Source organism: Rodentibacter haemolyticus (assembly GCF_015356115.1).
In the GTDB taxonomy this organism is placed as follows: domain Bacteria; phylum Pseudomonadota; class Gammaproteobacteria; order Enterobacterales; family Pasteurellaceae; genus Rodentibacter; species Rodentibacter haemolyticus.
In genome coordinates this window covers 1,614,352-1,729,694 of sequence record NZ_CP063056.1, presented here as the reverse complement: position 1 = coordinate 1,729,694, position 115,343 = coordinate 1,614,352, and the positions used below count along the sequence as shown (strand labels likewise).

Sequence of the window (115,343 nt, the reverse complement as noted above, 5' to 3'; positions counted from 1 at the left end):
CTGGTGGTTTGCCCCAGCCGCATATAGCCCAAGGTAGTCGGGTTGAATTTTTGCCGCCGCATTCTTCGCAGACGATTTCCACGGGGTCGGCAAACGCCACGTCAGGCGTAATCACGCCGCGTCCGTTGCACACGGGGCAAGCTCCTTTGGAATTAGCGGAAAAACATTCCACGCCCACGCCGTTGGCATCGCTAAATTTTTTGCGAATAATCTCCATCACACCGCTATAAGTAGCAGGGGTTGAGCGTGATGATGTGCCAATAGGTTTTTGGTCAATAATGATGGATTCGGGGTATTTCTGTGCAAATTCGCCCCTAATCAAACTACTTTTACCCGAACCTTCCACGCCCGCAAAGACCACCAATTTCCCTTTTGGAATATTTACGTTGATGTTTTTCAGATTATTTTCGCTTGCCCCGATGATTTCAATGTGATTTGGCATAATGAAGTAGCCCTATGCCATTAAGGTATTTTGATTATTTTATGGTTTTGTAAAAGACACTCAAATAGCAAGTGGTCGAAATTCGCAAGAAATTTGCAGATTTTGACCGCTTGCTCTCATCTAAGCCGTTTCATTGGTAATCGGCTGAACATCTTCTAAATTCAATTCTTGTTGGGTGACTTCGTCCAGCAAAGTCAATCGCACAGGGTTGCCAGTCACTTTGTTAATAAAGCGTAGCGGGACCGTTTCCCAGCCTGATAAGTTCCATTTTGTGCCAATTTTTGCCATAGCAATCAGTAGCCACGCCATTTCTTTGCCCTGCTCAGTCAGATGATATTCGTAGCGGTTGGGTGCAGTTTGATAAAGCTGTTTTTGCACCAAACCGTTGCTTTCCAGCTTTTTCAAGCGGTCGGTTAGGGTGGCGTGGGTGATATTGCTGGATTTTTGCAAATCGCTGTAACGAGCCACGCCTAGCATTAAATCCCGCAACAGCAAGCCCACCCATTTGTCTCCCAACACCGAAAGCACATCGGCAACAGGGCAAATAATGTTATCAAAGTCGTTTGTTTTCATTCGTCTTTCTCATTTCAGTAAAGAGCGGTGGATTTTAGCAAATTTTTTTGCAAAACTCTAATCATTAGAGCTTTACTTGCTGCAATTATTTAAGTTAAAATTTTGTCACTTTTATTATTAGAGTAACAAGAGTAAAGGAAACCTACCTATGAGCGAAAAACAAAAAATGCTGTCTGGCGAATTGTACAATCCATTTCTGCCAGAGCTGAACGATATCAACGAGCAGGCACAGGAATTGCTGTATAAAATCAACCACTTACACCCATCACAAAAAGAACAGAAAATTGCTTTATTTCAGCAATTATTCCAAACCGAACGCAATGATTTCAGGATAGAACTGCCATTTCGTTGTGATTACGGCATTAATATCAAATTGGGTAAAAATTTTTTCGCCAATTACAACTGTACCATTTTGGACGGTGCAACCATTACCATTGGTGAGAATGTGATGTTCGCTCCGAATGTTTCATTGCTTGGCGTTACCCACCCCGTTGACCCCAAATACCGTCGCCGTGGCGTGTTTTCTCTGCCGATTACCATTGGCGATAATGTGTGGATTGGTGCAAATAGCGTAGTGATGCCGAATGTAAAAATTGGCAATAACGTGGTGATTGGTGCAGGTAGTGTAGTCACCAAAGATATTCCTGATAATTGCATTGCGGTGGGTAATCCTTGCCGAGTGCTTCGTGAACTAAATGACGATGACAAGATTTATTATTACAAAGATCGCAAATTTTCTGATGAATTTCATCAATATATTGAAGAATTTTGGGCAAATGAAGAAGGTCGTTAAAATGAAAAAATATCTTATCGCGACATTATTTATTGCGATGGCATTAAGTGCCAATGCCATAAATTATCAATCAGCACATTTGCTTGCCCCTGAATACAAGCAAGCCACCATTCAAGCCAATGAATTTAGTAAAAATTTAAGCGGGCAATTACAAGCCTTGAGCAATGATCCCACCGCTTTAAAACAAGCCTTTGGGCAATTTAACGCCCAACTGCTAGCCAAAGCGGAAGCTGATCCTATTAAACCAAGCAGTCAATTAACCGCACCAGCACAGTACGAACAGCCTGCGGTGAATTTATATGTCTTTGAACCTAAAAATAAAAAAGCCAGCTCTCCAGTTATTTATTTTATGCACGGCGGCGGTTATTTGATTGGCAATGCACGGCAGCAAAATGCCAGTTTATTTGAATTAGCCAATAGCACAGGGGCGGTGGTGGTCAGTGTGGAATATCGTTTGGCAACGGTTTCGCCTTACCCTGCCGATATTGATGACGCTTATCACGGATTGACTTATCTATTTGATAATGCCGATAAATTGGGCTTTGATAAGCAGAATATTATTCTGATGGGCGAAAGTGCCGGCGGTGGCTTAACGGCACGTTTAGCGCTAAAGGTGCGAGATTTAGGTAAATATGTTCCCAAAGGTCAAGTGCTGATTTATCCAATGCTGGATTACCGCACAGGCACAAATCAATCGCTATACCCTAATGCGTATGCAGGAGAATTTATGTGGACGGCTGAATTTAACCGCATTGGCTGGCAAATATTGCAAGGTGGACAACATATTCCTAACAATGAATTACCGTATTATTCAGCCAGCCTAGCAAAAAACTTAAAAAATTTACCACGCACTTTTATAGTGGTTGGTAGTTTAGATTTGTTTGTGAACGAGAATTTAGAGTACGCCAACCGCTTGATACAAGCGGGAGTACCTACCGATTTACAAGTCATCAATGGCGTACCGCACGGATTTTTTGAAATTGTCCCAAACTCACCACAAACGCACAATTACAAAACTATTCGTAATCAGGTAATTGCCAGAATGTTAAATGAGTAACTATTGAAGGAGTACATAAAATGAGCAAAATTTTAATTACAGGTGCAGGTGGTGCAGTAGGTTCAGTCAGCGATTTAATCATCAAGCATTTGGTCGAGAAAGGTCACGATGTGCGTGCTTTTATGCGTCCAACCAACAAAAAAGATAAAGACATTGCAGCAATGGGTGTGGAAGTATTCAAAGGCGATTTGCTGAATTTGCACGACGTGGCGAAAGCGGTGGAAGGCGTGGATATTGTTTATTTCAGTATGAGCCTGAACCCATACTACGCTGATGCCTATATCATTATGATGGAAGCCTGCCGCCGACAAGGTAACATTAAGGCATTAATTAACCTGTCTGAATACGAGCAAACTTTTATGGGCTACGATGAAATGGTGCAAGAACCGACCGCTCGCACCATGTTTTTAGGCGGTGGCGTGAGCGACTGGTCGCCGCAACAGCGTGCGCATTGGGTCAGCGAGCGAGCGTTGGAGTGGTCGGACTTGCCGTATGTGAATATTCACGCCAATGTGTTTGTGGAAAACCCGATTTTTAGCTGGTTCTCGCTCGGCACGATTGTGCAAGAACGTGCGTTTGAAGTGCCGTTCAACGATGAAAAAATGGCACCCATTTCCGCCCCAGACTTAGCCGAAGCGGTGGCAAATATTATGGATAATGTAGAAGTTCATATTAGTAAATCTTATGCGTTAACGGGCGATGAACTGGTTTCAATGGCGGATTTGGCACAAATGTACAGCGACATTTTTGGCTTTGAGGTGCAATATCGCTATCTGGATAAAGACCAATGGGCGGAAAAATATCTCGGCATTTTGCGTGACAATAACCAATTACACACCGAAGCCCATTTAAAACAGTTGCTAAAATTGCTTACCAGTCCAAAATATAACAGCCACACCACCGATACCTTGGCAACATTATTAGGACACAAGCCAAAAGGCATTCGCTATGCGTTGGAAAATCTGCCACGCATTGTCGAAATTAAGCAACAATTAGCAGGGTAAATATGATGACAGAATACGAAAAAATGGTTGCTGGTGAGCTGTATAACCCAATGCACCCTGATTTGATCGAAATGCGAGTGAAGGCCCGGGATTTGACCTACGACTTCAACCAAACCCGTTTGCGAGACATCGAAAAACGCACGCAGATTTTGAAATCACTTTCGGTAGCACGGGCAATTGGGTCTATGTGGAAACGGGCTTGCAAGTGGATTACGGTTGCAATATTCACGTTGGCGAGAACTTTTTTACCAACTTCAATTGTGTGATTTTGGATGTTGCCCCCGTACGAATCGGCGATAACTGCTTGCTCGTCCCCAATGTGCAAATCTTAACCGCCACCCATCCTGTGAGTGCGAAAGCAAGAATTTCAGGCTCAGAAACTGGCAAAGCGGTGACGATTGGCGATAATTGCTGGATCGGGGCAGGGGCAATCATTAACCTCGGAGTGACACTCGGCAATAACGTAGTCGTCGCATCGGGGGCGGTGGTAACCAAATCCTTTGATGATAACGTGCTTATTGGTGGCTGTCCTGCACGAGTAATAAAAACATTGGAATAATTAGAAGTGCAACCGGTTGTAAATTGAAGATTTACGACCGCTTGTTGGTTATCAACTGTAAATACAGTTATTCAAGAACTTCAGATAACTGCCGGTTATAAAAATCTTCTAAAAAACAACCGCACTTTGCTCTTCTATATTCATCCATTTGATGTAACCTTTCCCTTAAATCTCCTGCTGTTTGGCAGGTTTTGATCTTTTCAAATACGGTACTGGCTTCATCATATTCTTTATTTAAATAGCGTAGCCACTGCTTAATTCTCGCAACATGATAAAAACCGGAATCGTGAAAATTTTCCATTTCGGCATATTTTTGTAAAATTTTCCGAACTCCCGACCAAGGCATTTTCGGTAAATTTGATTTTAAAACGTGGCTTAAATTCGGTATGTTTAATGCGCCACGCCCTACCATTAAATCTTGGCAGCCGGTTCGAGCAAGACAATTTTGTCCGTCTTGCCAATGCCAAATTTCGCCATTGGCAATCACCGGAATGGATAAACGTTCACGAATCTCGCCAATTTTCTCCCAATTAATGCGATCCGAGCGATAACCATCGGTTTTAGTACGTCCGTGAACAGTGATCTCCGTTGCACCGCCTTGCGCTACGGCATCGGCAATTTCAAAGGCTTGAGAAATATCGTCCCAGCCTAACCGCACTTTCACACTTACCGGCTGGGGGTTAGGTACTGCTTGGCGCAAGGCATAGGTGGCTCGGTAAATTAATTCGGGCTGTTTGAGCAATGCCGCCCCTCCATTGCTACCATTTACCGTTTTAGAAGGGCAACCGCAGTTTAAATCAATGCCATGAGAACCAAGTTCAATAGCTCGAAGCGCATTTTCTGCCAAACAATCAGGATGTTGTCCCAACAATTGCACCCGCACAGGAGTGCCGGAGGGAGTAAGCCCCTGATTTTTCAATTCAGGGCACAAACGATAAAACACTTTTTCAGGAAGAAGTTGATCGACTACGCGGATAAATTCCGTAATGCATAAATCGTACTCGTTCACTTCGGTAAGAAGCCGGCGTACGAAAGGATCCAGTACGCCCTGCATTGGAGCAAGAATTACCCGCACTGTTTATTTCCAGCCTTTTACTTTACAAATTAAGTCGTAAGCCGCTTGGATTTGCTGTGCTTTTTCTTTTGCCATTTCCATCATTTCCGGTGGCAAACCTTTTGCCACAAGTTTATCCGGATGATGTTCGTTCATTAAACGGCGATAAGCACGTTTCACCGTATTGCGATCATCGGATTCACTCACACCTAATACTTTATAAGCATCATTTAAAGTCGGTCCGGAAGATTGCTGATACGCGCCACCACGTTGTTGATATTCATAACCACTGTGCTGTTGATACGCGCCTTGTTGATATTGTCGATAGAAACCGCCTTGTGCAAAAGCCCGAGCCGCGGTTTCCATTGCAAGCATTTGCTCGAATTGCATACGTGATAAACCCAGTTCTTCGGCAATCACATAAAGCACCTCTTTTTCAGCGTCGTGAAGCTGAGAATCAGCAAATGCCGCCTGCACTTGCACATGTAAAAACATACGCAATAAATCGGCTCGTTGTCCGCATCCGATACGAAACTCACGAATCACTTGTCGTATAGGAAAATCTGCCTCTTTGCCTCGGCGAAAAGCCTCTTGAGCCAGTTTACGACCATTATCATCCAACTTCATTTGTGCCATCAATTGGCTGGCAAGTTGAATATCTTCTTCCGTCACACGGCCTTTGGATTTGCTCAAATGCCCAAGTACGGCGAAGGTGGTCTGCATAAATAAATCTTGGCGTGTCGTTTTACGTTTAAAAAAACTGGAATTTACCGCACCAAGTTCATATAGCTTTTTATCTGCAATAGAACCTAAGATCAGCCCCGCAATGGCGCCGAAGAAACCGCCCATTTTCCAGCCGATAAACACACCTAAAATTTTTCCAATAAAATTCATTCTTTCCTCTGATTACTTAAAGTGCGGTTATTTTTTTGAATATTTTTAACCCTAAATATAGAACGTATCATCGTAAATGGTGATAAAGATCCATTTATCAAGTTTTACACCCCAAACTCTGCACGATAAGCAACCATTTCTGCCAAATGACGACTATATCTCTGATCTTGTTCAATAAATTGCATTAAATCATCCAGATCAATAATAGATAATACTTGACATTGATAATCACGTTCTACTTCTTGAATAGCTGAAAGCTCACCTTTACCGCGTTCTTTTCGATTTAACGCAATTAATACGGCAGCAAGTTCTGCCTTATTTTCACTGATAAGTGCCATTGATTCACGGATTGCCGTGCCGGCGGTGATCACATCATCAACCAACAACACTTTCCCCTGCAATGGGCTACCGATTAAATTTCCACCTTCACCGTGATCTTTTACTTCTTTGCGGTTAAAGCAGACGGGTTTATCAATGTGATATCGGTTAAATAATGCCACAGAAACGGTTGTTCCAATAGGAATGCCTTTATAAGCAGGGCCAAAAACAACGTCAAAATCGACCGCACTTGCTTGAATTGCGGCTGCATAAAATTCCCCTAAGCGGGCTAAATCCGCACCGGTATTAAATAGCCCTGCATTGAAAAAATACGGGCTTTTACGTCCTGATTTCAAAGTAAATTCACCAAATTTCAAGACGTTACGACTTAAAGCAAATTCAATAAAATCACGTTTATATTGTTCCATTTTTAACCCTTAAATCCCCAATGCCTCACGTTGCGCTGCAAAAATTTGATGGCAGCCCTGTTTCGCTAAATCAAGTAATGTTAGTAATTCTTCATGACTGAATGGTTCTCCTTCCGCCGTACCTTGCACTTCAATCATACGACCGTCTTCCATCATCACCACATTCATATCGGTTTGTGCCGCAGAATCTTCTACATATTCCAAATCACATACGGCTTTCCCTTCCACAATGCCAACAGAGATGGCAGAAACCAAACCTTTGATAGGATTCGTTTTTAAGGTCCCGTTTTCGATTAAACCATTAATCGCATCACATAATGCAACAGCCGCCCCTGTGATAGATGCCGTGCGTGTGCCGCCATCTGCTTGGATAACATCACAATCAAGAGTAATTGCACGCTCACCAAGCGCTTTTAAATCCACCATGGCACGTAACGAGCGGGCAATTAAACGTTGAATTTCCATCGTGCGCCCGCCTTGTTTCCCTTTTGCCGCTTCACGCTGCATACGGCTATGGGTCGAGCGCGGCAACATACCGTATTCTGCTGTCACCCAACCTTGATTTTGCCCTTTTAAAAAACGCGGCACGGAATCTTCCACCGTTGCCGTGCAAAGCACTTTGGTATCGCCAAATTCGACTAAAACAGAACCTTCGGCGTGTTTGGTGTAATGACGGGTGATTTTTATTTGACGGGGTTGATTATTTTCTCGATTATTCGGACGCATAAAAAATTCCTTGATATGTAAATAAAAAAGCGCATCATTCTAGCACGCTTTTGTTTTTCCTTATGAATGAGATTGTACAAAATTTCTGATTTTATCGAAGGTTTCCGATAAATACGAAGAAAAATTAATCTTTTGTATTTCAGGTATGGTATTTGATTTCACCAGCATTCTGAGCGGTTGGAACTGCATATTACAAAGATAAAGCTGTTGATGTGGCAACATATGCTGCACAAATCGCGTAAGTGCATGAATGCCGCCGGCATCCAACACGGTCACCGCATCACATTGCAACACAATATGCTTGATTTCGTGATCCGTATGCACGGTTTTATCATGAAGATCCGAAAATAATTTATCTGCGGCGGCAAAAAATAATGGTCCGCTGATACGGTAAACCAATACGTTATCCAAATATTCCGGAGCATTATGTTCAATGGCTTTTGTCATCTCTGCAATCGTACGAATAAACAATAAACTTGCCAGTAATACCCCCACGCTGATAGCAATCACCATATCAAATAATACGGTTAAAATCAGGCAAGTGAACAACACTGTTATTTCATTTTTACCGGAACGGCGTGCAAGGTGAATAATTTCATTCACGCTTGCCATATTCCACGCTACCACTAAAAGCAATGCCGCCATAGAAGGAAGCGGTAAATAAGACAGCGCCTGCGCAAATAAAAGTAACGCAAATAAAACTAAAAGCGCGTGAACAACGCTGGCAATCGGTGAAACCGCACCGGATTTCACATTCGCAGCAGAACGCGCAATTGCCGCCGTTGCCGTAATCCCGCCAAAGAAAGGGGAAACAAGATTGCCTAACCCCTGTGCAAGCAATTCATTATTGGAATGGTGTTTGGTATCCGTCATATTATCAAGCACGACTGCACATAATAAAGATTCAATCGCCCCCAATACCGCCATTGAAAAAGCAGCCGGCAATAAGGCTTGCAAACTCTCAAAATCCCATTGAATAAGCTCTCCCTGCGCATTAGGAATATTCCAAGGTAATGCAAAATCAGGTAATACATTTGGAATTCCCCGTCCTATAGAGCCGTCAGGTAAAGCATATTGGAAAGCGGAACCAATGGTTGCAACCTCAAAGCCAAAATACTGAAACAATAAAGCCAAAGCAGTTCCTATCATCACCGCAGGTAAATGACCCGGAATTGCAAGCCGAAATTTACGCCATTGTGTTAATACCAATAAAGTAACCAATCCCACGGCGGTATCCGCCCAATTGACAGTTGGAAGTGCGGTCAAAATTGCGTGAATTTTTTCCGGATAGTGGGCCGGCATTTTTTCAATACTGAGTCCAAGAAAATCTTTAATTTGTAAGGTACCGATAGTAATCCCAATTCCGCAAGTAAACCCCAACGTTACCGGCAAAGGAATGTATTCAATTAATCGCCCAAGCCGAAACAATGCCATTAAAATTAAAATCACGCCGGAGAGCAACGTCGCCATCAATAAACCACTCAACCCAAATTGCTGGGTAACGGGATACAAAATCACCACAAAAGCGGCGGTTGGCCCAGAGATATTGAATCGGGAACCTCCCGTAATTGCAATCACAATCCCTGCAATGATTGCGGTATAAAGTCCATGCTGTGGAGGAACGCCACTGGCAATCGCCAACGCCATAGAAAGCGGTATCGCAATTACCCCCACCGTTAAACCTGCGATAATATCCCGCATTAGTGATTTTTTCGTATAACCGGCGCGAAATGCATCTTTCAACGCACTAAAAGGTTTTACGGCTAAAAACACATTTTTAGAAAAGAATGATTTAATGTGCATAAAAAAACGACAAAAAATGAATAAAGAGTGGTTATTTTAGCGAAAATTTGAAAAGATTTTTATGTTCTAGCTCAAAAAACTTGACTAAGTTAGTGCAAATCTTTATAGTTTGCGCACCTCAGCACGGTGAGATGTCCGAGTGGTTGAAGGAGCACGCCTGGAAAGCGTGTATGTGCGAAAGTGCATCGGGGGTTCGAATCCCCCTCTCACCGCCAGATAGCTTGTCAAATAATGTCTTTCTTGTCAAAAAACAACGTAAAAACAACGATTTAATGCTTTTCTATTTGTTGTTTTCGTTCTTTGTTGTTTGTCTTTGTTTCCGTTTTTAACTCCCTAAATAACTCCCTAGCAATTTGGGGCATTTTTCGATAATTCTAAAATTGCATTCCATTTTGTCCATTACACCAATAAAAAAGCGATCCCTAATAGGGATCGCTTTTTCATCATAAATAGCAATGACTAATGCTTAAATAATATTGGTGATCGTATCATCAATATATAGCTTCGCTCCTTCTGTAGAAGTATAAAGCGTATAAGTATGCTCTTTACCATCTAATGCGGTATGAGTAACCTTTTCGGTGCCTTTTGTAAAGGTACCTTTCGTATCCACAGTATCGTTGCTATCACCGGAAATATACAATGGTGTAGAACCCGAATTCGCGAGCACATCTGATGCTTTTAAAACCACTTTCTGTGCGCCCGTAGCTGTCATATCAACCGCTTCAAATTCTCTTAAACCCTCCGGTTTACTAGTGCCCGCTCCAGAATATCCAGAATGTAGATTTACCGTTGTGCCGGTTCCACTAATCGCAATAGTATCAAAACCTTCTCCACCACGAATATCTGTTTGGTTACGCGCGGCATTGGTTTCATTGCCTTGATTATTGTATTCAACTGCACTATAGTCTTTTGTGAACTCAATCACATCATTGCCAGCACCGCCGGTAATTCTATAATAATGAGCATCAGTAGTATAACCTACATCACCCAAAATAATCTTATCGTTACCGGCACCACCATCAATAGAGCTATCTCCAACATGGGTATGATAAGTTGTGGTGAATTGTGCCTTACTTAAATCAATAGTGTCATTACCATCACCACCATAAATATGGGTCATACGTAAATCACTTGCTTCCACAACTAAATTATCATTGCCATCGCCAAGATCCGTGTGAACCCAGAATAAATCACCTTTGCCTCGATTTGGTTTCAAAATAACGGTGTCATCTCCAGTACCTGCTTGAATCCCCGTATATTGGATATTTCCGGCGCCTCTTTCCCCCATTGATAATTTATCATTCCCTTCACCAAGATCAATCTTGTTCCAGTTAGTTCTCTTACTTACATCATTCGCGGCAGCCGTATTGTAAAGTGCGCCGCCACCAATAATAACCGTATCATCACCCATTTCAAGATCAAGCTGATTATTCAGACCCATTAATTTTCCACGCACAGTTAACACATCGTTACCATCTCCTGTTTGGATAACTGAATTACTGGTTGCTGATGTAGAACGAAGGTTACCGTAAATATCAACTTTGTCTTCATCTGCTCCGGTATTAATTTTCGTACTAATGGCATTATTGGTAATAATAACTTTGTCTTTTCCTGCATTGGTATTAATCGTACCGCCGGTAATTGACATTTTGCCGCTAATATCATTAGCATTGGTTCCTTTACCTACAACGACAAGATCATCATCATTTCCGGTATTGATCTGTCCTTTTTCACCAATTTTATCGGCAGATAATGGATTTTTCTCTTTGATCTTGTCCACTACACGCTTAGTCGGATTATTCGGTACAGTTCGTCCGGTTATAATCACATTAGGATCAGTAACCGGTCTATCATCTTCATCTTTATCATCCGGCAAGTCTTTATCCGCCGGTTCATCTGAAGTGTCAGTATCTTCCTCCCAGTCAGTGGTATCTACCCAGTTGTTGCTATCTGTTGGTGGCGTGACTTCCGGTACTTGAATACCGTCCAGTTTACCTACTTCTTCCGTTAAGCCCGCTTTATCCGCATTATCATCCGGTAACGCTTTGATAGCGTTTTCCGCTGCCGCTTTTTTCGCCGCTGCTTCATCCGCTTTCGCTTGTAAATCCGCTTTTTCTTCCGCGGTGATGTTGCCGTCTTCGTTCGCTTTCGCTAAGGCGTCTTTCGCCGCTTTATCTGCCGCTTTCGCTTCTTCCAAGGCAAGTTTTGCGTCTTTTGCCGGATCTTCTTGTGGCGTGACCTCCGGTACTTGAATACCGTCCAGTTTACCTACTTCTTCCGTTAAGCCCGCTTTATCCGCATTATCATCCGGTAAAGCTTTAATAGCGTTTTCCGCTGCCGCTTTTTTCGCCGCTGCTTCATCCGCTTTCGCTTGTAAATCCGCTTTTTCTGTTTCAGTAATTTTACCGTCTTCGTTCGCTTTCGCTAAGGCATCCTTCGCCGCTTTATCTGCCGCTTTCGCTTCTTCCAAGGCGAGTTTTGCGTCTTTTGCCGGATCTTCTTGTGGCGTGACCTCCGGTACTTGAATACCGTCCAGTTTACCTACTTCTTCCGTTAAACCCGCTTTATCCGCATTATCATCCGGTAAAGCTTTAATAGCGTTTTCCGCTGCCGCTTTTTTCGCCGCTGCTTCATCCGCTTTCGCTTGTAAATCCGCTTTTTCTTCCGCGGTGATGTTGCCGTCTTCGTTCGCTTTCGCTAAGGCGTCTTTCGCCGCTTTATCTGCCGCTTTCGCTTCTTCCAAGGCAAGTTTTGCGTCTTTTGCCGGATCTTCTTGTGGCGTGACCTCCGGTACTTGAATACCGTCCAGTTTACCTACTTCTTCCGTTAAGCCCGCTTTATCCGCATTATCATCCGGTAAAGCTTTAATAGCGTTTTCCGCTGCCGCTTTTTTCGCCGCTGCTTCATCCGCTTTCGCTTGTAAATCCGCTTTTTCTGTTTCAGTAATTTTACCGTCTTCGTTCGCTTTCGCTAAGGCATCCTTCGCCGCTTTATCTGCCGCTTTCGCTTCTTCCAAGGCAAGTTTTGCGTCTTTTGCCGGATCTTCTTGTGGCGTGACCTCCGGTACTTGAATACCGTCCAGTTTACCTACTTCTTCCGTTAAGCCCGCTTTATCCGCATTATCATCCGGTAAAGCTTTAATAGCGTTTTCCGCTGCCGCTTTTTTCGCCGCTGCTTCATCCGCTTTCGCTTGTAAATCCGCTTTTTCTGTTTCAGTAATTTTACCGTCTTCGTTCGCTTTCGCTAAGGCATCCTTCGCCGCTTTATCTGCCGCTTTCGCTTCTTCCAAGGCGAGTTTTGCGTCTTTTGCCGGATCTTCTTGTGGCGTGACCTCCGGTACTTGAATACCGTCCAGTTTACCTACTTCTTCCGTTAAACCCGCTTTATCCGCATTATCATCCGGTAAAGCTTTAATAGCGTTTTCCGCTGCCGCTTTTTTCGCCGCTGCTTCATCCGCTTTCGCTTGTAAATCCGCTTTTTCTTCCGCGGTGATGTTGCCGTCTTCGTTCGCTTTCGCTAAGGCGTCTTTCGCCGCTTTATCTGCCGCTTTCGCTTCTTCCAAGGCAAGTTTTGCGTCTTTTGCCGGATCTTCTTGTGGCGTGACCTCCGGTACTTGAATACCGTCCAGTTTACCTACTTCTTCCGTTAAGCCCGCTTTATCCGCATTATCATCCGGTAAAGCTTTAATAGCGTTTTCCGCTGCCGCTTTTTTCGCCGCTGCTTCATCCGCTTTCGCTTGTAAATCCGCTTTTTCTGTTTCAGTAATTTTACCGTCTTCGTTCGCTTTCGCTAAGGCATCCTTCGCCGCTTTATCTGCCGCTTTCGCTTCTTCCAAGGCGAGTTTTGCGTCTTTTGCCGGATCTTCTTGTGGCGTGACCTCCGGTACTTGAATACCGTCCAGTTTACCTACTTCTTCCGTTAAACCCGCTTTATCCGCATTATCATCCGGTAAAGCTTTAATAGCGTTTTCCGCTGCCGCTTTTTTCGCCGCTGCTTCATCCGCTTTCGCTTGTAAATCCGCTTTTTCTTCCGCGGTGATGTTGCCGTCTTCGTTCGCTTTCGCTAAGGCGTCTTTCGCCGCTTTATCTGCCGCTTTCGCTTCTTCCAAGGCAAGTTTTGCGTCTTTTGCCGGATCTTCTTGTGGCGTGACCTCCGGTACTTGAATACCGTCCAGTTTACCTACTTCTTCCGTTAAGCCCGCTTTATCCGCATTATCATCCGGTAAAGCTTTAATAGCGTTTTCCGCTGCCGCTTTTTTCGCCGCTGCTTCATCCGCTTTCGCTTGTAAATCCGCTTTTTCTGTTTCAGTAATTTTACCGTCTTCGTTCGCTTTCGCTAAGGCATCCTTCGCCGCTTTATCTGCCGCTTTCGCTTCTTCCAAGGCAAGTTTTGCGTCTTTTGCCGGATCTTCTTGTGGCGTGACCTCCGGTACTTGAATACCGTCCAGTTTACCTACTTCTTCCGTTAAGCCCGCTTTATCCGCATTATCATCCGGTAAAGCTTTAATAGCGTTTTCCGCTGCCGCTTTTTTCGCCGCTGCTTCATCCGCTTTCGCTTGTAAATCCGCTTTTTCTGTTTCAGTAATTTTACCGTCTTCGTTCGCTTTCGCTAAGGCATCCTTCGCCGCTTTATCTGCCGCTTTCGCTTCTTCCAAGGCGAGTTTTGCGTCTTTTGCCGGATCTTCTTGTGGCGTGACCTCCGGTACTTGAATACCGTCCAGTTTACCTACTTCTTCCGTTAAACCCGCTTTATCCGCATTATCATCCGGTAAAGCTTTAATAGCGTTTTCCGCTGCCGCTTTTTTCGCCGCTGCTTCATCCGCTTTCGCTTGTAAATCCGCTTTTTCTTCCGCGGTGATGTTGCCGTCTTCGTTCGCTTTCGCTAAGGCGTCTTTCGCCGCTTTATCTGCCGCTTTCGCTTCTTCCAAGGCAAGTTTTGCGTCTTTTGCCGGATCTTCTTGTGGCGTGACCTCCGGTACTTGAATACCGTCCAGTTTACCTACTTCTTCCGTTAAGCCCGCTTTATCCGCATTATCATCCGGTAAAGCTTTAATAGCGTTTTCCGCTGCCGCTTTTTTCGCCGCTGCTTCATCCGCTTTCGCTTGTAAATCCGCTTTTTCTGTTTCAGTAATTTTACCGTCTTCGTTCGCTTTCGCTAAGGCATCCTTCGCCGCTTTATCTGCCGCTTTCGCTTCTTCCAAGGCGAGTTTTGCGTCTTTTGCCGGATCTTCTTGTGGCGTGACCTCCGGTACTTGAATACCGTCCAGTTTACCTACTTCTTCCGTTAAACCCGCTTTATCCGCATTATCATCCGGTAAAGCTTTAATAGCGTTTTCCGCTGCCGCTTTTTTCGCCGCTGCTTCATCCGCTTTCGCTTGTAAATCCGCTTTTTCTGTTTCAGTAATTTTACCGTCTTCGTTCGCTTTCGCTAAGGCATCCTTCGCCGCTTTATCTGCCGCTTTCGCTTCTTCCAAGGCAAGTTTTGCGTCTTTTGCCGGATCTTCTTGTGGCGTGACCTCCGGTACTTGAATACCGTCCAGTTTACCTACTTCTTCCGTTAAGCCCGCTTTATCCGCATTATCATCCGGTAAAGCTTTAATAGCGTTTTCCGCTGCCGCTTTTTTCGCCGCTGCTTCATCCGCTTTCGCTTGTAAATCCGCTTTTTCTGTTTCAGTAATTTTACCGTCTTCGTTCGCTTTCGCTAAGGCATCCTTCGCCGCTTTATCTGCCGCTTTCGCTTCTTCCAAGGCGAGTTTTGCGTCTTTTGCCGGATCTTCTTGTGGCGTGACCTCCGGTACTTGAATACCGTCCAGTTTACCCACTTCTTCCGTTAAGCCCGCTTTATCCGCATTATCATCCGGTAACGCTTTGATAGCGTTTTCCGCTGCCGCTTTTTTATCTGCCGCGTCTTTAGCTTTCGCTTGTAAATCCGCTTTTTCTGTTTCAGTAATTTTACCGTCTTCGTTCGCTTTCGCTAAGGCATCCTTCGCCGCTTTATCTGCCGCTTTCGCTTCTTCCAAGGCGAGTTTTGCGTCTTTTGCCGGATCTTCTTGTGGCGTGACCTCCGGTACTTGAATACCGTCCAGTTTACCCACTTCTTCCGTTAAGCCCGCTTTATCCGCATTATCATCCGGTAACGCTTTGATAGCGTTTTCCGCTGCCGCTTTTTTCGCCGTTGCTTCATCCGCTTTAGCTTGTAAATCCGCTTTTTCTTCCGCAGTGATGTTGCCGTCTTTTTGCGCTTCGGCTAAGGCATCCTTCGCCGCTTTATCTGCCGCTTTGGCCGCATCGATCGCTGTTTTAGCCACATTCAAGGCCTCATTATTATTCGTATTCGTATTGGAATCACTTCCAGAGGAACCACCAGACGAACTAGATGAACTTGCAACAAGCGCACCTAAACCAATGATCCCCAAACCGGCAAGCACCCACCCCCAATTCGGTAAAAACGGAACCACAAAAGCTTCGCCGCCAAGAACTTCAGCGGCGATAACGTTTTGCTGTAATGCAGCGATTGCATCGGCACTTTCACCTGTCTGCGGGAAATAAGCATAATAGGAATGATTCTCTGCTAAACCAATAACCGGGCTTAATTCATCATTACTATAGTAATCTTCAATAATTAAACTTGGTGAATTTTTTTCGTCTTCAAACGCTATTTCTAAATTATTGCCATTGCGTTTGGCAAAAATAGGTTGGGGAGCCAATTGTGTGGAATCATCAACCAATTCAAAGGAGATTTTCTCTAGCGGCTGTTTAACAACGGTAGCCGAACCTTTTTGAGTGGTAATTGCAACAGTTTGCAATGTTTTACCGTTCTCAGTATTGATTTTCAGGGTAATATTATTCATAAAAAATTCCTCCTTAATTTAGTGTATTTTTATGAACGATTAATGACTTTTTTCATAACTTAAAAAAAGTTAAAACTTACCCATTGTAAAAAAAAAAAAAAAAAAACAAGCCATAACTGCCTAATTTTTCATTTTTTTTCATAAAAATGTTTTGATTAAAAAATAGAAAAGAAAAAATGATATGTAATAAAATTAAGTCTTGCACAAACTTATCTGACTAAATTACTAGTAACTTGAAATTATACTAACAAGTACCCTTGTTCTTGCTATTTGCTATTTGCTATTTGCTATTTGCTATTTGCTATTTGCTATTTGCTATTTGCTATTTGCTATTTACAATTTTAAATATTGATAAACCGATGCAACCTCACACCATCTTGCATATGGTCAGGAAGAAATGAAATGGCACGCCCTAAAGGATTCGAACCTTTGACCCACGCCTTAGAAGGGCGTTGCTCTATCCAGCTGAGCTAAGGGCGCATTTTCAGGAATACATCTTTTGTATGAAATTTCGAGGAAATATAAAAAGAAGTGGTCGGCGAGATAGGATTTGAACCTACGACCCACTGGTCCCAAACCAGTTGCGCTACCAAGCTGCGCTACTCGCCGACAAGTGGGGCTAATTATAGTGAGGTTTCTCTTTCAGTCAATCAGTTTTTATCATTTTATATTCAATTGCTCAAAATTATCTCATTTTTTTAATCTGATACATTTGGATTTTGTAAATCCATGCATTGTCAGATAAAATAGCAAACGTTTACGTTCCATTATTGAGGATTTTCAATGACCGCACAAATTATTTCGGGTACTGCACTTTCTAAACAAATAAAATCCGAAGTTTCACAAAAAATCGTACATTATCGTAATGAAGGGATGCGCTCCCCCGGGCTTGCAGTTATCCTTGTCGGTACAAATCCTGCCTCCCAAGTCTATGTGGGAAGCAAACGCCGTAGTTGCGAAGAAGTCGGCATTATATCTCAATCTTATGACTTACCGGAAACAACAAGCGAGCAAGAATTACTTGCATTAATTGAGCAGTTAAACGCCGATGAAACCATTGATGGTATTTTGGTTCAGTTGCCGCTTCCAAAGCAAATTAATTCAGAAGCAATTATTGAGCGTATTGATCCGAAAAAAGATGTAGATGGTTTTCATCCTTATAACGTAGGTCGTTTATGCCAACGTATTCCAACACTACGAGCCTGTACTCCCTACGGTGTGATGAAATTACTGGAAACGACAGGAATCGATTTACATGGTAAACATGCCGTCATTGTCGGAGCATCAAATATTGTGGGTCGCCCAATGTCCTTAGAATTATTACTTGCAGGCGCAACGGTTACCGTCACTCATCGTTTTACAAAAGATCTTGAAAGCTACGTTCGACAGGCTGATGTGCTTGTGGTTGCAGTGGGTAAACCAAACCTTGTGCCGGGTGAATGGGTGAAAGAAAATGCGGTCGTCATTGATGTAGGCATCAATCGCATTGATGGGAAATTAGTCGGGGATATAGGCTTTGAAGCCGCTGCCCAAAAAGCCGGTTATATCACTCCGGTTCCCGGTGGCGTTGGTCCTATGACGGTGGCAATGTTAATGTACAATACGCTTTATGCCTATGAACATAATAATAAATTGAAATAATCGATATTATGTTGTATCAGTTGCGCAAAGAGAATTTTATATTCAATATTCGAGGATAGGGGGGGTTAAGCTTTGCGTAACTTGCTATCATTACCCCTCAATTGGTGCGTTACGGCTTCGCCTAACGCCACCCTATGGTACTTTGTCCATTACCTCCATAAAGGAAACAAAAAGTGCGGTCAATTTTGACCGCACTTTTGCTTTTATCCTTAATGTAGTTTCAACCTTGGTTTTAAATAACGGTTAATTTTATCCACCAAGATAATTAAGCCGATTTTAATACAACCGTGTAATGCATGCTGATGCATACGATATAAGGAAACATAAGCAAATTGTGCGAATTTTCCATGTACGGTTAGCGGGTTTTTGCCAAATTTGTTGGTTAAACTTCCTAATGCCGTAAAACTAGAGAGAGATACCAATGTCCCTTTATCGTTATATTTAAAGGCTTTTAACGGCTTGTTATCAAAGATCGCAAAGATATTTTTCGCGCAAGCCTTTGCCATTTGGTGTGCTGCTTGTGCGCGAGGCGGAACTAGTTTTCCATTTTCTTGTGTTAATGCCGCACAATCGCCAATTGCGAAAATACTGTCATCTACTGTTGTTTGTAAAGTATCTTTTACCACTAATTGATTGATTCGGTTAAGTTCTAAGCCATCAAAATTGTGGGTTACCTTTGAGGTGCGAACTCCTGCCGCCCAAACAATTAAATCCGCTTTAATTTCTTCCCCCTCTTTCGTGATCAACATATTCGGTTGTGCTTCGGTAATCATGGTATTCAATTTGACATTTGCCCCCATTTCCTGAAGTTCATCCAACACCGCAGCTGATAAATCTTCAGGTAATGCCGGTAATAAACGAGGACCGGCTTCTACAAGCGTAACCTGTAAACAATCGGTATCAATTTTACCGTAGCCGTAAGAAGATAAATCTTCCGCGGCATGATAAAGCTCGGCCGTCAGTTCTACACCTGTCGCCCCACCACCGACAATGGCAACATTTACTTTATTTTCATCTACCAATTTTTGTTTAAATTCTTCTTCACCAATATCGTCTAATACGCGGTTTTCAGAGAATTTTAAGAACAATTCCAACATTTTATGTTGGAAACGCAATGCTTGGTCGGAACTATCAAGAAAAATACAGTTATCAGCGACACCTTTGGTATTAAAATCGTTAGATTTACTTCCAATCGCCATCACAAGATAATCGTAGGGAATACGGCGGGCAACTACGAGCATATCCCCCTCTTGACCGTAAACCGGTGCAAGTTCTACATATTTCTGCTCGCGATTAATACGAACAATCGAGCCTTGTTCGAAACTAAAATGGTGGTTTTTACCATGAGCGCGATAGCTTAACGAATCAACGCCATCATCCAACACACCGGTGGCAATTTCGTGTAATAAGGGCTTCCAAAGGTGGGTTGCATTACGATCAACCAAAGTAACCTTAGCTTGCTTTTTACGACCCAGCTTATCCCCCAAAAAGGTTGCCAGTTCAATACCGCCGGCACCACCGCCAACGATGACTACGTTTTTCATAAACTACTCCTAAAATGATTAAATTTCGTTAAAAATGTTAAATTAATGTAATAATACCACGAAACGATAAGGGTGGTCATTATTCAGTAAGGAGAAAAAATTAAGTTTGATGGATATGATTATAGAGAGGCTCAAGAGCCCGGACTGTCTCTGTAATAAAGGCAATCGTTTCCAGTTTTGCTAAATCGGCTTTTTCAACATTTTTGCCTATGCACCAAAAATCCTCATCGTTACGTAAAAGAAGATCTTGTTGGGTAAATTGTTTAGCTTGTCGAAAATCATCATACTCACTTTCATCACTGCGCCACAAATCAAAATCGGCAAAACCGATAAAGTCAAAATTATCCAACCATTGATTATATTGTTGCACGCTAATTTGTGAGCGATCCGCGCGATAACAATGCCAATCCAAGCTCACTGAAAGACGGCGGCGATTCAACAGCACGGAGAAAATAGCGGCTGAATTTTGATTAAACTCATATTTAAAATATGCAAAGAAATGTGCCCGAACCTGCCAACCATTCGTCCAACTTTCAATATGAGGTTTCGCAAAAGGTGAACCAAGTTGAGCCGAAACGGCCTGAATTATTGCTTTCCAATTATCCCATTCCTTCTTATAACGCGCTTTGATCGCCGGAATTTCTTCCGGACAAAATTTTTTCATTTGAGCAAATTGGAAAAAAGGAATATTAAAAAGCTCGCAGGATTGATCAGATAAACGAGGTTCCATCATTGTATTTCCTATGAGTGTGCAATAATAGAATTCAGATTAAAAATCACTGTAATTTTTGACCGCACTTTGTGTAAAAATTCGTTTGTCTTCCCAACGTAACATCGTCATTCGATTATTCCATACACAACCGGTATCAAGTGCGTAAATATTCGGTGGTGTTTTTTCATCAACTAAACTCGCCCAATGTCCAAATATAATCGACACTTGCCGATAAAGCGGATTATCCAAATTAAACCAAGGGGTGAGTTCTGCCGGGGCTTCTTTAGGGGGCAATTTACAGACAAAATCTAAACGATGGTCAAAATAGCAAAAACGCATACGGGTAAATACGTTAATGATATATCGCCAACGATTGATACTCTCTAAATCAGCAGACCAACGGTCAGGCTGATTTTCGTACATTTGAGAAATTAAAGCGTAAAAATCACCGTTTTGTAATATGTTTTCCACTTCTTTGGCACAAGCCTTTGCTGTGGGGAGATCCCAATCAGGCGAGATTCCCGCGTGCGTCATCACAAAATTAAATTCTTCGTGATGAACAAGTAAAGGTTGATGACGAAGCCAATCAATGAGCGCTTCAAAATCCGGAGCCTGAAAAATCGCTTCAACGCGATCTCGGGGCTTAACTTTTTTAATACCAAGTGCGGTTGATATTAAATGCAGATCGTGATTGCCCAGTACCGTTTGTGCCGCATTGCCGAGAGATTTTACAAAACGTAAACAGTCTAAAGATTTATCACCACGGGCAACGAGATCACCGACAAGGTAAAGTTTGTCTTTGTTCGGGTTAAATTGAACACGATCCAACAAAAGCTGTAATTCATCAAAACAACCTTGTAAATCACCGATTAAATAAGTTGCCATTTTGACCGCTCTTTTAAGTAAAAAATTTAAATGATGCCATTACTAGACTTCGTCATCTATGATTTCATTTTTATTGATATCAACGGAGGGATTGTCCGCCAACCAATTCGCTAAACGCGCATAATCCGCAATAGAGAGATTTTCAGCCCGCGCATTGAGATCAATACCAAGTGCGGTCAAATTTTCCGGAGAAAATAAACCGGAAAGGGCATTACGCAATGTTTTACGGCGTTGATTAAATGCCTGCGAACACACGCGATTTAGCCAATATAAATCTTTTACAGGATGAGGGAGCTCTTTATGCGGAATTAAGCGTACGACTGCCGAATCGACTTTCGGCGCAGGTTTAAATGCGCTCGGCGGAACTTCCAACACCGGCATCACTTGGCAGAAATATTGCGCCATAATCGTTAAACGACCATAAGCCTTGCTATTCGGCGCAGCACATAAGCGTTTCACTACCTCTTTTTGCAACATAAAATGCATATCTTGGATAACATCATGATAGTTGAATAAGTGGAACATTAAGGGCGTTGAAATATTGTATGGAAGATTACCAAATACGCGTAATTTTTGTTTCGGTGTATAAATTTGTTCCGCATAAAGCGAGCCGAAATCAAATTGCATTGCATCGGTTTCAATGACATTTAATTTTTGGTGTAAAAAAGGATGATGACGTAAACGCTCGGCAAGATCGCGATCCAGTTCAACCACTGTCAGATGATCCACCAGCTCACCGACCGGTTCGGTTAATGCACCAAGCCCCGGACCAATTTCAACCAAAAATTGATCTTTTTGTGGATAAATAGCGGCGACGATATTTTGAATCACGTTATTGTCGTGCAAAAAGTTTTGTCCGAAACGTTTACGGGCGGTATGCCCCAAGTGCTTTTTTGAGTTCATAATATGTTATCTTTAATATAAAATGGCGTTCATTATAGAGCCTGTTTCGGGATTGTAAATCGTCATGCATTTAGACTAAATTAACTTTTTTCCCCTCAATTTTATTTTCATCTTTCGTATAATCCCAAAAACGGCTATAATCCGCGCGTTTTTTATCAAAATTGACCCAAAGTGCGGTCAAAAAACCATTATTTTTTTAGAGGATACAATGGCAAAAGAAGATAGCATTGAAATGCAAGGTACCATTTTGGAAACACTCCCAAACACAATGTTTCGTGTGGAATTGGAAAATGGTCACGTAGTAACGGCTCACATTTCGGGAAAAATGCGTAAAAACTATATTCGCATTTTAACCGGCGATAAAGTTACCGTAGAAATGACCCCTTATGACTTAAGCAAAGGACGCATTGTTTTTCGTAGCCGCTAGCTTTATTTCCCCCAGCAAAGCCGATAATGTTATCGGCTTTCTTTTTGCTTAAAAACAACTCAAATCGGTTGCGGAATGCAAAATTTTATGTATAATCCGCAACCCTTAGCCACATTGAATTTTCGTTCCTTGCCTTTGCAGATTGGTGGCTAATCTACGTCAAAGGCTGATTAACCCGTAAGGAGCAGTAATGCGTCACTACGAAATCGTGTTTATGGTTCACCCGGACCAAAGCGAGCAAGTATCAGGTATGATTGAACGTTACACAGGTTCTGTAAAAGAAGCCGGTGGTCAGGTTCATCGCCTAGAAGATTGGGGTCGTCGCCAATTAGCGTACCCAATTAACAAATTACACAAAGCACATTATGTGCTTATGAATGTAGAAGCGCCTCAACAAGTCATCGACGAGCTAGAAACGACTTTCCGTTATAACGATGCTGTATTACGCAGTCTTGTTATCCATACTAAGCACGCCGTAACAGAAGCGTCCCCAATGGTTAAAGCAAAAGATGATCGTAAAGCTTTAGCTGAAGTTGAAAACAACGATTTTGAGGATGCTGAAGAGTAATTCAAACATTGATAATCGCTTATCGTTAGTAGGAGTTGTGACCCAACCTCCTAAGCGTTCAAAAAGCCCGAACGGAATTGAGCATTGTGGTTTTTGGTTAGAACATCGTTCAGAGAAAATCGAAACAGGATTATCACGCCAAGCATGGTTAAAAATGCCAATTCAAGTAAGTGGTCGTCAATTAGTAGAAAAAACTCAAAGCATTACGGTCGGCAGTCAACTTTTGATTGTGGGTTTCATTACCTCACATAAAACCTCAAACGGTTTAAATCAATTAGTATTACATGCCGAGCAAATCGAATTTATAGATTAGGAGACAGCCAAATGGCACGTTATTTCCGTCGTCGTAAGTTCTGCCGTTTCACAGCGGAAAATGTTGTAGAAATCGATTACAAAGATATTGCAACATTAAAGAACTACATTTCTGAAAGCGGCAAAATTGTACCAAGCCGTATTACCGGTACTCGTGCGAAGTACCAACGTCAATTAGCTCGTGCAATTAAACGCGCGCGTTATTTAGCGTTACTTCCATACACTGACAACCATCAGTAATTAAGGAGATACGGTAATGCAAGTAATTCTTTTAGATAAAATCGCTCACCTAGGTAACGTAGGTGATCAGGTTAATGTTAAATCAGGTTTTGCACGTAACTTCTTAATCCCACAAGGTAAAGCGGTTATGGCAACTAAAGCTAACATTGAACATTTTGAAGCACGTCGCGCTGAATTAGAAGCGGCGGCAGCGGCAAACCTTGCAGCAGCACAAGCTCGTGCGGCACAAGTAACGGCCTTAGAATCAATAACTATCGCATCAAAAGCCGGCGATGAAGGTCGTTTATTCGGTGCTATCACAACTCGTGATATTGCTGAAGCAGTGACCGCAGCAGGTGTTGAAATTGCGAAAAGCGAAGTTCGTTTACCAAATGGTCCAATCCGTACGCTTGGTGATCACGATGTTCGTTTCCAACTTCACGGTGAAGTATTCGCATCATTAAACATTATTGTTGTTGCTGAATAATTTATCCCATGGATAAAAAACCCGACTTTGGTCGGGTTTTTCTTTTAAAAGAAGGAAAGAAAGTTTTAACTTTAGTAAATTGCCGCTTTTCTTGTTTTTACTCAGATTTATAGGAACCTCGTTCTATAATAATCCCCACACTATTCGCCTGTGCAACAGCCTTCGGTTTGCTTAATTTTAAACGTAACCATAAAATACCGAAATGTTGCTGTAACCGGTCTGCCACTTCATAAGCCACACGCTCGACAAGTAAAAAAGACTTACCCTGCACATAATCTAAAATAAACTGACTGACCTCCGCATAATTCAAACAATATTGAACATCGTCCGTCTCAGCCGTTTTACGGCAATCCCACATCATTTCAATGTCAAAAACAAGTTTTTGTTTAATTTTCTGCTCCCAGTCATAAACCCCGATTTGAGCAAATACGGTTAATTCTTCAATAAAAATACGATCCATATCAGATTCCTCCAAAATTATTGTAGGCGTATGCTATCAAGTTTAGGTAAAATAGCGAATAAATTTTATCATCCCGAGGTATAAATGAGCCTGTTCGCCATCTTTTATATGATTTTAGCCTATCTCTTAGGCTCTATTTCCAGTGCTGTTTTGGTTTGCAAAATGAGCGACTTACCAGATCCTCGTCAAAATGGCTCTCATAATCCGGGTGCGACGAATGTACTGCGTATCGGAGGTCGGTGGATTGCATTAGCCGTACTTATTTTTGATATTTTAAAAGGGATGTTACCAGTTTGGGGCGGATATTACTTAGGATTAACGCAGTTTGAATTAGGCATGGTCGCGCTTGGCGCTTGTCTTGGTCATATTTTTCCAATCTTCTTTCAATTCAAAGGAGGAAAAGGCGTTGCAACGGCATTCGGTGCTATCGCCCCAATTGCGTGGGCGGTTGCCGGCTCAACATTAGGTACTTGGCTTGTCATCTTCCTCATCAGTGGCTATTCATCCTTAAGTGCAGTTGTTACTGCATTACTTGTCCCTTTCTATGTTTGGTGGTTTAAACCGGAATTTACTTTTCCCGTTGCCCTTGTAAGCTGCTTATTGATTTATCGCCATCATGACAATATTCAACGTTTATGGCGAGGTCAAGAAGATAAAATATGGTCAAAATTTAAAAATCAATAAAAACAAAAAAACCTGCTAATCGGCAGATGAGACAGCCGACAGCCCGTCTTTTTTAATGAGGTGGGTTTATTTTTGTGATTTTTTATTTGCTCCTAAAAATTCGGACTAAATAAACAAATAGAGTAAAGGGAGGATTTTTATGGCTAAATACAACCGATAGTTCCAACAACAAGTTGTTGGGCTTTATTTCAAGTACCACGAAAACCTTGTGTAAACCTGCTTAATGCCAACAAATTTACTCACCTGAATTTAAATTCCAGATTATACAAACATTCAAAAGGCCTTTTGATCACAAGTATTTCCTTTTTTACTATCTCTTTTACCGAAACTATCTGAATGCGCTTTTATCTTAATGTAACTTGACTTTGCGGCGTATTTTACGCATAAGTAAAAATACCCACGGCCATAATATGCCGGAAGCAACGGCACCAAAAATTTCCTGCCAATTAAATGCTGCGCTATGTAGGAAAAATTCCACAAGGAAAATAGTCAAGCGAATGGCAAAAACAAAAATAATCACTAATAAACTTTGAAACCACAAAGAAAGGTTGCGGAGAACCAAATAGTTTTTCGCGATGAAATAAAACGCAATGGATAATACCAAAGCATGAATGCCAAGGGATGACCCCAATACTACTCCCCAAATTACCCCCAGTAGAAATGCGAAACCAATGTTCACTTTATTCGGAATCGCTAATACCCAATAGAGTAAAACAAGGATCAACCATGAGGGTTTAAAAGCCTGAAAGTCCAACGGCCAAGGTGCAAGTTCCATAACAAGCGCAACAATAAAAAACAAAAGAATTGTTGCCCATTGTAAAATTAAGCGCATTTGCATTAGTCTTCCTCCCGATGTTCTAACTGCTCTGATGAAATCGGCTCTTCTTGCGCTGCCTCCGTTGGTATTTCAGGTTCGACAGTATCACGATCATTTTCTGTTGCCGGTTCTTGTTCGTCCGTTGTAATTTTGGTTTTACGCACGATATTATTCAGTTCATTCGCCTGACTTTCTAAGCGTTTTTGCACCAATTCCCGTACTTCTTCCGGCGATATTGATTTCACTTTTGAGATATCAACATTACTCGGCCAAAGGAGAAGAACATAACGTAACCGTTCTAAAGAAGCTAAGGGTTTAGCTTTGACCGTTGCGAAATAATTTGATCCGTCTCGTGATACGCTTTGAACCACTGCCACCGGATAACCTTCAATAAAACGCCCCCCTAAGCCCGAAGTGACCAATAAATCCCCTTTTTCAATATCCACCGAACGAGGCACATTATCGAGCGTAAGCTCATCAGTATGTCCGGTTCCGCTCGCAATCACACGCACATCATTACGTAGCACTTGCACCGGAATTGAATGCGTTACATCGGTCAATAATAATACACGACTGGTATTCGCGCCTACCCAAATAATTTGTCCAATCACGCCTTTTTCATCAATCACCGATTGGCCTACATAAGCACCGTCCTTTTCACCTTGATTGATAATGATTTGTTGGCGATAAATATCCGTTTCGGCAGTTAGCACTTCTGCAATTTTTTTGTATTCATCCGTCCGTAACGGTGAATTTAATAATAAGCGTAAACGCTGATTTTCGACCTTAAGTTGATCTAATAATAATAAATCGGCATTCTTTTCACGTAGCTGCTCACGCAGCACTTTATTTTCGATTTGTAATTTATTGGTATCGACAAGATTCTCCGACACCCCGTCTAACACGGTACGCGGACTATTCGCCAAATAATACAAACCACCGACAGCGGTTTCCATTATGCTGCGCACTTTATTCAGCGAATTTTGCTCATCAGCAAGAATTAGCGAGATGGAGGCAATCACGGTAAGTATTAAACGAATGCCTAGAGGAGGAGCTTTCCCAAAAATCGGTTTCATTCGGATTCCTAAATGCTCAAAGCAAAAGTGCGGTCAAAATCAACCGCACTTTTATAGTGAATTAAAATACATACAAAACCGACTGTACAGGTAGCACGGTGCAGCAATGCAGTAAACATTTTTAAATTTAATTCACTATATTGATGATAAATTAGATTTCGTCACTAAAGATATCGCCGCCGTGCATATCAATCATTTCGATCGCCTCACCACCACCGCGTGCCACACAGGTGAGCGGTTCTTCGGCGACAATTGCAGGTACGCCGCATTCTTTGGTCAGCAAAATATCAATATTACGCAATAAAGCACCACCACCGGTGAGCACCATACCACGCTCGAAAATATCTGCGGCATGTTCCGGCTGGCATTCTTCTAATGCGGTACGCACCGCAGCAACAATACCGTTTAAAGGCTGTTGAAGTGCTTCTAAAACATCACGAGAAGTTAATTTAAACGAGCGTGGCGCACCCTCTGCAAGATTATGACCATGCACTTCCATTTCTAAAATCTCGTCACCTTCTTGAATATAAGCCGTTCCGATTTCATGTTTGATGCGTTCTGCGGTCGGCTCACCAATGACGGAACCGAATGTACGGCGCACATAGGAAATGATCGCTTCATCAAAACGGTCGCCACCGATACGAACAGAAGAGGAGTAAACGATACCGTTTAAGGAAATAACGGCAACCTCTGTCGTACCGCCACCGATATCGATCACCATTGAGCCAATCGCCGTGGAAACCGGTAAATTTGCACCGATTGCGGCAGCCATCGGTTCTTCAATTAAATAGACTTCACGTGCACCCGCACCTAATGCAGATTCTTTAATCGCACGGCGTTCTACTTGGGTTGCCCCTGCCGGCACGCAAACTAACACACGCGGACTTGGGCGCATAAAATTACCGCTGTGAACTTGTTTGATGAAATATTGCAGCATTTTTTCGGTTACGGAAAAATCTGCAATCACACCGTCTTTCATCGGTCGAATCGCCACAATGCTTTTCGGCGTACGCCCCAACATTTGTTTCGCCTCTTTACCGACAGCCGCAATACTTTTGTATGCCCCCATACGATCTTGACGAATCGCAACGACTGAAGGCTCATCTAACACGATGCCCTGACCTTTCACATAAATCAGCGTATTCGCCGTACCTAAATCAATTGAAAGATCATTTGAAAATAAACCACGTACTTTTTTAAATAACATAATAATTCCGTTAATTTGAATTGATGTAAAACTTGTCCATACCGGATCGCACAAAAAATTGTGCTAAATGTATCAAAAAATCGCTATGGATAATAGTACTTTTACATAATAGCATTAAAAGCAAGCCCAAAAATGACCGCACTTTCCAATCGAAATTATTCGGAGATTTCAGCCAGCAGCCATTCTCCGTTATTTGAAATATGCAACTGCAACTGATGGAAAGTTTTTAACGTGGAACGATGTCCTACACTAATTATTGTCATTGTCGGCAATTCCTTTCTGAGTAAGCGATACATCGCTTCTTCCAAGCCTTCATCCATGCTCGCAGTCGCCTCATCTAAAAATGCGACTTTCGGCTTGTGTAACAATAAACGTGCAAATGCCAGCCGTTGTTGTTCACCCAAAGAAAGAATACGCGTCCAGTCTTGCTCTTGTTCCAGACGATCCAGCAAATGCCCAAGCTGAACTTTACGCAAGGTTTCTTCCACCAAAGTGCGGTCAATTTCTTCGACATTTTTAGGATAAGCCAAAGCCGCCAATACATTACCTTGCGGTAAATAGGGTTTCTGTGAAAGAAAAAGTTGTTCTTGCGGGCAATATACTTTTCCTAAAGAGTAAGACCACAGCCCTGCAGCGGTACGTAATAACGTGGTTTTCCCTACGCCGGAATCACCTTGAATTAAAAGGTGAGAACCTTTTGGCAAGCGAAGATTCAGATCATTAATCAAGGTGCGACCAAAAGGATTTTTAATACTCAAATGTTCGAAAATCACGTCACTTTCGTGAGGTTGAATATCTGTTTTTGATTCACGGTTTGCCATATCAATGGCGTAGCTAAAGCCGGTTAAACGATCAAGCGTCGCTTTATAACCGGCGAAATTATCATAGGTATTACGAAAGAAGGAAAGATTGGAATGTAGCTGTCCGAACACTTGCAGGGTTTGCATTAAATCGCCCAATTTAATTTGTTTCTCAAAGTAACGTCCGACTTGAATCAGCAACGGAAACACCACGGAAACTTGGCTCACCACAAGGTTAAAACCGGAGAATTTTAAGGTTCGATAAACAATCGTCCACATATTATTTATCACAGCGCGAAACTGACGATATAAGTGATTTTGCTCCACTTTCTCACCGGCATAAAATGCGATACTTTCGGCATATTCTTTGATGCGAATAAGAGAATAACGGTAATTAGCGTTTAGACGTTCATTCGCAAAGTTTAAATTAATCAATGGACGACCAAGCCAAAATGCAATTAATGTGGTAAAAATCACATAACCGAAAACCAAGAACACCATCATATGTGGAATTTCCACGCCAAGCACCATCATTGGTCCAGCCAATCCCCACAGTATAATGGTATAGGAGATAATTGACGTCACGGCATCAATCACGCCCGTACTTAAAGAAAGCGTGGTTTTTACATAAGATTGCACATCTTGTTGGATTCGTTGATCGGGGTTATCTAAGTTCGCAGAAAGATACTGTGTTTTGTAATAAGCTCGGTTTGTCATCCATTTATTGGCGAGTTCATCATTCAGCCAAGTAATCCAACCAATAACAAAACGTTGTTCAATATAATAACTCACTAACGAGATAGAAACCGAACTCGCTGCAATCACACCAAATAACCCCATTTGTTGCCAGAAAACCGGTTCGTTAAATTCCTGCAATGAGGTGTACATATTGTTATACCATTCGGAATAGACTAAGCTGACGCGTACACTCACAAGCGTTAGCGCAACAATCAGTAGAAAGAAGAATAAAGGTTTGATACTCCGTTTTGGCGAAAGGTAACCGCCGGCAAACATCCAAAATTGTTTTCCCCAATGGCTAAAACGCACCAATAAAAAAATCCCAAAACTAAATACGACCGCTGTAATCGCAAGCGTTTTTAAAATCCAAAGAAGAGAGGTCATCGCCTCTTGTCCGTAATCCATAAATTCATCCGTAAAAATTCAGTATTATGTAACACTTGTACAAATCATCGTGGAGTGCGTTAGGCGAAGCCGTAACGCGACAATAGAGAGTTTAATGATGAAATGGTGCGTTACGCAAAGCTTAACATACCCTACCCCCGATAAATATTGGATATAAAACTCTCTTTGTACGACTGATACATAATACCGTAAAAATTTAAAAGTGCGGTCATTTTAGGCAGTGTTTGTGATTAAGCAAGAAAAAATGTGATGTATCTATCATTTTTTAAGTTTCGTTAAGCTTTCGGAAAATCAAGTTGTTATAATCATTTCTAGTTAAAATTAGCTTTAAGGGGTTTATATGAGTGATATTGCAATCACGATTAGTCTGCTTGCCCTTGTTGCCGTAATCGGCTTATGGATTGGGCATTGGAAGATAAAAGGTGTGGGGTTGGGTATTGGTGGAGTGCTGTTCGGCGGCATTATTGTTGCGCATTTTACCAATCAATACGGCATTTTGCTTGATTCGCACACCTTACATTTTATCCAAGAATTCGGCTTGATTTTATTCGTTTATACCATTGGGATTCAGGTTGGTCCCGGTTTTTTTGCTTCGCTAAGAAAATCAGGATTAAAACTCAATCTGCTTGCAATTTTAATTGTTGTGCTCGGCTCGCTTTCAGTGGTCGTGCTTACCAAAGCGATTGATGTGCCGTTAGATATCGCATTAGGGATTTATTCCGGTGCGGTAACAAATACGCCTTCATTAGGGGCAGGGCAACAAATCTTAAGCGAATTAGGGCTCACTCATGTTACTTCCACCATGGGGATGGCTTATGCTATGGCATACCCTTTCGGCATTTGCGGGATTTTGCTTGCTATGTGGCTCATTCGTCTCTTCTTTAGAATTAAAATTGAAGAAGAAGCGAACCGTTTTAATAAAGAAACAGGACAGGACAAAGAAAGTTTACATACAAGTTCAATCAAAATTACCAATCATAACCTAGATGGACTCACCTTAATTGAAATCCCCGGATTTGATGATGAAGATGTCGTTTGTTCCCGCTTAAAGCGCGGGGAAGATGTTATCGTACCCAAAGCGGATACGAAAATTCAGCTTGATGATGTACTCCACTTAGTCGGTGATGCCAACGCGCTTAGAAAAATGCACTTAATCATCGGCGATAAAGTAGATATGCCTGCGATGTCTACAAGCGGCGAAATTCGTGCAGAACGTGTAGTCGTCACAAATGAAAAAGTTCTCGGGAAGAAAATCCGAACACTCAACGTTCATCAAAAATACGGTGTGGTTATTTCCCGTTTAAACCGTGCGGGAATTGAGCTTGTACCAAGCGGCAATACCACATTGCAATTCGGTGATGTGTTGCATATGGTGGGGCGTACCGATATATTAAATCAAGCCATTTCCGTTATCGGTAATGCTCAACAAAAACTCTTGCAAGTACAAATGCTTCCTGTCTTTATCGGTATTGGGCTTGGCGTATTACTGGGTTCTATTCCGTTCTATATCCCGGGTTTCCCGGTGGCACTTAAACTCGGTTTAGCCGGTGGGCCGCTTGTTGTCGCACTTATTCTTGCCCGAATCGGCAGTATCGGAAAACTCTATTGGTTTATGCCGCCAAGTGCCAACCTTGCCTTACGCGAAATCGGCATTGTGCTTTTCCTCGCTGTGGTGGGGTTAAAATCCGGAGGAAATTTTATGGATACGCTCATCAATGGTAAGGGGCTAGAGTGGATGGGCTATGGGATTTTCATCACCTTCATTCCATTAATGATTGTCGGCGTTATCGCTCGCTTATACGCCAAACTAAATTATCTCAGCATTTGCGGCTTACTTGCCGGTTCAATGACAGATCCTCCGGCTCTTGCATTTGCTAACGAAATTAAAGAGGATAACGGAGCGGCTTCCCTATCTTACGCAACGGTTTATCCCCTCGTGATGTTCTTAAGAATTATCTCACCGCAACTTTTAGCCGTATTACTTTGGACGGTTTAAATCATAACAAAATGGGTTATTTCTGTTGAAATAACCCATTTTTCATTCCTAAAGTGCGGTCATAAAAAGCAACGTTTTTAAAATCTTGTTCCATCTATGGAGAAGAAACAAGAAACGACTTCAGCGAGTTATGAAATTCTTTAATTCGATTTTTTATTTAACGAGTCCACCGCTTGCCTGTAAATCGGCATGATAAGAGGAACGAACAAAGGGTCCGCAAGCTGCGTGTTCGAATCCCATCACGTTTGCTTTTTCACGGAATTCATCAAACTCCGCCGGAGGTACATAACGGGCAACAGCTAGATGATGACGACTTGGCTGTAGATACTGACCAAGCGTCAACATTGTTACGCCATTGGCACGTAAATCTTGCATAACTTGCAAAATTTCTTCGTTCGTTTCCCCTAACCCCACCATCAATCCTGATTTTGTTGGGATATCTGGAAACATTTCTTTAAATTCACGAAGTAATTTCAACGACCATTCATAATCCGCACCCGGTCGAATTTCTTTATACAAACGTGGGACATTTTCAAGATTATGGTTAAACACATCCGGTGGATTATCTTTCAATTTCTCCAAAGCCTGGGAAATACGTCCTCGGAAATCCGGTACCAAAATCTCGATTTTAATTCCCGGATTTAAGGCACGAACCTCTTTTACACATTCCGCAAAATGCCCCGCACCACGATCAGGCAAATCATCACGATCCACAGAAGTAATCACCACATATTTTAATTTCATATCCTGAATGGTTTCGGCAAGTTTGCGCGGTTCTTCCGGATCAGGCGGTAAAGGTTTGCCGTGGGCGACATCACAGAACGGGCAACGGCGTGTACAGATTGCGCCCAAAATCATAAAGGTCGCCGTGCCGTGGTTAAAGCATTCGTGCAAGTTCGGGCAGGAGGCTTCTTCACACACAGAATGCAGCCCGTGACGGCGCATTCCCTTCTTAATACTTTCAATTTTGAGTGAACTTGCCGGTAATTTGATTTTCATCCATTCCGGTTTTTTCAATAGTTCTTGGTTCGGATCAATATTTTTTACCGGGATAATTGACGTTTTTGCCGCATCACGATATTTGACGCCGCGCTCCATTTTAAATGGCGTTGACATAGTTCTTCCTAAAGAAAAATGCCTGATACAGGCACTTTATAGTAAATAAAATTAAAAAAACGTCCATTGCAGTGCCTCACCGTACTACTTGTACTGCCTTCGGCTTGCAGTTTGTTGCCGTTTTCATTTAATTCACTACAGTTCGTTAAATGTTAAAAATTTGTGACATTATAGCCCAAAAGTTCGGCAAAGTGTTTAATTAATTTTGGTGAAACCTTATCCAAAGTCGCCTCATTTTTATCAATAAAATCCGCTAATTGACACATCTCTAAACCGGCATAACCACAAGGATTAATAAAATGAAAGGGGTTAAGATCCATATTAATATTGAATGCCAAACCGTGGAAAGAGCAGCCTTTACGGATACGCAATCCTAAAGAGCAGATTTTCTTACCGTCAATATATACGCCCGGCGCATCAGCTTTAGGATAGCCTTCTATGCCATAATCAGCCAAGGTCTTCACCACGGATTGTTCAAGTGCGGTCACTAATCGGCGAACATTGAGATCTTTATGGCGACGAATATCGATCAATACATACATCACTTGCTGACCGGGGCCATGATAGGTTATCTGTCCCCCCCGATCCGATTGCACTACCGGAATTATACCGGTTTGCAACAAATGTTCCGGTTTACCGGCTTGCCCTTGTGTAAAGACGGACGGGTGTTCCACCAGCCAAATCTCATCTGTGGTTTCGGCAGTGCGGTTATCGGTAAACGCCTGCATTTTATGCCAAATTTCTTGATAATCACGCAACCCCAGTTGGTGAACAATAAGAGGTAATGCCGCCATTATTAAATAACCATTTTCACGCCTTCAACTTTGGCGAGTTCTTTATAAAGAGTTTCTACTTGTTCAAAATTCTGTGCCACAACATCAATGGAAACGGAGTTGTAAGTGCCTTTACTGCTTCGTTTTTCTTTTGGAATGTAATCACCCGGTAGATATTTTTGAACCACCGAGATTAAATCTTGAGCCAGATTTTCACGATTTACTCCGGCGACTTTAAAAGTCATTGCCGCAGGAAATTCCATTAATTCTTTCAGTTTTTCGTAATCTTGTTCGGTTGCCATTATTTTTCCTTGTTTTTGAATGAGATAAAGGGCAGATTTCAAACCTGCCCGATTTTTATAGTGAATTAAATTTAATTTACTAAGACGATAGACTGCACTATAGATGGGGAAGTGCGGTCATATTTCAAGGTGTTTTAGAAAAGGCTTTTGACGGTTAAGACTAACCAATCCCAAGCGTTGCCAAATATTCCGCCTTCTTTCACTTCACTCATCACTTGTAAATTCACTGCTGCCACATCTTTGCCGTCAAGTTGATAAATGACTTTCCCCACAACTTGCCCTTTCGCCAAAGGTGCTTGTAAGTATTTATTATCCAATTCATAACGCGCTTTTAATTCGGACTGTCTGCCTTTTGGCACGGTAATAAAGCTATCTTGCAGCACGCCCAGTTTCACTTTACCTTGATCACCATAATAAACCGATTGTTCCGAAATTTCTTTATTGGCTTCAAGGGTTTTTAAGGTTTCAAACTTCGCAAATCCCCACTGCAATAATTTTTTACTTTCCACCTCACGACCTTTGTAAGTCGGTACCCCCATCACGACGGAAATTAAACGCATATTGCTTGGATTGGTTGCCGAAGCCACTAGATTGTAACCCGCTTTACTCGTATGTCCGGTTTTCATTCCGTCCACATTCATTGTTTTATCCCACAATAAACCATTACGATTAGGTTGTTTGATTTTATTAAAAGTAAAATCTTTTTGTGCGTAGATTTTATATTCTTCCGGCAAATCACGAATAATATGCGTACCAATAATTGCCATATCACGAGCCGTTGAATATTGATTCGGATCGTCTAATCCGTGCGGCGTGGTGAAGTTGGTATTTTTTAAACCGAATTGTTGAGCGTATTTATTCATCGTATCAACGAAATTTAATACCGTGCCCGAAATATGTTCAGCCAAAGCTACGCACGCATCATTACCTGAAACGATAATCACGCCTTTGTTTAAGTCTTCAACGGAAACTTGTTGATTAAGATTTAAGAACATCTTGGAAGAATCCGGAAAATTACGTCCCCAAGCGCTTTCGCCAATGGTAACCATATCCGTATTATGGATTTTGCCTTGCTTTAAGGCTTGGCCGACAACATAACTGGTCATCATTTTAGTGAGTGATGCCGGATACTGACGTTGATCCGGATTTAACGCCGCAAGCACCGCACCGGAATGATAATCCATTAAAATATAGGTTTGCGCATTTACTTCCGGAGGAGTCACGCCATATTGCATATCTGTCGCAGAAACAAACGTTGATGCCGAAATCAATCCGGAGATAAGCGCGAGTTTTTTGAATTTAGCACATTGCTTGAACATAGTATTTCCTTTAAAAATAGCTTAGTTTTTATAAGTATAAACGATTAATGGATTACCATTAGCCATTTTTTGTAATTTTGATTTTAATTTCGCAATAACCTGTTTATCTGCCACCGGTCCTAAATGGAGTTCATACCGTCCATTACGCTGATTGACTTCAATATTTACATTGTCTAATGCCAAACGGGTGATTAAATCATTTGCGTATTTTTTGCTTGGTAAATCCAACATTTTTAGCCGATATTGCTCTTTGGGCACTTCTGGCTCGTTTACGAGAATTTTTTTTTCCGAATTTACCAGTCGATCCGATGCGGCTTGTGTTTTCGCATATTTTGCCAGCGTTTTCGTTCCTGCACCGGAAATGCGTCCCTTCGGAGAAATATGCAACGCTTCAACTTTTACCTGTCCGACACCTCTTGCAATCAAACCTATTTCTTTTGCCGCCGCATAAGATAAATCAATGATTCGTCCTCGACTAAAAGGACCGCGATCATTTATCCGAACAATGGTTTTACGATTATTATGCAAATTCGTCACTAAAGCATAGGAATTTAAAGGTAAGGTTTTATGTGCCGCCGTGTAAAGCGCGGAATTATATGTTTCACCGTTTGAAGTACGGCGACCGTGGAATTTACGGTGATAATAGCTTGCCGTGCCTTGTTTTGAATATTCTTTTGCTTTGCTGTGGCTGTAAGTTGTATAGGTTTTACCATTCACCGTATAATTTGTTGATGAACTCACAGGGGTTGTACGGGTAAGACTTGCACCTTTAATACCATATTGATTATAAGGATCATTTTTGGCTTGAACGGGTAAAATACTCAGTACCACAATAACTGTAAGTGCGGTCAGTTTTGCAAGCATTTTTATAATCATAAATTAATTTTCCAATAAATAAAATCGTATGTAAGAACACTAAAAAACAAATTAGTTCGCATTGATAAATTTTGTGCGATGCGTATGAATCGACATCACCAACCCAAAACTTGCCATAATAGCGACATATGAAGTACCGCCGTAACTAAACAATGGCAACGGCACGCCCACCACCGGCAAAATGCCGCTCACCATACCAATATTTACGAATAAATACACGAAAAAAATAAGTGTGGTAGCGCCTGCCAAAATACGCCCGAACGTGGTTTGTGCATTCACAGCGATCATTAAACCACGCACAATAATAAACAGATAAATTGCGATAAGGACGATAAATCCTACCATACCGTGTTCTTCGCTCATCACCGCAAAAATAAAATCGGTATGGGGTTCCGGCAAAAATTCAAGCTGAGATTGCGTACCTTGCATCCAACCTTTTCCCCAAATCCCACCTGAGCCGATGGCGATCTTAGATTGGAGAATATGATAGCCCGCACCAAGCGGATCTTTTTCCGGATCAAGCAAAGTGAGGACTCTGGTGCGTTGATAATCGTGCATTAAATAAAGCCACATAATCGGAATAAATCCTGCCAAGCCCACAACCGCAGCTAAAATCAACCACCAGCTCATCCCAGCCAGAAAAACGACGAATAATCCCGATGCGCTGACTAAAATTGAAGTACCGAGATCCGGCTGAATCGCCACCAACAAGGTAGGAACAATGATCATCGCAATCGCAATAAAGGTTTCGCTCATTTTAGGCGGTACGGGGCGGTTACCTAAATAAACCGCCACCATCAATGGCACTGCCAGCTTTACGATTTCTGATGGTTGAAAACGGATAAAACCTAAATCAAGCCAACGCTGAGCGCCTTTACTGGTTGTGCCAATCGCATCAACCAAAATTAATAGCACCAAGCCTATCAAGTAAAGGTAAGGTGCGATGCCTTGATAAAATTTAGGCGGAAATTGCGCCATCACCAGTAGCACAATAAAACCAAGAATAACCTGAATAACACGGTTACGAAACATTATTTCACTCGCACCGGAAGCACTATAAAGCACAAGTATGCCATAGCCGGTAATCGCAATTAACCCTAATAATAGCCAAAAATCCAAATGTAACGGCTTCCATAAACGAAGCCAAAGCGGTGTTTTTTCTTCCATTATTCTGTTTGCCCGTTTTCTATCTGCGTTTCAATAATTTCTTCACTGTTGCTTTCCGTATTTGCTTTTCGCTCAACTTCAGGTAAACGTTGGTTGAGATAATAATCCATAATTTTACGGACAACCGGTGCCGCATTACTTGAACCGCCACCGGCGTTTTCTAAGATAATCGACACGACCAGTTTAGGATTTTCATAAGGCGCATAAGCGGTAAACCAAGCGTGATCATGTAATTCCTTTTTCAATCCTGCCGCATCATATTTTTGGTTTTCTTTTAAGCTAAATACTTGCGCCGTACCGGATTTTCCCGCAACGTGATAATTTGCCCCGAGAAAAGCCTTACGCCCTGTCCCCGCTGAGGAATGCACCACATTAAACATTCCTTGTTTGGCAGCCTCCCAATAAGCCTGTTTAGGTTCGGTAATATCCTCATAAAGTAGCGGATCTTGATAAGGCTCAATGGTTACGCCTTCCACCGATTTCATTAAGTGCGGCGTATTTACCTTGCCATTATTGACTAAAATCGCCGTTGCTTTTGCCACCTGTAACGGCGTTGCCGTCCAATAGCCTTGCCCGATACCGACCGAAATCGTATCGCCCTGCACCCATTGGCGTTTATAACGTTTTTGTTTCCAGGCTCTGGTCGGCATATTGGCGGAAGCTTCTTCATTAATTTCAATTCCTGTCGGCATACCGAAACCGAAACGTTTCATCCAATCCGATAAACGGTCAATGCCCAAACTATAGGCGACCTGATAAAAATAAGTATCCGAAGACTCCGTAATCGCTTTATTGAGATCCGTATAACCATGACCTGATTTTTTCCAATCTCGGAAGCGTTTTGTCGTTCCCGGCAGCATCCAATAGCCCGGATCAAAAATCGTGGTATTTTGATTAACCACATTTTCCGTTTGTGCCGCAACCGCAATAAAAGGTTTCACCGTTGATGCCGGCGGATAAACACCTTGCGTTGCACGGCTATAAAGCGGTCTATCGGGATCGTCCAATAAACGCTTATAATCCGTCCCGGAGATACCATCAACAAAGAGATTATTATCATAGCTTGGCGTTGAAACCATCGCTAACACACTGCTATCTTTAGGATCTAAAACAACAACCGCTCCCTTTTGCCCGGCGAGCAAATCGGTAACATAACGTTGAAGAGCGAGATCGATGGTCAAATGAATACTTTTCCCGGCTTTTGCGGGTTGTTCTCGTAATTTACGAATCACCTTGCCACGGTTATTAATTTCGACTTCTTCAAATCCCGTGATGCCGTGAAGCTGGTCTTCATAATAACGTTCGATACCGAGCTTCCCCATATCATGAGAACCGGCATAGTTAGCAGATTTCTCTTCCTTTTTGAGTCTTTCCACATCCTTATCATTAATCTTGCCCACATAGCCGAGAATATGTGTCATAACCTCGCCGTATAAATAATTACGCTTAAAATAAGGGCGCACCTCCAAACTTGGAAATTGGTACTGGTTTACTGAAAAACGTGCAATTTGTTCTTCCGTCAAATTTGCTTTGAGCATAATCGAAGTATATCGCGTACCACGGCGACGTTCTTTTCTGAATTGTTTAATATCTTCATCCGTCAAGCCGACAATATAGCGAAGTTCATCAAAAGTGCGGTCTAAATTCTCCGTTTTTTCCGGCACGATATATAGCCCGAAGAAAGTGAGATTTTCCGCCAATAATTCGCCATAGCGATCATAAATCAGCCCACGGGTCGGCGGTACGGGCAAGAGTTTGATTCGATTGCCGTTAGAGCGTGTTTGATAGGTATCGAAATTAACGATTTGAAGATGGTAAATATTGGCGAACAACACTCCGGTGAGCGCAATAATGCCAATGAACGCCACTAATGTTCGGCGGGCAAAAAGATTCCGCTCCGCTTTTTTATCGCGAATCGGTTCGTGAGTGGGGGCTGCAAAAAATTTCTTTAAATTCATTAAAAATTGACCGCACTTTACTCTCGGTGGTAAGGGTGGTTGGTGATAAGCGACCAAGCCCGATATAAACTTTCCGCTACTACCACACGCACAAGCGGATGAGGTAAAGTTAAAGGAGAAAGTGACCAACTCTGCTCTGCCGCCGCTTTACATTCGGGAGAAAGCCCCTCCGGCCCGCCAATCAATAGGCAAACATCACGCCCATCGTTCTTCCAAGCTTCTAATTGTTCGGCAAGCTGCGGCGTTGTCCAAGGTTTACCCGGAATATCCAATGTCACCACTTTCGCTTTTCCGCAAGCCGCCAACATCGCTTTCCCCTCTTGCTCTAAAATACGCTTAATATCCGCATTTTTTCCACGCTTACCGGCAGGAATTTCAATCAAGTCAAAAGGCATATCTTTAGGAAAACGGCGTTGATATTCTTCAAATCCGCTCGTTACCCATGCCGGCATTTTCGTCCCTACCGCAATTAATGTGATTTTCACAAATATTCCTTAATGAATAAAAATTCTAGCCTTATGTCGCTGCTACAACTGTAGGGTGGGCAAATTATTGCCCACCGAAAATATAGATTGAAACGGTGGGCAATAATTTGCCCACCCTACACAGCTTTTGTGTAACCTAATGTATAATTCCGAAAAATTCCCTAAAAACCAACCGCACTTTACGCCCAAAGTTTTTCTAACTGGTACATTTCTCTCGCTTCACGCTGCATAATGTGAACAATGGTTTGACCTAAATCCACCACAATCCAATCCGCCGTATTTTTCCCTTCTTCACCAAAGGTTTCCACACCGGCTTTTTTACATTCTGCGATTAAATTATCCGCCATTGCAGAAACTTGACGACTAGACGTACCGGTACAAATCACCATATTTTCCGTGATCGAAGATTTCCCACGCACATCAAAATGCACAATATCCGTGCCTTTTAAGTCGTCTAACTTATCCATAACAAATTCAACTAAAGACATCATTTCCTCACTCATAAAAATGCCGAATTTTACCATTGAATGGTAGTAAGGACTAGAAAAAGGGAAATAAAAAGCCGAATAAATCCATAAAACAAGCGAAAAATAACAAAACAGAGTGCTCGTTAGGGGATACCATACTTCGTATCCCGATAAATACCAAATCAATAATGTAACGGTACCATCAGACGTGATAGCGACTAATTATTGAGTGCTTTTCTCAGCTGCCCTTTCTCTTTTTCTAACAGGGCTTTCGCCTCATTTTTTTCTAATCCGCTTAGAATCATCATAATCGCCAGTTTTGCATTTTGTTCTGCAAGGATTAAGGTTCGTTCAGCGGTTGCTTTATCACATTCGGTTGCCTGCATAACAATATGAATAGCGCGGGTCTTCAGCTTTTCGTTACTTGCCTGCACATCTGCCATTAAATTTTCATAGCATTTACCGAGCAAAATCATCGAAGCGGTCGTAAGCATATTCAATACCAACTTTTGTGCCGTGCCGGATTTTAAACGACTTGACCCCGTCAGCACTTCTGCGCCGACAACGGTATCAATGGCAATATCCGCCAGTTCTGCCATTGCCGACTGTGGATTACTTGCAATAGACACGGTTCCCGCTCTAAGTTGCTTGGCATATTTTAATGCTCCCAATACATAAGGTGTGCGACCGCTTGCTGCAATACCAACCAGTACATCTTTTTTACTAAAACGGATAGCCTGCAAATCTTCTACTGCGGCAGCCGGATTATCTTCCGCCCCTTCCACCGGATAACGAATCGCCCGTTCGCCACCAGCAATAATGCCTTTTACCATTTCCCCGTTAACACCGAAAGTAGGCGGACATTCTGACGCATCCAACACCCCCAATCGTCCACTGGTACCCGCACCGATATATATTAAACGCCCCCCTTGTCGGAATGCTTTTACAATGGCTTCCACCGCTTGTGCGATTTGCGGCAACACCCGTTCAATCGCGAGAGGAACCCGTTTATCTTCCCCGTTCATTAATGTCACGATGTCTAAAGCGGAAAGTTGATCGATATTCATTGAATTCGGATTACGTTGTTCTGTAATTAATGCGGAGAGTGTGTGGAGAAGTTGTTCGTTCACTGTATTTTCCTATGGAAGTAAATTTATGATGATATGTTGTTATAGCAAAGGCAAAGGACTGCCTTTCACATAAATGAGGGAACGAAGAAACTCAAGGCTTTGGAAAAATCGCCCCTAAACTCACCGCACTTTCGGCACCGGTTACTTCCGGTAAATTCCCCGATTGATTATATATTCGGCGGTAAGCCAACCATGCAAAAGCTGCCGCTTCCACATAATCCGAATCCATTCCAAAATCGTTGGTCATATAAATAGCCCATTGTGGCAAGTGATGTTTAAGACGTTGCATCATCAATGTGTTTTTCGCGCCACCACCGCAAACCAATAACCGCTTTGGTAACGCCGTATCAATATTTAGGCTATCCGAAATAGTACGAACGGTAAATTCGACCAAAGTGGCTTGTATATCTTGCAGTAAAAGTGCGGTCGTTTTTTCTTGTGTTTTTTCAATTTTAGCTGCCAGCCAAGGCAAATTGAACTGCTCTCGCCCCGTACTTTTCGGCGGTGGCTGTCGGAAGAAAGGTTCATCCAGCAAATTATTTAACAAGGCTTCATTAATTTTCCCTGTTGCCCCCCATTCGCCGTTTTTATCATAAGATACGCCTTGGTGTCTTTCGATCCACTGATCAAGTAAGGTATTTCCCGGCCCAATATCAAAACCGATTATCGGCTGATCAGGCAGCAACAAAGAGACATTGCTAATGCCGCCAATATTCAAAACCGCGGTCGCATAATGAGGATCAAAAAAAATAGCTTGATGAAATGCCGGTACCAAGGGTGCGCCCTGCCCGCCAAATGCCATATCTTTACGGCGAAAATCCCCCACGGTGGTAATGCCTGTGCGCGTGGCAACTAAATTCATATCACCGATTTGCATAGTGAAAGGAAATTCTCCCTGCGGTGAATGCCACACCGTTTGCCCATGACAGCCAATGGCTTCTACGGCTTCCGCTGAAATTTGCTGAGATTGTAAAAAATTATTTACACAATCAGCATAAAGTAAGCCGAGTTGATGATCCAGTTCACCGAATTGCTGTAAATCGGTTTTACCGGATTGCACCAGTTCAGTGATTTTTGTCCGTAAATTTTCGGGCATAGGTGTGAAGTCAGCAGCAATCAATTTAGGTTGAGCAGATGCAAAATCCACCAATGCCACATCCACACCATCAAGGCTCGTACCGGACATAATGCCGAGATAGTATTTCGCTTTCATCTTTAATTTAATACGTAAGGCAAAGGCTGAATTTCAAGATTGCTACCGTCTTGTGGTAAACGAAATGCTTGGTTGGTATCCACATCATTATTCATCACCACCAGCAACCATAAAACACCCTCAATATTGACCGCACTTGTAATCGTGCCGGTTTTGCGCCAGCCGGTTTCAAGTTGCATTTCGATCTCGGTCGCAATTTCAGGTAGGCTTTGGCTATTGCCCTTTAAAGCAAACATTGCGCGCTTATTCGCCCCTCGGTATTTTGCGCGAGCCACCGTTTCTTGCCCGATGTAGCAACCTTTTGTAAAAGAAACCGCCTGCTCAATCGCCTGTAAATTTAACGCTTGCGGAATAAACTCATTTTGAATTTTGGCGTTCAAACTTGGAATACCGGCTTGAATATCTGCCAATTCCCATTGTTTTTCATCGCTGTTAAAAGCTATCGGCAAAGGGATTTCATTTAACAAAATTGCCCGTTGTTCATCAATTTCTAAAGTAAAGTGCGGTTGTATTTTTCCACATTTTTCACCGATTACGCCTACAATTTGCCAATCCCGTAAATCAAAACTGACTTTAGAAAATACCGCATATTTTTTTAAGTTATCCAATGCACTCGGTAATAAATCCTTTTTCACTAGGAAGAAAAATCGTTCACCATTAACTTTCAATAAGCGGAAAATCGCACTCATTTTACCTTTTGGATCACAATGGGCAGTGAGTGTTGTTGCCCCCTCTGCCAGCATAACCACGTCAGTGGTGAGCTGCCCTTGCAAATATTTCTCTGCATCAACGCCATAAACTTCAATAAGTCGGTAATCGTTAAGTTGGATAAATTGCGCCATTTCCCCCCCTATTCCAAATTTTGAATTTGCTCACGCATTTGTTCGATAAGCACTTTCAATTCCACTGCCGAAGCCGTAATATCCGCATTAATTGATTTAGAAGCAAGGGTGTTGGATTCTCGATTAAGCTCTTGCATCATAAAATCTAATTTACGCCCTACGGCACCGCCTTTTTTCAAAATATTCTCGGTCTCTTTTACATGCATTTGAAGGCGATCAAGTTCTTCCGCCACATCCACCCGTTGCGCCAGTAAAATCATTTCTTGTTCAACACGTTGCGGATCAAGGCTAATTTGCGCTTCTTCAAAACGTTGTAGTAAACGCTCACGCTGCCATTGTAAAACTATCGGCATTTGTGACCGCACTTTTTCCGCTTCAACGGAAATGTTTTCCAAGCGTTGTTGAATAATCAATTGTAATTTTTCACCTTCACGTCCCCGCATTGCTATGAAATCTTTTAAAAGCGAGTCAAAGGCTATCAATAAATCCTGGCTAATCGCATCCAAATCCTGCTCTTGCGCTTCTACCACGCCGGGATAGCGTAACACATCCGTTAAATTAATTTTGCCCTCGCCGGCTTGCGCTTTAATCCACTGCAAAGATTGAATCACTTGGTTCGCCAGATCTTTATTTAGATTCAATTCTGCATTGGTTTGTTTTTTTGTTTCAATACGTAGAGAACATTCAATTTTGCCACGGGTGAGGTTTTGACGAAGTTTCTCCCGTAAGGTATTTTCCAAGCCGCGAAACGGTTCCGGCAAACGGAAAAAGTTTTCTAAATAACGTTGATTAACGGAACGAATCTCCCACACCGCATCGCCCCAATCCTTTTTTATTTCAAGGCGTGCGAATGCCGTCATACTGTAAATCATAAGATCTCCTATTCTTTATTTGTCTTAGTCGATTTGTCGGCTATTGTAGCGAGAAAGTGCGGTCAATAATAGAGGCGGTTACTTATTCATTTTGTGGTTGAAGAATATTTGTTACAAAGCGTTTACATTGTGTAAATTTTAAAATACAATCTGCGTAAATTTAACATTACAAACTAAGGAATAATGATTATGAACAAAACCGTTGGTAGTACATTGCTCGTTTCCGGCACGATGATTGGTGCCGGAATGTTAGCAATGCCTCTCACATCAGCCGGTATCGGTTTCGGCTTTACTTTAGCCTTATTATTCGGACTTTGGGCATTGCTCACTTTCACCGCGCTTTTATTTGTGGAATTGTATCAAACGGCTGACAGTGATGCCGGGATCGGCACACTTGCCGAACAATATTTTGGAAAATTCGGGCGCATTGTCGCTACCGCCGTCTTAATTATTTTCTTATACGCCTTAATTGCCGCTTATGTGAGTGGCGGCGGTTCTTTATTAAACAGTTTATTACCGGAAGGAGTTGATAGTAAAATCAGCATTCTTTTATTCACTGCCATTTTCGGCATATTTATTGTGATTGGTACGCACAGTGTGGATAAAATCAATCGTGTTTTGTTCTTCGTTATGCTGGCGACCTTCGCCGTTGTGTTAGGCTTAATGCTGCCGGAAATCAAAATGACCAATCTATTGGCAATGCCGATTGATAACGCTTTAATAATTTCTGCCAGTCCGGTGTTTTTCACTGCATTTGGCTTTCACGGGTCGATTCCAAGTTTAAATAAATATTTGGGCGGTAATGTAAAAGCGTTGCGTATTTCTATTTTAGTCGGCTCGGCTATTACACTCGGCGCATACATTTTATGGCAGCTTTCTACACACGGTTTACTAACTCAAAATGAGTTCCTACAAATTTTAAAAGAAGATGCGACCTTAAACGGTTTGGTGAAAGCAACCCTTGCCATTACCGGTAGCTCGGTTATCGCAAGTGCGGTCAAATTATTCTCTACTTTGGCGTTGGTTACTTCTTTCTTAGGCGTAGGGTTGGGGTTATTAGAATGTATTGAGGATTTGTTAAAACGTTCATTTAACATTTCAGCAGGTCGTATTTCTCTTGGTTTGCTAACCTTTGTTCCACCACTTGCATTTGCCTTATTCTATCCGGAAGGTTTCATTCTTGCGTTGGGCTATGCCGGTCAAATGTTTGCTTTTTACGCAGTGGTGTTACCGGTAAGTCTCGTGTGGAAAGCACGCCGAGTTCACTCAAATCTTCCTTACCGAGTATGGGGAGGCAATATCACGTTGTTTATCGTGTTAGTACTCGGCGTAGTGATTACCTCCATTCCATTTGCTATTCGGGCAGGTTATCTCCCTTTCGTAGTCGGTTAACAAAAACACATTAAAATCTGACCGCACTTTAACGTGCGGTTATCTTTGTTTCAGACAAAATAAAAGGATAACCCTCGGTTATCCTTTTTGTTTTTACAATTTAATTAATCATCCAAGAAACTGCGCAATGTTTCCGAGCGACTTGGATGACGAAGTTTGCGTAAGGCTTTTGCTTCAATCTGACGAATACGTTCACGCGTTACATCAAATTGTTTTCCCACTTCCTCAAGGGTGTGATCCGTATTCATATCAATACCGAAACGCATACGTAACACTTTTGCCTCACGTGGGGTTAATCCTTCCAACACTTCGTGAGTTGCCGCTTTCAGACTTTGTGCCGTGGCTGAGTCTAACGGCAATTCAAGTGTGCTATCTTCAATAAAATCCCCTAAATGCGAATCATCGTCATCGCCGACAGGGGTTTCCATTGAAATAGGTTCTTTCGCAATTTTTAGCACCTTACGGATTTTATCCTCCGGCATTCCCATACGTTCCGCCAGTTCTTCCGGAGTGGCTTCACGCCCCATTTCTTGCAACATTTGACGAGAAATTCGATTTAATTTGTTAATCGTTTCAATCATATGAACCGGAATACGAATAGTGCGGGCTTGATCGGCAATGGAACGTGTAATTGCCTGACGAATCCACCAAGTTGCATAAGTAGAGAATTTATAGCCGCGGCGATATTCAAATTTATCCACCGCTTTCATTAAGCCGATATTACCTTCTTGGATTAAATCTAAGAATTGTAAACCTCGGTTTGTGTATTTTTTGGCAATAGAAATCACCAAACGTAAATTCGCTTCCACCATTTCTTTTTTCGCACGGCGGGCTTTTTGTTCGCCTCGTGCCACCGCATCACAAATAGCCCGCATTTGTTGAACGGTTAACTTTGAATGTTGTTCAAAGACAACTAAATTCGCAATGGCCTGACGAATCCGCTCCTCATATTTCGGTAAACGCTTAGCCCAAGGTTTGCTGGATTTAAGCGCTTTGTCTAACCAAGCATCGTTACTACCGTATTTATTAATCAGAACTTCAAATTCGTCCTTCGGCATACCGGCAATATCAATCAATACTTTTTGTAGCTGACGCTCTTCACCACGAACACGCTTCATCATATTTTTCATTGATAACACAAGCACATCAAATTGCTTTGGAACAAGGCGGAACTGTTTAAAAACCTCACCTAATAAGACGATCTGCGCTTGCGCTTTTTTATGATCACGACCATGTTTTTCAATCGCTTCAAGGGTCTTGATATGTTGATCTTTCAACTGAGTGAATTTCTCACGGGCGACTTCAGGATCGATACTATTATCAGAATCTCCACTGTCGTCAGAACCCGATTCACTATCCTCTTCTTCATTTTCGTTATCATCTACATCCGCCGCAGAATCAAGCTCTTCGTCATCTTCATCAAAATCATCGGATAATTCCGCCTCTTCCTCTGAAACGACATTCGGATCAACAAAACCTGTGATCAGATCGGCTAAACGAACGTTACCTTCCTCAACTTGTTCATATTGCGCGATTAAATCGCTTAAGGCTTCCGGATAAGCGGCAATGGAGGTTTGAACTTCATCAATCCCTTCTTCAATACGTTTAGCGATACTGATTTCATCTTCACGAGTAAGCAAATCAACGGTACCCATTTCACGCATATACATCCGCACCGGATCCGTTGTACGACCGATTTCAGATTCAACATTAGAAAGAATTTGAGTCGCTTCTTCTACTGCATCTTCATCCGGAATCGTCTCGTTTAACATCATATCATCGCTTTCCGGAGCTTCATCTAACACCGGAATACCCGCATCATTTTGCAACGTTTGCAGGAGCTTATCGTAGTATTCCGGATCGATGACATCTTCCGGAAGTAAGTCATTGATTTCAGCATAAGTTAAATAACCCTGCGTACGTCCCAATTCCATCAGTTGTTCAATTTGCTCTGAATATTGTTCAGCGGTAGATTGTTGATTTTGTTCCATTTTTATACCCGTGTCGCGTTAATTTGTGAAGATAAATTTTTCGCTTTGAGCGAAAGATTTTATCATTGTTGCTATGGATTAACTAACTGTTTTTTCTGTTCTTCTTTGCTGGTAATCAGCATAACAAGCACTTGTCTTTCCTGCTCTGTTAATCCTGCTGATCGTTCTTTAGCAATGAGCATTTCAATATCGCGCTCAATGGCTTGAATATTCAATCGGCGATAATTTTGTGAAAAAGCATTGATAATTTCGGTATCGTCCAGTAAATGCTCCCAAGTTGCAAGAATTTCAAGGGGGCGACTATATTCCGTATCACGAAAATATTCTAAAATTTGTCCGGTGGTGATGCCCTCGCGTTCACGACAAAGTGCGGTCAATTTTTCCAATAAATCGTAGCCAGCCTCTGCCCGCAACGCCATAAGCCCGGCTTCTGTAATACGATTCACCAAGTGCGTGTTTTGCAAAAGTAGCGAAATAACCACCCGCATCGGTGTTTGTTTCATTTTAGGCTGAGCATCGGCACCTGTAGATAGCTTGTTCCCAGATTGTTTTGGAATAAGGCTTTCTAACTGTGATTCATCAAAGATCCCCAGTTTTTGCGCTAAAGTATTACGCAATGACAAACGCAAAGCGTTACCCGGAATTTGTTGAATTAAGGGGGCGGCAAGAGCAACCAATTTGCCTCGCCCCTCTTTTGTGGAAAAATCCACTTGAGGACTTAAATGCGCAAAGAGAAATTCAGACAGTGATTGCGCACTTTCAATATATTCTTCAAATTTTTCTTTGCCGTATCGGCGAATATAAGTATCGGGATCTTCCCCATCGGGTAAGAAAATAAATTTAATTTGCCGACCGTCTTCCAAATAAGGTAAAGCATTTTCCAAAGCACGCCATGCAGCATCTCTCCCTGCACGATCACCATCATAACAGCAAATCACTTGTTCGGTAGAACGGAAAAGAAGCTGAATTTGCTCCGAAGTCGTTGAAGTACCAAGAGAGGCGACGGCATAATCCACACCGAATTGTGCCAATGCCACCACGTCCATATAACCTTCAACCACAAGCAATCTAGCCGGTTCATCGTTTGCTTGTAAGGCTTCATATAAGCCGTAAAGTTCGCTCCCCTTGTGATAAGTAACGGTTTCCGGTGAATTTAAATATTTCGGTTTTTCATCACCCAATACACGTCCGCCGAATGCAACCGTGCGTCCACGTTTATCCCGAATAGGAAACATAATCCGATGACGGAATTTATCGTAAATATTTCCACGTTCGTTGCGCGAAAGCATACCGAGGTCAAACAACTTTTGTTGTTCTTCACGGTTTACGCCAAACTTGCGTAATATCGTATCCATCGCATTTGGTACGAAACCGATTTGGAAACGGGCAATAATTTCCGCTGAAAGTCCCCGCTGTCGTACATAGCTTTGTGCCGGTACATTCAAAGGCAACTGAGTTTGATAAAACGAAGCGATTGATTGCATTAGTTCATACAAATTACGCTTTGTTTGATAGCTGGCTTGCGGTTTTCCACTATTATTCGCCCTTTTTTCATAAGGCACTTCCAACCCTGCCATTGCTGCAAGCTCTTCAATCGCCTCAACAAATTCAAGTTTGTCATAATCCATTAAAAAAGAAATGGCATTACCGTGTGCACCACAACCGAAGCAATGGTAAAACTGTTTTTTTTCACTCACCGTGAAAGAAGGTGTTTTTTCGTGGTGAAAAGGGCAACAGGCTTGATAATCCCGCCCTGCTTTTTTGAGCTTCACACGCGAATTGATCACATCAATAATATTGGATTTTGTCAGCAAATCATCAATAAACGGGCGTGGAATTAAGCCTTTCATTGCCTTTGCCTCCTAGATATGACGGTGAAAGTGCGGTTATTTTGATGTGAATTTTAAAGCAACAAAACCGTGATACCAAAGGAACCACGGTTTGTATAAACTCGAGTTAGAAAATACTACAAATTAGTATAAACGGGTATTACGCGCATTTTCGCGAGCGTTGCGTTTAGCGTGACGTTTCGCAAGCGTTGCATTTTCACGTTTACGGATTGTAGTTGGTTTTTCGTAGAATTCACGAGCGCGAACTTCTGCCAAAATACCGGCTTTTTCGCAAGAGCGTTTGAAACGACGTAAAGCTACGTCAAATGATTCGTTTTCACGTACTTTAATTACAGGCATAAGCCAATCACCTCAATGAGTTTAATTTAATTGCAATTTAAAAATTTTATCTATGCCAATAAAGATGGCAAATTCAACAAAGGTCGCAATTCTAATCTACTTTTAGGGCAAAAGTAAAGGAGAGAATGCGTAATTAGCCTTAATATTTACGGTTTCAACTGGTTAAAACCGAGTAAACAAGGTAAAATCGCGCCTTATTTTAGAAACAAAATTGAGAAAATCAATGAAAATCTTAGGAATTGAAACCTCGTGTGATGAAACGGGTGTGGCAATTTATGATGAAAAAAAAGGCTTGGTTGCCAACCAGCTTTATACTCAAATAGCATTGCACGCAGATTACGGTGGCGTTGTACCGGAGCTTGCTTCACGCGATCATATTCGCAAAACAGCACCGTTAATTCAGGCGGCACTGAAAGAAGCGAACCTTACCGCCAAAGATATTGACGGAGTGGCTTACACCAGTGGTCCCGGGCTTGTCGGTGCATTATTGGTCGGTTCAACCATTGCACGCGCGCTTGCTTATGCGTGGAATGTGCCGGCGATCGGTATTCACCATATGGAGGGGCATTTACTTGCCCCAATGCTTGCAGAAAATCGACCGCACTTTCCTTTTATTGCACTACTGGTATCCGGCGGACATACTCAATTGGTACGTGTAGATGCCGTGGGAAAATATGAAGTCATTGGTGAATCGATTGACGATGCCGCCGGTGAAGCCTTCGATAAAACGGCAAAGCTGCTTGGATTAGATTACCCCGGAGGGGCCGCCCTCTCCCGTCTTGCCGAAAAAGGTTCACCGAACCGTTTTACTTTTCCACGACCAATGACGGATAGACCGGGGCTTGATTTCAGTTTTTCGGGTTTAAAAACCTTTGCAGCCAACACCGTGAATCAAGCCATCAAAACAGAAGGCAAATTAACCGAACAAACCAAAGCCGATATTGCTTATGCTTTCCAAGATGCGGTAATCGACACCCTTGCAATCAAATGTAAACGCGCTTTAAAAGAAAGCGGTTATAAACGTCTAGTCATTGCCGGTGGAGTGAGTGCCAATAAAAAATTACGTGAAACCTTAGCTCAAATGATGAAAAATTTGGGTGGCGAAGTTTTTTATCCACCGCCACAATTTTGCACCGATAATGGCGCAATGATTGCTTACACAGGTTTTTTACGTTTAAAACAAGGTCAACATTCCGAATTAGCAATTGAAGTAAAACCACGTTGGCCAATGACAGAGCTCCCTACAATTTAAGTTAAGGAATAAAAATGAAAGATGCCAAATTTCAAGCAATGCGTGCCGCCGGTATCGCCTGCTTTATCGTATTAATCGTGATTGGTGTTTGGATTTTCAGCACCCCAAGCGATGAAATTGTCAATCTACTGACTTTAGCCGGACAACAGATCGGAGGCGGCACGACTTACGGGGCATTTTTGCTTTCCGCATTGCCTCCGATCACAGGATTTATCGCTTATCACGTTTGGAAATGGATCAATAAATAATGGCAAAGTTGTATTTTTATCATTCCACAATGAATGCGGGTAAATCCACAACCTTGCTGCAATCCTCTTATAACTATCGCGAACGCAATATGAACACGATGGTTTATACCGCTGCGATTGACGATCGTTTTGGTGTTGGAAAAGTTACCTCTCGTATTGGTATTTCTCAAGAAGCCAATTTATTCAACGCCGATACCAATTTATTTGATGAAATCAACCAACACTTACAACAAGAAAAGATCCATTGCATACTGGTGGACGAAGCTCAATTCCTAACCAAACGGCAAGTATATCAGCTGACTGATGTGGTTGATAAATTGAATATCCCCGTACTGTGCTACGGTTTACGTACCGATTTCCAAGCCGAACTCTTTGAAGGCAGTAAATATCTACTCGCCTGGGCGGATCAATTGGAAGAACTAAAAACCATTTGCTATTGTGGACGTAAAGCGAATTTTGTACTTCGCCTTAATGAAAAAGGTGAAGTTATTAAAGAAGGAGAACAAATCCAAATTGGCGGAAATGACTCCTATCTCTCCGTTTGCCGCTATCATTACAAAGAAAAGTGCGGTCTAATTTAACGCTATTTTTAATTCAAACACAACACACAACATAAGGACAATTTTATGCTAAAAAACAAAACCTTTGGGAGTGCCTTGATTATTGCCGGTACAACAATCGGTGCGGGTATGCTTGCAATGCCTTTAACTTCCGCAGGAATGGGATTCGGCTATACCGTACTATTACTTGTTGGACTTTGGATGCTGCTTGTTTATAGCGGTTTACTTTTTGTTGAAGTGTACCAAACGGCTGATCAACTTGATGACGGTGTTGCTACATTGGCGGAAAAATACTTCGGTGTGCCGGGACGGGTGCTTTCCACATTAAGCCTATTAATCTTACTTTATGCACTTTCCGCCGCCTATATTACAGGAGGAGGATCATTACTTTCAGGCTTACCGACCGCTTTCGGAATGGAAGCGATTTCTCTTAAAACAGCTATTATTGTCTTTACTGTCGTACTCGGTTCCTTTGTCGTTATCGGCACAAAAGGTGTGGACGGCATTACCCGCCTTTTATTTATCGGCAAATTAATCGCCTTTGCTTTCGTACTATTTATGATGCTGCCAAAAGTGGCAACGGACAACTTAATGGCATTGCCGCTGAATTATGCTTTTGTCATATCCGCCGCCCCTATTTTCTTCACTTCCTTTGGGTTCCACGTCATTATGGCAAGTGTGAATAGCTACTTAGGGGGAAGTGTTGAAAAATTCCGCCGTGCAATCTTAATCGGCACAGCAATTCCACTTGCCGCCTATTTAGTATGGCAACTGGCGACCCACGGCGTGTTAAGTCAAAGTGAATTTATTCGTATTTTACAAGCGGATCCGACATTAAACGGCTTAGTAAATGCCGTACGTGAAATCACAGGTTCTAACCTATTAGGTGAAATCGTACGCATTTTTTCTTCACTTGCCTTAATCACCTCATTTCTCGGCGTTATGTTAGGTGTATTTGAAGGATTAGGTGATTTATTTAAACGTTATCACCTACCGAATAATCGTCTTTCACTTACCGTTGCAGCATTTCTTCCGCCTTTAGTCTTTGCACTATTCTATCCGGAAGGTTTTATCACCGCATTAAGTTATGCCGGTTTGCTCTGCGCTTTCTATTGCTTAATCTTACCAATCGGTCTGGCATGGCGTACCCGTCAAACAAATCCTAATCTTCCTTACCGCGTTATCGGCGGAAATGCCACATTAGTCATAGCATTAATCGTCGGCATAGCGATTATGATCATCCCCTTCTTAATTCAAACAGGCTATTTACCGGCTGTTGCAGGCTAAAGTGCGGTTGATTTCAGAAGGTTTTTAGTATTAAAAAGGGAAACGCCTAATTGGGTTTCCCTTTATATTTGGCATAGTAGCCAAAATGGCTTGGAGGATTATAGTACAAGGTATTATGAATAAAAAATTGTCCGGGTTGCTATTTTGAGAATACCAAGAAGTATGGATTAAAAAATAGAGGATTGAAGTAAATTAGCCCTAAATTTATTTCAGGTTTAACCACGATTTTTCAATTTTATTGGGAACAATTTCATTAATATTTAGCTCATAACGTAATAAATATAATAAATTTTTGCTATTAGGATGCCAATGGGAAAAATTGACCTCATCATTGCTATATAATGCAATCATTGGTTTATTTAAACCTGAAGCAATATGAACGATTGAAGTATCAGGAGAAATAACTAAATTAGATAAACGAATAAGCTCAATATTATCAAAAATATTTTCTGTATTTTCTAATAAAAAAACATTATCAAGTGCTTTTATTGTTACATTTAGTTTTTCTGTAACTGCAGGATAAGAGAGTAATATTATTGGTAAATGGCTATTATGGCAAATATATTCTATCCAATTTAAAATATTTTCATCACTAAATTTTCTATTTTTTCCCGCACCGAAGAAATTTAATGCAATATAATCTTTAATATTATTACTTTGTAAAAAACGCTTAATTTTATTTTCAGCTTTTTTATTACAAGGGATATCATAAGAGTTATCCTGACAAGGTATATTAATTTTTTCTAATACTAAACGGTAAATAGTAGAAAAATGTATATATTCTTCATCAATATTATAATTAAATAATTTATATTGTTGTTTTTGATAGCCCACATAAATCTTTGCCTTAACTAAACGTAATAATAGGAGATCCCGATTTCTAATAGAAAGTGTAGGATCAATTACAACGTCATAGTTTTCTTGACGTAATTTTAATCCTTGTCGAATACAATCAACAATAGAACGTTTTTTGACAAGGTAGAGTTCATCTATGTAAGGGTTTTGCTCAAATAAATAAGAATTTTGCCTTGTACAAATAATACCAATCTGAATATTACTATTATACTTTTTTATTTCTCGGAAAATAAATGAACTCACAATATAATCCCCAATTTTTCCATCTTGTCTTAAAAAAAGTATTTTTTGGGGTTCAAGTGTGGTCAAATTTTGAGATATTTTTCTATCTAGGAAAAATTTTCCTAATTTAATTCTAATTTCTCTAAGTTTAGATTTAAAATTCATTGCAAATTAATCGTTATATCGGTTTTCAATTTTATCTATTTCTGATTCAACGCCACCAAACACACAGGTAGGCTCAATACCGTAAGCATTGATTCCTGTCATTTGTAATAACCCAGTTAAGAAGTCTGATGGCATTCTTATTGGATAAGCATATTTTAATAAATTTTTTAGCTCCATTATAAGTAATTAGATAAGCTGTTGTACGAATAATACTACGTTTAGAGTTTTTTGAGGGCGATCTATATTTTGCGAGACGATAGCGTTCAGGCAAATTTCTCATAAATGGATAAATTTTTGCTTTGCCGTGATCTAAAAATAAAATCTCTTTTTTCGTAGATATTTTTCCTTATGCAGCTAAAACAATCTCTTTAAAATACAGTGAAACTACCGCATCATCTTCAAAAATAATAACCTCTTGGAGCTGATTCTCTACAATATATTCATACAGTTTTATATGGCTCATTGCACAACCAATTTCTCCTAATGTTAATTGTTTTTTAGCATTAAATTTATTGGGATAAAAATCATAATCTATTTTTTCTAATTCTGATACAGGCAAATCCTTACCATAAACAGCATCAAAAAATTGAAAATCAAGTCCTAACCCTTTAACGTTTTGAGATAATTTCTCTACGAGATGAATTTTTAAGACTGATAACTATATGTCGAATTAAATCTTCACTAATATCTTCTTCGTATATACCTAGATCAATATCACAATCATGAGCAATAAAAGTACCGTCCCAATAGGCTCCAAGTAATGTCCCAAATTCAATCCAAACTTTAATATCCTCAGAATATGAACTTATAGCTTCCATAAACTGGTGTAATGCTATAGGTGCTAATTTATGAAATTCTTGTAGCTTTTCCTTGTATTCTTTCTCTCTAAATTTACTTCTTAATTCATGTCTTTTCTTCTTATTAAAGGATGAAATAAGCTAATAAAAAAATGAATGATCATACAAATTAAATTTCATCTAACTTTTACCTTGAAAACATAAAAAAAAAAGACTATCCAAAAGTTAATTGAATAGTCTCTCTTAAAATTATTTTGTACCCGGAATTTTGAAACGGCTGTTGAAGCGTTCAACACGACCGCCGGTATCTACAACACGTTGTTTACCGGTGTAGAACGGGTGGCAGTTACTGCACACATCAAGATTGATGTCTTTGCCTAAAGTTGAACGGGTTTTAATCACATTACCGCAAGAACAAGTTGCGGTGATTTCTTTATATTCGGGATGAATACCTTGTTTCATAGAAAACCTCAAAATGAAGCCACGCCGCTATAAGGACTTTCTCCTTACACCGCGTGAGTGAATAATACGCCATATTTGGCACCAAATAGGTCGCAGATTATACTGAAAAAACAAAGATAAACAAGCCCCATTTTCGTGTAAAATTACCGCTGTTTTTAACCGCACTTTTATTTATTCAGGAAAGTTATGTTAGCAAAATCCTCACCTCACGCACCTCTTGCCCACGCCGTACTGGAATGGTATGACAAATTCGGACGTAAACACCTACCTTGGCAACAAAATAAAACCCTTTATGGCGTGTGGCTTTCTGAAGTTATGTTACAACAAACTCAAGTCGCTACGGTGATACCTTATTTTGAGCGATTTATCAAAACATTCCCGGACATCACCACACTTGCCAATGCATCACAAGATGAAGTTTTACATTTGTGGACAGGTTTAGGCTACTATGCACGTGCGCGAAATTTGCACAAAGCGGCACAAAAAGTGAGAGATGAATTTAATGGAAATTTCCCAACAAGTTTTGAAGATGTTTGGGCATTACCGGGGGTTGGTCGTTCTACCGCCGGTGCTATTTTGTCTTCCGTATTAAATCAGCCGTATCCTATTTTAGACGGTAATGTAAAACGTGTATTAACGCGTTACTTTACGGTGGAAGGCTGGACGGGGGAGAAAAAAGTAGAAAATCATTTGTGGGCTTTAACGGAACAGGTTACCCCTACAGAACGTGTGGCGGATTTCAATCAAGCAATGATGGATATTGGTGCGATGGTTTGCACCCGCACCAAGCCCAAGTGCGAATTTTGTCCATTACAAATAAATTGTTTGGCATATAAAAATGGGAATTGGGCATTGTTTCCTACCAAAAAACCGAAAAAAACAATGCCGGAAAAAGAAACCTATTTTCTGATATTATCTCAACAAGGCAAAGTTTGGTTAGAACAACGTGAAAGTTCCGGTTTGTGGGGAGGATTATTTTGCTTCCCTCAGTTCAATTCAAAGGATGATTTACTGTCTTATTTAGCAGCAGAAAATATATCTCACTATCAGGAGTGGGCGAGTTTTCGTCATACATTCAGCCATTTCCACTTAGATATTCATCCTATTTATGCAGAGATTGATGGCTTATCAAAACAAGAACAAGCCAATTTAGATTGGCGTAAAGTGACGGAAAAAGCAAAAGAATACAAACCTAATCTATCAAGTGCGGTCAAATATTGGTATGATCCGGCAAATCCTGAGCAGATCGGGTTAGCTCAACCCGTGAAAAATTTATTAATACAATTTGTAAGGAATAATTATGGCAAGAATGATATTTTGTGAATTTCTAAAAAAAGAAGCGGAAGGCTTAGATTTTCAACTTTATCCGGGGGAATTGGGGAAACGAATTTTCGATTCAATCAGCAAACAAGCTTGGGGTGAATGGATAAAAAAACAAACGATGCTTGTGAATGAGAAAAAACTCAATATGATGAACGCAGAACATCGCAAATTACTTGAGCAAGAAATGGTGAATTTTTTGTTTGAAGGCAAAGATGTGCATATTGAAGGTTACGTTCCTCCGTCAAATTAATCGGCAGTAAAATAATGAAAAAGTATTTATTCTTGGCATTATTGCCATTTTTGTATGCTTGTAGCGACTCTCCGAATCGCAATCGTGGTATTAATTATGATGAAGTATTTGCAAAAGATACGCAGGGTTTGGATATTCTTACCGGACAGTTCTCCCATAATATTGACCGCATTTGGGGGGTGAACGAATTACTAGTGGCAAGCCGTAAAGATTATGTGAAATATACGGACTCTTTCTATACCCGCAGCCACGTGAGTTTCGATGAAGGTAACATTGTGATCGAAACTCAAAAAGATTTGAATCGCTTGCATAATGCGATTGTACATACTTTGCTAATGGGGTCGGATGCAAAAGGGATTGATTTATTCGCCTCCGGTGATGTGCCAATTAGCACACGCCCATTTCTTTTAGGGCAAGTGATTGATAATAACGGTCAACAAATTGCCAATCAATTTATTGCCGGTAATTTCGCCACTTATTTAATCCAAAATAAATTACAAACCCGCCGTTTACAAAACGGTAATATAGTGCAATTCGTTACAATCCCAATGATTGCAAACCACGTGGAAGTACGGGCTCAAAAATATATTCCGTTGGTGCGCAAAGCCGCCCGACGTTACGGCATCGATGAAAGTTTGATTTTAGGCATAATGCAAACCGAATCCAGCTTTAACCCTTATGCGATCAGCTATGCCAACGCAATTGGTTTAATGCAGGTTGTTCCGCATACTGCCGGTCGTGATATATTCGCAATGAAAGGAAAAAGCGGACAACCCTCAGCCCGCTATTTATATGATCCGGCGAATAATATTGATGCCGGCGTATCCTATTTATGGATCCTTCAAAATCAATATTTAAACGGCATAACCAACCCGACGTCTAAACGCTTTGCGATGATTTCCGCTTATAACAGCGGTGCCGGTGCGGTATTACGCGTATTTGACAACGATAAGGATGAGGCGATTTACAAAATCAATCAAATGTATCCGGAGCAGGTTTATCGTATTCTAACTACGGCACATCCGTCATCTCAAGCAAGGAACTACTTGCTAAAAGTAGATCAAGCACAGAAGAAATTCCGAGTAAGACGGTAATGTTAGAAAAATAAAAATCAAATCGGTATTGTCGGCTCCAGCACCATTAGCCAATGGTTGAAAGACTTTGAAAAGACGGTATAAACGGCTTACAGCCCAAGCCGAAAGAAAGATCGACAATGTCTCCGAAAAAACAAAATACGCCCAAATGCCTCCGCCCCCGAAAACCGAAGAAGACCGCTTACGACTACGGATTTTAGAACTTGAAGCGGAGGTTGCTTTCCTAAAAAAGTTGGACGAAGTGATACGGGAGGAAGAAGCTGAACGGCGGCAATTGTCCAAAGTCTAAGAGCCGCTTTTCCGCTTGATATCTTGCTTTCATTGACAAATTTGTCCCGAAGTGTGTTTTTCTATCATTAAAAGCCGAAGCAGGACAAAAATACAGCAATAAAAAAGGAAATCAGGCGAATTTTACCGCTACCCGACCGAACGAAAAATGGCTTACCGACATCACGGAAATCAAAGCCAAAGACGGCAGTAAGTGTTATGTTTCACCGATATTAGACTGTTTCAACTCAGAGATAATCAGCGTTGCTATTAGTCGAAGTCCGAATTGGAGACAAGTGGAGACAATGTTACGACAAGCGATTGAAAAGTTGCCGGAAAATGCCGAAGCGATATTGCATTCGGACCAAGGTTGGCAATATCAAATGCAGGCGTATCAACGGATGCTACAAGAAAGGGGAATTGTCTTGATAACGCCAAGATGGAGCGCTTTTTCGGTCGAATGAAAACCGAATGTATCTACGGTAAAGATTTTGACAATGCCGATGATATTGCTCAAGCCGTGAATGAGTATATTCGTAATTACAATGAGGAACGGATTCAATTAAAATTAAAGGGGTTGGGTCCGGTACAATATCGAACTCAAACCCTTTGCCAAGCTGTCTAACTTTTTGGGGGCAGATCAAAATGACCGCACTTTTATTCATCCATATACCCGAGACTGCGCAACGCACGTTCATCATCCGCCCAACCGGATTTTACTTTCACCCAAAGTTCAAGGTGAACTTTGTTATCAAACAAACGTTCCATATCCGCACGGGCTTCCATACCAATGGTTTTAATTTTTTGACCTTGTGCGCCAATCACCATTTTTTTCTGCCCTTCACGCTCGACAAGAATTAAACCGTTAATTTCATAAGTGCCGCGTTCGTTCACTTTGAATCGCTCGATTTCTACGGTAACGGAATAAGGCAATTCTTCACCGGTAAAACGCATTAGTTTCTCTCGAATGATTTCCGAAGCCATAAAACGTTGTGAACGATCCGTCACGTAATCTTCCGGGAAGTGGTGCGTACCTTCACGCAACGAAGCGCGCACGATTTTTTCAAGCTCGTGAACATTATTTCCACGTTGTGCCGAAATCGGCACGATATGCGCAAAGTTAAATTTACTGCTTAATTCAGTGATAAACGGCAATAAATCATCTTTATTTTTTATGTTATCCACTTTATTAATCGCCAATACAACGGGCGTTTTGGTATGACGAAGCTTATTTAATACCATTTCGTCATCCGCATTCCAATGGGTTCCGTCCACCACGAAAATGATAAGATCCACATCACCGATAGCACTGCTTGCGGCACGGTTCATTAAGCGGTTTATCGCCCGTTTTTCTTCAATATGAAGCCCCGGAGTATCGACATAAATTTCTTGATACGCCCCTTCGGTTTTGATCCCCACAATGCGATGGCGGGTAGTTTGAGCTTTACGTGAAGTAATGGAAATTTTTTGCCCTAGAATTTTATTTAAGAGCGTTGATTTACCCACATTCGGGCGGCCTACAATGGCAATGAAACCACAATAAGTTTTGTCGAATTGTTCGATCATTTGATGTCCAGTTCTTTTAAAATTTGTTCTGCCGCCGCCTGTTCCGCTTTGCGACGACTTGAGCCTTTACCCACAAAAGTGCGGTCAATTTTATCCTCACTTTTCACTTTGCATTCAACCGTAAAGGTTTGGCAATGCGCCTCTCCTTGAATATTTATCACTTCATAGCTCGGTAAAGGTAAACGTCTGCCTTGTAAATATTCTTGTAAACGGGTTTTCGCATCCTTTTGATTATCGCCCGGCTTAATTTCCGCCAATAGGGTTTGATACCAATTTCGGATCATTTGAGAAGCGATGGCTAAACCTTGATCGAGGGATATTGCGCCGATAATCGCTTCCACACAGTCCGCAAGAATGGATTCACGGCGAAAACCGCCGCTTTTCAATTCACCGGAACCGAGCGACATATATTCCCCCAGCTCAAATTCACGGGCAATGGATGCCAAGGTCGGTTCACGCACTAAAGTTGCCCGCATACGGCTTAGTTCCCCCTCATTACAACGGGGAAATTGATGGTACAACGCTTCCGCAATAGTAAAATTGAGAATAGAATCTCCCAGAAATTCCAAGCGTTCATTATGTTGACTGGCAGCACTACGATGTGTCAGTGCTAATTTTAAAAGCGAAATATTGTTAAATTGATAACCTATCTTTCGCTCTAATCTATCTAAAGGGCTCATCTTATTTAATTTCAGTTAAGAAACGTTCAAAACGAAAACCGGTCGGCCATTCGTTCGGTTCTTTTTCCAAGCTCATCCAAATATAAGTGGCTTTACCGACAATATTTTTTTCCGGTACAAATCCCCAGAAACGGCTGTCATCACTATGATCTCGATTATCACCCATCACAAAATACTGCCCTTCCGGTACAACCCATTCCCCAATCGGATTCCCCTCTTGCGGGAAAAATTCCGGACCGGCATAACGGCGATATGGTGTGATCAAAATATTGTGGCTAACATCGCCTTTCTCCGTCAATTCAAGTTGATCAGAAAACGCCGGATTAATTGGATTCTGCGTGTATTCAAATTCTTTCGTTTCACAGTCCGCTTCACAAGGTTTACCGTCTTTACCGTACACAATTTTCAATGTTTTTTGATCAATATCGAAAATAATGCGATCGCCACCTTGTCCGACAATGCGTTTAATATAATCAACCCCGGACATATTATCTTTTGAAGTTAATGCAAGATTTTCCGCATAAGCCGCTCGGGTTGCGCCTAATCCGGTACGAAGCAGTGCTTGTTCCGGTGCTTTAAATACAACCACATCACCGCGTTGCGGTTTTTCACCGGCGATAATCGTATTCTGGAAAATCGGATCTTTCACGCCATAAGCGTATTTATTTACGACAAGAAAATCACCTACACGCAAAGTGGATTCCATTGAACCGGAGGGAATTTGGAAAGGTTCAAACACGAAAGAACGAATCAAAAAAACCGCAGCCAGCACAGGGAACAGCGAAGATAAGAACTCCGAGCCTTCGGAAATCGGTTCGATTTTTGCTTTTTCTTCATCACTTAATGCCTGACCGGAACGCTGCTCTGCACGGGCAATCCGGCGATGGCGTTTCGGTGCCACGATAAATCGGTGATAACACCATAATACACCTGAAAGTGCGGTCAAAATCAGCAATAAGATACTGAAAGTATTCGGCAATTGAAGATAATCCAGCCCTTTCCAAATGCCAAAGCCTACAACCAGTAAAATAATAAAAAATAGATTTGACATAGTTTTCCTTATTTATCTTTGCCCACGTGCAAAATCGCTAAGAATGCCTCTTGCGGTACTTCCACATTCCCCAGAGACTTCATTCGCTTTTTCCCTTCTTTTTGTTTCTGTAAGAGTTTTTTCTTACGGCTTACATCACCACCATAACATTTTGCCAACACGTTTTTACGTAATTGTTTTACGGTGGAGCGGGCGATAATGTGATTACCAATCGCAGCTTGAATCGCAATATCAAATTGCTGACGTGGGATCAGTTCACGCATTTTTTCCACGAGTTCGCGACCACGATATTGCGCATTATCTTTGTGAACAATTAACGCCAATGCATCGACACGCTCGCCATTAATCATAATATCAACACGAACCATATCCGCCGCTTGGAAACGTTTGAACCCGTAATCCAAAGAAGCATAACCGCGCGAGGTGGATTTTAAACGATCGAAGAAATCCAATACCACTTCTCCCATCGGGATTTCATAGGTCAGCGCAATTTGGTTGCCGTGATACACCATATTGGTTTGGACGCCACGCTTTTCGACACAGAGCGTAATCACATTCCCCAAATATTCTTGCGGCACTAGCATATTACATTCGGCAATCGGCTCACGGATTTCGGAAATATTATTGAGCGGCGGTAATTTCGCCGGGCTATCCACATAAACCATTTCCCCGTTCGTCATTTCCACTTCGTAAATTACCGTTGGTGCGGTGGTGATGAGATCCAAATCATATTCACGCTCTAAACGTTCTTGAATGATCTCCATATGAAGAAGCCCCAGGAAACCACAGCGGAAACCAAAACCAAGTGCGGTCGAATTTTCCGGTTCATAAAATAATGAGGCATCATTCAAACTTAATTTACCAAGCGCATCACGGAAGGCTTCATAATCGTCCGAGCTGACCGGAAATAACCCGGCATAGACTTGCGGTTTTACTTTTTTAAAGCCCGGTAATACTGAACTTGCAGGGTTATGTTGATGCGTTAAAGTATCCCCCACCGGCGCACCGAGAATGTCTTTAATCGCACAAACCACCCAGCCGACTTCACCGGTATTTAATACGCTCGTATCCACTTGCTTCGGCGTAAAAATACCCAAACGATCGACATTATAAGCCTGCCCTGTGGACATTACCTTAATTTTATCGCCTTTACGTAACACACCGTTTTTAATACGCACCAAGGACACGACACCAAGATAATTATCAAACCACGAATCAATAATCAGTGCTTGTAACGGCGCATCCGGTTCACCTTCCGGCGCAGGAATTTTCGCGACGATTTCTTCCAATACATCATCAATGCCAACACCGGTTTTCGCCGAGCAACGTACCGCTTCCATCGCATCAATACCGACAATATCTTCGATTTCTTCCGCCACGCGTTCAGGATCGGCGGCAGGTAAATCAATTTTATTTAAAATCGGCACGACTTCTAAATCCATCTCAATAGCGGTATAACAATTTGCCAATGTTTGCGCTTCCACACCCTGCCCGGCATCCACCACTAACAATGCACCTTCGCAAGCGGCAAGGGAACGCGAGACTTCATAGGAAAAATCCACGTGTCCCGGGGTGTCGATAAAGTTTAATTGATAGGTTTCGCCATCTTTTGCTTTGTAATTTAAGGTTACGCTTTGCGCTTTAATGGTAATGCCACGCTCACGCTCAAGATCCATTGAATCCAGTACTTGCGCTTCCATTTCGCGATCCGAAAGTCCCCCGCAGGTTTGAATCAAACGATCCGAAAGGGTCGATTTACCGTGGTCAATATGAGCAATAATAGAAAAGTTACGAATATTCTTCATAAAAGCTGGTTTTTCTCAAAAAAATCAATAAATTTAACTGGCGGATTGTACCTGAAAAGCGAAGGAATCGCTAGGGAAGAAAGCCAAAGTGCGGTCAGAAAAACTCTTGTTTTGATCACAATAAATCTTTTTAGGGATTATTTTTCTTCACCTCAGAAAAACAAAACCCCGACAAAATCGGGGTTTGATAAATTCAATCTGAAATTATAAGCTTTCAGTGAAAGTACGGGTAATCACGTCACGTTGTTGTTCCGGTGTTAATGAGTTAAAACGCACTGCATAGCCTGAAACACGAATAGTTAATTGTGGGTATTTATCCGGATTATTTACCGCATCTTCTAATGTTTCACGGCGTAATACGTTCACATTTAAGTGTTGACCACCTTCAACTTTTACAGTCGGCGCAACATTCACCGGTAATTCACGGTATTCGATTTGACCTAATTCACTCACCGCAACCACTTGATCTTCAGCAAATTCACCTTTCGCACATAAGCAACGGGCTTCATTTGTGTCGCTATCTAATAACCAGAATGAGTTAAGCAAGTTATCATTCGCTGCTTGAGTAATTTGAATACCTTTAATCATAATAGCCTCCTAATTGGCATAAGTATAATCATAAAAACTGTGCAAATTTTATCAAAAAATTTTAAGACTTCAAATTCTTTTGATGAAAAACAAATTAGTTTTTTGCAACTATTTTTACAACTTTGATCCAAATTAAATTATTTACGGAAAACAACCGAGCCAAAAACACAAAATTAACAATACAGAAACATAATACCAACAATTAACATCGTTCAATAACCTCTGATTTCGTTTATAATGACTTCACTACATTTTAATAGGATCTGATTATGAAAACATGGACTGATGTCATTGGAAAAGAAAAAACGCAACCTTATTTCCAGCATACCTTACAACAAGTTCATCTGGCTCGTCAAAACGGAAAAACCATTTACCCCCCTCAAAAAGACGTATTTAACGCTTTCAAATATACTGAATTTGAGGAAGTCAAAGTCGTCATTTTAGGACAAGATCCTTATCATGGCCCAAACCAAGCACATGGTCTTGCCTTTTCCGTTAAACCTGAAGTAGCTATCCCACCTTCTTTACTCAATATGTACAAAGAATTAAGCCAAGATATTCCCGGCTTTCAAATCCCCGATAACGGCTATTTGGTGAAATGGGCGAAGCAAGGTGTCCTGCTGCTAAACACAGTTTTAACCGTTGAACGAGGACTTGCTCATTCTCACGCCGATTTAGGCTGGGAAACTTTTACGGATCGTGTGATTGCCGCCCTGAATGAACACCGTGAAAACTTGGTATTTTTGCTTTGGGGCAGCCACGCACAGAAAAAAGGGCAAATTATAGATCGCAATCGCCATCTCGTCCTCACCGCCCCTCACCCCTCCCCTCTATCTGCACATCGTGGTTTTTTCGGATGTCATCACTTTTCTAAAACTAATCAATATTTGCAACAAAACGGATTAGGGGAAATTGATTGGCAGGTTTAGATGAATAAAAAAGGGGGATTATTCCCCCTGATTGACTAATTTTTCCAACCTTTTCTGTTCTCTACGTTTTTGAAAAAAACAACTCAATTTTTGACCGCACTCTTGTGCTAATACACCGCCGGTAATTTCCAATGTATGATTCATTTTATAATCGCCAAAAAAATGAAAGCGTGAGCCGACCGCACCCGTTTTATAATCGGATGCGCCGAATACAAGGCGCTTAATACGGCTGTGCAAAATCGCTCCGGCGCACATTGTGCAAGGTTCGAGTGTTACATAAAGTGTGGTGTTGAGTAGCCGATAGTTTTGGATATGCAGTGCGCCATTGCGTAATGCCACAATTTCGGCGTGTGCGGTGGGATCATGATGAGTGATAGATAAATTCCAGCCTTCAGCAAGAATGTTGCCTTCATCATCTACCAAAACCGCACCCACGGGAATTTCGCCCAAGGCTTCTGCTTTATCGGCAAGTGCAAGGGCGTGGCGCATAAATTTCTCGTCTAAATTTGACCGCACTTTTGCCAGCCTTAAACAGAGAAAGGATATTTAATCGGATCGTGAGATTGATAACCGACCACGTTGAAATCGTCCATCGTGACCCAAGTTTCTAAATCTTCCAAGGTTTTAATATCCGGATTAATTTCAAGTGTTGGTAATGGGAGCGGCTCACGTTTTAATTGCACATCTCGCATTAATTCAAGCTGATCTTCATAAATATGTGCATTGATAATTTTGTGAAAGGCTTTACCGGCTTTCTTTCCGGTAATTTGCGCCATTAATGCTAAAAATGTAAAAACTTGGATTTGATTGAAATTCAAGCCTAACGGCACATCGCACGAGCGTTGATAACTGGTGAGATAAAGCGTATCCCCCACAAGAGAAAAAGTATGAGTATGCATACAAGGTCGCAAACAACCCAGATCGATTTCACCCGGATTAAAAAATGTCATTATTTCACCGCGATCATCAATCCCCTTCGTGAGGTTATTAACAATTTTTCTTAGTTGGTCCACGGTTTCGCCGTTCGGTTTGCGCCAAGCCCGCCCTTGCACGCCATAAACCCGCCCCATATCATCAATGCCTTTACGGTGCGGATTAGCCAGCCAAGCGGCATTTTCGTTTGCATTCGCATCCCAAGTTTTTGTCCCCAATTTGCGGAAATCTGCTGCGTTATCATAACCGCGAATATAGCCTAAAAATTCGGCAATCGCGGCTTTCCAATAGCTTTTGCGGGTTGTAATAAGCGGAAATTGATTATTCGCCACATCATATTCTAAATCGGCATTAATGACGGTTAAACAACGTTTGCCGGTGCGCTCATTCGCAATCCACTCACCTTCATCAACAATGCGACGGCAAAGATCAAGATATTGTTTCATAGAAAATTCCTTAGGATTTTGTAAGTGAACCTTTACGTGAATAAGCCCACAACATAATAAATATACCGCCGATAATCATTGGTAAACATAACGCCTGACCACGAGTCATTATGCCTAAGAAGGATTCCACTTCCGGCTCACGCACGTATTCCACCATAAAGCGGAAGACACCATAACCGATTAAAAATAAACCGGCAACCGAGCCCATCGGACGAGGTTTTTTAATGAAAAGATTAAGCATTACAAACAGCACCACGCCTTCTAAAAAAGCTTCATAAAGTTGTGAGGGGTGGCGTGGCAATAATTGAGGATCCGTTGGGAAAATCATCGCCCAAGGCAGATCTGTTTCTCTGCCCCAAAGTTCAAGATTAATAAAATTACCAATACGCCCTAAACCCAATCCGAAAGGAATAAGCGGTGCCATAAAATCAGCGGTTTGCCAGAAATGGCGTTTTTGCGAATAAGATGTCCACATCATTGCTACAATCACACCGAGCAATCCGCCATGAAATGACATTCCTCCTTCCCATACGCGGAATAAATAGAGAGGATCTTGCAAGAAATGTTGGAAATTATAAAAAAATACATCGCCAATGCGGCCGCCTAAAAATACCCCCATAAAACTATTGAAAAGCAAGGTATCCACCTGTTCAACCGTCCATCCACTGTTTGAGCGGCGCGCTCGACGTACCGCCAACCAACGGGCGAACACGAAACCGAGCAAATACATTAAGCCGTACCAACGCAAACCGATATTGCTATCACCAATGGTAAAAATGGTCGGATCAAAATGGGGAAGTATTAAGTATTGATTCATAATTTTCCTTATTTCAGAAATCTAGTCGCGATCGCCATAAATAACGCGAGGCTTTTTTAAAGTTGGCACAGATCATTAGGCCTTGCCATTATGCCGAATTGAGAGAAAATAACGTAACAAAGTCCGCACTACCGCCCTCCTTTTTTTCGGTGCTTTAACGGTTTTGAATGTGTTGACTTAGACGAAGATGAAAATTTTGATGCGCGCTCAGGTTGAGGTTCCGAGGGGCTTTCCTTCTCGTTAGAAAATAGAAAATAAGCAAACTCTTTCATCGCACGGCGATACACTTCTTTTTTGAAAGACACTACTTGGCGCACAGGATACCAAAAGCTCACCCAACGCCAACCGTCAAATTCCGGTGATTTCGTTGTTTTCATATTGATGTTTTTTTCATCGGAAACCAACTGTAATAAAAACCATCGTTGCTTTTGCCCAATGCACATCGGCTTGCTGTCATATCGCAATAAACGCTTTGGTAACTTATAACGTAGCCAATGCTTTGATACATATAAAACACGCACATCTTTCGGCTGCAGTCCCACTTCTTCATATAATTCGCGATACATTGCTTGCTCGGCATTTTCGTTATCATTAATACCGCCTTGCGGGAACTGCCAAGAATTTTGCCCGCAGCGTTTCGCCCAAAGTACCTGCCCCCTGCGATTACAGATTACAATACCTACATTCGGACGGTAGCCATCAAAATCGATCACGCGCGTTATACCTTAAATTTTTTACACAAAAATAATCTGCGAATTGTTTCATAAATTAGCCTTTTTATCAACCAAGGGGCAAAAACTGCGGTGCTTATTGAAGGGATTTTTATATTGTGGATAACATTGTGGTTAATCCAAGCATTTTCTGCAACGAAATTGTGTAAAAGATCAAAAAGATCCTTTTTCTTCCTTGCTTCATTTCATTTGTTGGTTTTTTGTAAAAAAGATCCTTTCAAAAAACAAACCGCACTTTCTTTAGACAAAGTGCGGTTGAAAAATCTTCTATTTTTTCAAAGAAAGAATAAGTGTTGAGGGATCTCATCGATCTTACAAGTTATTCAATATTTCTGTGGATAAAATTGTGACTGAGAAAATCAATATGCGGGTATAACTTTTGCAAACGACAAAGATGAACTTTCACAAATCAATTTATCCATTATAATTCAATTAGTTAAAGCAGATCACTTAAAGATTTATCGATGTGAATAACGACACAAAATTTACTGTTTGTTTTTTACACAACAAAATCAACGCCGTTTAAATAACGTTCCCAATCAAAATATTGACCGGGATCGATCTTACGTCCCGGTGAAATATTCGCATGTCCGACAATACGATCTCGGGTAATCTTCGGATAAGCTTTCATAATCAGTGTTGTAAGCTGTTGTAACGCCTGATATTGCGCTTCGGTAAAAGGCTGTTCATTGCTTCCCTCAAGCTCAATACCAATGGAAAAATCATTACATTTTTCCCGCCCTTGAAAACTTGATAATCCGGCATGCCATGCCCGATAATTAAAATTCACATACTGAGTAATCACACCGTTACGATCAATTAAACAATGTGCCGACACCCGAATTTGATAGATTTCTTCAAAGTAAGGGTGAATGCTCGGATCTAATTTACCTTGGAAGAAATCATCAATATAGCCACCGCCAAATTGCTCCGGCGGCAAACTAATATAATGAATAACCAATAAAGAAATATCTTGAGGATCAGGGCGTTCATCAAAATACGGAGAGGAAATACGACGACAATTTTTCACCAGTCCCTGCTCAATATCATTCTGTTTTTTCATCATTTCTCCTTATTTTTACGATCCTGATCGCAAAAAAAGTGCGGTTGGTTTTACAAATGTTTTCTCTCTTTCCACAATGATACCAATTTAAAATTTAACAAAAAGGGAAAATCAATGAAACTCACCTCTCAACGCACATTGAAAAAAGGATTTACGCTAATTGAATTAATGATTGTGATCGCCATCATCGCGATTCTCGCGACAATTGCGATTCCCTCTTACCAGAATTATACAAAAAAGGCGGCGATGTCTGAACTGTTACAAGCCGCAGCCCCTTTTAAATCCGACGTAGAACTCTGCATTTACGGCACGGGAACAACCGCAAATTGTAGTGGCGGCTCAAACGGTATTGCTGCCGATATTACCTCAGCAAAAGGCTATGTGAAAAGTATTAGCACTAACGCCGGTGTAATTACCGTTGTTGGCAACGGCACGTTAGACGGAGTGCAATATACCTTAACCGCAACCGGTGATAATGCTAGAGGAGTAAGCTGGTCTGCAACCTGTAACGGTGATGCTTCCTTATTTCCGGCAGGGTTCTGTACAAGATGACGGATTACGAATTACACGCCACTGCGCAAAACGGCGAGGTCTTTACGATCTCGCCGGAGTTATGGGAACGTAATCGGCAGCAACAATCCCTTTTCTTACGCTATTTCGCTCTCCCCTTAAAAGAAGAAAAAAATCGTTTATGGCTTGCCGTTGACTCTTTTTCCAACCTTTCCGCTTGTGAAACCATTGCTTTTATCAGTGGGAAATTGGTTGAACCGGTTTTATTAGACAGCCCGCAACTCAAAGCCCTTTTACAGCGGCTTGCGCCGCAAGCAATGCAATTGGAAGAACAAGTGAGTTTTTATCATCAAGAACAGGAACAAGAAAAAAATGATGACGAGCCTGTTATTCAACTCCTGAACCAAATTTTTGAATCGGCAATGCAAAAGAATGCCTCCGACATTCATTTAGAAACATTAGAACATTATTTTCAAGTACGATTTCGAATTGATGGCGTTTTGCAACCTCAGCCCCCAATTAGTAAGAACTTGGCGAATCGTATCATTTCACGTTTAAAACTTCTTGCCAAACTCGACATTAGTGAAACACGTTTGCCGCAAGACGGGCGTTTTCAATTTAAAACAACTTTTTCCGATGTACTTGATTTTCGCCTCTCCACATTACCCGCTCATTGGGGTGAAAAAATCGTACTTCGTGCGCAACAAAATAAACCGGTGGAACTGAGTTTTGCCGAACTGGGAATGACGGAATTTCAACAACGTACCTTTCAGCACGCACTAAGCCAACCACAAGGATTGATTTTGGTAACAGGCCCAACGGGGTGTGGAAAAAGTATTTCGCTTTATACCGCACTTCAATGGTTGAATTCCCCTGATAAACACATTATGACCGCAGAAGATCCCATTGAAATTGAACTGGACGGCATTATTCAAAGCCAAATCAACCCGCCGATCGGGCTGGATTTTAGTCGTTTATTACGTGCTTTTTTACGACAAGATCCCGACATTATTATGCTGGGTGAAATTCGCGATGAAGAGAGTGCAACCATGGCATTACGTGCCGCCCAAACCGGACATTTGGTGCTTTCGACATTGCATACCAACGATGCGATTTCCGCCATTTCACGGCTTCAACAACTAGGCATTAAACAACACGAAATCGAAAGCAGCTTGCTTTTAATCATTGCACAACGTTTGTTACGTAAACGCTGCCAAAAGTGCGGTCAATTTAACGAAAGTTCTTGTGATTGCCATCAAGGTTATCGAGGACGCATTGGGGTTTATCAATTCTTACATTGGCAACAAAACGGCTATCAAACGGATTTTGCTGATCTCCGCCAAAGCGGATTAGAAAAAGTGAAGTTGGGCATCACCGATGAAGCTGAACTTCATCGTGTTTTAGGTAGAGCATAATATGACAAAAAAATGCTTTCATTACCAAGCACAAAACGCCCTAAAACAAATACAAAAAGGCGTGATTATTGCCGATTCTCATCAACAAGCCCAATTCCAATTAATGAATCGGGGGCTTACCAATATCAAATTGCAACAAAATTGGCAGCTCAATACCCACCCGAAAAATACCGAAATCAGTACATTATTAAACCAACTTTCGACTTTGCTACAAGCGGCGATTCCACTCAAAAATAGTTTACAAATTTTACAACAAAATTGTACTCAAATTGCCCTAAATACTTGGCTGGAACAACTTTTGCGAACAATTGAATCCGGCTATTCTTTTTCTCAAAGTATCGAACAACAGGGGAAATACCTTACACAACAAGAAATCCAACTAATTCAAGTGGGTGAGATGACAGGTAAATTAGCTGTTGTTTGTAACAAAATTGCAGCACACCGCCGCCAATCTTTAGCACTACAACGTAAATTGCAGAAAATTATGCTTTATCCCTCAATGGTATTGGGTATTTCTCTCTTGCTCACTACTGCCCTACTGCTTTTTATCGTGCCACAATTTGCCGAAATGTATCGGAATAACAATGCGGATTTGCCCGTATTAACGAATGCATTACTCGCAATATCTACTTTTCTTAAAAACGATATAAGAAAATTAGCCTTAATACTTCTCATATTTTGGTTGCTTTATTATTTCAAATTTAAACATTCTCCCCGCTTTCAACAACAAAAAGCACGAATGATTAGGGCTATGCCTATTTTCGGCAATATCCAACAACTTTCCCGTTTAGTGAATTTCAGCCAAAGTCTATACATTATGTTGCAAGCGGGAATCCCTCTCAACCAAGCCTTAAATAGTTTTTTACCGCATACACAAAGTTGGCAAACGAAAAAAAACATTGTGAGTGATCACATTCTCGATACTGAAGTGCGCTCAATTTTACAATGGGTTTCACAGGGTTACTCATTTTCAGATAGCGTAAGCAGTAATTTATTTCCGATGGAAGCACAGCAAATGCTACAAATTGGCGAAAAAAGCGGAAAACTTGCTCTGATATTGCAACATATTGCAGAAAACTATCAAGAAAAGCTTAATCATCAAATTGATCTCTTATCGCAAATGCTGGAACCATTGATGATGCTTATCATCGGCAGCCTAATCGGCATTATTATGATGGGTATGTATTTACCGATTTTTAATATGGGCTCGGTGGTGCAATGATCCTATTTGCTTCCTTTTTTCTGGGTGGAGTTTTCGGTGTAGCCTTATGGCTTTACATTTCCGGCTTTATCACAAGATTACAAGGCGATATCTACAATAATTACATCGAACTATTTCCTCAAAATCGTCCACAATTTCAACCGCACTTTGCGGCAATTCAACAAAAAAAGAGCGGTCATATTTTAGGTTATTTTCTTATCACAGGATTAATATTCGCCTTAATAACCGCAATAACAAAAAATCCTCTTTTCGCTTTATGGCTTGGTTGCACCATTATTCTATTGTGGACGATTGCCTACCTTGATTGGCAATATCAACTCATTTCCCCCACACCTTGTTTATGGTTACTTGCCCTTGGCTTATTCGGTACAACACAATCTTTATCACCTTTAACCCTAGTGCAAAGCCTACAAAGTGCGGTCATTTCTTTCTTTGTTTTTTATGGCATTTATCAACTCGCTAAATGGTATTATCAAAAAGAAGCCCTTGGACAAGGGGATTATTGGTTAGCCCTTGGCATAGGCAGTTACCTACCGGCGGAACGTCTCCCCCTCTTTCTTTTAATTGCCTGCTTATTAGGCATTTTATTTGCAATTCTTTTCAAAAGAAAAGATCGTTTTTTACCCTTTGCACCTTTTTTGAGTGTCTCGATTCTTGTAGTATTGACCATCAATTATCACCAATAACAATGCGCTATAAGAAATGATGACCTATATCGTAGGGCTTACCGGCGGAATCGGAAGCGGAAAAACAACCATCACAAATTTATTTATGGAACTTGGCGTACCTTGCGTTGATGCGGATATTATCGCGCGAGATATTGTAAAAAAAGGCTCGCCATTGCTTACCAAAATTGTTAAAGATTTCGGTAAAGATATTTTATTAGAAAACGGTGAACTCAACCGCCCGGCACTACGCAGGCTTGTATTTTCCAACGAGACGGAAAAAAATCGACTCAATCATTTATTACATCCGGCAATTCGTAAAGAAATGATCGCTCAACTTTCCTCACAAACCGCCCCTTACACGTTATTTGCCGTTCCACTTTTAATTGAGAATAAATTAACCGCACTTTGTAACCGAGTATTGGTGATTGATGTAACACCACAAACCCAACTTGCCCGCGCAATGAAACGCGACAACAACAGCCTTGAACAAATTCAACGAATTATAGATGCGCAAGTAAGTAGAACCGAACGGCTAAAATGGGCGGATGACGTAATTAATAACGACAAAGATCTGGCTGAAAATCTACCTTACCTAAAACAAAAAGTGCTAGAATTACACCGTTTCTATTTACAACAAGCGGAAGTAAAAAATGTCTGAAGAAATCATTGAAGTGCCTTGCCCGATATGTCAAAAATCGGTTCCTTGGACAAACGAAAGCCACTTTCGACCTTTTTGCAGCAAACGTTGCCAGCTCATTGATTTGGGCGAATGGGCTGCGGAAGAAAAAACGATCTCAAGTGATACGGCTGATTTTGCAATGTCTCCTAACTTAAGCGATGAATGGAGTATAAAATGAACATTCAACACCGAGAACTTGACGGACGAGGCGAATTTTTTATTTTAAGCGAACAAGGTGAGAGACTCGCCGAACTCATCTACTTCTATGAAACAAGCAACCGTATTAATGCCAATCACACCTTCGTTTCCAATCGACTCCGCGGTCAAGGTATCGCCGATAAACTTTATCAAGCATTAATCACTTTCCTCGCAGAAAACCAATTAGAACTGCATCCGACGTGTAGTTATATTGAACGAAAATGGGAACGGGATAATCAGAAACGCCGCATTACGTAGCCATTGCAGATTGCATTATTTTTGAACAAGCGGAGCAATCTTGTGCATTTATTTCACTACAAACACACCGGAATTGTGTCAATACATTATTTATGTGCTTAACAACAATAAGATAAAAAGAGAACCCTATGTTATCACATAGGGCTCAGACCCGCTGACCGCACGGTAAAAGTGCGGTCACAAAATCTTTAGATTTTAAACGTTGGCTTGCCAACACTGCCGTAAGGCATAACAATCGCTCAAAGCGATTGTGTATAATTTTAATATTAAAGTTTAAATCGCCCAGCCGCCGGCATAAAATACCACCAATACGACTGCAATGATGATTGTCCCTATATTCAAACGTTTGAAATCACCACTGACGAGACGACCAATCACTAAGGCGGCAAAACCCAGCATAATACCGGTAACGATATTTGCGGTAAGTACGATGAATACCGCACAAATTAAACCGCTCATTGCGCCGACAAAATCATCAAAGTCTAGTTTGCTCACATTACTTAACATTAACAAGCCCACGTACATTAATGCCGGTGCGGTTGCATAGCCGGGGACTAAGAAAGCTAAAGGTTGGAAGAAAAGCATTAACAGGAATAACACGCCGACCACAATGGCGGTGATACCTGTTTTTCCGCCTGCGGCTGTGCCGGCGGCGGATTCAATATAGACGGCAGCCGGTGCAGTGCCGAACAAACCCGAAAATAAGCTACTGACGGAATCCGATGTCAGGGCTTTACCGCCATTGATGATTTGCCCTTCTTTGTCTAACAGGCTTGCTTGCCCTGCTACGGCACGAATCGTACCTGTGGCATCAAATACGGCGGTCATCACTAAGGCGAACACAACAGGTAAAATCGCAGGTTGTAATGCGCCTTGTAAATCCAACTGTAAGAAGAGGGAATTTTCACCGAAAGTCGGCATTTTAAAGACTTCTCCACCAAATTTTACGTTGGGATCAAAAATCAACCCAATCAGTGTGATTGCAATAATCACCCATAAAATCCCGCCTTTCACCTGCATTTTTTCTAAACCCACAATGAATGCCAAACCGATTAAGGACATCATAACAGGGAAAGAAGTAAATTCACCGAGTTTTACCGGAAGACCGCTTTGATTGCCAATCACCAAGCCTACGCCATTGGCTGCAATCAAAAGTAAGAATAAACCGATACCGATTCCCGCACCGTGCGCAATGCTGGAAGGTAGGTTTCGCAAAATCCATGCACGAATCCCCGTTGCTGAAATCAAGGTGAACACCACCCCCATTAAGAACACCGCACCGAGTGCCACAGGAACGGATACGCCTTGTCCGATTACCAAACTAAATGCCGTAAAGGCGGTGAGCGAAATAGCACAACCGATCGCCATTGGTGCATTCGCCCATAAACCGATTAAAATCGAGCCGAATCCTGCCACCAAACAAGTGGCGATAAAAACGGATTCAGCAGGAAAACCTGCCGCGCCAAGCATATTCGGTACGACAATCACGGAATACACCATCGCTAAGAAAGTGGTTAATCCTGCGATGATTTCCTGACGAACCGTTGAGCCCCGTTTTTGTAGTTCAAAGGTTTTTTCTAAATTAGACATAAACGCCTCTAAAAATAAGCCAAAATAAAAAGACCCGCTATTTTACAAGAACCCTACAAGATGTAAAACGTTTGCGTGGACAAAAGTGCGGTTATTTTTTCATTGTTGGCGAATCAGATTTAATTCACCATTAAAATTTAAAGCGACAAAATCATCTAAAAACTGCTATACTTTCGCCGTTTTTAACTCAATCAAATTAAAGGAAAAACAATGGCTGATTTTAATCAAATTTTAACGCCCGGTGATGTTGATGCCGGTATTATCAACGTTGTAAATGAGATCCCTGAAGGTAGTTGCCACAAAATCGAATGGAACCGTAAAGTTGCCGCATTCCAATTAGACCGTGTTGAGCCGGCAATTTTTGCAAAACCGACCAACTATGGTTTCATTCCGCAAACATTAGATGAAGACGGCGATGAATTGGATGTGTTATTGCTAACCCGTCAGCCCCTTGCAACCGGTGTATTCCTTGAAGCAAAAGTCATCGGTGTGATGAAGTTTGTAGATGACGGTGAAGTGGACGATAAAATCCTATGTGTACCGGCAGACGATCGCGACACAGGCAATGCTTACAATAGCCTTGCGGATGTTCCGGCGCAATTAATCAAACAAATCGAATTTCACTTTAACAACTATAAAGCATTGAAAAAACCGGGTTCTACCAAAGTCACTCACTGGGGCGATGCGGAAGAAGCGAAAGAAGTGATTCGCGAATCAATCAAACGTTGGAACGAACGTTAACTTTTAGAATGAGTACAAAAGACATCAAATTTCAAATTGATGTCTTTTTTCATATTTGGAAGTTTAAAAGAGATATTTCTGGTAGAGGCGGCCCCAACATTTAAGTAACAACCAATGCCGCAAAGTGCGGTCAAAAATCAATAAATTTTTCGAGTAATGAAATAGTGCTATAATCTTCTGCGGTAAAAATAAATAAGGAGTGCAATATGACAATTTTAGTCACCGGTGGTGCCGGCTATATCGGTTCGCATACCGTTGTAGAATTATTAAATGCAGGAAAAGAAGTGGTAGTATTGGATAATCTTTGCAATTCATCACCAAAATCTCTTGAGCGAGTGGCAACAATCACCGGTAAAAGCGCAAAATTTTATGAAGGTGATGTACTGGATCGCGAATTGTTACAAAAAATCTTTGCGGAAAATAAAATTCAATCGGTGATTCACTTTGCAGGTTTGAAGGCGGTGGGCGAAAGCGTACAAAAACCGACTGAATATTATATGAATAATGTTGCCGGTACTCTTGTATTAATCCAAGAAATGAAAAAAGCGGGTGTGTGGAATTTTGTGTTTAGCTCCTCTGCAACCGTATATGGTGATCCTAAAATCATTCCAATCACCGAAAATTGCGAAGTCGGCGGTACAACCAATCCTTACGGCACATCAAAATATATGGTGGAACAGCTCCTGCGTGATGTCATAAAAGCAGAACCGCAATTTAGCGTAACGATTTTACGTTATTTTAATCCTGTGGGCGCACATTCAAGCGGTTTGATCGGTGAAGATCCGAACGGTATTCCTAACAATTTACTCCCTTATATCAGTCAAGTAGCGATTGGTAAACTTGCACAACTTTCCGTATTCGGTAGCGATTATGATACCCATGATGGTACGGGGGTTCGCGATTATATTCACGTTGTCGATTTAGCGATCGGTCATTTAAAAGCCCTCCAACGTCATGAAAATGATACGGGACTACACGTTTATAATCTTGGTACAGGCCACGGTTATTCCGTGTTGGATATGGTAAAAGCCTTTGAAAAAGCCAATAATATCCAAATTCCTTATAAGCTTGTCGAGCGTCGCCCTGGTGATATCGCCACTTGCTATTCAGATCCAAGTCTTGCCGCCAAAGAATTAGGCTGGACAGCAGAACGTGGGCTTGAGCAAATGATGCAAGATACGTGGAATTGGCAAAAAAATAATCCTAAGGGATATCGCGATTGATTTTATAAATAGATGGCGGAATTAAGTCTACCATCAATATTCACATTACTATCGGCGGATTAAAATCCGCCCTATATCTATGCCAAATTCGCTTTCTTCTCAAATTTTTACACGCAAAATGCTAATTTGCGTCTTTACCGGTTTTAGCTCCGGCTTACCTTTGTTTGTATTACTGCAAATGTTACCGGTATGGCTAACGGATAAACAGCTTTCCGTTGAGTTAATTGGTGCGGTAACAGGCGTAATGCTTCCTTATGGTTTAAAATTCCTATGGGCGCCGTTGTTGGATCGTTATTTCCCCGCTTTTTTAGGTCGCCGCCGCAGCTGGCTGCTTATTTCGCAAATTGCATTACTGATTCTGCTTTATATTATTAGCCTTTTCGATCCCCTCACACAATTAACTACCGTAGCAAATATTGCCCTGTTAATCGCGTTCTTTTCAGCCACACAAGATATTGTACTGGATGCTTATCGCCGCGAAATTTTATCAGATCACGAACTGGGGTTGGGTAACACGATTCACATTAATGCTTATCGCATTGCCGGATTAATTCCCGGCGGACTTTCTCTTTATCTTGCAACAAGTTATCCGTGGGAAAACGTATTTTTATGGACCGCACTTTGTATGCTGGCAGGGATATTTATGACGCTTTTTCTTGCCAAAGAACCCAAGATAGAAGCAACCAAAAATCAACAACCGTTCTATCAAACCTTTTGGATTCCATTACAAGAATTTTTTCAACGAAAAGGTATTGTACAAGCAATCGGCTTTTTACTTTTTTTGTTTTTGTACAAATTCGGGGATTCTTTTGCCACCACGCTACAAACCAAATTTATTTACGATATGGGATTCGGCAAAGAAGATATTGCACTCGTCGTAAAAAGCACATCACTTTGGGCAAGTATCTTATCCGGTCTTGCAGGCGGTGTAATTATGCTGAAACTCGGTATTAATCGCGCCCTTTGGTTATTCGGGTTAGTACAAATGGTGACTATCGGAGGATTCATTTGGCTTGCTGACTTTGGTCATTTCAACAGTATCGGGTCATCGGAATTATGGAAACTCGGTATTGTAATCGCGGCAGAATATATCGGCGTAGGGCTTGGTACGGCAGCATTTGTGGCATTTATGGCGCGTGAAACCAACCCGCTTTACACCGCCACCCAACTTGCACTTTTCACCAGTCTCTCCGCATTACCAAGCAAAGGATTAGGAATGCTTTCCGGTTACGTCGTAAGTGCCGTGGGGTACTATCAATACTTTTGGCTTTGCTTATTTTTAGCCATTCCGGGAATGCTTTGCCTATACTGGGTCGCTCCTTGGAATGAGGAAAAATCGGCATAGTGGGAAACACGATAAAAAATTACAAAAAATTTGACCGCACTTGGCTTTACCAGTATCTTAACCACTTTTATTGACATCGATTGATTAATGGAGATTTCTATGAAAATTATTCTTTTGGGCGCACCGGGAGCCGGAAAAGGCACACAAGCACAATTTATTATGAACAAATTCGGCATTCCGCAAATTTCAACCGGCGATATGTTTCGTGCAGCAATCAAAGCGGGAACGGAACTTGGCAAACAAGCAAAAGCATTAATGGATGAAGGTAAACTTGTCCCTGATGAACTTACCGTTGCCTTAGTGAAAGATCGTATTGCACAACCTGACTGCGAAAACGGTTTCTTATTGGACGGCTTCCCACGCACGATTCCACAAGCAGATGCTTTGAAAGATTCCGGCGTGAAAATCGACTATGTTTTAGAATTTGACGTTCCGGATGAAGTGATCGTAGAGCGTATGAGCGGTCGCCGCGTACACCAAGCCTCCGGACGTTCTTACCATATTGTTTACAATCCGCCGAAAGTGGAGGGTAAAGACGATGTAACCGGCGAAGATTTAATTATCCGTGCAGATGATAAACCGGAAACCGTGTTAGATCGCTTATCGGTATATCACAAACAAACTCAACCGCTAGTGGACTACTATCAAGCGGAAGCAAAAGCCGGCAACACACAATATTTCCGTTTAGATGGTACACAAAAAGTCGAAGAAGTCAGCCAAGAATTGGATAAAATCTTAGGTTAAAGTATCTTAAAATTTGACCGCACTTCAATAAGTGCGGTCAAATTCTTCGGTATTATGTAGCAGTTGCACAAACTATCGTAGGGCGGGCAAATTTTTGCCCACCATTTCAATCAGACATTTTAGGTGGACAACAAGTTACCCACCCTACCCAATAAATATCGGAGATAAAATTCTCTTTGTGCAACTGATACATAATATCGAAATTCTTGTTTATTTTTATAGTGAATTAAATTTAAAAATGTCTGCTGCATTGCTAACCTCACCGCATACATTTGTGCTATCTTCGGTTTGCGGTTTTGTATCGATTTTTAAATTTAATTCACGATAATATCGTATTGGGGACAACATGAGTAAAAGAAAAAATATTGCCTTAACACTTGTCGCAATCCTTATTGCCGTTGGCGGGGCCGCCCAAGTTTATACGAATCATAAAGTAGATCAGCTACTACAAAAATTTCCTTACTCATTAGGTAACCAGGCGATATTAAATATCACGGAAAGCAATAAAAATTTTCTCACCCGTGAACTGACTTTCAACGTGCAAGATAGTGAATCACAAAGCACGGAGATTATTTCGACCAAATTGACAACGCTGCCTTTTTTTATTACCGCAGAATCAAAATTATCCGATCAATTCGTTCGCCAACTAAATAAAACCTTAAATATCACGATCGACAAAAATACCATTAATAGCAAATTTTCTCCGGTAGGCGACTATTTACAATCCGATATTTTGACCGAGTTTCGCGACTTCGCAAATAAACCGCAGCAAATGTCTATCCTGCTAAATTTTCCAAACAATAAAGAAGTTGAATTAAAAACCGATTTAAGCGGCTTTCACTACAATAACGACAGTAAATTAGAAAAAGTGGAAGGCAAAGTTCGTCTTATCCCTATCGGCCATAACCAATATGATCTAACAAATATTGAATTAACTGCCGAGAATGCCGAATTGGCATTGTTAAATGGTGAAAATACTCATCTTCAATTAAAAAACGCAACCTATAGGTTCAATTCTAAACACAACGAAGCGACGACAAAACGTGATTTAACGACAAAATTCAGTAGCGATATTCTACGTATTTCCAACAAAAATCGTACCGCAAAAGAAGACCAAACCACTTTTGGCGGTTTGAATATCATTCTAAATCAACAAGGCGTACCAAGTGCGGTCAATTTTCACAACGAATTTAAAAAACTCGATGTTAATAATCAAAATATTAAAGACGGTGTGGATTTACTCACTGCCATACTGACCCAAAATGATAATTTTGCCGGCAAACTCTCTGTCATTTCTGTCAATGCACCGAAAAATCAAAAACCTTATTTCAACCTGAAAAATGGCGAAGTGGTATTGAAATTGGCAAATACCGATCTTTCAAAAGCCAATGTTCATTTTCAATTAAATGTCGAAAGTGTGAAACAAACACCGAAAGATGAAGCCCAAAAATGGGAAGCGCAAAAAGGAAAATTGGCTGTTCAATTGAAAGAATATAATCTTTCCAACGAATTAGCCTTTATTCCCTTCTTTTTAGAGACGCTAACAGTTAAAGAAGCGCCACTAAAAGATAATAAAGATTTCCTCAATTTAAAGGAAAAATGGGCAAAAGAATTTTCGGGAAGTACAAATATTGATTTCTCACTTGAGTCGCTTAATTTAGCGGCATTGACAATCCATCAGCTTACATTTAGCAACCAAAATGAATCATTGGAAAATGATCAATACAATGAAACTATTGCACTAAATGTAAAAAAAATTGCAGTACCCGAATATCAAACACAATTTGAAAAATTGGCAACTTCTATTCCATTGAAGGGAAATAATCGTCAATCTTCATTATCTTCTACTTTTTGTTCCGGCTACTACCGAGAACTTTGTTATACCTACTTAACGAAAAAAACACAAGACAAGTATTTCGCAAATGAGTGGAAAGATTTAGAGCTGGGTGTTGATAATGCAACCTTAACTTTTGATTTGAATACCTTTCCTGAAACAAAAGGTTATCCAATTAAATTTACACTTAATAGCATTATTAGTAAAAACTCAGAAAATCAAAAAAATAGACAAGATCCGTTTTCCTTATTGCAAAATACTAAGGGAACTCTCAGTATAACGTTTGATAAAAAATTATTTGATGAAACAGATGAAAAAACAACAAAAATTAAAAAATCCGGGAAGTTTTGGCCGTTTCTAAAAAACAATATCAAGCCGCAAGGTAAACTACTTCCGATATTGATTGAAGAAAATGATAATTACGTGCTGAAAATCGAAAAAAATGAAAATACTTATCTCATTAACGGAAAAACACCCGGAGCTATTCAGCAGGAAATCCTAATAGATAAAGAAAATGAATCACAAATTGAAACCTTAGAATAAACTCTGACACCCGCTAATTTGCGGGTGTTTTCTTTCAGAGAGCAGCGTAGGGTGGCCGTTAGGCGAAGCCGTAACGCACCAATAGAGGGTTTAATGATGAAATGGTGCGTTACGCAAAGCTTAACGCCCCCTCCTCTATCCCAATCAATATTGGACAAAATTCTCTTTGTGCAACTGCTACATAATAATACAAAACAGCCAAAAATCTCACCGCACTTTTCCTTTACAAATGATGAAATCCGCCTACAATACGTAGCCCTTAACACCGCTTGCCTGTCGGCAAGCTCCTGACTTGAAATCAGACAAGAGAAAATGATGACAGCCCAATTTAAACCAGAATTACTTTCCCCTGCCGGATCTTTAAAAAATATGCGCTACGCTTTTGCCTATGGTGCAGATGCCGTTTATGCCGGTCAACCTCGTTATAGCCTGCGCGTACGTAATAATGAATTTAACCACGCCAATTTAAAAATCGGCATTGATGAAGCGCACGCACTCGGCAAAAAATTCTATGTTGTAGTGAATATTGCGCCGCACAATTCTAAGCTAAAAACCTTTATTAAAGATTTACAACCTGTAATTGATATGGGGCCGGATGCGCTTATTATGTCCGATCCAGGATTAATTATGTTGGTACGTGAACATTTTCCAAATATTGATATTCATCTTTCAGTACAATCCAATGCGGTAAACTGGGCAACGGTGAAATTTTGGAAACAAGTGGGTTTAACCCGCGTAATCCTATCCCGTGAGCTCTCTTTAGAAGAGATTGCCGAAATCCGCCGACAAGTACCTGATATCGAATTAGAGATCTTCGTTCACGGTGCATTATGTATGGCGTACTCCGGGCGTTGTCTGCTTTCCGGCTATATTAACAAACGTGACCCGAATCAAGGCACTTGTACCAATGCTTGCCGTTGGGAATATAAAATGGAAGAAGGCACAACGGACGAGGTGGGCAATATCGTACCGAAAGTCGATCTTTCACAACAAATTGAAGTAAAAAACGTTGCCCCGACATTAGGCGAAGGCAATACTACAGACAAAGTTTTCCTTTATACCGAATCACAAAAGCCGGATGAACAAATGACCGCATTTGAAGATGAACACGGGACTTACTTTATGAATTCAAAAGATCTCCGTGCCGTACAACACGTGGAAAAACTAACCGCACTTGGTGTACATTCTTTAAAAATCGAAGGCCGAACCAAATCTTTCTATTATTGCGCACGTACCGCTCAAGTATATCGTAAAGCTATTGATGATGCCGCTGCGGGTAAACCATTCGATGAAAGTTTGATGGATACCTTGGAATCACTGGCTCATCGCGGTTATACGGAAGGTTTTTTGCGCCGTCATACTCACGATGAATATCAAAACTACGAATATGGGTACTCCATCTCGGAGCGTCAACAATTTGTCGGTGAGTTTACCGGCAAACGAAATGAGCAAGGTATGGCGGAGGTCGCCGTAAAAAACAAATTCTTATTGGGAGATGAAGTGGAAATGATGACTCCACAAGGTAACATCAATTTCAAAATTGAGAAAATGTTAAATCGTAAAAACGAGAACCTAGAGGCAGCGTTAGGCGATGGACATTTTGTTTTCTTGGAGGTGCCTGAAGAGATTAATTTGGAGTATGCGCTCTTAATGCGGAATTTAGTGAACACAAATACCCGTAATCCTCACAATTAATTGTTAAAAAAATGTTGCATTTATTTTAAAAGTTACTATAATGCGTTTCATACCTGATTTGTTAATTCAACAACTCATAGTATGACTCCAAATATTTTTGCCCTTTCAGCTTTGAAAGGGCTTTTTTTATCCCTAAGAAAAGCACCTAAAAGGTGCTTTCCAGCCAAGAAGTTTTAACGAATAATTAATTCTGCCATCATTACACCAACCAAACAGGCAACAACTACACCGATTAATCCCGGGATCATAAAACTATGGTTAAAATAGTATTTTCCGATTTTGGTCGTGCCGGTTACATCAAAGTTCACCGTGGCAATATCGGACGGGTAGTTCGGAATAAAGAAATAGGCATAAGTTGCCGGCATTAAGCCGATTAATAACGGGGCCGGTAATCCTAAACCAATACCAACCGGAACCATCATTACAGCAGTCGCCGCTTGGCTATTAATCACAACCGAAACCGCAAATAAAGCGAATGCAAATGTCCAAGGATAGGATTCAACCATTGAAGTGACCGCCGCTTTAAATTCCGGCATTGCATATTGGAAATAAGTATCACTCATCCACGCAATCCCAAAAATAGCCAGCCCGGCAACCATACCTGATTTAAACACGACACCATTTGGTACGATTTGCGGATTCACTTTACACACCAATAAAATAATACCGCCAAAGCAAAGCATCACCATTTGAATCACAACGCCCATCGAAATTGGTTTTGCGCTACCAATCGTACGAATTTCAGGGATCATCGCAACAGAGACAATAAACACTAAAGATAAAAGGAACAAATAAACGGAATGCTTCGCAGCTTTTGGCAATTCATCATCAAGTAGTGTATTTGTCGTATTCAAAATACGTTCACGCCAAATCGGATCTTGTAAACGACGTTGATATTCAGGGTCATTCTCTAGCTCTTTACCGCGTTTTAAACTATAAAGCGACATCATAATCGTCCCCAACAAAGTAGCCGGCACGGTTACTGCCATAATTTGTAATAACGAGATATGCTCAAAGCCCGGTAATTTTACGATTGCACCGAGATAATAAACCAACACCGCAGAAACGGGACTCGCCGTTAATGCCAATTGAGAGGCAATAGAAGCTACCGCCATCGGGCGTTCCGGGCGAATTTTATTCTTTAAGGCAACATCGCCGATAATCGGCATAATAGAATAAACCGCATGCCCTGTGCCAAGCATAATGGTCATTGTATAGGTTACTAAAGGGCCTAAAAAAGTCACCCGTTTCGGATTACTCCGTAAAATGCGCTCTGCAATTTGCAGCATAAATTTAAGACCACCGGCTGCTTCTAATACCGATGCGCAAGTTACAACGGCAAGAATGATCAATATAACATCAACCGGCGGTTTACCTATCGGCATACGAAGCACAAACACCTCGATCGCCAAGCCAATACCAGATACGACAGCAAGCCCTACCCCACCAAATCGGCTTCCTAGGTAAAGCATCAATAATAAGAACAAAAATTCTAAATAAAGCATATAAATATTCCCAAAGAGTAAAAAAACTAAGGGAAATCATACTACTTTCGAAGTATAACGCTATAAGGAAATAAGTTTTTTTTAAATAATTTTACAAAAAAGTAATTTAGATCAATTTTTCAAAAAAAGAGAAAAGTGCGGTCGTTTTTGGAGAGGTTTTTAGACAAAAAATTAGGCGACTTTGAAAGCCGCCTAATTTGAAATTACTGGTTATTTTGCACGTAGTCAATCGCAGATTGAACAGTTGTGATTTTCTCAGCTTCTTCATCCGGAATTTCAATATCAAATTCTTCTTCTAAAGCCATCACCAACTCAACAGTGTCTAAAGAATCCGCACCTAAATCTTCAACAAAAGAAGCTTCAGATTTCACATCTTCTTCTTTAACACCTAATTGTTCAACGATGATTTTTTTTACGCGTTCTTCAATACTCATTTGTTTTTCCTATTGTTGTTTTAACTCATTTCTGAGTGGTTAGTGTATGAATTTCCGATAACCTTGCAACCATTTCCTGAGTGGTCGCACCACGAAAGGGCAAGCAAAAACACATACTAAGAAAATAGTTACATATCTTTGCATACGCTTAAGACGTAACCAAATTATGTTGCGGAGCAGATTTTAGCATTATCTAAAATCTTTGGCTATGATTTTATCAAGGAAAATCTGCCCGTCTAAATAGTGATTCCAAAGGAATCAGCTCATATATAAGCCACCGTTTACGTGCAATGTCGTGCCGGTAATATAAGCCGCATCATCAGATGCTAAAAAGGCCACCGCTTTCGCAATATCTTTCGCTTCTCCTAAACGCCCCGCCGGTACGTTAGAAAGGATTCCTGCTTTTTGCTCATCAGTCAGCACGTCCGTCATATCTGTTGCAATAAAACCCGGTGCAACCACATTTACCGTAATACCTCGTGCAGCTACTTCTTTTGCTAAAGATTTAGAAAAGCCGATTACGCCTGCTTTTGCCGCACAATAGTTGGTTTGTCCCGGATTACCGCTAGAGCCGACCACGGAACCAATAGTGATAATTCGTCCGCCTTTTTTCATCATTGGACGTAACACCGCCTTTGATAAGCGATAAACGGAGGTTAGATTGGTTTGCATAATATCAAACCAATCGCTTTCTTTCATTCGCATTAACAAGCCGTCACGGGTGATCCCTGCGTTATTGACCAAAATATCCACATCGCCAAAGTCAGCTTTAATTTGAGCTAACACGGCTTCAATAGAATCGCTTTCGGTTACGTTTAACACTAAACCCTTGCCTTTTTCTCCCAAATAAGCTGAAATCGCTTCCGCCCCTTTTTCAGAAGTCGCCGTGCCTATTACAAAAGTGCCTTTTGCAATCAATTCTTCCGCAATCGCACGGCCGATACCGCGCGTAGCTCCAGTTACTAAAGCAATTTTACCTTGCATTTTCCTCTCCTTTTTATGTTAGTTATGCTAATAATTCTTCTACGGCGTTAAGTGATGTAACATCGTTAATTGATGTAGCCTGTAAATCACTTACAATACGTTTGGTTAAACCGTTCAATACCTTACCAGGTCCGACTTCTACCAACACCTGCACGCCATCTTGCGCCATTTTTTCTACGGTTTCAGTCCAACGAACAGGGCTATAAAGCTGACGAACCAATGCCGTACGAATCGCAGCGCTTTCCGCTTCAACTTTAACATCCACATTGTTAATAACGGCTGTTGTTGGCGTATTGAACGCAATACTATCTAAGGTTACCGACAATTCATCGGCTGCCGGTTTCATTAACGCACAGTGAGAAGGCACACTCACCGCAAGCGGTAATGCACGTTTTGCCCCTGCTTCTTTACATAATGCCGCCGCACGTTCTACTGCCGCTTTAGCACCGGCGATCACTACTTGTCCCGGTGAGTTAAAATTCACCGCAGAAACCACTTCGCCTTCTTCCGCTTTTTTGCATGCTTCAATAATCGCCTCGTTATCTAAACCGATAATCGCATACATTGCTCCCGTACCTTCAGGCACTGCTTGTTGCATTAATTTACCGCGTAATTCCACCAATTTAATCGCATCTTGGAAATCCAATACACCGGCACATACCAAAGCGGAATATTCCCCCAAGCTATGCCCTGCCATTACTTCCGGTTTTAAATGTGGATATTTTTCTTGCCATACACGATAAATCGCCACAGAAGCGGCTAAAAGTGCCGGTTGGGTTTGCCAAGTTTTATTCAGTTCTTCCGTCGGGCCTTGTTGCACCAAATTCCATAAATCGTACCCAAGCACATCAGACGCTTGCTTAAAAGTTTCGGTAACCACCGAATATTCACCGGCAAGCTCCGCAAGCATACCGACAGTTTGAGAGCCTTGTCCCGGAAAGACCATTGCGAATTTTTTCATTGTATTTTCCTATTTGTTTTAGCTTTAAATTGAAATTTTGACAGTCAATTAAATCAGATTGAATTAAGTTTAGTAAGGTGAATTAGCTTTGCATAACGCACCATTTCATCATTAAACCTTATTAATTGGTACGTTATGGCTTCGCCTAACGACACCCTACATTTGTTCGAGCACTACATAGCAATACATTAAACACGAAAAGTGCGGTAAATTTGACCGCACTTTCTCAGATATGTCTCTCATTCTAACAAAATAATTAGAAACGAACTAACGCAGAACCCCAAGTCCAACCACCGCCAAATGCTTCTAATAGCAACAATTGACCTCGTTGAACACGTCCATCACGCACCGCTTCATCTAATGCTACCGGTACTGTTGCGGCACTTGTGTTTGCGTATTTATCTAAGGTTACCACAACCTGAGACATATCCATTTCAAGCTTTTTCGCCGTCGCCGTAATAATTCTTAAATTTGCTTGATGGGGGATAAGCCAATCCAAATCTTTTTTCTCAAGATTATTCGCCGCCAAAGTTTCTTCTACCACATTTGAAAGCTCACGAACTGCAAGTTTAAAAGTTTCGTTGCCCTGCATTTCGATATAACCTGATTTTTCAACACCTCGTTCAGGCTGAGGCAATACTAGTGTGTTGTGCTTATCTGCCGAGGCATGTAAATGAGTTGAGATGATCCCCTCTTGTTCACTCGCTTCTAAAATGACAGCGCCCGCGCCATCACCAAATAACACGACTGTGCTACGATCGGTTTCGTTTAATTTACGAGAATTAAGATCAGATCCAATCACTAAAGCTTTTTTTACTTTTCCGGTACGAATAAATTGATCCGCCACGCCTAAGGCATACACAAAACCGGTACAGGCTGCCGCTAAATCAAAGGAAATCGCGTCTTCAATCTCTAATAAACCTTGCACTTGGCAAGCAGCACTCGGATAAGCGTGCGAATGGCTTGTTGTTGCGACAAGAATGAGATCGATCTCTTGCGGGTTAATTTGTGCCGCATCAATCGCCTGTTTAGCCGCTTCAAAGCCCATGGTGGCGACAGTTTCATCCGCTGCGGCAATACGGCGTTCACGAATGCCCGAACGGGTTACGATCCATTCATCAGAGGTATCGACCATTTTTTCTAAATCCGCATTCGTACGGATATGGCTTGGTAAATAGCTACCGGTAGATAAAATTCTGCTGTTCATAATCAAATAAGTTAAATCATTAATAACGGGCTAAGCCCGCCAATATTTTTTCCGGAAGTTTATGGCGCGCTTGGAAAGCCGCATCTGCAATAGCCTGAGCAAAAGCATTAATATTTGCATTTCCATGGCTTTTCACCACCACGGCGGTTAAGCCGATAAGCGATGCACCATTGTATTCATCAGGATTAATACGTTTTAAGCGTTGATAAGTCGTTTTAAATAAATAACGCATAATCCAAGAGAAAAGTGGTTTTAAATAATATTGTTTCGATTGCCCTTTAAATAAAGACAATACATTTTTTGCCGCACCTTCTAACGTCTTTAAGGCAATATTGCCGGTGAAACCGTCGCTAACAATCACATCAGCTTCACCATTGAGTAAAACATCGCCCTCTATAAATCCGATATAATTAAGTGCGGTCGATTTTTCCAATAAATTTGCCGCCTCACGAAGAGATTGACGCCCTTTAATTTCTTCCACACCAATATTTAATAATCCAATGCGCGGATAGACTAAATTCAAACGGTATTCGGCAAAAATCGTTCCCATTATAGCAAATTGATAAAGATTTTCTGCACTACATTCAATATTTGCGCCAAGATCCAACATAACGGATTTTTCACCTTCAATCGTTGGAATAAGCGAAATTAAAGCAGGGCGAACAATACCTTTCAACGGTTGCAATAAAATCTTAGACAACCCCATCAACGCGCCGGTGTTCCCCGCACTCACACAGCCTTGAGCAATCCCCTGCTGAACGGCCTCCAATGCTAAACGCATCGAAGTTCCTTTACTATGGCGCAAAGCGTAAGAAATACCTTGATTATTATCAATAGCACGGGAGCAATGGTGAATTTGAATACGATCTAAAAGGGTTTGAGGACAATTCTCAAGCAGGGGGGCAATCTGTTGGCGATCACCAAACAGAATCAAAGAAAGCATCGGATCACTTTCTAACGCTAAAAAGGAGGCAGGGATAGTAATACGGGGACCAATGTCCCCGCCCATCACATCTAACGCCAAGGTTAGACGAGTCAAGTGAATACCTATAAGTAAAAATTACTTATTGATCACTTTACGACCACGGTAGTAACCGTCAGCAGTTACGTGATGGCGTAAATGGGTTTCACCACTTGCTTTATCCACTGATACTGCAGCAGTAGTTAATGCATCGTGTGAACGACGCATATCACGACGTGAACGAGATTTTTTGTTTTGTTGAACAGCCATCGGCTATACTCCTAAATTTAATTTACTTTTGCTTTAAATTAGCTAATACAGCGAACGGGCTCGGTTTTTTTGCCAATTCTTCCGGCAATTCGCCAAAAACCTGTTCCTGCGCGGACACTTCACAGTGTTCAGATGAATGCATTGGTACAAGCGGCAGAGCTAAAATTAACTCATCTTCCACCGTGCCAAGTAAATCTATTTCGCCAAATTCATTAAACTCAATCGGCTCATAAATTTCGGGCAATACATCAGCTTGATCCCAGTTGGACACCGGACTATAAATAAATTCACAGTCTAATGTTTGCTTGAACGGCTCGCTACAGCGTTGACATTCTAACTCGACTTCAACCTGCGCCTCACCTTTCATCACCACTAATTTTTGCGGATCAATATAAAACGATAATGTTACCTGTGCATCGCTGAGCACGTTCACCACCGATTCAGCTAAACGCTCAAGCTGATTTGCAGCATAATAGCCGACATAATCAAGCCGTCTTTGAGCATCTTTTACCGGATCAACGGTTAGGGGTAGTTTTACCTTTTGCATAGGGCGTGAATATTACCCGTTGTAAAGAAAATAGTCAAAGGGAAATCATATTTTTATGCAATAACGCTATGCAAATTTCTGTTTCAAACTTAACTTTTGCAAGAATTGCCTTTTTTCATTACTTTCCCGAAATCGTTTTCCGCATCAGGCTTCATCATATTATTCGGCGCACCTTTCAACTAGACTTTCCCTAGAAAGTAAAAATGCGGCTGAAAACAACCGCACTTTGTATTTACATCAAATTACTCTAAGCGTTTCGCCACTTCCAACCAATCGGCTTTAAATTCACGGCGCATATTATTAATCGCATCGATAATATCGTGATGAACAAGCTGTTCGTTTTGGATTCCTACACAGTAACCGCCTTTTCCTTGAAGAAGCAGATCAACGGCATAAGCCCCCATACGTGAAGCCAAAATACGGTCAAAGGCACAAGGCGAGCCGCCACGTTGAATATGACCTAATACGGTTGCGCGGGTTTCGTGCCCTACACGTGCTTCGATTTCTTTCGCCAATGAATGAACATCGGTGATAAGTTCGGTAATCGCAACAATCGCATGGCGTTTACCACGAATGATACTGCGTTCAATTTGTTGAATAAGTTCTTCACGGTTAAATTCCATTTCAGAGGCGACAATATATTCACAACCGCCTGCAATACCGGCAGAGATGGTTAAATCGCTACAATGACGCCCCATGATTTCTACAATGGAAATACGTTGGTGCGAACTTGAAGTATCACGTAAGCGGTCAATCGCATCCACAGCGGTTTGTAATGCCGTTTGATAACCGATGGTATAATCCGTTCCCGCCACATCATTATCAATGGTTCCCGGAATACCCACACAAGGGAAACCGTGTTCTTCCGTTAACAGTTTTGCCCCCATATAAGAACCGTCCCCACCGATAACCACAAGCGCATCAATGCCGTGAGAACGTAAAATTTCCGCACATTTTGCACGTACTGCCGGATCTTTAAACTCAGGGAAACGGGCGGAACCTAAGAATGTGCCGCCGCGGTTAATAATATCGGATACGCTATAGCGGTTTAATTGCTTGATATTGTTGTTATATAAACCTTGATAACCGTTATAGATACCAAACACATCCAAGCCTTCCGCAAGGGCTGCACGCACAACGCCACGAATTGCGGCATTCATTCCCGGCGCATCACCGCCGCTTGTTAAAACTGCAATTTTTTTAATCATATACAACCTACTTTGTATTAAATTTAAGAAATAAGAAATGCTGCTAAGATTACACTATTCATCGGTGTCGCTCTAGAGAAAAGTTGAGAAATTTATCCGCCTTTTGATCTAGATAAAATTTTATTCTGAATTTTGGCAACGCCACTGCCACACCATCTGATCCAATGTTTTCATTTCTTTGGCAATCAAATATTTTTGCAAATGTTGCAAGATTTTCTTTTCGTTTAAGCGTTGGTTATTTTTAACCTGTTGTGAATACTGAAATTGCACAAAGCCGCATCCGGAGATTTCTTTTCCAAGCATCACATTCACTTGCCACGAAGGATTACTTTCCGAAGGCGCATAAACCACATAACCGCGCAATCCTTCATCTTTCTTCGTTTGTGAATTTTTTATCGACATCAACTTAAATGTTTTTACGCCCGTATTTCGATATATGCGTTCACGTAAAATGATACGATCTTTAATGGAACGATGTTGTGCATTGCGATCAAGTAAAAGCTCAATTTGCGACTTCCATTTCGCTAAGGTATCGGGCTTGCTCACATAAACATAACGAGCCACCGTCCCCAAATCTTGCCCTGTTGTCAATCGATAAGTTTTATTTTGATGTTTAATTTTCGCCGGTACATCAAGTTGTGTTGGCTTGGTTGCACAAGCGGAAAGGAAAAGTGCGGTCAAAATAACAAAAATTTTATTCATTATGATCTCGTTTAAATACTAATTCTTTTTCAGTGGAAGAAACACTGTCAAACCAATAACCACCTAAATCAAAGTCTTTTAATTGTTCTATCAGAGTTAAACGGTTTCGGATAATATAGCGACACATTAACCCACGGGCTTTTTTCGCATAAAAACTCACGACTTTATATTTCCCGTTTTTATTATCTAAAAAAACCGGTTTCACAATTTGTGCTTTAAGTCGACTCTCTTTCACCGATTTATAATATTCATCGGAAGCAAGATTCACTAAAACATTATCCCCCTGTGAATCAAGGGATTGTTGCACCGATTGAGTGATCACATCGCCCCAAAATGCGTAAAGATCCTTGCCTTTGGCATTTACCAGTTTCGTCCCCATTTCTAAACGATAAGGCTGCATTAAATCAAGGGGTTGAAGCAAACCATATAAACCGGAGAGCATACGAAGATGGGATTGGGCAAAAAGAATATCCTCATCAGACAACGTATCCACGTCCAAACCGGTATAAACATCACCTTTAAAGGCAAAAATCGCAGGACGGGCATTTTTTTCATTATGCGTTTTTGTCCACTCGGCAAAACGTGCCGCATTTAAGCCCGCCAGTTTATCGCTAATCGACATTAAAGAAGCAATCTCTTGCGGAGAAAGCTGACGGCAAATTTCAATTAATTGTTCACTATAATCCGTTAAGTGCGGTTGAAAAACCGGGAGTTTTCTGACCGCACTTTCAAAATCTAAAGTTTTTGCGGGGGAAATAATCGCTAGCATAAATGCTCCTCAATAAAATCGCGCGCCATTCTAACATAATTCTACACACGTTTATAAAGACCGTTTTCGCTCAAAATCAAATCCTGTAATTCCAAATCCAACAGTTGCACCAGCAACACATCAACAGGCAAACCGAATTCCTGTGCCAAATCATCAATGCTAACCGGCGTATAACCTATTCGTGCGTAAAGTTTAGGGTGGCTTGGTGCTTCCACCAACCGGCGTGGATTCGGCGGCGGCGTATAATTTTCCGTTTCAATTTGATCAAAATCGATCTCAGTTTGACTATGAATGGAATGTTGATACAGCGTCTCCAAAACATCCTTCACATTCTCCACCAACATAGCCCCTTGTTTAATCAAGCGATGACAACCTTGACTAAATTCACTTTGAATACTTCCCGGTACAGCAAAAACTTCACGATTTTGCTCCAACGCATAACGTGCCGTGATAAGCGAACCGCTTTTTTCTGTGGCTTCAACCACTAAGGTTCCCACCGAAAGCCCGCTAATAATTCGATTTCGGCGTGGAAAATTTGCCGCGACAGGTGGTTGATGAGGCATAAATTCCGAAATTAACGCCCCATCATTACACAAAATTTGTTCCGCTAATGAGCGATGTTTCGCCGGATAAATTTCCTCAAGCCCACTCCCCAACACCGCAATAGTTTGCCCTTTAATATCCACCACCGCCTTATGGCAATAGCCATCAATCCCAAGCGCCAGCCCACTTGTAATGGTAAAGCCTGCCAGTGACAATTCCGTTGCAAAATATTTCGCCCAATATTCACCGTAAGCCGTGCAATAGCGACTGCCCACCATTGCCATTTGCCGCTGAGAAATCGCCGTAAGATTCCCTTTCACAAACAATAAAGGGGGAAAACTCGCAATTTGCTTTAACAAAAAAGGGTAAAAAGGCGAAAAATAATTCACCAAATGATTTCCTTCTTCTTCAACCCACGCCAACACGGGATCAATAAATTTTCTTTCCGGTTTAAACCAACGGCGAATTTGAATCGCCCCCCAACCCATTTGTTCAAAGGCTGCTTTATCGTAATTCAACAATTCATTTAACGTCACATTCGATAAAATTTTATCAATCGCCACCCCACCAAGCCTTGGCACTTGCATTAAACGAAGCAAAGTTTCATTAATATTATCGACCATCTCTTTTTCTCTCTTAATTAAAAATAGAAATCAAGATTATGTCGCAAAGCATAAAATACGCGAGTTTTTCACCGCACTTTTGCGAGCGGGATCGCAAAAATCAGCAATACGTATAACACATATACCAATCATATTTCAGAGTTCTTTGTGGTTCGTCGCAACCTCCACACCGCATTCCAACTCAATTTTCAACCAACCTTTCACCACCAACCGAAAACGCATTTTTTTTCATCATTTTTCCAAAAAAAATTTTTTAAAATCAATATTTAATAGCTTGACACAATCGTTTTGTTTTTTTGACTATAATGGATAAAAAATGATTGAAATTTAAGGAAGTATAGAAAAGGCTCTTGCCCTTGGTTACAAACCTATCTATGACTCGAGAGGTTTTTCTAACGAATATGTTTATAAAAATGAAAAGGGAGAAATATGGATTGTAATAAGTGCGGAAAGATTAGCTTATCAACTTGGTATTCCAATCAATGAACTTAAAAAGCACGGATATAATTTAAACGATTTTTATGAATTTAGATATTATCTCTTCAAGACCCCCTAAGAATAGCATCAAGAAGGGAAATGATTGATATTTTTTGGAGATCTACCATCATTTGACCCAGAAGGATTAATTTATCTTTCTGACGGAATGTATATGACACCGGAAGGAGATATTGTTGAAAGATAATTATATTAAAAGGATATGAAAACTATTTAAACAACTTAAATTAATGAGATAAAAACCTAGAAAACTAACTTACCGAGGAAGCCCAAATGAAACTACACAAACTTTTCACCGCACTTTTTGCCACTAGCCTTTCCCTTTCTGTGTTTGCCACCGATATTGGTGAACTTACCCGAAAGCCGAGCTTGGGGATATTCACGCACAAGCAGAGTTAGCGAATTTTTATCAAAATAAGCAAGACTATGCAAACACGTTTAGATGGGCAAAAAAACTGGCTGAACAAGGAGTCGCTCAAGCTCAATTTAATCTTGGCTTGATGTACGCCAACGGACAAGGCGTGAAACAAGACGACACGCAAGCCGTTTACTGGTATCAAAAAGCCGCTGAACAAGGAGTCGCTGACGCTCAAGTTAATCTTGGCTTGATGTATGAGAAAGAAAGCAGATTGGATTGATTTATTAGTCATTTCTCATTTCGACCAAGACCATATTTCAGGATTGCCCGATTTATTGCTATGAAAAACCATCTGCCGATCCGAATTAGGTAAACGTTCAAACAAAAAGCAAGCCTAAGAAGATAAAAAGAAAACCCTATGTGATGACATAGGGTTCTTTTTTATTGATTGGTTTGAGCCGGCATTGGTACTTCAAAGGTTTTGCCTTCTATTTGCTCTTTTGCCGCTTTATTCAATTGTTCTAAAATCGCTCCCTTGTTTTTATTGATTGCCTCAACAATCTTTGCGGTTTGCTCGGGGGTTGCAGGGATATATTGCGGGTTTTGAGAATTCACTTGGGAAGATTGTGGCGTTGTACTCAAACAGGCTGTCAGCCCTAATCCCAAAATACTCACCAACATAAACTTTTTCATCATAATCTTTCCTTAATAAATTAAATTGAGGGGAAACATTATATGCAATAATTTAGGCTTTCTTAAATAAGAAATATAGTACAAAGGTAAATTAGTCCTAAAGAACCAACTATTTTTCATGCTCTTATAAATCTATAAAAGACAGATAAAAAATGCGCATAAACCCTTCAATTAAGATTAACACTCTAAAAAATAACAAAATAACAGATAAATAATCCAAATAACATTTAATCAAAACGCATATTCAGGAATAAAATACTAAAAAAGTGTTTGACAGCCTTTTATTTATTCGTAATATAGCCAACGTTTACACCGAATTTTAATAGGATTTTTATGTTTTTTTCTATTTCTTTATCCCTCAACCTGCTGCTCACACATTCTTTGTGCGGCTAGGTTGTGGATGAAAAACAAGCATTATATGTAAATCCTCCTTTTTAACCGCACTTCTTGAAAGTGCGGTTTTTTTTATTAAAAAATGCGGAGTTGTGTAATTGCTGCAAAAATGAATTGTAGGGTGGGCAAATTTTTGCCCACCGTTTCAAAGAGAATTTCAATGGTGGGCAAAAATTTGCCCACCCTACTTCTCACTTTGTGCAACTGCTACCTAATACCGATTTTTTAGCAGAATATTGAGAACATCAAGGACATTGTTATGACAGATCGCGTAATTATTTTCGACACCACCTTGCGTGACGGCGAACAAGCATTAAAAGCCAGTCTGACCGTGAAAGAAAAATTGCAAATTGCATTAGCATTAGAGCGTTTGGGCGTGGATGTAATGGAAGTGGGATTTCCCGTTTCTTCCCAAGGGGATTTTGAATCTGTCCAAACTATCGCACGCCATATCAAAAATTCACGCGTTGCCGCATTATCCCGTGCGGTGGAGAAAGATATTGATGCGGCTTACGAAGCTTTAAAAGTAGCGGAAGCCTTTCGTATTCATACCTTTATTGCAAGCTCCGCATTACACGTGGAAGCCAAATTAAAACGCACTTTTGATGATGTGGTCGAAATGGCGGTGGCGGCGGTAAAACGTGCGCGCAATTACACCGATGACGTCGAATTTTCTTGTGAAGATGCCGGTCGAACAGGCATTGATAACATCTGCCGCATTGTGGAAGCCGCAATCAATGCCGGTGCAACCACGGTGAATATTCCTGACACTGTCGGTTATTGCCTACCAACGGAATACGGCAACATTATCGCACAGGTGCGTAACCGCGTGCCGAATATCGACAAAGCCATCATTTCCGTGCATTGCCATAATGATTTAGGAGTGGCGACGGCAAATTCTTTAACCGCAGTACAAAACGGCGCACGCCAAATTGAATGTACCATTAACGGTATCGGCGAGCGTGCAGGTAATACGGCGTTAGAAGAAGTAGTGATGGCAATCAAAACCCGCCAAGAATTGTTCGGCGTGGATACAAGAATTAACACCCAAGAAATTCACCGTGTCAGTCAAATGGTAAGTCAACTTTGCAATATGCCGATTCAACCGAATAAGGCTATCGTCGGTTCGAATGCTTTCGCTCATTCTTCCGGTATTCACCAAGACGGTATGTTGAAAAACAAAAATACCTACGAAATTATGTCGCCGGAAACCATCGGCTTGAAAAAAGAAAAATTAAACTTAACCGCTCGCTCCGGTCGTGCCGCGGTGAAAGGTCATATGAACGATATGGGCTACACCGAACAAGATTATGATTTGGATAAATTGTACGATGCCTTCTTAAAATTGGCGGATAAGAAAGGGCAAGTATTTGATTATGATTTGGAAGCCTTGGCATTTATTGATATGCAACAAGGTGATGAAGATCGTTTAGTGCTTGATAAACTCTCCGCCCATTCCACCAAAGAATATCCTGCAACGGCATTCGTTCAGTTAGAATTAGACGGTGAAAAATTAAGCACTTCATCTATCGGTGGCAACGGCCCTGTGGATGCGGTTTACAATGCGATTTTGAATTTAACCGGTCTTGAAATCAAAATGTCTCACTATAACTTAACCGCCAAAGGCGAAGGTGCGGAAGCACTCGGCCAAGTGGATATTGTGGTAGAACACGAAGGACGTAAATTCCATGGGGTGGGGTTAGCGACAGATATTGTGGAATCATCCGCCTTAGCCTTGGTGCATGCCATTAATGCCATTTATCGTGCCCATAAAGTGGCGGATATTAAGAGTAATAAAAGCCATTAAAATTAACCGCACTTTTTAAATAAAAACAAATAGGAAAATAAACATGAAATCATACAATATCGCAGTCTTATCGGGAGACGGTATCGGTCCGGAAGTGATGGCGGAAGCGATCAAAGTCTTAAACAAAGTCCAAGAAAAATTTGGCTTCAAGTTACATTTCAACGAATTTTATGTGGGCGGTGCTGCAATCGACAACTGTGGAAGCCCGTTGCCACCGGAGACCTTAAAGGGTTGTGAAGAAGCGGATGCTATTTTATTCGGCTCGGTTGGCGGCCCGAAATGGACGGATCTTCCACCGGATCAACAGCCCGAACGCGGTGCATTATTGCCATTGCGTAAACATTTCAAATTATTCTGCAATCTTCGTCCGGCAACCCTTTACAAAGGTTTGGAAAAATTCTGTCCATTGCGTGCTGACATCGCTGCAAAAGGTTTCGATATGGTAGTAGTACGTGAACTCACCGGCGGTATTTATTTTGGTCAGCCAAAAGGCCGTGAGGGCGAAGGCGCGCAGACTAAAGCTTTCGATACGGAAATCTATTACAAATACGAAATCGAACGCATTGCCCGTGCCGCATTTGATGCGGCGATGAAACGCCGTAAGCACGTAACTTCCGTCGATAAAGCCAATGTATTGCAAAGCTCTATTTTATGGCGTGAAACCGTGGCGAAAATTGCCAAAGAATACCCGGAAGTAACGGTTGAAAATATGTATATCGACAACGCCACGATGCAATTAATCAAAGCACCGGAATCTTTCGATGTATTACTCTGCTCTAACATTTTCGGCGATATTATTTCTGATGAAGCGGCGATGATTACCGGCTCAATGGGAATGCTGCCTTCAGCAAGTTTAAATGAAGAAGGTTTTGGTTTATACGAGCCTGCCGGTGGTTCTGCACCGGATATTGCAGGCAAAGGCATCGCTAACCCAATCGCACAAATTCTTTCCGCAGCGATGATGTTGCGTTACAGTTTTAACTTAAACGAAGCGGCAGATGCGATTGAAAATGCGGTACAAAACGTGCTTTCCTCCGGTCATCGTACCGGTGATTTGGCAGATGATTCTACTCCGGTATCTACTGCTGAAATGGGTACATTGATTGCAGAGGCGATTTAATAGATTTCGCCAGTTGAGCAAACATACTTTTAATAAAGTGCGATAAAATTTTTAGATTTTTGACCGCACTTTAACCCCAAAGGGGGGAACAATGATTAATCCAGTATGAAATCCTAGGCATAAAAAAACTAACCGAGATTTACTCATGAAAAAAACACTCTACCAAAAACTTTTTGACTCACACGTCGTCTATGAAGCCGAAGGCGAAACACCGATTCTTTATATTAACCGCCACTTGATCCACGAAGTCACCTCACCACAGGCTTTTGACGGCTTACGGGTGGCAGGACGTCAGGTACGTCAAATCGGTAAAACTTTCGGCACGATGGATCACAGTATTTCAACCCAAGTACGTGATGTAAATAAATTGCAAGGTCAAGCGAAAATTCAAGTATTGGAACTTGAGAAAAACACCAAAGCAACCGGCATCCGATTATTTGATATGAATACCAAAGAGCAAGGGATCGTGCATGTAATGGGACCGGAGCAAGGTTTAACACTACCGGGAATGACCATTGTTTGCGGCGATTCACATACCGCAACCCACGGTGCATTCGGTGCGCTAGCCTTTGGTATCGGCACCTCTGAAGTAGAACACGTTTTAGCTACTCAAACTTTAAAACAAACACGTGCGAAAAGTATGAAGATCGAAGTACGTGGCAAAGTTGCACCGGGAATTACGGCAAAAGACATTATCCTTGCCATTATCGGTAAAACGACTATGGCAGGCGGAACGGGGCATGTTGTCGAATTTTGCGGCGAAGCGATTCGTGATCTCTCCATGGAAGGACGTATGACCGTTTGTAATATGGCGATTGAAATGGGAGCGAAAGCAGGTTTGATCGCACCGGATGAAACGACTTTTGCTTACTTAAAAGATCGTCCGTATGCGCCAAAAGGTAAAGACTGGGATGAGGCGGTTGAATATTGGAAAACCTTGAAATCTGATGATGACGCCCAATTCGATACGGTCGTTACCCTTGAAGCAAAAGAGATTGCTCCGCAAGTTACTTGGGGGACAAATCCGGGTCAAGTTATCGCAATTACTCAAAAAGTGCCGAATCCTGTAGAAATGGCAGATCCGGTACAACGTGCTTCCGCAGAAAAAGCCTTGCATTATATCGGCTTAGAACCGAACGCAGATCTAAAAAATATTGCCGTTGATCAAGTGTTTATCGGTTCTTGCACAAATTCACGCATTGAAGATTTACGCGCGGCGGCGGCCGTGATGAAAGGTCGTAAAAAAGCCGACAATGTAAAACGGATTTTAGTCGTACCGGGCTCGGGCTTAGTGAAAGAGCAAGCTGAAAAAGAGGGATTAGATAAAATCTTTATTGAAGCCGGTGCCGAATGGCGCAATCCGGGCTGCTCAATGTGTTTAGGTATGAATGACGACCGTCTGGGCGAATGGGAGCGTTGTGCCTCTACTTCTAACCGAAACTTTGAAGGTCGCCAAGGTCGCAACGGACGTACTCACTTAGTCAGCCCCGCTATGGCAGCGGCGGCAGCGATGTACGGAAAATTTGTTGATATTCGTGATATTACATTAAATTAAGGAGCAAAAAATGGCAGGATTTAAACAACTTTCAGGCTTAGTAGTGCCATTGGATGCAGCAAATGTGGACACCGATGCAATTATTCCAAAACAATTTTTGCAAGCCATTACACGTGTGGGCTTCGGTAAGCATTTATTCCACGAATGGCGCTATTTAGATGCGGAAGGGACAAAACCAAATCCCGAATTTGTACTGAATTTTCCACAATATCAGGGCGCAACCATTCTACTTGCACGTAAAAATTTAGGGTGCGGTTCCTCCCGCGAACACGCGCCTTGGGCGTTAGCGGATTATGGTTTTAAAGTGATGATCGCACCAAGTTTCGCCGATATTTTCTACAACAACAGCTTAAACAACCATATGCTGCCGATTCGTTTAACGGAAGAGGAAGTGGAAGAAATCTTTCAATGGGTGTGGACAAACGAAGGCAAACCGATTCACGTAGATTTAGAAGCGATGACAGTAACCGTAGGGGAAAAAATCTACCGTTTTGAATTGGATGAATTTCGCCGTCACTGTTTATTGGAAGGTTTGGATAATATCGGCTTAACGTTGCAACACGAAGACAAAATTGCCGAATTTGAGCAAAATATTCCGGCGTTTCTTCGTTAATTTTCCATTAATCACAATCAAAGTGCGGTCAAAAAACCTTTCGTTTTTTTGAACGTTGGCATAGTCACTGTAGGGAGCGTTAGGCTTGTCGTAACGCCCCAAATTGGGATTTAATGGTGCGTTACGTAAAGCCCACGCACCTTATCCGAATTAAATATCGGATATAAAATTCTTTATGCAAACCGCTACATAATAATGGCTTTTTTGACCGCACTTTCTTTATCTTGTCAGTTTCTCGCATACTATTTGACAGGTTCTCTCCTTCCCCCTATTATCTTCCGCGCAAATTTATAATTAATCACATTTCCAGGAACAGCACAATGATTGCTTATACCTTTTTATCTTTATTTACCATTGCCGCGATAATTTTTATCATCAACTCCCACTACCGTTGGACATATCTTTTTGCGATTTCACTGTTTGCTTTTTTCTTTGGCGGAATGCTCACTCTTTCCGGACAATGGCAACGTGCATTAAATTTTGCCTCTGTACTTTTTGTCGCTTTAATGTTATTTCATCGCTTAAAAATCCATTATTACAAACAACCTCTGCTCATTTCAGATTTTTTTCTTGTCATTGATTGGCGAAACTGGGAAACCCTTATACACTATAAGGGAGCATTAGGCGGTGTAATCGGCTTGCTCGCCTTATTGGGTTATGCCGTTTTGGGTTGGTCGGATGTCGCCTCTCTTGGCACATGGACGCATTTATTCGGTGCAATCCTCTTTATCGGTAGTTTTGGCCTAATGTGGCACTATTCTAAAAACCCCAACGCATTACAAGTTTGGCTTGATTCATTACCGGATGATGGTCGTGATGTCTTTTTAAATCTTCCAATGTCCTGTCGCGGTATTTTCTTTAAAGTACCTCAATTTCAAGGCAATGCTGAAAATTTCTCTGCAAAACTGACCGCACTTCCAGTCGAACAAATAGCAGCACCACAAAACAAACCGGATATTGTGGTTACGTTATTAGAATCTACGCTAAATCCGCATCAATTTGCTTTCACACAGCAGAATATTCCACCGTTGCCAATGTTTGAACGTCAAAAGGATACGGTGTTTATGTCGCCATTACGGGTACATACTTTTGCCGGGGCGACTTGGAAATCCGAATTTGCGTTCCTTGCAGGGGTCCCTTCTACCGATTTCGGCGCATTAGCCAGCGGTGTGTTCTATTCCGTTGTGCCGCATTTGCAATCCGGTTTAATCAAAAACCTACGTGCACAGGGGTATTTCTGCGTGGCACTTTCACCTTTTACCAAAGGCAATTACAACGCGAAATCCGCCTACGATCACTTTGGCTTTGACTTAATGTTACAACCGCAAGATTTAGGCTATCCGGCTCCACTGAGTAAAAACCTATGGACAATTAGCAGTGAAGAAATGATGGCATATACTAAAATGATTTTAGAAAAACGCCACCCGACATTAGAAAAAGTGAACCAACCGATGTTCGTCTATGTTTTAACCATGCGTGAACACGGACCTTACAGCCTTAATATGGAAAACATCTATAACCTTGAAATGCCGAATCTTGGAGAAAAAAGCATTTCTTCATTGAATGATTATACTCAACGCATTGTAGCGCTTAATGAAGCGATTGAGGGAATGAATCATTATTTACATCAGCGCGGCAAACCTTTTGTATTCGGTTATTTTGGTGATCACCAGGTCGCGTTTGACAATACTATTCCTACTAAAAAAGGGGAATTTCCTTTTCCTGATTATATAACCCAATTTGTCGTAAGAAGTAATTACACAACGCCCTTTAAACAAAAACAGGATTTCTTGGATCTTGCTTTCGCCGGAGGGTTATTATTGGATATTGCAGGTCTTAACGCAAAAGATGATTTTATGAAAGCGAATAAAGCAATGCGCCAATTCAGCGAGGGGAAATTAGAAGATTACGAAGATCATCAATTTGTGAACGATTACCGCTGCTATCTCTATCAAACATTAAAAATCGCACAGTAATATAAGCTTAAGCAACACCCATATTACTTTGCCGTTACCTATGCTTTTGAATGCAAACAAGGGTAGTGTTCACGACAAAAAAAGAACGATTGATTTGTATTTTCCTGAATCCCTCGGATATATAATCCGGCTTTTGGAAGGCAAATCAACCGCTCTTTTTCCAATTCATCTATAATGTTTTGGCGAGATTTTTAATAAATGCCTTAAAATCTTTCCCTAATTTTTCGTGGCGGATACCATACTCAACAAAAGCTTCCATATAGCCGATTTTATCACCACAATCGAAAGACTCGCCAGTCATATGAAAGGCTTCTACGGTTTCTTTTTCAATCAACATATCAATTGCATCCGTTAATTGAATTTCATCGCCTACGCCAACCGGTGTTTTTTCTAACAAATCCCAAATTGCGGCAGAAAATACATAACGCCCGACCACTGCAAGATTAGAGGGGGCTTTATCTACTGCCGGTTTTTCAACGATACTTTCAATTTTCGCACTTTCACCGCCGTTTAATTCCACTCCGGCACAGTCCGCCACGCCGTAACTACTCACATCTTCTTTCGCAACAGGCGCAACCATAATTTGACTGGCTTGTGTTTCGTGAAAACGTTTGATCATCGCTGATAAATTTTCTTTTTTCTGATCAGCACTAAAATCAGCCAGTAAAACATCAGGTAAAACCACAACAAAAGGTTCGTTACCCACAACAGGACGACCACATAATACAGCGTGTCCCAAACCTTTGGCATGGCCTTGACGAACATGTATTAACGTCACATCTTTAGGACAAATCGACCGCACTTCTTCCAAAAGTTGGCGTTTAACCCGTTTCTCCAGCATTGTTTCAAGTTCAAAGGACGTATCAAAGTGATTTTCTATCGCATTCTTTGAAGAATGAGTAACAAGTACAATTTCCCTAATTCCTGCCGCAACACATTCATTGACGACATATTGGATTAAAGGCTTATCCACCAGAGTGAGCATCTCTTTTGGAATTGCTTTTGTAGCGGGCAACATACGCGTACCTAAACCCGCAACAGGAATAATTGCTTTCATATTTTAAATACCATTAATTTAAGTTTAACAAATCAAGCGATATCACTTGAAGATTCATCTTGTAACTGTCTAATTCGTTGATAGATTTCTTCTCGATGAACAGAGACATCTTTGGGTGCTTTCACACCCAATTTGACTTGGTTTCCTCGTACACTCAAAACCGTGATAGAAATATCATCACCAAGAAGTACGGTTTCGCCGGCTTTACGCGTCAAGATTAACATTTTTCTATACCAAGCTTGTATTTTTAGACATATTTACTATTTAGACGGTTAACTTTCCGCCAACCTAAGCCGATATTATAGGTTTTCGTTTAACCAATCTTGTGCGGCTTTAATTGCCAGTGCCACATTTTCAGGTTGAGAACCGCCGGCCATTGCCATATCAGGGCGGCCACCGCCTTTCCCACCGACTTGTTGAGCCATTAAATTCACAAGTTCACCAGCCTTAACTTTGGTCGTTAAATCTTTTGTTACTCCAACGACAAGATTGACTTTTTCATCTAATACCGATGCAAATACGATGACACCTGAGCCAAGTTGGTTCTTTAAGTCATCAACCATAACTCTTAAGGATTTTGTTTCAATACCGTCTAATTGATGGGCAATCACAGAAACACCGTTAATTTTCACCGCACTTTTCACAAGATCGGAACCGGCTTGCATTGCCGCTTTTTCTTTTAATCCTTGAAGCTCTTTTTCCGCTTTCTTCGCTTTATCTTGAAGTTGCTGGATTTTATCAATAAGTGTATTTACATCGGATTTCAAGAGTTCCGAACTTTGATTCAAAATACGCTGTTGATTAAGTATCCAATTCATCGCATTCTCAGCGGTAACCGCTTCGATTCGGCGAACACCTGCCGCTACAGCCGTTTCCGTTGTAATTTTGAACAGTCCGATATCACCGGTATATTTTGCGTGAATACCGCCACAAAGTTCAATAGAGAAATCCCCCATTGTTAATACGCGCACCTGATCTGCATATTTTTCGCCAAATAACGCTATAGCCCCTTTCGCTTTCGCCGCTTCGATTTCCATAATCTCCGTTTGGATCGGGAAATTAGCGCGCACTTTTTGGTTTACAAGGCGTTCAATCTCTTCAAGCTGTACTTTGGTAATCGCTTCAGGATGAGCAAAGTCAAAGCGTAATGCGCTATCCGAAACAAGCGACCCTTTTTGCACAACGTGCGTACCTAATATTTGACGCAATGCGGCATGCAATAAATGTGTTGCCGAGTGATTAAGCGATGTTTGATGACGACGTTCTGCATCCACCACGGCATTGACGCTTTGCCCCACGGCTAATGAACCTTGTTCTAATTCACCGATATGCCCGAACACTTGACCGTATTTTTGCGTATCTTTTACACTAAATGAGACACCTTCCGCCGTTATATAACCGCTATCGCCGATTTGACCGCCGGATTCCGCATAAAACGGCGTATTTTCTAATATCACTACGGCACTTTGTCCCGCAGAAATTTGCTCTACCGATTTACCATCATAGAAAAGTGCGGTTATTTTCGCCGAAGATCTTGATTCGGTATAACCTTCAAATCTCGTTTCGCCTTCAACACGAATCACGTTACCATAATCAACACCAAATTGACTTGCCGCCTGCGCCCGTAAGCGTTGCGCTTCCATTTCGCGTTCGAAGCCTTCTTCATCAATTGCGATATTACGCTCACGGCACACATCAGCAGTTAGATCCAGTGGAAATCCGTAAGTGTCATAAAGTTTAAATGCCACCTCACCGGAAAGCACGCCATTTTTAACATTTGCAAGTGCCTCATCCAACAGGGTTAAACCCCGTTCTAAGGTGCGTGCAAATTGTTCTTCCTCCAAGCGTAAGAGTTTTTCAACATTCGCTTGTTTCGCTTTAACGTCTTGACCCGCTTCCGCCATTACTTCAATTAATGTCGGCACCAATTTGTAGAAGAAAGTCTCTTTTGCACCTAATAAGTGTCCGTGGCGAACCGCGCGGCGAATAATACGGCGCAATACATAACCACGCCCCTCGTTTGATGGAATCACGCCATCTGCGATAAGATAAGCACAAGAACGAATGTGATCGGCAATCACACGCAAAGATTTATTATTTAAATCCGTTGTACCAACAATTTCTGCGGTTTTCGCAATTAATGTTTTAAAAATATCAATATCATAGTTTGAATTGACGTGTTGCAATACGGCCGAGATACGTTCTAGGCCCATACCTGTATCCACCGATGGACGCGGTAGTTTTTCCATTGTGCCGTCAGCCAAGCGATTATATTGCATAAACACAACGTTCCAAATTTCAATATATCGATCACCATCTTCTTCAGGCGATCCCGGAGGCCCACCCCAAATATGATCACCGTGATCGTAGAAAATTTCGGTACAAGGGCCGCAAGGACCGGTATCGCCCATTGCCCAGAAATTATCGGAAGCATAAGGCGCGCCTTTGTTATCTCCAATGCGGATAATACGTTCAGCCGGAACGCCGACTTCTTTATTCCAAATGTCGTAAGCTTCGTTATCGGTCTCATAGACGGTGACCCATAATTTTTCTTTTGGCAAACCGAGCCATTGCGGTGACGTTAAATACTCCCAAGCAAAATTGATCGCATCGTGCTTGAAATAATCACCAAAGCTGAAATTTCCAAGCATTTCAAAAAAAGTATGATGACGCGCCGTATAACCCACATTTTCCAAATCATTATGTTTACCGCCCGCACGCACACAACGTTGTGCCGTTGTAGCGCGAGAATAAGCACGTTTATCCAAACCAAGGAAAACATCCTTAAATTGGTTCATTCCTGCATTGGTAAAAAGTAAAGTCGGATCATTTTCAGGTACAAGCGAGCTACTTGCAACGATTTGATGACCTTTACTGTGAAAGAAATCAAGGAATGATTTCCTAATCTCTGCTGTTGTTTTCATCATAAACCTGTTTGTAAAAAATAATTTAAAGTTAAAATCGATCGGGCTATTCTTGCATATTTTTCTCATTTAGAGAAAAGCTTTTTACTTACAAATCGCTATCTTTGTTCATTATTTAAACGCCTACTTCTTTTTTTATAAAATTTTCGGTTCTATTCAAAATAGCCAAAATAAAACCGCACTTTACAACACAATGTAAAAAGTGCGGTCAAAATTTATTTATTTTTTTAAACGAATGAAAACAAACGTCACTTATTCATCACGAAGCGGAACAACTAACATATCAATTTTGATCGTATTCATCACTTGGCGTGTTGAGGACATTAATTTACTCCAGAAATCTTGATGATGACCTGTTACCAATAAATCAATATCATAATGCTCAATCGCATCACTGAGCACCTGACCTAAATCACCGCTGCCACTTAATTTCTCCTGAATCGGATAATCGGCTCTTTCAGATAAATCCAATAACGCCTTTTGGGTTTCACTTGAAATTCGATCCTGCATAGACGACATATTGACATCAATCAATCCCGTATAAAGATCCGAGAAATTAACATCTACGTGAATGATGGAAAGTTTCGCATCATGACGTTTTGCCACGGCAACCGCTTTTTTGAGTAAAAATTCGCTCTCATCGGAAAGATCAACTGCGACTAAGATATGTTTATACATAATCGACCCCCTGTCTTATTGTATTTAATTTACTTATCTGTGAAGTATAGTAGCACTCCAAAAATCAAAAAAACTTGCGGTAGATCACATTTTGGAAAATACTTTATTTTTTTCCATTAAACTTTCAATCTCGTTAATTTCTTTTGGAGCGGCAGCCGTTAAAATCTTATTGCCATACTCCGTTATTAGCAGATTATCTTCAATACGCACTCCGATTCCCTTATATTGCGCCGGTACATCCGCTTCTTCTGAAATATATAACCCCGGTTCTACGGTAAGTACCATACCCACTTCTAAAATACGATCACGTTCTTCGCCATACTCGCCTACATCATGCACATCTAATCCAAGCCAATGCCCTAAACCATGCATATAAAATTGACGATGGGCTTTTTGTTCTATAAGTTCATTCACATCTCCATGCAAAATACCAAGCGCCACCAACCCCTGTACTTTGATGCGAATCACTTCATCATTCACTTTTTTGATAGAACTTCCCGCCACCAATAACTCAATCGCACGCTTCTGCGCTTTTAAGACTAATTCATAAATTTCACGTTGCGCTTGGGTAAATTTACCATTTACCGGAAAAGTCCGGGTAATATCACCGGCATACATAGCAAACTCACAACCCGCATCAATTAGCACAAGATCACCGTCTTTTAACGGCTGATCATTTTCCGTGTAATGTAAAATGCACGCATTATCACCGCCGGCAACAATCGAATTATATGAGGCAAAACGTGCGCCATGGCGGTTAAACTCATACAAAATCTCACTTTCAATTTCATATTCAAAACGATTAGGACGGGTTTCCTGCATCGCTTTAATATGCCCTAAGGCAGAAATTTGCCCCGCTTGTTGCATTAAGCGAATTTCATTCGGCGATTTAATCAAGCGCATTTCGCTTATCATCGGACGCCAATCTAAAACATTCGAAAAACTGACCGCACTTTCACACAGCAATTTATCTCCCCATAAATGCCATTTCGGCGCATAATAAAGTGCGGTTAGATTTTGCGTAATTTTGGTAAAAATCGTACTGAATTTATCTATCGAATAAGCCTCATCTATATTCAATTTTTGCGCGGCTCTCTCCACACCTAAACGGCGACCATTCCAAGTTTCTAACAAAGGATCACGGGGACGAAGAAAAACAATCGCTTTTTCTACTTGTTCGGTTTTCATGAGAACAAGTGCCGCATTCGGCTCATTAAAACCGGTTAAATACCAAAAATAACTATCTTGGCGGAAAGGAAAATCACAGTCATTATTACGGCGTTTTTCAATTTCTGAAAACAATAGCAACACAGAATTAGGTTGCATTTGGGCCAAAACCCGTTGACGACGTTGTATAAATTCTTCTTGAGGCAATTCAGCCATATAAGCAAGATCCATTTTTTATCCCTTCCCTTGCAATATGATTAATGTAAGACCGGTTTTTCCGGCGCCGAATGTTGACTAAATTCCGTATAAAACAAGACGGCAATCGTGCGAATATATTCTATAATTTCTTCAAGTGCCTCGCTCATTTCTTCTTTGTCATCCTCTTCATCATAACCGAGTTGGCAAATATCCCGTAAATCATTCACCGCTTCTTCAATTTCACCTTTTTCCCTATCCAAATGCGGCTGCGCTAAACCTAAACCAAGCAAAAAGTGATTAGTCCATTCCGAAAGACTGTCCGCACGGATAAAAACATCGCTCTCTTCCGCTAAACAAAGCTCGAAAGAAAAACTTTCTACATCCGATAATTCAGCAAAAATGGCTTGATAAAGTTCGGTTACTTTAGCTAAAAGCGCGCTAGGATAGGCGTGATTATCATTGGTGAATTGATAGAGTAAAGCCTGCCAACTGTGATCATTCACTCCACCACAGATTAATCCGCTTAAAAATCCGTGAAGTTCGGTTGCATTAATACCGATGCCTGCACTCTTAAGCTGCTGATTCAGCTCCGTTTGAAAAATCATTATTATTTTCCCTATGATAAAAATAGAAAAAAGAAAACCGCACTTTAGTCGATAAAGTGCGGTTTAAATTTTAGCAATTCTTTAAATTATAAAGAAGATTGATCAACAGCAACACCTGCCCCCATTGTGGTGGAGATGCTTACTTTCTTAATGAACACACCTTTCGCTGTAGTTGGTTTTGCTTTAGTTAAAGCAGCCAATAACGCTTGAAGGTTTTCTTTTAACTGTTCTTCAGAGAAATTCACTTTACCGATAGTGGTGTGAATGATACCGTTCTTGTCGTTACGGTAGCGAATCTGACCTGATTTCGCATTTTTAACCGCTTCTGCTACGTTTGGTGTAACAGTACCGACTTTTGGGTTTGGCATTAAACCGCGCGGGCCTAATACTTGACCTAATTGACCCACAACACGCATTGCATCAGGAGAAGCGATAACAACATCAAAGTTCATTTCGCCTTTTTTGACTTGCTCTGCTAAGTCTTCCATACCTACTAAATCAGCACCCGCTTCTTTAGCTGCATCTGCATTTGCGCCTTGTGTGAATACTGCAACACGCACTTCACGACCTGTACCGTGTGGAAGTACTGTTGCACCACGGACGTTTTGGTCAGATTTACGAGGATCGATACCTAAGTTCACCGCTACATCAACGCTTTCAACGAATTTAGCCGTTGCGAATTGTTTCAATACTGCGATTGCCTCGTTGATATCATACGCTTTAGTAGAATCTACGCCAGCTTTGATTGCTTTCATTTTTTTAGTCAATTTAGCCATCGTATTACTCCTCCACCACTAAGCCCATTGAACGAGCAGTACCTTTGATTGATTCCATTTTGGTCTCGATAGTCGCACCGGTCATATCTGCCGCTTTCGTTTCAGCAATCTGACGGATTTGATCTAAGGTTACTTTACCCACTTTATCTTTATTCGGTTTACCTGAACCGGATTTGATGCCCGCAGCTTTTTTCAATAATACTGCCGCCGGTGGGGTTTTCGTGACGAACGTGAATGAACGGTCTGCATAAACTGTGATTACAACCGGAATCGGTAAACCTTTTTCTAAGCTCTCGGTACGAGCATTGAATGCTTTACAAAATTCCATAATATTCACACCTTGTTGACCTAATGCAGGACCAACTGGTGGTGATGGGTTAGCCATACCGGCCGCCACTTGCAACTTAACGTATGCTTGGACTTTTTTTGCCATTTTTAAGTTTCCTCTTGATGGGTATAACGCAGAAAATCTGCTCCCCTGTTACACAAAAATACGAGCTAATGAATTAGCTCGTAAATAGTTTTTGAATTCTATAAAAAATTTGACCGCTTTTCAAGCGAATTTTATATTTTGCTACATTTGCTTAGTCTTGCTTTCAGGGAATAGCAAGACAAAACAACTCATTGGAATAACCGTAACAGCCGCCCAACGTGGATCAAGTCCCAAATCTTTTAAACGACCAGCTGCACAATAGTAAAATATAACAAATTGAATAATATACACTACTAGTGCAATGTAAGGACTTATCCTTAATGTAAGAATGTATAAAAGACCAAAGAATATACAATTAATCACATAAAAAATTGCATATATTGTTCGATTTAATGGTTTAACATTCATAAAAACCCCTACTTAATCTTTCTTGCCACATTCAAACACTTGTGCCGAAACACGGAAGCTTAGTACTCGACTAGTATCGATAATATTAGGAGCACAGACTCCGTTTGGTGTAAAGCAAGTTGCTTTTGCTTCCACTATCCGTAGCGTAACTCTCTTCGCTTTGCCTGCTACTTCTACAGCATTATTCCTAGCATCGTTTAATGCGCCCCGTCTTGCTTCTTCTAATGTGGGATCTGTGTATATAACATCAAACGGTCGATTTTTATCAGAATTTGTTTTATCAAATCCCTCTACCTCCCCTAATACTTTACAGCCATAAGGAGTTGATCTTACTATCGAAATTCCTCTCGCTTTTTCATCCAGCGGTTTTGGTTCAAAAGGTTTTGTCACCACACACCCTGTTAGCATTGTCGCAACACCTGTAACGATTACAGCCCCTAATAAAAATTTTTTCATAATCACCTCAAATAAAAGTACAAAATTTATGGTATAGTTTAGACTCTGTATAGGTAAATGCCAGTATCCGGCAATATCAAAAAACTGACTTTTACGGTAGAAAATCACACTAAGAGGCAAGAATGGAAATTCACGAAAAAATCCGAGTAATGCGAGAAATCAACCAATGGTCGCAAGAGGAAATGGCAGAAAAACTAGATATGTCGCCGACAGGTTATGCCAAAATTGAGCGTGGACAAAGTAGCCTTAATTTAGATAAGCTGAAACAGATTGCCGCTATTTTTGATATTGATTTGGTAGAGCTGATAGCAACTCAAGATAGATCTTTTTTCTTCTCTATCGGAGATAATAGTAATAATCATAGCTATATAGCTGTACCGGAAACATTAGCATTAGAGAACCAAGCCCTTAAACAATTATTACAATCCCGAGATAGTGAAATTGCAGCTTTAAAAGAAATTATTGAATTATTAAAATCCAATCCAAAATCATCGGATTAACCCTATAAAAAATGGCTTATACAATAAGCCATTTTTTATATTCAAAGTGCGGTCAAAAATTAGTTTGTTTTTTCAACTTGACCAAATTCCAATTCAACCGGTGTAGCACGTCCAAAGATAGAAACGGAAACTTTTAAGCGACCTTTTTCATAATCTACTTCTTCTACCGTACCGTTAAAGTCTGCGAACGGACCTTCGGTAACTCGCACCTCTTCACCCGGTGAATATTCATTACGGTGACGCGGCTTATCAGAACTTTGTTCTAAACGACTTAGAATAGTGTCAGCCTCACGTTTAGAAATCGGCGCCGGTTTATCCGGTGTTCCGCCGATAAACCCCATTACACGCGGCACGCTTTTTACTAAGTGCCAGGTATCATCATTCATTTCCATTTCTACAAGCACATAACCCGGAAAGAATTTACGTTCGCTTTTACGACGTTTACCGGCTACGTTTTCAACCACTTCTTCACTAGGTACCAACACTTCACCAAATTGGTCTTCCATTTGGTGCTGTTTAATATACTCACGCAAAGTTAATGCGACACGGCTTTCAAAACCGGAAAACGCTTGTAAAACATACCAACGTTTTTTTGATACTGTTGTTTCTTCGGTCATTTTAGAATCTCAAATCGGTTAAGAAGTTAATAATAGATACGATAATGGAATCTGCCGCCCAGAAAAATAGTGATGAAATCACGGTTACAGCCATTACGATTAATGTTGTTTGACGGGTTTCGGAGCGTGTCGGCCACACGACTTTACGCGCTTCATTTTTCGCTTCTTTAAAGAAATTACGAGCTTTCGTACCTTGATTGGTTATCGCAGCAAAAATAAAGGTGAGCACAAGGAGCACAGCTATCGCAATGACACGAATCGGTGCTGAAAATTCTTTTTGGAAATACACGTTACCGACTGCCGCCGCGGAGAAGAAAACGACAACCAATACCCAAAGTAATGTATTTAGACCTTTTGATTTACCTTCTGTCGGCTCTTCTATTTTTTTCTTTTTATCAACAATTTCAGTTGTCATAATTGAATCCGTTTTAAAAGGGGAAAATAGGGATAATTTAAGAACGCGCGATTGTAGCATTTTCTTTTGAAATTTCCTATTGAAAAATAAGAAATGAAAAAAACACTTAGAAAATCAACCGCACTTTCTCATGCACCTAAGCCAGGTAAACCAGTTCAGGTGCTTTGTTTTCCACAATCGTTGCTTCGTTCACTACGACTTTCTCAAGATTTTCAAGAGACGGTAAATCGTACATCGTATCCAATAACACGGCTTCTACGATAGAACGTAAACCACGTGCACCGGTTTTGCGTTCAAGCGCTTTTTTCGCCATTGCTTTTAAGGCTTCCGGCGTAAACTCCAATTCAACGTTTTCTAAGCCGAACAATGCTTGATATTGTTTGGTTAAGGCATTTTTCGGTTGAGTAAGAATTTGTACCAAAGCCTCTTCATCTAATTCGCTCAATGGTGCAATCATTGGTAAACGACCGATAAATTCAGGAATAAGACCAAACTTCATTAAATCATCCGGTTCTACCTGACGGAGTAATTCTGACAAAGATTGTTCCTCGTCTTTTTCTACCTTAGCATCAAAGCCGATACTTGTACCGATTTGTGTACGCTTACCGATAATCTTATCCAAACCGGCAAACGCGCCTCCGCAAATAAAGAGAATTTTTGAGGTATCAACCTTCAACATTTCTTGTTGAGGGTGTTTGCGCCCGCCTTGTGGAGGCACAGAGGCAATAGTCCCTTCAACCAATTTCAATAAAGCTTGTTGAACGCCTTCTCCGGATACATCACGTGTGATAGACGCCCCCTCAGACTTACGGCTAATTTTATCGATTTCATCGATATAAATTATGCCTTGTTCCG

113 protein-coding genes, 3 tRNA genes and 5 pseudogenes (2 of these 121 only partly in view) are annotated in these 115,343 nt (G+C 41.3%); 45 read left to right on the top strand and 76 right to left on the bottom strand.

Annotated features, from left to right (window positions below; genetic code table 11):
• Window positions 1–442: the 5' portion of an ATP-binding cassette domain-containing protein gene (locus IHV77_RS11880; RefSeq protein WP_228550000.1), read on the bottom strand. Its footprint begins 32 nt before the window's first position; 442 of the gene's 474 nt are visible here — the first part of the coding sequence; its start codon is at window positions 440–442; the stop codon falls past the left edge of the window.
• 120 nt (window positions 443–562) lie between these two features.
• Window positions 563–1,015: a winged helix-turn-helix transcriptional regulator gene (locus IHV77_RS08225; RefSeq protein ID WP_194811493.1), complete on the bottom strand. Its 453-nt coding sequence runs from the start codon at window positions 1,013–1,015 to the stop codon at window positions 563–565.
• A 148-nt stretch (window positions 1,016–1,163) separates the two neighbouring features.
• On the opposite strand from IHV77_RS08225, the gene IHV77_RS08220 reads away from it, so the two are divergent.
• Genes IHV77_RS08220 through IHV77_RS08200 form a run of 5 tightly spaced genes read left to right on the top strand, consistent with a single transcriptional unit; the run spans window position 1,164 to window position 4,428 of the window.
• Window positions 1,164–1,808: a sugar O-acetyltransferase gene (locus IHV77_RS08220; RefSeq protein WP_194811492.1), complete on the top strand. Its 645-nt coding sequence runs from the start codon at window positions 1,164–1,166 to the stop codon at window positions 1,806–1,808.
• 1 nt (window position 1,809) lies between these two features.
• Window positions 1,810–2,865 carry an alpha/beta hydrolase gene (locus tag IHV77_RS08215; RefSeq protein WP_194811491.1) on the top strand — a complete coding sequence of 352 codons (1,056 nt, stop codon included), beginning with the start codon at window positions 1,810–1,812 and terminating at the stop codon, window positions 2,863–2,865.
• A gap of 20 nt (window positions 2,866–2,885) precedes the next feature.
• A complete protein-coding gene (locus tag IHV77_RS08210) occupies window positions 2,886–3,869 on the top strand; it encodes an NmrA family NAD(P)-binding protein (protein WP_194811490.1) in 984 nt (327 codons plus the stop codon).
• A gap of 2 nt (window positions 3,870–3,871) precedes the next feature.
• Window positions 3,872–4,135, top strand: coding sequence for a maltose acetyltransferase domain-containing protein (locus tag IHV77_RS12065; RefSeq protein WP_408635264.1), 264 nt, complete (start codon window positions 3,872–3,874; stop codon window positions 4,133–4,135).
• Window positions 4,057–4,428, top strand: a complete 372-nt coding sequence (locus IHV77_RS08200; RefSeq protein ID WP_269902539.1) for a sugar O-acetyltransferase — start codon at window positions 4,057–4,059, stop codon at window positions 4,426–4,428. Before IHV77_RS12065 ends, IHV77_RS08200 begins: the two co-directional genes overlap by 79 nt.
• A gap of 151 nt (window positions 4,429–4,579) precedes the next feature.
• On the opposite strand, the pseudogene dusC reads toward IHV77_RS08200, so the two are convergent.
• The 5 genes and pseudogenes from dusC to dauA all read right to left on the bottom strand — a co-directional run.
• Window positions 4,580–5,503: pseudogene (gene dusC / locus IHV77_RS08195) on the bottom strand (tRNA dihydrouridine(16) synthase DusC); the annotation flags it as partial.
• A gap of 3 nt (window positions 5,504–5,506) precedes the next feature.
• Entirely contained in the window at window positions 5,507–6,376 is an 870-nt protein-coding gene (gene djlA / locus IHV77_RS08190; protein ID WP_194811487.1) for a co-chaperone DjlA, read from the bottom strand.
• Between the two features lie 104 nt (window positions 6,377–6,480).
• Complete coding sequence (gene pyrE, locus IHV77_RS08185) at window positions 6,481–7,122, bottom strand: orotate phosphoribosyltransferase (RefSeq protein ID WP_194811486.1); 642 nt, start codon at window positions 7,120–7,122, stop codon at window positions 6,481–6,483.
• A 9-nt stretch (window positions 7,123–7,131) separates the two neighbouring features.
• A complete protein-coding gene (rph, locus tag IHV77_RS08180) occupies window positions 7,132–7,848 on the bottom strand; it encodes a ribonuclease PH (protein WP_194811485.1) in 717 nt (238 codons plus the stop codon).
• Between the two features lie 60 nt (window positions 7,849–7,908).
• Window positions 7,909–9,651 (bottom strand): C4-dicarboxylic acid transporter DauA, encoded by a 1,743-nt coding sequence (gene dauA / locus IHV77_RS08175; protein WP_194811484.1) that lies wholly within the window; start codon window positions 9,649–9,651, stop codon window positions 7,909–7,911.
• Window positions 9,652–9,776: 125 nt separating this feature from the next.
• Here dauA and IHV77_RS08170 point away from each other — a divergent pair.
• A tRNA-Ser gene (locus IHV77_RS08170) sits at window positions 9,777–9,866 on the top strand.
• Between the two features lie 251 nt (window positions 9,867–10,117).
• Here IHV77_RS08170 and IHV77_RS08165 read toward each other — a convergent pair.
• The 3 genes from IHV77_RS08165 to IHV77_RS08155 all read right to left on the bottom strand — a co-directional run bounded on the left by IHV77_RS08165 (window position 10,118) and on the right by IHV77_RS08155 (window position 17,110).
• Window positions 10,118–16,501 carry a calcium-binding protein gene (locus tag IHV77_RS08165; protein ID WP_194811483.1) on the bottom strand — a complete coding sequence of 2,128 codons (6,384 nt, stop codon included), beginning with the start codon at window positions 16,499–16,501 and terminating at the stop codon, window positions 10,118–10,120.
• A 403-nt stretch (window positions 16,502–16,904) separates the two neighbouring features.
• A tRNA-Arg gene (locus IHV77_RS08160) sits at window positions 16,905–16,981 on the bottom strand.
• Window positions 16,982–17,033: 52 nt separating this feature from the next.
• A tRNA-Pro gene (locus tag IHV77_RS08155) sits at window positions 17,034–17,110 on the bottom strand.
• A 174-nt stretch (window positions 17,111–17,284) separates the two neighbouring features.
• On the opposite strand from IHV77_RS08155, the gene folD reads away from it, so the two are divergent.
• Window positions 17,285–18,142, top strand: coding sequence for a bifunctional methylenetetrahydrofolate dehydrogenase/methenyltetrahydrofolate cyclohydrolase FolD (gene folD / locus IHV77_RS08150; RefSeq protein WP_194811482.1), 858 nt, complete (start codon window positions 17,285–17,287; stop codon window positions 18,140–18,142).
• Window positions 18,143–18,351: 209 nt separating this feature from the next.
• On the opposite strand, the gene IHV77_RS08145 is transcribed toward folD, so the two are convergent.
• From IHV77_RS08145 to rsmA, 4 genes are all read right to left on the bottom strand, one after another.
• A complete protein-coding gene (locus tag IHV77_RS08145; RefSeq protein WP_194811481.1) occupies window positions 18,352–19,686 on the bottom strand; it encodes an NAD(P)/FAD-dependent oxidoreductase in 1,335 nt (444 codons plus the stop codon).
• A gap of 100 nt (window positions 19,687–19,786) precedes the next feature.
• Entirely contained in the window at window positions 19,787–20,416 is a 630-nt protein-coding gene (locus tag IHV77_RS08140) for an HI_0552 family protein (RefSeq protein ID WP_408635295.1), read from the bottom strand.
• Window positions 20,417–20,455: 39 nt separating this feature from the next.
• Window positions 20,456–21,283 (bottom strand): bis(5'-nucleosyl)-tetraphosphatase (symmetrical) ApaH, encoded by an 828-nt coding sequence (gene apaH / locus IHV77_RS08135; RefSeq protein ID WP_194811479.1) that lies wholly within the window; start codon window positions 21,281–21,283, stop codon window positions 20,456–20,458.
• A 42-nt stretch (window positions 21,284–21,325) separates the two neighbouring features.
• Complete coding sequence (gene rsmA, locus IHV77_RS08130) at window positions 21,326–22,186, bottom strand: 16S rRNA (adenine(1518)-N(6)/adenine(1519)-N(6))-dimethyltransferase RsmA (RefSeq protein ID WP_194811478.1); 861 nt, start codon at window positions 22,184–22,186, stop codon at window positions 21,326–21,328.
• Window positions 22,187–22,394: 208 nt separating this feature from the next.
• Here rsmA and infA point away from each other — a divergent pair, with 208 nt between their 5' ends.
• The 5 genes from infA (at window position 22,395) to rplI (ending at window position 24,199) form a co-directional block, all read left to right on the top strand.
• Window positions 22,395–22,613 carry a translation initiation factor IF-1 gene (gene infA, locus IHV77_RS08125; RefSeq protein ID WP_013746899.1) on the top strand — a complete coding sequence of 73 codons (219 nt, stop codon included), beginning with the start codon at window positions 22,395–22,397 and terminating at the stop codon, window positions 22,611–22,613.
• Window positions 22,614–22,803: 190 nt separating this feature from the next.
• Entirely contained in the window at window positions 22,804–23,181 is a 378-nt protein-coding gene (gene rpsF, locus IHV77_RS08120; protein ID WP_194811477.1) for a 30S ribosomal protein S6, read from the top strand.
• Window positions 23,168–23,494 carry a primosomal replication protein N gene (gene priB / locus IHV77_RS08115; protein WP_194811476.1) on the top strand — a complete coding sequence of 109 codons (327 nt, stop codon included), beginning with the start codon at window positions 23,168–23,170 and terminating at the stop codon, window positions 23,492–23,494. Before rpsF ends, priB begins: the two co-directional genes overlap by 14 nt.
• A gap of 11 nt (window positions 23,495–23,505) precedes the next feature.
• Window positions 23,506–23,733 (top strand): 30S ribosomal protein S18, encoded by a 228-nt coding sequence (gene rpsR, locus IHV77_RS08110; protein ID WP_005598105.1) that lies wholly within the window; start codon window positions 23,506–23,508, stop codon window positions 23,731–23,733.
• 16 nt (window positions 23,734–23,749) lie between these two features.
• Complete coding sequence (rplI, locus tag IHV77_RS08105) at window positions 23,750–24,199, top strand: 50S ribosomal protein L9 (RefSeq protein ID WP_194811475.1); 450 nt, start codon at window positions 23,750–23,752, stop codon at window positions 24,197–24,199.
• Between the two features lie 97 nt (window positions 24,200–24,296).
• Here rplI and folB read toward each other — a convergent pair whose 3' ends face one another.
• A complete protein-coding gene (gene folB / locus IHV77_RS08100; protein WP_194811474.1) occupies window positions 24,297–24,659 on the bottom strand; it encodes a dihydroneopterin aldolase in 363 nt (120 codons plus the stop codon).
• 84 nt (window positions 24,660–24,743) lie between these two features.
• Here folB and plsY point away from each other — a divergent pair, with 84 nt between their 5' ends.
• A complete protein-coding gene (plsY, locus tag IHV77_RS08095) occupies window positions 24,744–25,343 on the top strand; it encodes a glycerol-3-phosphate 1-O-acyltransferase PlsY (RefSeq protein WP_194811473.1) in 600 nt (199 codons plus the stop codon).
• 349 nt (window positions 25,344–25,692) lie between these two features.
• On the opposite strand, the gene mreD is transcribed toward plsY, so the two are convergent.
• The 4 genes from mreD to IHV77_RS08075 form a co-directional block, all read right to left on the bottom strand.
• The gene (gene mreD / locus IHV77_RS08090) at window positions 25,693–26,181 is read right to left on the bottom strand and encodes a rod shape-determining protein MreD (protein ID WP_194811472.1); all 489 of its coding nucleotides are present in this window, start codon (window positions 26,179–26,181) and stop codon (window positions 25,693–25,695) included.
• On the bottom strand, window positions 26,181–27,236 hold the full coding sequence (mreC, locus tag IHV77_RS08085) for a rod shape-determining protein MreC (RefSeq protein ID WP_194811471.1): 1,056 nt from the start codon (window positions 27,234–27,236) through the stop codon (window positions 26,181–26,183). The genes mreD and mreC overlap by 1 nt, the downstream gene beginning before the upstream one ends.
• A gap of 151 nt (window positions 27,237–27,387) precedes the next feature.
• The gene (locus tag IHV77_RS08080) at window positions 27,388–28,443 is read right to left on the bottom strand and encodes a rod shape-determining protein (protein WP_194811470.1); all 1,056 of its coding nucleotides are present in this window, start codon (window positions 28,441–28,443) and stop codon (window positions 27,388–27,390) included.
• A gap of 155 nt (window positions 28,444–28,598) precedes the next feature.
• Window positions 28,599–30,386 (bottom strand): ABC transporter ATP-binding protein/permease, encoded by a 1,788-nt coding sequence (locus tag IHV77_RS08075; protein WP_194811469.1) that lies wholly within the window; start codon window positions 30,384–30,386, stop codon window positions 28,599–28,601.
• A 340-nt stretch (window positions 30,387–30,726) separates the two neighbouring features.
• Between IHV77_RS08075 and IHV77_RS08070 the strand changes: the two genes are divergently transcribed.
• Entirely contained in the window at window positions 30,727–32,382 is a 1,656-nt protein-coding gene (locus IHV77_RS08070; RefSeq protein WP_194811468.1) for a putative transporter, read from the top strand.
• Between the two features lie 153 nt (window positions 32,383–32,535).
• Here IHV77_RS08070 and lipA read toward each other — a convergent pair whose 3' ends face one another.
• The 13 genes from lipA to IHV77_RS08005 form a co-directional block, all read right to left on the bottom strand.
• A complete protein-coding gene (gene lipA, locus IHV77_RS08065) occupies window positions 32,536–33,498 on the bottom strand; it encodes a lipoyl synthase (protein WP_194811467.1) in 963 nt (320 codons plus the stop codon).
• Window positions 33,499–33,650: 152 nt separating this feature from the next.
• On the bottom strand, window positions 33,651–34,292 hold the full coding sequence (lipB, locus tag IHV77_RS08060; RefSeq protein ID WP_194811466.1) for a lipoyl(octanoyl) transferase LipB: 642 nt from the start codon (window positions 34,290–34,292) through the stop codon (window positions 33,651–33,653).
• Between the two features lie 2 nt (window positions 34,293–34,294).
• The gene (ybeD, locus tag IHV77_RS08055; RefSeq protein WP_194811465.1) at window positions 34,295–34,573 is read right to left on the bottom strand and encodes a DUF493 family protein YbeD; all 279 of its coding nucleotides are present in this window, start codon (window positions 34,571–34,573) and stop codon (window positions 34,295–34,297) included.
• 134 nt (window positions 34,574–34,707) lie between these two features.
• Window positions 34,708–35,892, bottom strand: coding sequence for a serine hydrolase (locus IHV77_RS08050; RefSeq protein WP_194811464.1), 1,185 nt, complete (start codon window positions 35,890–35,892; stop codon window positions 34,708–34,710).
• A gap of 21 nt (window positions 35,893–35,913) precedes the next feature.
• Complete coding sequence (locus IHV77_RS08045; protein WP_194811463.1) at window positions 35,914–36,768, bottom strand: septal ring lytic transglycosylase RlpA family protein; 855 nt, start codon at window positions 36,766–36,768, stop codon at window positions 35,914–35,916.
• Window positions 36,769–36,819: 51 nt separating this feature from the next.
• On the bottom strand, window positions 36,820–37,935 hold the full coding sequence (gene rodA / locus IHV77_RS08040; RefSeq protein ID WP_194811462.1) for a rod shape-determining protein RodA: 1,116 nt from the start codon (window positions 37,933–37,935) through the stop codon (window positions 36,820–36,822).
• Entirely contained in the window at window positions 37,935–39,893 is a 1,959-nt protein-coding gene (gene mrdA, locus IHV77_RS08035) for a penicillin-binding protein 2 (RefSeq protein ID WP_194811461.1), read from the bottom strand. Before mrdA ends, rodA begins: the two co-directional genes overlap by 1 nt.
• A 17-nt stretch (window positions 39,894–39,910) precedes the next feature.
• Window positions 39,911–40,378, bottom strand: a complete 468-nt coding sequence (gene rlmH / locus IHV77_RS08030; RefSeq protein ID WP_194811460.1) for a 23S rRNA (pseudouridine(1915)-N(3))-methyltransferase RlmH — start codon at window positions 40,376–40,378, stop codon at window positions 39,911–39,913.
• A 179-nt stretch (window positions 40,379–40,557) separates the two neighbouring features.
• Window positions 40,558–40,866, bottom strand: a complete 309-nt coding sequence (rsfS, locus tag IHV77_RS08025; RefSeq protein WP_194813259.1) for a ribosome silencing factor — start codon at window positions 40,864–40,866, stop codon at window positions 40,558–40,560.
• 197 nt (window positions 40,867–41,063) lie between these two features.
• Window positions 41,064–41,912, bottom strand: a complete 849-nt coding sequence (gene murQ / locus IHV77_RS08020) for an N-acetylmuramic acid 6-phosphate etherase (RefSeq protein ID WP_408635294.1) — start codon at window positions 41,910–41,912, stop codon at window positions 41,064–41,066.
• 154 nt (window positions 41,913–42,066) lie between these two features.
• On the bottom strand, window positions 42,067–43,188 hold the full coding sequence (locus tag IHV77_RS08015; protein WP_194811458.1) for an anhydro-N-acetylmuramic acid kinase: 1,122 nt from the start codon (window positions 43,186–43,188) through the stop codon (window positions 42,067–42,069).
• A gap of 2 nt (window positions 43,189–43,190) precedes the next feature.
• Window positions 43,191–44,030, bottom strand: a complete 840-nt coding sequence (gene ygfZ / locus IHV77_RS08010) for a CAF17-like 4Fe-4S cluster assembly/insertion protein YgfZ (protein ID WP_194811457.1) — start codon at window positions 44,028–44,030, stop codon at window positions 43,191–43,193.
• 8 nt (window positions 44,031–44,038) lie between these two features.
• Window positions 44,039–44,902 carry a YicC/YloC family endoribonuclease gene (locus tag IHV77_RS08005; protein WP_194811456.1) on the bottom strand — a complete coding sequence of 288 codons (864 nt, stop codon included), beginning with the start codon at window positions 44,900–44,902 and terminating at the stop codon, window positions 44,039–44,041.
• A 189-nt stretch (window positions 44,903–45,091) separates the two neighbouring features.
• Between IHV77_RS08005 and IHV77_RS08000 the strand changes: the two genes are divergently transcribed.
• Window positions 45,092–46,294 (top strand): aromatic amino acid transport family protein, encoded by a 1,203-nt coding sequence (locus IHV77_RS08000; RefSeq protein ID WP_194811455.1) that lies wholly within the window; start codon window positions 45,092–45,094, stop codon window positions 46,292–46,294.
• A 104-nt stretch (window positions 46,295–46,398) separates the two neighbouring features.
• Here IHV77_RS08000 and rpoD read toward each other — a convergent pair whose 3' ends face one another.
• From rpoD to rpsU, 3 genes are all read right to left on the bottom strand, one after another.
• Window positions 46,399–48,285 carry an RNA polymerase sigma factor RpoD gene (gene rpoD / locus IHV77_RS07995; RefSeq protein WP_194811454.1) on the bottom strand — a complete coding sequence of 629 codons (1,887 nt, stop codon included), beginning with the start codon at window positions 48,283–48,285 and terminating at the stop codon, window positions 46,399–46,401.
• Between the two features lie 71 nt (window positions 48,286–48,356).
• Window positions 48,357–50,135: a DNA primase gene (gene dnaG, locus IHV77_RS07990; RefSeq protein WP_194811453.1), complete on the bottom strand. Its 1,779-nt coding sequence runs from the start codon at window positions 50,133–50,135 to the stop codon at window positions 48,357–48,359.
• Between the two features lie 123 nt (window positions 50,136–50,258).
• Window positions 50,259–50,474 (bottom strand): 30S ribosomal protein S21, encoded by a 216-nt coding sequence (gene rpsU / locus IHV77_RS07985; protein WP_005627632.1) that lies wholly within the window; start codon window positions 50,472–50,474, stop codon window positions 50,259–50,261.
• A 223-nt stretch (window positions 50,475–50,697) separates the two neighbouring features.
• Here rpsU and tsaD point away from each other — a divergent pair, with 223 nt between their 5' ends.
• From tsaD to IHV77_RS07965, 4 genes are read left to right on the top strand one after another with little or no spacing between them, the layout of a single operon-like run.
• Window positions 50,698–51,726 carry a tRNA (adenosine(37)-N6)-threonylcarbamoyltransferase complex transferase subunit TsaD gene (tsaD, locus tag IHV77_RS07980; RefSeq protein WP_194811452.1) on the top strand — a complete coding sequence of 343 codons (1,029 nt, stop codon included), beginning with the start codon at window positions 50,698–50,700 and terminating at the stop codon, window positions 51,724–51,726.
• Between the two features lie 14 nt (window positions 51,727–51,740).
• Window positions 51,741–51,974, top strand: a complete 234-nt coding sequence (locus IHV77_RS07975; protein ID WP_194811451.1) for a hypothetical protein — start codon at window positions 51,741–51,743, stop codon at window positions 51,972–51,974.
• Complete coding sequence (locus IHV77_RS07970) at window positions 51,974–52,555, top strand: thymidine kinase (RefSeq protein ID WP_194811450.1); 582 nt, start codon at window positions 51,974–51,976, stop codon at window positions 52,553–52,555. Before IHV77_RS07975 ends, IHV77_RS07970 begins: the two co-directional genes overlap by 1 nt.
• Window positions 52,556–52,600: 45 nt before the next feature.
• Window positions 52,601–53,821, top strand: coding sequence for an aromatic amino acid transporter (locus IHV77_RS07965; RefSeq protein ID WP_194811449.1), 1,221 nt, complete (start codon window positions 52,601–52,603; stop codon window positions 53,819–53,821).
• Between the two features lie 204 nt (window positions 53,822–54,025).
• Here IHV77_RS07965 and IHV77_RS07960 read toward each other — a convergent pair whose 3' ends face one another.
• The 4 genes and pseudogenes from IHV77_RS07960 to rpmE all read right to left on the bottom strand — a co-directional run bounded on the left by IHV77_RS07960 (window position 54,026) and on the right by rpmE (window position 56,322).
• Complete coding sequence (locus tag IHV77_RS07960; protein WP_194811448.1) at window positions 54,026–55,063, bottom strand: glycosyltransferase family 9 protein; 1,038 nt, start codon at window positions 55,061–55,063, stop codon at window positions 54,026–54,028.
• 6 nt (window positions 55,064–55,069) lie between these two features.
• Window positions 55,070–55,734 (bottom strand): annotated as a pseudogene (locus IHV77_RS07955) (glycosyltransferase family 25 protein).
• Window positions 55,735–55,797: 63 nt separating this feature from the next.
• Window positions 55,798–55,881 (bottom strand): annotated as a pseudogene (locus IHV77_RS11930) (LicD family protein); the annotation flags it as partial.
• A gap of 228 nt (window positions 55,882–56,109) precedes the next feature.
• Window positions 56,110–56,322, bottom strand: coding sequence for a 50S ribosomal protein L31 (rpmE, locus tag IHV77_RS07945; RefSeq protein WP_194811447.1), 213 nt, complete (start codon window positions 56,320–56,322; stop codon window positions 56,110–56,112).
• A gap of 186 nt (window positions 56,323–56,508) precedes the next feature.
• Here rpmE and mutY point away from each other — a divergent pair, with 186 nt between their 5' ends.
• The 4 genes and pseudogenes from mutY to IHV77_RS11875 all read left to right on the top strand — a co-directional run.
• Window positions 56,509–57,645, top strand: a complete 1,137-nt coding sequence (mutY, locus tag IHV77_RS07940) for an A/G-specific adenine glycosylase (protein WP_194811446.1) — start codon at window positions 56,509–56,511, stop codon at window positions 57,643–57,645.
• Window positions 57,623–57,895: an oxidative damage protection protein gene (locus IHV77_RS07935; RefSeq protein WP_194811445.1), complete on the top strand. Its 273-nt coding sequence runs from the start codon at window positions 57,623–57,625 to the stop codon at window positions 57,893–57,895. The genes mutY and IHV77_RS07935 overlap by 23 nt, the downstream gene beginning before the upstream one ends.
• A gap of 14 nt (window positions 57,896–57,909) precedes the next feature.
• A complete protein-coding gene (mltC, locus tag IHV77_RS07930) occupies window positions 57,910–58,989 on the top strand; it encodes a membrane-bound lytic murein transglycosylase MltC (RefSeq protein ID WP_194811444.1) in 1,080 nt (359 codons plus the stop codon).
• Between the two features lie 24 nt (window positions 58,990–59,013).
• Window positions 59,014–59,881, top strand: a pseudogene (locus IHV77_RS11875) (IS3 family transposase); the annotation flags it as partial.
• A gap of 32 nt (window positions 59,882–59,913) precedes the next feature.
• Here the strand turns inward: IHV77_RS11875 and era are convergent.
• From era to grcA, 5 genes are all read right to left on the bottom strand, one after another.
• Complete coding sequence (gene era, locus IHV77_RS07915; protein ID WP_194811442.1) at window positions 59,914–60,822, bottom strand: GTPase Era; 909 nt, start codon at window positions 60,820–60,822, stop codon at window positions 59,914–59,916.
• The gene (gene rnc, locus IHV77_RS07910) at window positions 60,819–61,502 is read right to left on the bottom strand and encodes a ribonuclease III (protein WP_194811441.1); all 684 of its coding nucleotides are present in this window, start codon (window positions 61,500–61,502) and stop codon (window positions 60,819–60,821) included. The genes era and rnc overlap by 4 nt, the downstream gene beginning before the upstream one ends.
• Before the next feature lies 1 nt (window position 61,503).
• A complete protein-coding gene (gene lepB, locus IHV77_RS07905; protein WP_194811440.1) occupies window positions 61,504–62,553 on the bottom strand; it encodes a signal peptidase I in 1,050 nt (349 codons plus the stop codon).
• An 8-nt stretch (window positions 62,554–62,561) separates the two neighbouring features.
• Complete coding sequence (gene lepA / locus IHV77_RS07900) at window positions 62,562–64,358, bottom strand: translation elongation factor 4 (RefSeq protein WP_194811439.1); 1,797 nt, start codon at window positions 64,356–64,358, stop codon at window positions 62,562–62,564.
• A gap of 204 nt (window positions 64,359–64,562) precedes the next feature.
• Entirely contained in the window at window positions 64,563–64,946 is a 384-nt protein-coding gene (gene grcA / locus IHV77_RS07895; protein ID WP_077422719.1) for an autonomous glycyl radical cofactor GrcA, read from the bottom strand.
• A 269-nt stretch (window positions 64,947–65,215) separates the two neighbouring features.
• On the opposite strand from grcA, the gene ung reads away from it, so the two are divergent.
• Window positions 65,216–65,875 (top strand): uracil-DNA glycosylase, encoded by a 660-nt coding sequence (ung, locus tag IHV77_RS07890; protein WP_194811438.1) that lies wholly within the window; start codon window positions 65,216–65,218, stop codon window positions 65,873–65,875.
• An 18-nt stretch (window positions 65,876–65,893) separates the two neighbouring features.
• Here the strand turns inward: ung and tadA are convergent, their stop codons facing one another.
• The 5 genes and pseudogenes from tadA to ampD all read right to left on the bottom strand — a co-directional run bounded on the left by tadA (window position 65,894) and on the right by ampD (window position 69,865).
• Window positions 65,894–66,364, bottom strand: coding sequence for a tRNA adenosine(34) deaminase TadA (gene tadA, locus IHV77_RS07885; protein ID WP_194811437.1), 471 nt, complete (start codon window positions 66,362–66,364; stop codon window positions 65,894–65,896).
• 38 nt (window positions 66,365–66,402) lie between these two features.
• On the bottom strand, window positions 66,403–67,254 hold the full coding sequence (locus IHV77_RS07880) for a thymidylate synthase (RefSeq protein WP_194811436.1): 852 nt from the start codon (window positions 67,252–67,254) through the stop codon (window positions 66,403–66,405).
• A gap of 10 nt (window positions 67,255–67,264) precedes the next feature.
• On the bottom strand, window positions 67,265–68,071 hold the full coding sequence (gene lgt / locus IHV77_RS07875) for a prolipoprotein diacylglyceryl transferase (protein WP_408635263.1): 807 nt from the start codon (window positions 68,069–68,071) through the stop codon (window positions 67,265–67,267).
• 244 nt (window positions 68,072–68,315) lie between these two features.
• Window positions 68,316–68,784 (bottom strand): annotated as a pseudogene (gene rppH, locus IHV77_RS07870) (RNA pyrophosphohydrolase); the annotation flags it as partial.
• A gap of 517 nt (window positions 68,785–69,301) precedes the next feature.
• Entirely contained in the window at window positions 69,302–69,865 is a 564-nt protein-coding gene (ampD, locus tag IHV77_RS07865; RefSeq protein ID WP_194811434.1) for a 1,6-anhydro-N-acetylmuramyl-L-alanine amidase AmpD, read from the bottom strand.
• A 114-nt stretch (window positions 69,866–69,979) separates the two neighbouring features.
• Between ampD and ppdD the strand changes: the two genes are divergently transcribed.
• Genes ppdD through IHV77_RS07830 form a run of 7 tightly spaced genes read left to right on the top strand, consistent with a single transcriptional unit; the run spans window position 69,980 to window position 74,815 of the window.
• Entirely contained in the window at window positions 69,980–70,417 is a 438-nt protein-coding gene (gene ppdD / locus IHV77_RS07860) for a prepilin peptidase-dependent pilin (RefSeq protein WP_194811433.1), read from the top strand.
• On the top strand, window positions 70,414–71,790 hold the full coding sequence (locus IHV77_RS07855; RefSeq protein WP_194811432.1) for a GspE/PulE family protein: 1,377 nt from the start codon (window positions 70,414–70,416) through the stop codon (window positions 71,788–71,790). Before ppdD ends, IHV77_RS07855 begins: the two co-directional genes overlap by 4 nt.
• A 1-nt stretch (window position 71,791) precedes the next feature.
• A complete protein-coding gene (locus IHV77_RS07850; RefSeq protein WP_194811431.1) occupies window positions 71,792–73,012 on the top strand; it encodes a type II secretion system F family protein in 1,221 nt (406 codons plus the stop codon).
• Window positions 73,009–73,698, top strand: coding sequence for a prepilin peptidase (locus tag IHV77_RS07845; RefSeq protein WP_194811430.1), 690 nt, complete (start codon window positions 73,009–73,011; stop codon window positions 73,696–73,698). The genes IHV77_RS07850 and IHV77_RS07845 overlap by 4 nt, the downstream gene beginning before the upstream one ends.
• Before the next feature lie 19 nt (window positions 73,699–73,717).
• Window positions 73,718–74,338, top strand: coding sequence for a dephospho-CoA kinase (coaE, locus tag IHV77_RS07840; RefSeq protein ID WP_194813256.1), 621 nt, complete (start codon window positions 73,718–73,720; stop codon window positions 74,336–74,338).
• On the top strand, window positions 74,331–74,537 hold the full coding sequence (gene yacG, locus IHV77_RS07835; RefSeq protein WP_194811429.1) for a DNA gyrase inhibitor YacG: 207 nt from the start codon (window positions 74,331–74,333) through the stop codon (window positions 74,535–74,537). Before coaE ends, yacG begins: the two co-directional genes overlap by 8 nt.
• The gene (locus tag IHV77_RS07830; RefSeq protein ID WP_194811428.1) at window positions 74,534–74,815 is read left to right on the top strand and encodes a GNAT family N-acetyltransferase; all 282 of its coding nucleotides are present in this window, start codon (window positions 74,534–74,536) and stop codon (window positions 74,813–74,815) included. The genes yacG and IHV77_RS07830 overlap by 4 nt, the downstream gene beginning before the upstream one ends.
• A gap of 273 nt (window positions 74,816–75,088) precedes the next feature.
• Here IHV77_RS07830 and IHV77_RS07825 read toward each other — a convergent pair whose 3' ends face one another.
• On the bottom strand, window positions 75,089–76,405 hold the full coding sequence (locus IHV77_RS07825) for an NCS2 family permease (RefSeq protein ID WP_194811427.1): 1,317 nt from the start codon (window positions 76,403–76,405) through the stop codon (window positions 75,089–75,091).
• Window positions 76,406–76,615: 210 nt separating this feature from the next.
• On the opposite strand from IHV77_RS07825, the gene IHV77_RS07820 reads away from it, so the two are divergent.
• From IHV77_RS07820 to trhP, 6 genes are all read left to right on the top strand, one after another.
• Window positions 76,616–77,146: an inorganic diphosphatase gene (locus IHV77_RS07820; RefSeq protein ID WP_194811426.1), complete on the top strand. Its 531-nt coding sequence runs from the start codon at window positions 76,616–76,618 to the stop codon at window positions 77,144–77,146.
• A gap of 206 nt (window positions 77,147–77,352) precedes the next feature.
• Entirely contained in the window at window positions 77,353–78,369 is a 1,017-nt protein-coding gene (gene galE / locus IHV77_RS07815; protein ID WP_194811425.1) for a UDP-glucose 4-epimerase GalE, read from the top strand.
• Between the two features lie 79 nt (window positions 78,370–78,448).
• Window positions 78,449–79,714, top strand: coding sequence for an MFS transporter (locus IHV77_RS07810; protein WP_408635262.1), 1,266 nt, complete (start codon window positions 78,449–78,451; stop codon window positions 79,712–79,714).
• Between the two features lie 99 nt (window positions 79,715–79,813).
• Entirely contained in the window at window positions 79,814–80,458 is a 645-nt protein-coding gene (gene adk, locus IHV77_RS07805) for an adenylate kinase (RefSeq protein WP_194811423.1), read from the top strand.
• Window positions 80,459–80,804: 346 nt separating this feature from the next.
• Window positions 80,805–82,835 (top strand): hypothetical protein, encoded by a 2,031-nt coding sequence (locus IHV77_RS07800; protein WP_194811422.1) that lies wholly within the window; start codon window positions 80,805–80,807, stop codon window positions 82,833–82,835.
• A 315-nt stretch (window positions 82,836–83,150) separates the two neighbouring features.
• A complete protein-coding gene (trhP, locus tag IHV77_RS07795; RefSeq protein ID WP_194813255.1) occupies window positions 83,151–84,530 on the top strand; it encodes a prephenate-dependent tRNA uridine(34) hydroxylase TrhP in 1,380 nt (459 codons plus the stop codon).
• A 173-nt stretch (window positions 84,531–84,703) separates the two neighbouring features.
• Here the strand turns inward: trhP and IHV77_RS07790 are convergent, their stop codons facing one another.
• The 12 genes from IHV77_RS07790 to dprA form a co-directional block, all read right to left on the bottom strand.
• Window positions 84,704–86,035, bottom strand: coding sequence for an anaerobic C4-dicarboxylate transporter (locus IHV77_RS07790; RefSeq protein WP_194811421.1), 1,332 nt, complete (start codon window positions 86,033–86,035; stop codon window positions 84,704–84,706).
• A 203-nt stretch (window positions 86,036–86,238) separates the two neighbouring features.
• Window positions 86,239–86,469, bottom strand: a complete 231-nt coding sequence (gene acpP, locus IHV77_RS07785) for an acyl carrier protein (RefSeq protein ID WP_005627318.1) — start codon at window positions 86,467–86,469, stop codon at window positions 86,239–86,241.
• A gap of 258 nt (window positions 86,470–86,727) precedes the next feature.
• Window positions 86,728–87,453, bottom strand: a complete 726-nt coding sequence (gene fabG, locus IHV77_RS07780; protein ID WP_194811420.1) for a 3-oxoacyl-ACP reductase FabG — start codon at window positions 87,451–87,453, stop codon at window positions 86,728–86,730.
• A gap of 22 nt (window positions 87,454–87,475) precedes the next feature.
• Window positions 87,476–88,414, bottom strand: coding sequence for an ACP S-malonyltransferase (fabD, locus tag IHV77_RS07775; protein WP_194811419.1), 939 nt, complete (start codon window positions 88,412–88,414; stop codon window positions 87,476–87,478).
• A gap of 256 nt (window positions 88,415–88,670) precedes the next feature.
• Entirely contained in the window at window positions 88,671–89,621 is a 951-nt protein-coding gene (locus tag IHV77_RS07770; protein WP_194811418.1) for a beta-ketoacyl-ACP synthase III, read from the bottom strand.
• 19 nt (window positions 89,622–89,640) lie between these two features.
• A complete protein-coding gene (plsX, locus tag IHV77_RS07765; RefSeq protein ID WP_194811417.1) occupies window positions 89,641–90,660 on the bottom strand; it encodes a phosphate acyltransferase PlsX in 1,020 nt (339 codons plus the stop codon).
• Window positions 90,661–90,681: 21 nt separating this feature from the next.
• A complete protein-coding gene (rpmF, locus tag IHV77_RS07760; RefSeq protein ID WP_005544470.1) occupies window positions 90,682–90,852 on the bottom strand; it encodes a 50S ribosomal protein L32 in 171 nt (56 codons plus the stop codon).
• A 22-nt stretch (window positions 90,853–90,874) separates the two neighbouring features.
• The gene (yceD, locus tag IHV77_RS07755) at window positions 90,875–91,399 is read right to left on the bottom strand and encodes a 23S rRNA accumulation protein YceD (protein WP_194811416.1); all 525 of its coding nucleotides are present in this window, start codon (window positions 91,397–91,399) and stop codon (window positions 90,875–90,877) included.
• A 242-nt stretch (window positions 91,400–91,641) separates the two neighbouring features.
• A complete protein-coding gene (gene pfkA, locus IHV77_RS07750) occupies window positions 91,642–92,607 on the bottom strand; it encodes a 6-phosphofructokinase (protein WP_194811415.1) in 966 nt (321 codons plus the stop codon).
• A gap of 120 nt (window positions 92,608–92,727) precedes the next feature.
• Window positions 92,728–93,309, bottom strand: a complete 582-nt coding sequence (locus IHV77_RS07745; RefSeq protein WP_194811414.1) for a hypothetical protein — start codon at window positions 93,307–93,309, stop codon at window positions 92,728–92,730.
• Window positions 93,302–94,078 carry a peroxide stress protein YaaA gene (yaaA, locus tag IHV77_RS07740; RefSeq protein ID WP_194811413.1) on the bottom strand — a complete coding sequence of 259 codons (777 nt, stop codon included), beginning with the start codon at window positions 94,076–94,078 and terminating at the stop codon, window positions 93,302–93,304. Before yaaA ends, IHV77_RS07745 begins: the two co-directional genes overlap by 8 nt.
• Before the next feature lie 41 nt (window positions 94,079–94,119).
• A complete protein-coding gene (gene dprA, locus IHV77_RS07735; RefSeq protein WP_194811412.1) occupies window positions 94,120–95,244 on the bottom strand; it encodes a DNA-processing protein DprA in 1,125 nt (374 codons plus the stop codon).
• 768 nt (window positions 95,245–96,012) lie between these two features.
• On the opposite strand from dprA, the gene IHV77_RS11960 reads away from it, so the two are divergent.
• A complete protein-coding gene (locus IHV77_RS11960) occupies window positions 96,013–96,138 on the top strand; it encodes a hypothetical protein (protein WP_269902538.1) in 126 nt (41 codons plus the stop codon).
• 122 nt (window positions 96,139–96,260) lie between these two features.
• Entirely contained in the window at window positions 96,261–96,377 is a 117-nt protein-coding gene (locus IHV77_RS12060; protein ID WP_232842167.1) for a hypothetical protein, read from the top strand.
• Between the two features lie 161 nt (window positions 96,378–96,538).
• On the opposite strand, the gene IHV77_RS07725 is transcribed toward IHV77_RS12060, so the two are convergent.
• A complete protein-coding gene (locus tag IHV77_RS07725; protein ID WP_194811411.1) occupies window positions 96,539–96,793 on the bottom strand; it encodes a hypothetical protein in 255 nt (84 codons plus the stop codon).
• 649 nt (window positions 96,794–97,442) lie between these two features.
• Here IHV77_RS07725 and leuA point away from each other — a divergent pair.
• The 5 genes from leuA (at window position 97,443) to IHV77_RS07700 (ending at window position 104,254) form a co-directional block, all read left to right on the top strand.
• A complete protein-coding gene (gene leuA, locus IHV77_RS07720; protein ID WP_194811410.1) occupies window positions 97,443–98,990 on the top strand; it encodes a 2-isopropylmalate synthase in 1,548 nt (515 codons plus the stop codon).
• Between the two features lie 43 nt (window positions 98,991–99,033).
• Window positions 99,034–100,110: a 3-isopropylmalate dehydrogenase gene (leuB, locus tag IHV77_RS07715; RefSeq protein WP_194811409.1), complete on the top strand. Its 1,077-nt coding sequence runs from the start codon at window positions 99,034–99,036 to the stop codon at window positions 100,108–100,110.
• A gap of 145 nt (window positions 100,111–100,255) precedes the next feature.
• Window positions 100,256–101,665, top strand: coding sequence for a 3-isopropylmalate dehydratase large subunit (gene leuC, locus IHV77_RS07710; RefSeq protein ID WP_194811408.1), 1,410 nt, complete (start codon window positions 100,256–100,258; stop codon window positions 101,663–101,665).
• Between the two features lie 10 nt (window positions 101,666–101,675).
• The gene (gene leuD, locus IHV77_RS07705; protein WP_194811407.1) at window positions 101,676–102,278 is read left to right on the top strand and encodes a 3-isopropylmalate dehydratase small subunit; all 603 of its coding nucleotides are present in this window, start codon (window positions 101,676–101,678) and stop codon (window positions 102,276–102,278) included.
• A gap of 320 nt (window positions 102,279–102,598) precedes the next feature.
• Window positions 102,599–104,254, top strand: a complete 1,656-nt coding sequence (locus IHV77_RS07700) for an LTA synthase family protein (protein WP_194811406.1) — start codon at window positions 102,599–102,601, stop codon at window positions 104,252–104,254.
• 169 nt (window positions 104,255–104,423) lie between these two features.
• Here the strand turns inward: IHV77_RS07700 and galU are convergent, their stop codons facing one another.
• The 10 genes from galU to IHV77_RS07650 all read right to left on the bottom strand — a co-directional run bounded on the left by galU (window position 104,424) and on the right by IHV77_RS07650 (window position 112,956).
• Window positions 104,424–105,311 (bottom strand): UTP--glucose-1-phosphate uridylyltransferase GalU, encoded by an 888-nt coding sequence (galU, locus tag IHV77_RS07695; protein ID WP_194811405.1) that lies wholly within the window; start codon window positions 105,309–105,311, stop codon window positions 104,424–104,426.
• Window positions 105,312–105,343: 32 nt separating this feature from the next.
• Complete coding sequence (csrA, locus tag IHV77_RS07690; protein WP_194811404.1) at window positions 105,344–105,535, bottom strand: carbon storage regulator CsrA; 192 nt, start codon at window positions 105,533–105,535, stop codon at window positions 105,344–105,346.
• 75 nt (window positions 105,536–105,610) lie between these two features.
• Window positions 105,611–108,235, bottom strand: a complete 2,625-nt coding sequence (alaS, locus tag IHV77_RS07685) for an alanine--tRNA ligase (RefSeq protein ID WP_194813253.1) — start codon at window positions 108,233–108,235, stop codon at window positions 105,611–105,613.
• A gap of 252 nt (window positions 108,236–108,487) precedes the next feature.
• On the bottom strand, window positions 108,488–108,913 hold the full coding sequence (gene uspA, locus IHV77_RS07680) for a universal stress protein UspA (protein ID WP_194811403.1): 426 nt from the start codon (window positions 108,911–108,913) through the stop codon (window positions 108,488–108,490).
• A gap of 84 nt (window positions 108,914–108,997) precedes the next feature.
• Window positions 108,998–110,311, bottom strand: a complete 1,314-nt coding sequence (gene pepP, locus IHV77_RS07675) for a Xaa-Pro aminopeptidase (protein ID WP_194811402.1) — start codon at window positions 110,309–110,311, stop codon at window positions 108,998–109,000.
• A gap of 26 nt (window positions 110,312–110,337) precedes the next feature.
• Window positions 110,338–110,883 (bottom strand): YecA/YgfB family protein, encoded by a 546-nt coding sequence (locus IHV77_RS07670; protein WP_194811401.1) that lies wholly within the window; start codon window positions 110,881–110,883, stop codon window positions 110,338–110,340.
• 86 nt (window positions 110,884–110,969) lie between these two features.
• Window positions 110,970–111,659: a 50S ribosomal protein L1 gene (rplA, locus tag IHV77_RS07665; protein WP_194811400.1), complete on the bottom strand. Its 690-nt coding sequence runs from the start codon at window positions 111,657–111,659 to the stop codon at window positions 110,970–110,972.
• Window positions 111,660–111,663: 4 nt separating this feature from the next.
• Window positions 111,664–112,092 carry a 50S ribosomal protein L11 gene (gene rplK / locus IHV77_RS07660; protein WP_194811399.1) on the bottom strand — a complete coding sequence of 143 codons (429 nt, stop codon included), beginning with the start codon at window positions 112,090–112,092 and terminating at the stop codon, window positions 111,664–111,666.
• 141 nt (window positions 112,093–112,233) lie between these two features.
• Complete coding sequence (locus IHV77_RS07655) at window positions 112,234–112,500, bottom strand: hypothetical protein (RefSeq protein WP_194811398.1); 267 nt, start codon at window positions 112,498–112,500, stop codon at window positions 112,234–112,236.
• Window positions 112,501–112,512: 12 nt separating this feature from the next.
• Complete coding sequence (locus tag IHV77_RS07650) at window positions 112,513–112,956, bottom strand: hypothetical protein (protein WP_194811397.1); 444 nt, start codon at window positions 112,954–112,956, stop codon at window positions 112,513–112,515.
• Window positions 112,957–113,078: 122 nt separating this feature from the next.
• Here IHV77_RS07650 and IHV77_RS07645 point away from each other — a divergent pair, with 122 nt between their 5' ends.
• Window positions 113,079–113,456 carry a helix-turn-helix domain-containing protein gene (locus IHV77_RS07645; protein ID WP_194811396.1) on the top strand — a complete coding sequence of 126 codons (378 nt, stop codon included), beginning with the start codon at window positions 113,079–113,081 and terminating at the stop codon, window positions 113,454–113,456.
• Window positions 113,457–113,515: 59 nt separating this feature from the next.
• Here IHV77_RS07645 and nusG read toward each other — a convergent pair whose 3' ends face one another.
• From nusG to clpX, 3 genes are all read right to left on the bottom strand, one after another.
• Window positions 113,516–114,073 (bottom strand): transcription termination/antitermination protein NusG, encoded by a 558-nt coding sequence (gene nusG / locus IHV77_RS07640; protein WP_194811395.1) that lies wholly within the window; start codon window positions 114,071–114,073, stop codon window positions 113,516–113,518.
• Between the two features lies 1 nt (window position 114,074).
• Complete coding sequence (secE, locus tag IHV77_RS07635; RefSeq protein ID WP_194811394.1) at window positions 114,075–114,488, bottom strand: preprotein translocase subunit SecE; 414 nt, start codon at window positions 114,486–114,488, stop codon at window positions 114,075–114,077.
• Between the two features lie 136 nt (window positions 114,489–114,624).
• Window positions 114,625–115,343, bottom strand: the 3' portion of a protein-coding gene (gene clpX, locus IHV77_RS07630) for an ATP-dependent protease ATP-binding subunit ClpX (protein ID WP_194811393.1). 529 nt of this gene lie beyond the right edge of the window; only the last 719 of its 1,248 coding nucleotides appear in the window; its start codon lies beyond the right edge, outside the window; its stop codon occupies window positions 114,625–114,627.

Excerpts from the sequence above, each read along its gene's own strand:
- IHV77_RS08225 (WP_194811493.1), bottom strand. The coding sequence starts at position 1,015 with ATGAAAACAAACGACTTTGATAACATTATTTGCCCTGTTGCCGATGTG.
- IHV77_RS08220 (WP_194811492.1), top strand. The coding sequence starts at position 1,164 with ATGAGCGAAAAACAAAAAATGCTGTCTGGCGAATTGTACAATCCATTT.
- IHV77_RS08215 (WP_194811491.1), top strand. The coding sequence starts at position 1,810 with ATGAAAAAATATCTTATCGCGACATTATTTATTGCGATGGCATTAAGT.
- IHV77_RS08210 (WP_194811490.1), top strand. The coding sequence starts at position 2,886 with ATGAGCAAAATTTTAATTACAGGTGCAGGTGGTGCAGTAGGTTCAGTC.
- IHV77_RS12065 (WP_408635264.1), top strand. The coding sequence starts at position 3,872 with ATGATGACAGAATACGAAAAAATGGTTGCTGGTGAGCTGTATAACCCA.
- djlA (WP_194811487.1), bottom strand. The coding sequence starts at position 6,376 with ATGAATTTTATTGGAAAAATTTTAGGTGTGTTTATCGGCTGGAAAATG.
- pyrE (WP_194811486.1), bottom strand. The coding sequence starts at position 7,122 with ATGGAACAATATAAACGTGATTTTATTGAATTTGCTTTAAGTCGTAAC.
- rph (WP_194811485.1), bottom strand. The coding sequence starts at position 7,848 with ATGCGTCCGAATAATCGAGAAAATAATCAACCCCGTCAAATAAAAATC.
- dauA (WP_194811484.1), bottom strand. The coding sequence starts at position 9,651 with ATGCACATTAAATCATTCTTTTCTAAAAATGTGTTTTTAGCCGTAAAA.
- IHV77_RS08165 (WP_194811483.1), bottom strand. The coding sequence starts at position 16,501 with ATGAATAATATTACCCTGAAAATCAATACTGAGAACGGTAAAACATTG.
- folD (WP_194811482.1), top strand. The coding sequence starts at position 17,285 with ATGACCGCACAAATTATTTCGGGTACTGCACTTTCTAAACAAATAAAA.
- IHV77_RS08145 (WP_194811481.1), bottom strand. The coding sequence starts at position 19,686 with ATGAAAAACGTAGTCATCGTTGGCGGTGGTGCCGGCGGTATTGAACTG.
- IHV77_RS08140 (WP_408635295.1), bottom strand. The coding sequence starts at position 20,416 with ATGGAACCTCGTTTATCTGATCAATCCTGCGAGCTTTTTAATATTCCT.
- apaH (WP_194811479.1), bottom strand. The coding sequence starts at position 21,283 with ATGGCAACTTATTTAATCGGTGATTTACAAGGTTGTTTTGATGAATTA.
- rsmA (WP_194811478.1), bottom strand. The coding sequence starts at position 22,186 with ATGAACTCAAAAAAGCACTTGGGGCATACCGCCCGTAAACGTTTCGGA.
- infA (WP_013746899.1), top strand. The coding sequence starts at position 22,395 with ATGGCAAAAGAAGATAGCATTGAAATGCAAGGTACCATTTTGGAAACA.
- rpsF (WP_194811477.1), top strand. The coding sequence starts at position 22,804 with ATGCGTCACTACGAAATCGTGTTTATGGTTCACCCGGACCAAAGCGAG.
- priB (WP_194811476.1), top strand. The coding sequence starts at position 23,168 with ATGCTGAAGAGTAATTCAAACATTGATAATCGCTTATCGTTAGTAGGA.
- rpsR (WP_005598105.1), top strand. The coding sequence starts at position 23,506 with ATGGCACGTTATTTCCGTCGTCGTAAGTTCTGCCGTTTCACAGCGGAA.
- rplI (WP_194811475.1), top strand. The coding sequence starts at position 23,750 with ATGCAAGTAATTCTTTTAGATAAAATCGCTCACCTAGGTAACGTAGGT.
- folB (WP_194811474.1), bottom strand. The coding sequence starts at position 24,659 with ATGGATCGTATTTTTATTGAAGAATTAACCGTATTTGCTCAAATCGGG.
- plsY (WP_194811473.1), top strand. The coding sequence starts at position 24,744 with ATGAGCCTGTTCGCCATCTTTTATATGATTTTAGCCTATCTCTTAGGC.
- mreD (WP_194811472.1), bottom strand. The coding sequence starts at position 26,181 with ATGCAAATGCGCTTAATTTTACAATGGGCAACAATTCTTTTGTTTTTT.
- mreC (WP_194811471.1), bottom strand. The coding sequence starts at position 27,236 with ATGAAACCGATTTTTGGGAAAGCTCCTCCTCTAGGCATTCGTTTAATA.
- IHV77_RS08080 (WP_194811470.1), bottom strand. The coding sequence starts at position 28,443 with ATGTTATTTAAAAAAGTACGTGGTTTATTTTCAAATGATCTTTCAATT.
- IHV77_RS08075 (WP_194811469.1), bottom strand. The coding sequence starts at position 30,386 with ATGGATTACGGACAAGAGGCGATGACCTCTCTTCTTTGGATTTTAAAA.
- IHV77_RS08070 (WP_194811468.1), top strand. The coding sequence starts at position 30,727 with ATGAGTGATATTGCAATCACGATTAGTCTGCTTGCCCTTGTTGCCGTA.
- lipA (WP_194811467.1), bottom strand. The coding sequence starts at position 33,498 with ATGTCAACGCCATTTAAAATGGAGCGCGGCGTCAAATATCGTGATGCG.
- lipB (WP_194811466.1), bottom strand. The coding sequence starts at position 34,292 with ATGGCGGCATTACCTCTTATTGTTCACCAACTGGGGTTGCGTGATTAT.
- ybeD (WP_194811465.1), bottom strand. The coding sequence starts at position 34,573 with ATGGCAACCGAACAAGATTACGAAAAACTGAAAGAATTAATGGAATTT.
- IHV77_RS08050 (WP_194811464.1), bottom strand. The coding sequence starts at position 35,892 with ATGTTCAAGCAATGTGCTAAATTCAAAAAACTCGCGCTTATCTCCGGA.
- IHV77_RS08045 (WP_194811463.1), bottom strand. The coding sequence starts at position 36,768 with ATGATTATAAAAATGCTTGCAAAACTGACCGCACTTACAGTTATTGTG.
- rodA (WP_194811462.1), bottom strand. The coding sequence starts at position 37,935 with ATGGAAGAAAAAACACCGCTTTGGCTTCGTTTATGGAAGCCGTTACAT.
- mrdA (WP_194811461.1), bottom strand. The coding sequence starts at position 39,893 with ATGAATTTAAAGAAATTTTTTGCAGCCCCCACTCACGAACCGATTCGC.
- rsfS (WP_194813259.1), bottom strand. The coding sequence starts at position 40,866 with ATGTCTTTAGTTGAATTTGTTATGGATAAGTTAGACGACTTAAAAGGC.
- murQ (WP_408635294.1), bottom strand. The coding sequence starts at position 41,912 with ATGAATATCGATCAACTTTCCGCTTTAGACATCGTGACATTAATGAAC.
- IHV77_RS08015 (WP_194811458.1), bottom strand. The coding sequence starts at position 43,188 with ATGAAAGCGAAATACTATCTCGGCATTATGTCCGGTACGAGCCTTGAT.
- ygfZ (WP_194811457.1), bottom strand. The coding sequence starts at position 44,030 with ATGGCGCAATTTATCCAACTTAACGATTACCGACTTATTGAAGTTTAT.
- IHV77_RS08005 (WP_194811456.1), bottom strand. The coding sequence starts at position 44,902 with ATGATTTACAGTATGACGGCATTCGCACGCCTTGAAATAAAAAAGGAT.
- IHV77_RS08000 (WP_194811455.1), top strand. The coding sequence starts at position 45,092 with ATGAACAAAACCGTTGGTAGTACATTGCTCGTTTCCGGCACGATGATT.
- rpoD (WP_194811454.1), bottom strand. The coding sequence starts at position 48,285 with ATGGAACAAAATCAACAATCTACCGCTGAACAATATTCAGAGCAAATT.
- dnaG (WP_194811453.1), bottom strand. The coding sequence starts at position 50,135 with ATGAAAGGCTTAATTCCACGCCCGTTTATTGATGATTTGCTGACAAAA.
- rpsU (WP_005627632.1), bottom strand. The coding sequence starts at position 50,474 with ATGCCTGTAATTAAAGTACGTGAAAACGAATCATTTGACGTAGCTTTA.
- tsaD (WP_194811452.1), top strand. The coding sequence starts at position 50,698 with ATGAAAATCTTAGGAATTGAAACCTCGTGTGATGAAACGGGTGTGGCA.
- IHV77_RS07975 (WP_194811451.1), top strand. The coding sequence starts at position 51,741 with ATGAAAGATGCCAAATTTCAAGCAATGCGTGCCGCCGGTATCGCCTGC.
- IHV77_RS07970 (WP_194811450.1), top strand. The coding sequence starts at position 51,974 with ATGGCAAAGTTGTATTTTTATCATTCCACAATGAATGCGGGTAAATCC.
- IHV77_RS07965 (WP_194811449.1), top strand. The coding sequence starts at position 52,601 with ATGCTAAAAAACAAAACCTTTGGGAGTGCCTTGATTATTGCCGGTACA.
- IHV77_RS07960 (WP_194811448.1), bottom strand. The coding sequence starts at position 55,063 with ATGAATTTTAAATCTAAACTTAGAGAAATTAGAATTAAATTAGGAAAA.
- rpmE (WP_194811447.1), bottom strand. The coding sequence starts at position 56,322 with ATGAAACAAGGTATTCATCCCGAATATAAAGAAATCACCGCAACTTGT.
- mutY (WP_194811446.1), top strand. The coding sequence starts at position 56,509 with ATGTTAGCAAAATCCTCACCTCACGCACCTCTTGCCCACGCCGTACTG.
- IHV77_RS07935 (WP_194811445.1), top strand. The coding sequence starts at position 57,623 with ATGGCAAGAATGATATTTTGTGAATTTCTAAAAAAAGAAGCGGAAGGC.
- mltC (WP_194811444.1), top strand. The coding sequence starts at position 57,910 with ATGAAAAAGTATTTATTCTTGGCATTATTGCCATTTTTGTATGCTTGT.
- era (WP_194811442.1), bottom strand. The coding sequence starts at position 60,822 with ATGATCGAACAATTCGACAAAACTTATTGTGGTTTCATTGCCATTGTA.
- rnc (WP_194811441.1), bottom strand. The coding sequence starts at position 61,502 with ATGAGCCCTTTAGATAGATTAGAGCGAAAGATAGGTTATCAATTTAAC.
- lepB (WP_194811440.1), bottom strand. The coding sequence starts at position 62,553 with ATGTCAAATCTATTTTTTATTATTTTACTGGTTGTAGGCTTTGGCATT.
- lepA (WP_194811439.1), bottom strand. The coding sequence starts at position 64,358 with ATGAAGAATATTCGTAACTTTTCTATTATTGCTCATATTGACCACGGT.
- grcA (WP_077422719.1), bottom strand. The coding sequence starts at position 64,946 with ATGATTAAAGGTATTCAAATTACTCAAGCAGCGAATGATAACTTGCTT.
- ung (WP_194811438.1), top strand. The coding sequence starts at position 65,216 with ATGAAAACATGGACTGATGTCATTGGAAAAGAAAAAACGCAACCTTAT.
- tadA (WP_194811437.1), bottom strand. The coding sequence starts at position 66,364 with ATGCGCCACGCCCTTGCACTTGCCGATAAAGCAGAAGCCTTGGGCGAA.
- IHV77_RS07880 (WP_194811436.1), bottom strand. The coding sequence starts at position 67,254 with ATGAAACAATATCTTGATCTTTGCCGTCGCATTGTTGATGAAGGTGAG.
- lgt (WP_408635263.1), bottom strand. The coding sequence starts at position 68,071 with ATGAATCAATACTTAATACTTCCCCATTTTGATCCGACCATTTTTACC.
- ampD (WP_194811434.1), bottom strand. The coding sequence starts at position 69,865 with ATGAAAAAACAGAATGATATTGAGCAGGGACTGGTGAAAAATTGTCGT.
- ppdD (WP_194811433.1), top strand. The coding sequence starts at position 69,980 with ATGAAACTCACCTCTCAACGCACATTGAAAAAAGGATTTACGCTAATT.
- IHV77_RS07855 (WP_194811432.1), top strand. The coding sequence starts at position 70,414 with ATGACGGATTACGAATTACACGCCACTGCGCAAAACGGCGAGGTCTTT.
- IHV77_RS07850 (WP_194811431.1), top strand. The coding sequence starts at position 71,792 with ATGACAAAAAAATGCTTTCATTACCAAGCACAAAACGCCCTAAAACAA.
- IHV77_RS07845 (WP_194811430.1), top strand. The coding sequence starts at position 73,009 with ATGATCCTATTTGCTTCCTTTTTTCTGGGTGGAGTTTTCGGTGTAGCC.
- coaE (WP_194813256.1), top strand. The coding sequence starts at position 73,718 with ATGACCTATATCGTAGGGCTTACCGGCGGAATCGGAAGCGGAAAAACA.
- yacG (WP_194811429.1), top strand. The coding sequence starts at position 74,331 with ATGTCTGAAGAAATCATTGAAGTGCCTTGCCCGATATGTCAAAAATCG.
- IHV77_RS07830 (WP_194811428.1), top strand. The coding sequence starts at position 74,534 with ATGAACATTCAACACCGAGAACTTGACGGACGAGGCGAATTTTTTATT.
- IHV77_RS07825 (WP_194811427.1), bottom strand. The coding sequence starts at position 76,405 with ATGTCTAATTTAGAAAAAACCTTTGAACTACAAAAACGGGGCTCAACG.
- IHV77_RS07820 (WP_194811426.1), top strand. The coding sequence starts at position 76,616 with ATGGCTGATTTTAATCAAATTTTAACGCCCGGTGATGTTGATGCCGGT.
- galE (WP_194811425.1), top strand. The coding sequence starts at position 77,353 with ATGACAATTTTAGTCACCGGTGGTGCCGGCTATATCGGTTCGCATACC.
- IHV77_RS07810 (WP_408635262.1), top strand. The coding sequence starts at position 78,449 with ATGCCAAATTCGCTTTCTTCTCAAATTTTTACACGCAAAATGCTAATT.
- adk (WP_194811423.1), top strand. The coding sequence starts at position 79,814 with ATGAAAATTATTCTTTTGGGCGCACCGGGAGCCGGAAAAGGCACACAA.
- IHV77_RS07800 (WP_194811422.1), top strand. The coding sequence starts at position 80,805 with ATGAGTAAAAGAAAAAATATTGCCTTAACACTTGTCGCAATCCTTATT.
- trhP (WP_194813255.1), top strand. The coding sequence starts at position 83,151 with ATGACAGCCCAATTTAAACCAGAATTACTTTCCCCTGCCGGATCTTTA.
- IHV77_RS07790 (WP_194811421.1), bottom strand. The coding sequence starts at position 86,035 with ATGCTTTATTTAGAATTTTTGTTCTTATTATTGATGCTTTACCTAGGA.
- acpP (WP_005627318.1), bottom strand. The coding sequence starts at position 86,469 with ATGAGTATTGAAGAACGCGTAAAAAAAATCATCGTTGAACAATTAGGT.
- fabG (WP_194811420.1), bottom strand. The coding sequence starts at position 87,453 with ATGCAAGGTAAAATTGCTTTAGTAACTGGAGCTACGCGCGGTATCGGC.
- fabD (WP_194811419.1), bottom strand. The coding sequence starts at position 88,414 with ATGAAAAAATTCGCAATGGTCTTTCCGGGACAAGGCTCTCAAACTGTC.
- IHV77_RS07770 (WP_194811418.1), bottom strand. The coding sequence starts at position 89,621 with ATGAACAGCAGAATTTTATCTACCGGTAGCTATTTACCAAGCCATATC.
- rpmF (WP_005544470.1), bottom strand. The coding sequence starts at position 90,852 with ATGGCTGTTCAACAAAACAAAAAATCTCGTTCACGTCGTGATATGCGT.
- yceD (WP_194811416.1), bottom strand. The coding sequence starts at position 91,399 with ATGCAAAAGGTAAAACTACCCCTAACCGTTGATCCGGTAAAAGATGCT.
- pfkA (WP_194811415.1), bottom strand. The coding sequence starts at position 92,607 with ATGATTAAAAAAATTGCAGTTTTAACAAGCGGCGGTGATGCGCCGGGA.
- IHV77_RS07745 (WP_194811414.1), bottom strand. The coding sequence starts at position 93,309 with ATGAATAAAATTTTTGTTATTTTGACCGCACTTTTCCTTTCCGCTTGT.
- yaaA (WP_194811413.1), bottom strand. The coding sequence starts at position 94,078 with ATGCTAGCGATTATTTCCCCCGCAAAAACTTTAGATTTTGAAAGTGCG.
- dprA (WP_194811412.1), bottom strand. The coding sequence starts at position 95,244 with ATGGTCGATAATATTAATGAAACTTTGCTTCGTTTAATGCAAGTGCCA.
- IHV77_RS11960 (WP_269902538.1), top strand. The coding sequence starts at position 96,013 with ATGAAACTACACAAACTTTTCACCGCACTTTTTGCCACTAGCCTTTCC.
- IHV77_RS07725 (WP_194811411.1), bottom strand. The coding sequence starts at position 96,793 with ATGATGAAAAAGTTTATGTTGGTGAGTATTTTGGGATTAGGGCTGACA.
- leuA (WP_194811410.1), top strand. The coding sequence starts at position 97,443 with ATGACAGATCGCGTAATTATTTTCGACACCACCTTGCGTGACGGCGAA.
- leuB (WP_194811409.1), top strand. The coding sequence starts at position 99,034 with ATGAAATCATACAATATCGCAGTCTTATCGGGAGACGGTATCGGTCCG.
- leuC (WP_194811408.1), top strand. The coding sequence starts at position 100,256 with ATGAAAAAAACACTCTACCAAAAACTTTTTGACTCACACGTCGTCTAT.
- leuD (WP_194811407.1), top strand. The coding sequence starts at position 101,676 with ATGGCAGGATTTAAACAACTTTCAGGCTTAGTAGTGCCATTGGATGCA.
- IHV77_RS07700 (WP_194811406.1), top strand. The coding sequence starts at position 102,599 with ATGATTGCTTATACCTTTTTATCTTTATTTACCATTGCCGCGATAATT.
- galU (WP_194811405.1), bottom strand. The coding sequence starts at position 105,311 with ATGAAAGCAATTATTCCTGTTGCGGGTTTAGGTACGCGTATGTTGCCC.
- csrA (WP_194811404.1), bottom strand. The coding sequence starts at position 105,535 with ATGTTAATCTTGACGCGTAAAGCCGGCGAAACCGTACTTCTTGGTGAT.
- alaS (WP_194813253.1), bottom strand. The coding sequence starts at position 108,235 with ATGAAAACAACAGCAGAGATTAGGAAATCATTCCTTGATTTCTTTCAC.
- uspA (WP_194811403.1), bottom strand. The coding sequence starts at position 108,913 with ATGTATAAACATATCTTAGTCGCAGTTGATCTTTCCGATGAGAGCGAA.
- pepP (WP_194811402.1), bottom strand. The coding sequence starts at position 110,311 with ATGGATCTTGCTTATATGGCTGAATTGCCTCAAGAAGAATTTATACAA.
- IHV77_RS07670 (WP_194811401.1), bottom strand. The coding sequence starts at position 110,883 with ATGATTTTTCAAACGGAGCTGAATCAGCAGCTTAAGAGTGCAGGCATC.
- rplA (WP_194811400.1), bottom strand. The coding sequence starts at position 111,659 with ATGGCTAAATTGACTAAAAAAATGAAAGCAATCAAAGCTGGCGTAGAT.
- rplK (WP_194811399.1), bottom strand. The coding sequence starts at position 112,092 with ATGGCAAAAAAAGTCCAAGCATACGTTAAGTTGCAAGTGGCGGCCGGT.
- IHV77_RS07655 (WP_194811398.1), bottom strand. The coding sequence starts at position 112,500 with ATGAATGTTAAACCATTAAATCGAACAATATATGCAATTTTTTATGTG.
- IHV77_RS07650 (WP_194811397.1), bottom strand. The coding sequence starts at position 112,956 with ATGAAAAAATTTTTATTAGGGGCTGTAATCGTTACAGGTGTTGCGACA.
- IHV77_RS07645 (WP_194811396.1), top strand. The coding sequence starts at position 113,079 with ATGGAAATTCACGAAAAAATCCGAGTAATGCGAGAAATCAACCAATGG.
- nusG (WP_194811395.1), bottom strand. The coding sequence starts at position 114,073 with ATGACCGAAGAAACAACAGTATCAAAAAAACGTTGGTATGTTTTACAA.
- secE (WP_194811394.1), bottom strand. The coding sequence starts at position 114,488 with ATGACAACTGAAATTGTTGATAAAAAGAAAAAAATAGAAGAGCCGACA.